At 62.7% G+C, this 83,824-nt stretch carries 61 protein-coding genes, 1 tRNA gene and 1 pseudogene; 36 read left to right on the top strand and 27 right to left on the bottom strand.

Annotation, left to right across the window (positions count from 1 at the left end; all coding sequences use genetic code 11):
• Positions 1-98: 98 nt before the first annotated feature.
• Both AC04PT_RS18550 and AC04PT_RS18545 read right to left on the bottom strand, forming a co-directional pair.
• Positions 99-175 (bottom strand) — tRNA-Arg (locus tag AC04PT_RS18550).
• 56 nt (positions 176-231) lie between these two features.
• Entirely contained in the window at positions 232-1,890 is a 1,659-nt protein-coding gene (locus AC04PT_RS18545; RefSeq protein ID WP_482875272.1) for a tryptophan halogenase family protein, read from the bottom strand.
• Between the two features lie 161 nt (positions 1,891-2,051).
• Here AC04PT_RS18545 and AC04PT_RS18540 point away from each other — a divergent pair, with 161 nt between their 5' ends.
• The 3 genes from AC04PT_RS18540 to AC04PT_RS18530 all read left to right on the top strand — a co-directional run bounded on the left by AC04PT_RS18540 (position 2,052) and on the right by AC04PT_RS18530 (position 5,078).
• The gene (locus tag AC04PT_RS18540; protein ID WP_482875271.1) at positions 2,052-3,077 is read left to right on the top strand and encodes a LacI family DNA-binding transcriptional regulator; all 1,026 of its coding nucleotides are present in this window, start codon (positions 2,052-2,054) and stop codon (positions 3,075-3,077) included.
• Between the two features lie 69 nt (positions 3,078-3,146).
• The gene (locus AC04PT_RS18535; RefSeq protein WP_482875270.1) at positions 3,147-4,358 is read left to right on the top strand and encodes a winged helix-turn-helix domain-containing protein; all 1,212 of its coding nucleotides are present in this window, start codon (positions 3,147-3,149) and stop codon (positions 4,356-4,358) included.
• Positions 4,359-4,871: 513 nt separating this feature from the next.
• Entirely contained in the window at positions 4,872-5,078 is a 207-nt protein-coding gene (locus tag AC04PT_RS18530) for a DUF1127 domain-containing protein (RefSeq protein ID WP_482875269.1), read from the top strand.
• Positions 5,079-5,098: 20 nt separating this feature from the next.
• On the opposite strand, the gene AC04PT_RS18525 is transcribed toward AC04PT_RS18530, so the two are convergent.
• Entirely contained in the window at positions 5,099-5,698 is a 600-nt protein-coding gene (locus AC04PT_RS18525) for a glutathione S-transferase family protein (protein WP_482875268.1), read from the bottom strand.
• Between the two features lie 122 nt (positions 5,699-5,820).
• Positions 5,821-6,696: a phosphoserine phosphatase SerB gene (gene serB, locus AC04PT_RS18520; protein WP_482875267.1), complete on the bottom strand. Its 876-nt coding sequence runs from the start codon at positions 6,694-6,696 to the stop codon at positions 5,821-5,823.
• 384 nt (positions 6,697-7,080) lie between these two features.
• Here serB and AC04PT_RS18515 point away from each other — a divergent pair, with 384 nt between their 5' ends.
• The 4 genes from AC04PT_RS18515 (at position 7,081) to AC04PT_RS18500 (ending at position 11,298) form a co-directional block, all read left to right on the top strand.
• The gene (locus tag AC04PT_RS18515; RefSeq protein ID WP_482875266.1) at positions 7,081-8,235 is read left to right on the top strand and encodes a phosphoserine transaminase; all 1,155 of its coding nucleotides are present in this window, start codon (positions 7,081-7,083) and stop codon (positions 8,233-8,235) included.
• A gap of 3 nt (positions 8,236-8,238) precedes the next feature.
• Entirely contained in the window at positions 8,239-8,721 is a 483-nt protein-coding gene (locus tag AC04PT_RS18510) for a hypothetical protein (protein WP_482875265.1), read from the top strand.
• A 91-nt stretch (positions 8,722-8,812) separates the two neighbouring features.
• Entirely contained in the window at positions 8,813-10,414 is a 1,602-nt protein-coding gene (gene serA, locus AC04PT_RS18505; protein WP_482875264.1) for a phosphoglycerate dehydrogenase, read from the top strand.
• A gap of 161 nt (positions 10,415-10,575) precedes the next feature.
• Positions 10,576-11,298 (top strand): metallophosphoesterase, encoded by a 723-nt coding sequence (locus tag AC04PT_RS18500; RefSeq protein ID WP_482875263.1) that lies wholly within the window; start codon positions 10,576-10,578, stop codon positions 11,296-11,298.
• A 52-nt stretch (positions 11,299-11,350) separates the two neighbouring features.
• Here the strand turns inward: AC04PT_RS18500 and AC04PT_RS18495 are convergent, their stop codons facing one another.
• Positions 11,351-12,406, bottom strand: a complete 1,056-nt coding sequence (locus tag AC04PT_RS18495) for a saccharopine dehydrogenase (protein WP_482875262.1) — start codon at positions 12,404-12,406, stop codon at positions 11,351-11,353.
• Between the two features lie 10 nt (positions 12,407-12,416).
• A complete protein-coding gene (locus AC04PT_RS18490; RefSeq protein WP_482875261.1) occupies positions 12,417-13,067 on the bottom strand; it encodes a histidine phosphatase family protein in 651 nt (216 codons plus the stop codon).
• Positions 13,068-13,222: 155 nt separating this feature from the next.
• On the opposite strand from AC04PT_RS18490, the gene AC04PT_RS18485 reads away from it, so the two are divergent.
• Positions 13,223-13,993 (top strand): BglII/BstYI family type II restriction endonuclease, encoded by a 771-nt coding sequence (locus AC04PT_RS18485; RefSeq protein ID WP_482875260.1) that lies wholly within the window; start codon positions 13,223-13,225, stop codon positions 13,991-13,993.
• Positions 13,994-14,033: 40 nt separating this feature from the next.
• Here the strand turns inward: AC04PT_RS18485 and AC04PT_RS18480 are convergent, their stop codons facing one another.
• The gene (locus tag AC04PT_RS18480; RefSeq protein WP_482875259.1) at positions 14,034-14,666 is read right to left on the bottom strand and encodes an MT-A70 family methyltransferase; all 633 of its coding nucleotides are present in this window, start codon (positions 14,664-14,666) and stop codon (positions 14,034-14,036) included.
• Between the two features lie 170 nt (positions 14,667-14,836).
• Between AC04PT_RS18480 and AC04PT_RS18475 the strand changes: the two genes are divergently transcribed.
• A complete protein-coding gene (locus AC04PT_RS18475) occupies positions 14,837-16,033 on the top strand; it encodes a Zn-dependent hydrolase (protein ID WP_482875258.1) in 1,197 nt (398 codons plus the stop codon).
• A 28-nt stretch (positions 16,034-16,061) separates the two neighbouring features.
• On the opposite strand, the gene AC04PT_RS18470 is transcribed toward AC04PT_RS18475, so the two are convergent.
• On the bottom strand, positions 16,062-16,460 hold the full coding sequence (locus AC04PT_RS18470) for an MAPEG family protein (RefSeq protein WP_482875257.1): 399 nt from the start codon (positions 16,458-16,460) through the stop codon (positions 16,062-16,064).
• 99 nt (positions 16,461-16,559) lie between these two features.
• Between AC04PT_RS18470 and AC04PT_RS18465 the strand changes: the two genes are divergently transcribed.
• Positions 16,560-16,721: a hypothetical protein gene (locus AC04PT_RS18465; RefSeq protein WP_482875256.1), complete on the top strand. Its 162-nt coding sequence runs from the start codon at positions 16,560-16,562 to the stop codon at positions 16,719-16,721.
• 45 nt (positions 16,722-16,766) lie between these two features.
• Here the strand turns inward: AC04PT_RS18465 and AC04PT_RS18460 are convergent, their stop codons facing one another.
• Complete coding sequence (locus tag AC04PT_RS18460) at positions 16,767-17,981, bottom strand: HWE histidine kinase domain-containing protein (protein ID WP_482875255.1); 1,215 nt, start codon at positions 17,979-17,981, stop codon at positions 16,767-16,769.
• Positions 17,982-18,280: 299 nt separating this feature from the next.
• Here AC04PT_RS18460 and AC04PT_RS18455 point away from each other — a divergent pair, with 299 nt between their 5' ends.
• From AC04PT_RS18455 to holA, 12 genes are all read left to right on the top strand, one after another.
• On the top strand, positions 18,281-20,245 hold the full coding sequence (locus tag AC04PT_RS18455; RefSeq protein ID WP_482875275.1) for an AMP-binding protein: 1,965 nt from the start codon (positions 18,281-18,283) through the stop codon (positions 20,243-20,245).
• On the top strand, positions 20,242-20,868 hold the full coding sequence (locus AC04PT_RS18450) for a hypothetical protein (RefSeq protein ID WP_482875254.1): 627 nt from the start codon (positions 20,242-20,244) through the stop codon (positions 20,866-20,868). Before AC04PT_RS18455 ends, AC04PT_RS18450 begins: the two co-directional genes overlap by 4 nt.
• A complete protein-coding gene (locus AC04PT_RS18445) occupies positions 20,865-21,677 on the top strand; it encodes an ABC transporter ATP-binding protein (RefSeq protein WP_482875253.1) in 813 nt (270 codons plus the stop codon). The genes AC04PT_RS18450 and AC04PT_RS18445 overlap by 4 nt, the downstream gene beginning before the upstream one ends.
• Before the next feature lie 100 nt (positions 21,678-21,777).
• Positions 21,778-22,731: a branched-chain amino acid ABC transporter permease gene (locus tag AC04PT_RS18440; RefSeq protein ID WP_482875252.1), complete on the top strand. Its 954-nt coding sequence runs from the start codon at positions 21,778-21,780 to the stop codon at positions 22,729-22,731.
• Between the two features lie 104 nt (positions 22,732-22,835).
• Positions 22,836-23,912, top strand: a complete 1,077-nt coding sequence (locus tag AC04PT_RS18435; protein WP_482875251.1) for a branched-chain amino acid ABC transporter permease — start codon at positions 22,836-22,838, stop codon at positions 23,910-23,912.
• Between the two features lie 56 nt (positions 23,913-23,968).
• Positions 23,969-25,261, top strand: a complete 1,293-nt coding sequence (locus AC04PT_RS18430; RefSeq protein WP_482875250.1) for an ABC transporter substrate-binding protein — start codon at positions 23,969-23,971, stop codon at positions 25,259-25,261.
• A 66-nt stretch (positions 25,262-25,327) separates the two neighbouring features.
• The gene (locus AC04PT_RS18425; RefSeq protein ID WP_482875249.1) at positions 25,328-26,164 is read left to right on the top strand and encodes an ABC transporter ATP-binding protein; all 837 of its coding nucleotides are present in this window, start codon (positions 25,328-25,330) and stop codon (positions 26,162-26,164) included.
• 27 nt (positions 26,165-26,191) lie between these two features.
• The gene (locus tag AC04PT_RS18420; protein ID WP_482875248.1) at positions 26,192-27,364 is read left to right on the top strand and encodes a phenylacetate--CoA ligase family protein; all 1,173 of its coding nucleotides are present in this window, start codon (positions 26,192-26,194) and stop codon (positions 27,362-27,364) included.
• A 19-nt stretch (positions 27,365-27,383) separates the two neighbouring features.
• On the top strand, positions 27,384-29,021 hold the full coding sequence (locus tag AC04PT_RS18415; RefSeq protein ID WP_482875247.1) for a peptidoglycan-binding domain-containing protein: 1,638 nt from the start codon (positions 27,384-27,386) through the stop codon (positions 29,019-29,021).
• 169 nt (positions 29,022-29,190) lie between these two features.
• Positions 29,191-31,761, top strand: coding sequence for a leucine--tRNA ligase (gene leuS, locus AC04PT_RS18410; protein WP_482875246.1), 2,571 nt, complete (start codon positions 29,191-29,193; stop codon positions 31,759-31,761).
• Positions 31,748-32,227 carry an LPS assembly lipoprotein LptE gene (gene lptE / locus AC04PT_RS18405; protein ID WP_482875245.1) on the top strand — a complete coding sequence of 160 codons (480 nt, stop codon included), beginning with the start codon at positions 31,748-31,750 and terminating at the stop codon, positions 32,225-32,227. Before leuS ends, lptE begins: the two co-directional genes overlap by 14 nt.
• 4 nt (positions 32,228-32,231) lie before the next feature.
• Positions 32,232-33,251 (top strand): DNA polymerase III subunit delta, encoded by a 1,020-nt coding sequence (holA, locus tag AC04PT_RS18400; protein WP_482875244.1) that lies wholly within the window; start codon positions 32,232-32,234, stop codon positions 33,249-33,251.
• Positions 33,252-33,372: 121 nt separating this feature from the next.
• Here the strand turns inward: holA and AC04PT_RS18395 are convergent, their stop codons facing one another.
• From AC04PT_RS18395 to AC04PT_RS18385, 3 genes are read right to left on the bottom strand one after another with little or no spacing between them, the layout of a single operon-like run.
• Positions 33,373-34,440 carry an NAD(P)/FAD-dependent oxidoreductase gene (locus tag AC04PT_RS18395; protein ID WP_482875243.1) on the bottom strand — a complete coding sequence of 356 codons (1,068 nt, stop codon included), beginning with the start codon at positions 34,438-34,440 and terminating at the stop codon, positions 33,373-33,375.
• 1 nt (position 34,441) lies between these two features.
• Complete coding sequence (locus AC04PT_RS18390) at positions 34,442-35,032, bottom strand: VOC family protein (RefSeq protein ID WP_482875242.1); 591 nt, start codon at positions 35,030-35,032, stop codon at positions 34,442-34,444.
• Between the two features lie 57 nt (positions 35,033-35,089).
• Complete coding sequence (locus AC04PT_RS18385) at positions 35,090-35,893, bottom strand: glutathione S-transferase family protein (RefSeq protein ID WP_482875241.1); 804 nt, start codon at positions 35,891-35,893, stop codon at positions 35,090-35,092.
• Positions 35,894-36,107: 214 nt separating this feature from the next.
• Here AC04PT_RS18385 and AC04PT_RS18380 point away from each other — a divergent pair, with 214 nt between their 5' ends.
• On the top strand, positions 36,108-36,425 hold the full coding sequence (locus AC04PT_RS18380; RefSeq protein WP_482875240.1) for an SHOCT domain-containing protein: 318 nt from the start codon (positions 36,108-36,110) through the stop codon (positions 36,423-36,425).
• A gap of 73 nt (positions 36,426-36,498) precedes the next feature.
• Here AC04PT_RS18380 and AC04PT_RS18375 read toward each other — a convergent pair whose 3' ends face one another.
• The 8 genes from AC04PT_RS18375 to AC04PT_RS18340 form a co-directional block, all read right to left on the bottom strand.
• The gene (locus AC04PT_RS18375; RefSeq protein WP_482875239.1) at positions 36,499-37,572 is read right to left on the bottom strand and encodes a BMP family ABC transporter substrate-binding protein; all 1,074 of its coding nucleotides are present in this window, start codon (positions 37,570-37,572) and stop codon (positions 36,499-36,501) included.
• A 35-nt stretch (positions 37,573-37,607) separates the two neighbouring features.
• Positions 37,608-38,531 (bottom strand): ABC transporter permease, encoded by a 924-nt coding sequence (locus AC04PT_RS18370; RefSeq protein ID WP_482875238.1) that lies wholly within the window; start codon positions 38,529-38,531, stop codon positions 37,608-37,610.
• On the bottom strand, positions 38,531-39,616 hold the full coding sequence (locus tag AC04PT_RS18365) for an ABC transporter permease (RefSeq protein ID WP_482875237.1): 1,086 nt from the start codon (positions 39,614-39,616) through the stop codon (positions 38,531-38,533). The genes AC04PT_RS18370 and AC04PT_RS18365 overlap by 1 nt, the downstream gene beginning before the upstream one ends.
• Positions 39,617-39,697: 81 nt before the next feature.
• A complete protein-coding gene (locus AC04PT_RS18360; protein WP_482875236.1) occupies positions 39,698-41,221 on the bottom strand; it encodes an ABC transporter ATP-binding protein in 1,524 nt (507 codons plus the stop codon).
• A complete protein-coding gene (gene xdhC, locus AC04PT_RS18355) occupies positions 41,218-42,153 on the bottom strand; it encodes a xanthine dehydrogenase accessory protein XdhC (protein WP_482875235.1) in 936 nt (311 codons plus the stop codon). The genes AC04PT_RS18360 and xdhC overlap by 4 nt, the downstream gene beginning before the upstream one ends.
• Positions 42,146-44,587 carry a xanthine dehydrogenase molybdopterin binding subunit gene (gene xdhB / locus AC04PT_RS18350; protein WP_482875234.1) on the bottom strand — a complete coding sequence of 814 codons (2,442 nt, stop codon included), beginning with the start codon at positions 44,585-44,587 and terminating at the stop codon, positions 42,146-42,148. The genes xdhC and xdhB overlap by 8 nt, the downstream gene beginning before the upstream one ends.
• On the bottom strand, positions 44,584-45,972 hold the full coding sequence (xdhA, locus tag AC04PT_RS18345) for a xanthine dehydrogenase small subunit (protein WP_482875233.1): 1,389 nt from the start codon (positions 45,970-45,972) through the stop codon (positions 44,584-44,586). The genes xdhB and xdhA overlap by 4 nt, the downstream gene beginning before the upstream one ends.
• A 173-nt stretch (positions 45,973-46,145) precedes the next feature.
• Positions 46,146-47,069 (bottom strand): glutaminase, encoded by a 924-nt coding sequence (locus AC04PT_RS18340; protein WP_482875232.1) that lies wholly within the window; start codon positions 47,067-47,069, stop codon positions 46,146-46,148.
• A 48-nt stretch (positions 47,070-47,117) separates the two neighbouring features.
• On the opposite strand from AC04PT_RS18340, the gene dnaE reads away from it, so the two are divergent.
• Positions 47,118-50,618: a DNA polymerase III subunit alpha gene (gene dnaE, locus AC04PT_RS18335; protein ID WP_482875231.1), complete on the top strand. Its 3,501-nt coding sequence runs from the start codon at positions 47,118-47,120 to the stop codon at positions 50,616-50,618.
• Positions 50,619-50,649: 31 nt separating this feature from the next.
• Here dnaE and AC04PT_RS18330 read toward each other — a convergent pair whose 3' ends face one another.
• On the bottom strand, positions 50,650-51,417 hold the full coding sequence (locus AC04PT_RS18330) for a sulfite exporter TauE/SafE family protein (RefSeq protein WP_482875230.1): 768 nt from the start codon (positions 51,415-51,417) through the stop codon (positions 50,650-50,652).
• Positions 51,418-51,565: 148 nt separating this feature from the next.
• Between AC04PT_RS18330 and AC04PT_RS18325 the strand changes: the two genes are divergently transcribed.
• Positions 51,566-53,254: an acyl-CoA dehydrogenase family protein gene (locus AC04PT_RS18325; RefSeq protein WP_482875274.1), complete on the top strand. Its 1,689-nt coding sequence runs from the start codon at positions 51,566-51,568 to the stop codon at positions 53,252-53,254.
• Positions 53,255-53,395: 141 nt separating this feature from the next.
• On the opposite strand, the gene AC04PT_RS18320 is transcribed toward AC04PT_RS18325, so the two are convergent.
• Positions 53,396-54,460 (bottom strand): Hint domain-containing protein, encoded by a 1,065-nt coding sequence (locus AC04PT_RS18320; protein WP_482875229.1) that lies wholly within the window; start codon positions 54,458-54,460, stop codon positions 53,396-53,398.
• 95 nt (positions 54,461-54,555) lie between these two features.
• Positions 54,556-54,750, bottom strand: coding sequence for a SlyX family protein (locus AC04PT_RS18315; protein WP_482875273.1), 195 nt, complete (start codon positions 54,748-54,750; stop codon positions 54,556-54,558).
• Positions 54,751-54,891: 141 nt separating this feature from the next.
• On the opposite strand from AC04PT_RS18315, the gene hisS reads away from it, so the two are divergent.
• The 3 genes from hisS to hisG are packed head-to-tail and all read left to right on the top strand — an operon-like array spanning position 54,892 to position 58,147.
• A complete protein-coding gene (gene hisS / locus AC04PT_RS18310; RefSeq protein ID WP_482875228.1) occupies positions 54,892-56,364 on the top strand; it encodes a histidine--tRNA ligase in 1,473 nt (490 codons plus the stop codon).
• The gene (locus tag AC04PT_RS18305) at positions 56,361-57,449 is read left to right on the top strand and encodes an ATP phosphoribosyltransferase regulatory subunit (RefSeq protein ID WP_482875227.1); all 1,089 of its coding nucleotides are present in this window, start codon (positions 56,361-56,363) and stop codon (positions 57,447-57,449) included. Before hisS ends, AC04PT_RS18305 begins: the two co-directional genes overlap by 4 nt.
• Positions 57,449-58,147 (top strand): ATP phosphoribosyltransferase, encoded by a 699-nt coding sequence (gene hisG / locus AC04PT_RS18300; protein WP_482875226.1) that lies wholly within the window; start codon positions 57,449-57,451, stop codon positions 58,145-58,147. The genes AC04PT_RS18305 and hisG overlap by 1 nt, the downstream gene beginning before the upstream one ends.
• Before the next feature lie 118 nt (positions 58,148-58,265).
• On the opposite strand, the gene AC04PT_RS18295 is transcribed toward hisG, so the two are convergent.
• A complete protein-coding gene (locus AC04PT_RS18295; RefSeq protein WP_482875225.1) occupies positions 58,266-58,697 on the bottom strand; it encodes a DUF1489 family protein in 432 nt (143 codons plus the stop codon).
• 114 nt (positions 58,698-58,811) lie between these two features.
• Here AC04PT_RS18295 and AC04PT_RS18290 point away from each other — a divergent pair, with 114 nt between their 5' ends.
• The 4 genes from AC04PT_RS18290 to AC04PT_RS18275 all read left to right on the top strand — a co-directional run bounded on the left by AC04PT_RS18290 (position 58,812) and on the right by AC04PT_RS18275 (position 66,530).
• Positions 58,812-61,334 carry an adenosylcobalamin-dependent ribonucleoside-diphosphate reductase gene (locus tag AC04PT_RS18290; protein WP_482875224.1) on the top strand — a complete coding sequence of 841 codons (2,523 nt, stop codon included), beginning with the start codon at positions 58,812-58,814 and terminating at the stop codon, positions 61,332-61,334.
• A gap of 327 nt (positions 61,335-61,661) precedes the next feature.
• Positions 61,662-62,747, top strand: a complete 1,086-nt coding sequence (locus AC04PT_RS18285; RefSeq protein ID WP_482875223.1) for an AAA family ATPase — start codon at positions 61,662-61,664, stop codon at positions 62,745-62,747.
• A 627-nt stretch (positions 62,748-63,374) separates the two neighbouring features.
• The gene (locus AC04PT_RS18280) at positions 63,375-64,658 is read left to right on the top strand and encodes an HD domain-containing protein (RefSeq protein ID WP_482875222.1); all 1,284 of its coding nucleotides are present in this window, start codon (positions 63,375-63,377) and stop codon (positions 64,656-64,658) included.
• On the top strand, positions 64,659-66,530 hold the full coding sequence (locus AC04PT_RS18275) for a 5'-methylthioadenosine/S-adenosylhomocysteine nucleosidase family protein (RefSeq protein WP_482875221.1): 1,872 nt from the start codon (positions 64,659-64,661) through the stop codon (positions 66,528-66,530). It begins immediately after the preceding gene.
• Here AC04PT_RS18275 and AC04PT_RS18270 read toward each other — a convergent pair.
• Positions 66,517-67,425 (bottom strand): winged helix-turn-helix domain-containing protein, encoded by a 909-nt coding sequence (locus AC04PT_RS18270; RefSeq protein WP_482875220.1) that lies wholly within the window; start codon positions 67,423-67,425, stop codon positions 66,517-66,519. The genes AC04PT_RS18275 and AC04PT_RS18270 overlap by 14 nt on opposite strands.
• Before the next feature lie 1,020 nt (positions 67,426-68,445).
• A complete protein-coding gene (locus tag AC04PT_RS18265) occupies positions 68,446-69,033 on the bottom strand; it encodes a hypothetical protein (protein WP_482875219.1) in 588 nt (195 codons plus the stop codon).
• Positions 69,034-69,204: 171 nt separating this feature from the next.
• Between AC04PT_RS18265 and AC04PT_RS18260 the strand changes: the two genes are divergently transcribed.
• From AC04PT_RS18260 to AC04PT_RS18245, 4 genes and pseudogenes are all read left to right on the top strand, one after another.
• Positions 69,205-76,614 carry a hypothetical protein gene (locus AC04PT_RS18260; RefSeq protein ID WP_482875218.1) on the top strand — a complete coding sequence of 2,470 codons (7,410 nt, stop codon included), beginning with the start codon at positions 69,205-69,207 and terminating at the stop codon, positions 76,612-76,614.
• Positions 76,614-81,845 carry a hypothetical protein gene (locus tag AC04PT_RS18255; RefSeq protein ID WP_482875217.1) on the top strand — a complete coding sequence of 1,744 codons (5,232 nt, stop codon included), beginning with the start codon at positions 76,614-76,616 and terminating at the stop codon, positions 81,843-81,845. Before AC04PT_RS18260 ends, AC04PT_RS18255 begins: the two co-directional genes overlap by 1 nt.
• 46 nt (positions 81,846-81,891) lie before the next feature.
• Positions 81,892-82,158, top strand: a complete 267-nt coding sequence (locus tag AC04PT_RS18250) for a hypothetical protein (RefSeq protein WP_482875216.1) — start codon at positions 81,892-81,894, stop codon at positions 82,156-82,158.
• Positions 82,159-82,788: 630 nt separating this feature from the next.
• A pseudogene (locus AC04PT_RS18245) lies at positions 82,789-83,545 on the top strand (IS5 family transposase).
• Between the two features lie 72 nt (positions 83,546-83,617).
• Here the strand turns inward: AC04PT_RS18245 and AC04PT_RS18240 are convergent.
• The coding region (locus AC04PT_RS18240; protein WP_482875215.1) for a hypothetical protein at positions 83,618-83,824 on the bottom strand (207 nt) is incomplete at its 5' end.

The raw sequence follows: 83,824 nt of genomic DNA, 5'->3' as shown, positions 1-83,824 counted from the left end.
CAAACCCGCAGACTCTCGTTATGAATGAGGGAGCCTTGGGGGGCAGGTCATCGGCAATGACAGTCCCGCGCATCGTATCGGCGTTACGGGACCGATGCTGGCGACCCCGGCAGGATTCGAACCTGCAACCTGCCCCTTAGGAGGGGGCTGCTCTATCCAGTTGAGCCACGGGGCCGTCCGAGGTGGAATAACGCGGCCGGGGCCGCGTGTCAGCCCTTGAATCGAGGGGGCTCAGAAAAGTCCAGGCGCGGTGTTGTCGGTCGGCACCGTAGCAGCCTTGGCCTGAAGTGCCGCGGCCGGGCTGCCCTTGATCGGGGTTCCAAGGCCGGGCAGCGGGCTTCCGCGACCCATGGCGGGGGCGCCCTCGCCGCGGATCGCCATCAGGCCTAGCCGATGATCGGCACAGGCCGCAATGGTGGCCTTGCGCTTGCGGTCGTGTTCCTTGAGGTATCTCAGCCAGCTGTCGCGATTCATCGCGGTCCGCCGGTGGAAGCTGCCGTCGCCGTAGCCGGTGTCGTAGACCCGCTTGCCCATCAGCACCGCCTGGTAGGTCGGTGCCCCGAACAGGTGCCCCGTCTCGAGGTCGAGCGGATGGGTCGGCTGGGTCTTCCACAGCGCGAGGTTATGAGCCAGCCGGTCCGGGACCTCCAGCGCCTCGCGGGCATCGATCCAGTACTGGCTGTCGGTGCGGTTGCCCAGCGCGTAGTGCAGGCAGATGAAATCGAGAACCTCGTTGTAGAGCGCATCCATGGTCTGATTGTAGCGCTTGCGCTTGGCCTCGTCGTAGTCGCTGTCGGGGAAATAGAGCAGCAGGCGCTGGATCGCCATGTCGATCATGTGGATGGCGGTAGATTCGAGCGGTTCGATGAATCCCGAGGAGAGGCCGATGGCGATACAGTTCTTTTCCCAGAAGGTCTGGCTGCGGCCAATGCGCATCGGGATGACGCGGGGCTCTGCGCCCTTGGGCGCGTCGCTACCGAGGTGCGCCATGAATTCGTCGCGCGCAGCGTCATCGGTGCGGTGCGCCGAGGAAAACACGTAGCCGGTGCCGATGCGGTGAAACAGCGGCACGCGCCAGCTCCAGCCGGCGCCGAGCGCGGTGGCCGCGGTGAATGACGCGATTTTCGTCGGGTCGGGGTGGGGGATCTGCAGGGCGAGGGCACGGTCGTTGCCGAGGTATTTCGAATAGTCGATGAACGGCACCTTGAGCGCCTTGTTGATGATCAGCCCGCGGAAGCCGGTGCAGTCCACCACCAGTTCGACCGGATGGCGGCCCCGCTCTTTCAACTGCACCGCGGCAACATGGCCGCGCGCGTCCAGCTCCACGTCCTCGACATCGTCGAGAATGTGCTCGATGCCGCGGCTTTCGCCGAGTTCGGACATCATCGTGGCGAAGGCGCCGGCGTCGAGGTGGTAGGCGAAGCCGACACCGGGTTGCAGCTTGCCGGTCTTGAGGTTCATCGGCCCCTTGCTGGCCCAGGCCAGATCGAGCGCCGCGGTGAAGGTCTGTTCGAAACTGCGGCCGCCTGAGCCGAAGGTTTGATGGTAGTAGGCGGCGTCGACGCCATCAACGGTGGCGGGTTTGCCGAAGGGATTCATGTAGTCAATCAGCTTGCCGGAGGGATCGGTGTTCCACTGGCGAAACATCACGCCAAGCTTGAAGGTGGCGTTGCAACGGCGAAAGAACTCGCGCGTCGGGATCTTCAGCATGTCGAGGGTAATGGGCATCTGCGGCACCGTGGCCTCGCCCACGCCGACCGTGGCAATGTTGGGGGATTCAATCAGCTGCACCCGCAGCGATTTCTCGGACATGGTGCGCAGCATCAGCGCGGTCAGCCAGCCGGCGGTGCCTCCGCCCACGATGGTCACTGTTTGCAGCGGTTTGCCCAAGATCCTGTCCCCCGGCCCGGATGTTTTCCGAGACTAAAGCACGGATTGCCGTCGCGGCATAGCGGGTTGCAGGTTTCGTCGCCTGTGGCGGGCGCCCATTGCCTTGATAAGTGCCACTGGCATGCTCTAGTCTCGCGCCATACCAATCGGGAATATTCCAAGTGACATCAGACCATAACCGCCCGTTGACCCTGCGCGACGTCTCCGAGGCTTCGGGCGTATCGGAAATGACGGTGAGCCGGGTGCTGCGCAACCGTGGCGACGTCAGCGCGGCGACCCGTGAGAAGGTGCTGGTTGCCGCCAAGCAGCTTGGCTACGTGCCCAACAAGATCGCCGGGGCGCTGGCCAGCCAGCGCGTCAACCTGGTGGCGGTGATCATTCCGTCGCTGTCGAACATGGTGTTCCCGGAAGTGCTGAGCGCGATCAGCAGCGTGCTTGAGACGACCGAACTGCAGCCGGTGGTAGGGGTCACGGACTACCTGCCCGAGAAGGAAGAGCGCGTGCTGTTCGAGATGCTGTCGTGGCGGCCCTCGGGGGTAATCATCGCCGGGCTCGAACGGTCGGATGCCTCGACGGCGATGCTCAAGGCGTCGGGCATTCCGGTGATCGAGATCATGGACACCGACGGAACCCCGATCGACGCCGCGGTGGGCATTTCGCACCGACGGGCCGGGCGGCAGATGGCCAAGGCGATCCTCAAGCAGGGGTACGAGAACATCGGTTTCATGGGCACCAAGATGCCGCTGGACCACCGCGCGCGGAAACGCTTCGAGGGCTTCACCGAAGAACTCGCCCGCAACGGCGTCGAGATCATGGACCAGGAGTTCTATTCCGGCGGTTCGGCGCTGGCCAAGGGGCGCGAGATGACCAAGGCCATGATGGAGCGGTCGCCGGACCTCGACTTCCTTTATTATTCCAACGACATGATCGGTGCCGGCGGGTTGCTTTGGTTGATGGAGCAGGGCGTGGACATTCCCGGCGAAATCGGGTTGGCCGGGTTCAATGGCGTCGAACTTCTGCAAGGCCTGCCGAAAAAGCTGGCGACCATGGACGCCTGCCGCCGCGACATCGGCGCCAAGGCGGCGGAGATCCTTGTCCAGCGCATGGCGGATGGCGAGGACGACGGCCAGCGGGTGTTCGAAATGACGCCCACGATCAGCTTTGGCGACACGCTGAAACGGTACTGAGGCAAGACGGGTGACCCCGAAGCCGCAGGTTTCGGAACCACCTATCCTACAGGCGGTCGGGAGCGGCGGGTGACGGAGCGTATTCTGGACAATGCCTCGGCCCGGCGGCTGTTTCTGGACCGCCACGCGCTGGGTGAGCGTCCCTCGGGACCGGCGCAGGGGCCCGTGCTTGCGGACCTGATCCATCGGCTGGGCTTCGTGCAGCTCGATTCGATCAACACCGTCGCGCGCGCCCACGACCTGATCTTGTTCTCGCGCCGGGCGCGTTATCGACCGGAGAACCTTCAGCGCCTGCTCGCGCGTGACAGGGCGCTGTTCGAGCATTGGACGCATGACGCCGCCGTAATTCCGATGGCCTTCTATCCGGCCTGGGCCATGAAGCGTCGCCGCGATGCCGAACGGCTGGTTCAGCGCTACAAGGACTGGCAACGACATGATTTCGAGGCCGAGATCCCGCGCGTCTTGGCGATGATCCGCGAACGGGGGCCGGTCTGCAGCAGCGACCTTGGGCCCGATACGCCACGCAAGGCCGGCGGTTGGTGGAATTGGCATCCGGGAAAGACTGCGCTGGAATACCTGTGGCGGTCCGGAACTCTGGAAATCTGTCACCGGGAGTCCTTCCGCAAATACTACGATCTGGCCGAGCGGGTGGTTCCGGATGGTCTGCGTCAGGCCGAGTGGCAAACGGCTCAGACGATCGACTGGTTGATGCGAGGCGCGCTTAACCGGCTCGGATTTGCCACCAGCGGTGAACTCGCGGCCTTCTGGGATATTGTCACGGTGCAGGAGGCCAAAGCCTGGAGCGAGGCAGCGCTGCGGCAGGGCGAGGTGGTGCCAGTGGATGTCCGCTCTGCCGACGGCAGCCTGCGCAGGCACATTGCCTGGGCCGGGATGGAGACGGCCGCACGGGATACGCCGCCCCCTCCTACGCGACTGCGTGTCCTCAGCCCGTTCGATCCGGCCCTGCGCGAACGCAGCCGCGCCGAGCGGTTGTTCGGGTTTCGCTACCGGATCGAGGTTTTCGTGCCGGAGGCGCAGCGGCAGTATGGGTATTACGTCTTCCCGCTGCTCGAAGGGGATCGCTTGGTAGGCCGTATCGACATGAAGGCCGACCGCCGGGCGGGAGTGCTGAATGTCACGTCGCTCTGGCCCGAGAAGGGCGTGCGTTTCGGCGCAGGGCGCTGCGATCGGTTGGAAACCGAACTGGACAGGGTGGCGCGGCTGGCCGGGGTGGAGCACGTGCGTTTCGCCGCGGGTTGGCTGCGGGACGCTGCCGGCTGAACTTTCATGACGGTGCGATCGGATAGGCGTGGCCGGGTCCGAAAGCTGCGACCGACAAGCGAAAACATGTGGTTCATGTGCAAGCAGCCCCAGAAAAGGGGCTGCCTGGTCCGGTCCGATCGCGTCAGGGACGGGTCACACCGGTCCCTTGGGAGGAGACAGGACGCAGTGCAAGAAGCGCAACGGCGCGACGGGGACGGACGATTGAAGCAGGATGCAGGCCTGCGACGCGTCTGTCAAGGTTTTCGCGGCGATGATCTATTTTTCACCATGTGAATCAAGGGCCTAACCTCTCGACCTCAGCGCAGTGGGAAGCTGGCCGAAGTCCATCGCCAGACTTCTAGCGGCGCGGCAGCCCCGGGATCAGGGAAGTCCGGGTTCGCGCGGGTCCGTCCGTGCCATGCAGCCAGTGCAGAGCGGGGTTTCGATCCGATCACTGGAAGCCAATGCTGCAGGTGCATAGTTACGCATCAGCCGGGCCGAGTTGACCCTGCCACGGAAAGGATACCTGTCATGGTACAAGCAACCACGAATATTCACGTCGAGGGTCCCGGGCTCTTCGATCGTATCGCCAACTTCCTCGCCGATATTGCCGGCAACAACCATCGTGTCCGCATGGTCGAGTTCCTGAACTCGCTGTCGGACGAGGAACTGGCCGCGCGCGGCATCCGCCGCGACCGCATCGTGCAGCATGTCTTCGCCGACGTGATGCACATCTGACGACCTCGCGCCGTGGACCCTCAGGTCTGCGGTTTGCCCATAGCGCGCGCCCGGAGGAATGCCGGACGCGCGCGCATTTGCGACAGGTAGCGGGCCATCCGGTCGTCCGGTTCAGGAAATTTCGCCGAGACCGCCCAGTTGCAGCAGTGGGTCAGCACGATGTCCGGGACGGTCATCGCATCGCCCATCACGAACGGCCCTGCGATCCGCTCGCCCAGGCCTGCCAGATTGCTCGCGAATTCGGTGCGCAGGCTGTCTTTGATTTCGGGCACGCGCTGATCTTCGGGCAGCACGAAGCTGTGCCTTGCCGCGGTCCAAAGCACCGCATCCAATTCATCCAGCACCGCGAAGGTAAAGGCGTCCTGACGGGCACGGTCAAGGCTGCCGGCCGGATACGTCAGCGCCTCGTGCCGGTCGGCGAGATAGGTGAGAATGGCCGTGCTGTCGGTAATGGCCACGCCATCGGTCAGAAGCACCGGAACCTTGCCGCGCGGGTGATGGGCGGTGACAGTGTCAGAGCGGGGCGCGGCGGGCCGGTGTTCGTAGCTCACGCCCAACTCTTCCAGAAGCCACAGGACACGAAAGGTGCGGCTCTGGACGTTGCCGATGACGGTGAACATGAAGCGGCCCCTTGCGTTGCAATAGGGCGAGGGTAAGCCGCGCGCAGTGGCGGCTGCAATGGCAGAATTGTGGGCGGCAGAAGGTCTCTGCCCCGTGGCCCGCGGCCAAAGCTGAATGGCGGTCAGCCCGTTTTGGCAAACTCGGTCCGGGCATAACCCTGTAGATAGAGCAGGGCCGTCAGGTCGCCGTGGTTTACGCGAATGTCGCACTGCGCGGCAACGGCGGGCTTGGCATGCAGCGCGACGCCGGAACCGGCGCGCGACAGCATGCCCAGATCGTTGGCGCCATCGCCCACCGCGATCACGTCGGCCTCTGAAATTCCAAGCCGCGCCGTGATTTCCTCCAGCGCCTTGACCTTGGCCTCGCGTCCGAGGATCGGCAGGCCGACGGCGCCGGTGAGTGCGCCGCCCTCGATCAGCAGCGTGTTGGCCCGGTTCTCGTCGAAGCCGAGCCGCTCTGCCACCCGGGCGGTGAAGGCCGTGAAGCCCCCGGAGACCAGCGCGCAATAACCGCCCTGCGCTTTCATCGTCGCCACCAGTTCCGGTCCGCCGGGCATGAGGGTGATGCGGGTGTCGAGAACTTGCGCGATGATGCCTTCGGGAAGGCCTTTCAGAAGGCCAACCCGCTCAGTCAGGGCACCGTCGAAGTCCAACTCGCCGTTCATGGCGCGGGCGGTGATGTCCTTGACGCGCTCACCGACGCCGGCCTCGTCCGCAAGCTCGTCGATGCATTCCTGCTGGATCATGGTGCTGTCCATGTCGGCCAACAGCATCTTCTTGCGCCGGCCCTCGGCCTTCTGCACCACGAGGTCGATGCCCAGCGCCTGCATCTCTTCCCAGACCTGCCAACGATTGTCGGGCAGTTGCGCGACTGGGAACTCCGCCGCCTCGTCCGCGGCCAGCCATTGTAGCGCTCCGCCGCCCCACGCATTGCGCAGGGAATCGGCAGCGGCGGGATCAAGCGTGCCGGGTTTGGCGATCAGGGTGGTGACATACATCGCTGGCGCTCCTTCGTTTGCGCCTGCCTTTAACGCAGAGATGCCGCAAGGGCCATGGGGTCTGGCCGCGATGGTGTTACGAACGGGTTTGGAAGATGAACGCTCGGGTTTTTGCAGCCAAGAGGCACGGGTGCCGAAGAACCTGTTTCAAAGAACTACGGCGAGAGCGGATGCAAAAGACGCTGCGGCGCGGCGACGGATTGGCGGCGCAGTTCGAGATCGGGCAGGGCGGGTTTCCTATCGGAACCTCAGCCTTAGGACGAAGGACGAAAAACGGCGCTTCATGGTCATTTTCCGGCTTGCCTGCTGCACGCGCTGGCCGTATGTCCGGCGGTGGGACACCCCTCCCCAACGAGGGGCGCTTATCTGGAAGGGTAGCACATCATGGCTATGCAAGAACCGGCAACGCGGCCGGCAAATCCGCGTTTTTCCTCTGGCCCCTGTGCCAAAATCCCCACATTCGACCTGACGAAACTCTCGGACGCGCCGCTTGGCCGCTCGCACCGTGCTGCCGTTGGCAAGGCGAAGCTGAAAGCCGCGATCGAAGAGACGCGCGCGATCCTCGGTATCCCGGCGGATTACAAGGTGGGCATCGTGCCTGCTTCGGACACCGGTGCGGTGGAAATGGCGATGTGGTCGCTGTTGGGTGAACGCAAGGCAACGATGTGCGCTTGGGAAAGCTTCGGTGCGGGCTGGGTGACCGATGTGGTCAAGCAGCTCAAGCTCGACGCCGAAGTGAAGACCGCCGACTATGGCGAGATCGTCGACATGAACGCGGTGGATTACGACACCGACGTGGTGTTCACCTGGAACGGCACCACCTCGGGGGTGCGGATGCCCTCGGGCGACGTGATCCCGGCGGATCGCGGCGGGCTGACCATCTGCGACGCGACCTCGGCGGCCTTCGCGATGGACTTGCCCTGGGACAAGCTGGATGTGACGACCTTCTCCTGGCAGAAGGTCCTGGGCGGCGAGGCAGCGCACGGCATGCTGATCCTCAGCCCTCGCGCAGTGGCGCGGCTGGAAAGCTACACGCCGGCGTGGCCGCTGCCGAAAATCTTCCGCCTGACCAAGGGCGGCAAGCTGATCGAGGGCATTTTCGAAGGGGCGACGATCAACACGCCCTCGATGCTGGCGGTCGAGGATTACCTGGTCGCGCTGGATTGGGCGCGCTCGGTCGGCGGTCTGCGCGGGCTGATGGCGCGCGCCGATGCCAATGCGCGGGCGATCTGGGATTTCTGCGACGCGAACGACTGGATCGCCAATTTGGCGGCCGACCCCGCGACACGGTCGAACACCAGTGTCTGCCTGAAGTTCACCGACGACCGCATCACCGATGGCGCGGCATTCGCCAAGGCGGTGGCCAAGCGGCTGGAATCGGAAGGCGTGGCGCTGGACGTCGGCGCCTATCGCGACGCGCCTGCGGGCCTGCGTATCTGGTGCGGTGGCACGGTGGAGACCGCGGACATCAATGCGTTGCTGCCGTGGCTTGCCTGGGCATATGAGGCGACGCTGGCCGAACAGACCGAGGCGGCCTGACCAGTGGCCGGCGATCCCGTGACGGCCCGGCTCCTCGAGTTCGTGCGCGGTATCGGGATCGACGTCCGCTGCGGCCCTCTGGAGCACGAGACCTTCATCTCCGGTCTCGACATCCAGAGCGGCGCCCTGCTGGTCGACCTCGACCGTCTGGACCAAACCGGAGACATCCTCCACGAGGCCGGACATATCGCGGTGGCCGATGAGGAGCGTCGTATGCAGCCGGTCCTGAAGCCCACCAAGGCGGAGGAAATGGCTGCCGCCGCATGGTCCTACGCTGCGGCGCGCCATCTGGACCTGCCGCCGGAGGTCGTTTCTCACGAGATGGCCTATCGGGACGGGGCGACTTCGCTGATCGATGCGTTCACGCAGGGACAGGGCCCCGGTCTGCCGTTTCTGGTCTGGATCGGCCTGACCGCAGATCCGCAGGGTCAGCAGCCGGGATCGGCCAAACAGCCCTATCCGCGCATGGATTGCTGGCTGCGCTGAGACTTCACGGGCCCGCCCCGACGGGCGGCCTGCTTCACATCTGACAAGACACAATCCCGGCGTTGCCGGCCATCCATGAGGAATCCTACCCATGACCGCACCCAAAGTTCTTATCTCCGACAAACTCTCTGACGCCGCCGTGCAGATATTCCGCGACCGCGGCATCGAGGTCGATTTCCAGCCCGACCTCGGCAAGGACAAGGACAAGCTGGCCCAGGTGATCGGACAGTACGACGGTCTTGCGATCCGCTCGGCCACCAAGGTGACAGAGAAGATCCTCGATGCCGCCACCAACCTGAAGGTGATCGGCCGCGCCGGGATCGGCACCGACAATATCGACAAGTCCACCGCCTCCAAGAAAGGCGTGATCGTGATGAACACGCCCTTCGGCAACATGATCACCACCGCCGAACATGCCATCGCCATGATGTTTGCGGTGGCGCGGCAGATCCCCGAGGCCAGCGCATCGACCCACGCTGGCAAGTGGGAAAAGTCCAAGTTCATGGGGGTCGAACTGACCGCCAAGACGCTGGGCGTGATCGGCGCCGGCAACATCGGCGGCATCGTCTGCGATCGGGCGCGCGGGCTGCACATGAAGGTGGTGGCCTACGACCCCTATCTGAGCCAGGAGAAGGCCGACAAGATGGGCGTCGAGAAGGTCGAGTTGGACGAGCTTCTGGCGCGGGCCGACTTCGTCACCCTGCACGTGCCGCTGACCGACCAGACTCGCAACATCCTGTCGAAGGACAACCTTGCGAAAACCAAGAAAGGCGTTCGGATCATCAACTGCGCCCGTGGTGGGCTGGTTGACGAGGAAGCCCTCGCAGAGGCGCTGAAGTCCGGCCATGTCGCCGGCGCGGCTTTCGATGTCTTTTCGGAGGAGCCGGCGAAGGAGAACCCGCTGTTCGGGCTGCCCAACGTGGTTGTCACGCCGCATCTGGGCGCCGCCACCACCGAAGCGCAGGAGAACGTCGCGCTTCAGGTCGCCGAGCAGATGTCCAACTACCTGCTGACCGGTGCGGTCGAGAACGCGCTGAACATGCCGTCTGTCACCGCCAAGGAAGCCAAGGTCATGGGCCCCTGGGTCAAGCTGGCCGGGCACCTGGGCGCATTCATCGGCCAGATGACCGACGAGCCGATCAAGGCGATCAACATCCTCTACGACGGGTCAGTGGCCGAAATGAACCTCGAGGCGCTGAACTGCGCGGTGATCGCCGGCATCATGAAACGCGCCAACCCCGAAGTGAACATGGTCTCGGCTCCGGTGATAGCGGAAGAGCGCGGCGTGAAGATCTCGACCACCAACCAGCACAAATCCGGTGCCTTCGAGGGCTATATCAAGGTGACGGTGGTGACCGACAAGCGCGAGCGCTCGATCGCCGGCACCGTGTTCTCGGACGGCAAGCCGCGGTTCATCCAGATTAAGGGTATCAACATCGATGCCGAGATCGGGGCGCACATGCTCTATACCTCGAACGAGGACATGCCGGGGATTATCGGCACGCTGGGCCAGACCATGGGCGAAAATGGTGTCAACATCGCCAACTTCACCCTTGGACGCCATGACAAGGGCGGCGAGGCGATCGCGCTGCTTTATGTCGATGACCGCGTGCCCTCGCCGGTGCTCGACAAGCTGACGGCCACCGGCATGTTCCGGCAGGTCAAACCGCTCGAGTTCGACGTCGCCTCCTGACCTGACGGTTAGTTCGCCGTGACGCCGCTCTCTGCCGAGGGCGGCGTTTTGGTTTGCGGGGCAGGACGGGGCTCTGCCCGGCTTGCGGGCCCCGACGTATTTTGGAAGGCTGTATCGCCGATTTCGGCGTGGTATGCCGGCGGCGAAGAAAGTGAGATGACATGGCACCGATCTATGCGATTGGCGATGTGCACGGGCAGCTTGGCATGCTGCGTCGGGCGATGGACTGGATCGAGGACGACGGCGGTCCGCGCGCGCGTGTCGTACTGCTGGGCGATCTGGTGGATCGCGGGCCGGACAGCCGTGGTGTGATCGAATTGCTTCAGCGCGGTGTCGCCGAGGGGCGCGACTGGCAAGTCCTGCTGGGCAATCATGACCGCATGTTCCGGAGATTTCTGGACAGCGGATCTGTGCACGACGGGCGGATTGCCTCGGGCGCGGGCTGGCTGCATCCGGCGCTGGGCGGGCCGGCGACATTGGCCTCCTACGGGGTCGAACTGCACGAGGTCATGTCGGTGGACGAGGTGCTGAAGGCGGCCCGGACGGCGGTGCCGGAGAGCCATCGCAGGTTCCTGGCTGGCCTCAAGGTGATGCACCGCGAGCCCGGGCTGATCTTCGTTCATGCCGGTCTGCGGCCGGGGATCGCTCTGGAGGATCAGGCGGAGGACGATTTGGTCTGGATCCGCGACGAATTCCACGAGGTCAGGACATCCTGGGAGGCGCTGGTGGTGCACGGCCACACGCCGGTGGAGGTGCCGATGCATTACGGCAACCGGGTGAACCTCGACACCGGGGCGGGGTATGGCCGGCCATTGTCGGTGGGCGTGTTCGAAGACGGCGATGTCTTTTCGCTGAACGAACTGGGCCGGACCGTGCTGAGCTGACTACGTCCCGGGCCTGACTCGGGGCCTTACACTCGACGGCGCGGTTCCGCCGTCAGACCTTTGCGACGTGATGGTGGAAGGTCGCGCCAGCGCGGCCCCAGACGCCCGAGGACAGATCGCCGAGCGCAAGCAGCGAGGGCAGAAGCTGCGCCGCGTAGTCCTCGGAGCTTTCCACCGGCAGCATCGACGGCAGGTTGTCGATGGCGGTGACGTCGAGCGGCGGGCTGTCATGGACGCGGAGTGCCGGCTCGTCCCATGTGGTCGTGCGGTCATAGACCTTGATGGGTGAGAAGTCGGAGGTCGGATCGCAGGCGATATCACCGATCACGCGCAGGGTGCGGGGGCCGGTCAAGGCGTTGGCCGGGACAAAGACCGGTGTGCCGGGGCGGGCGAGGATGCAGTTGAGGAAAATGGCGTGGTCCAGCACTTCGGGGAAGGGGCCTCCGTGGGCGGTTTCGGCCAGGTCCCAGCGCGTCGTGTCCACGCCCATCGCATCACACAGGTCGGCCGCACCTGTGCCGACCCGGCCCAGCGCGCCGATGATAAGCGCGTCGGGGCGGGGCTTGCCGGTGGAAGAGAGCAGCTCTTCGAGGTCCTCCTTCAGGTGCGTCGCGGACGGGTGCGTGGCGACCGGGGGGCAGAGCCTGCCCTGTTGCTGCGCGGCCCAGCACCGCAGCGTGACGGCGGCGCCGGCGAAACCGGCCCAGTAGCCGAAGGCGGCGACGCGGCGGCCGGTGTCGTCGACGAGGTATTCGAGGTCGTAGAGCGTTCCGCCCCCGGCCTTGAAGCGTTTCAGCAGCACCTGTCCGTCAGGCTGGCCTTTGTAGGCATGGCCGAACATGATGTGACGGTGGGTGAGCGGCGTGCCGTCCTCGGGCAGTTCCTTGAGGCCGAAGATGACGGCGTCGGCGGGGGCCTCGGGCCAGCTGTTTTCGGGCGCAATGGCGCAGCCGGCGGAGCGATAGCCATCGACCGAAATTGCGCGCACAGAACTTTCCTCGACGGTGACATCGATGTCCCGGGACAGCAATTGCGCCGCGCCCTCGGGGCTAAGGCCAACCCGTTCCTCGTTGGCGCGTTGTTCGGCGCGGACCCAGAGATGTGTCATGGTCTTTCCTTCAAATGAACGTGCGGGCGTGGGCACGCTCGGGCGGGGCGAGGTGCGGGACGGCGTTGTAGACCGAGAGCATGAGATGACCGTGGACATATTCGATCTCGGTCACCGAGGAGTTGCGCAGGAGGAACATCAGCCGTGTCATCTCGGGGATGTCGAGACGTAACACCTGCCGGAGAACCATGGATATCAGGCCGCCGGAGGTAATCACCAGCGCGCGGCCGCCCTGATTCAGGATGTCGTCGACGGCGCCCTGCGCACGGTCCTCGAAATCCTGAAACCGTTCGGGTGCGTCGGGAAAAGCGTCGTCGCGCCAGAACTCCATGAGTTGCGGGATATTGCGGGCAAAATCCTCCGAACTTTGCGGAGCGGGCAGACCCTGTTCCAGCTCGGCGAGGCGGGCGATCGTGAAATAGTCGAACTCATTGAGCCGCGGGTCGATACGGGGCGCGTCGTGTCCCATGCCGCTGGCGGTCGCGCGATGGCGTGACATATCGCCCGCCCAGACATGATCGAAACTGGCCTGCGTATCGCGGAGGTACTGGCCAAGCCACTTGGCCTGCTGCGCGCCAAGCTCGGACAGCTGGTCGTAGGCCTCGGCAGTGGTGGCGTGGGTGTTGGCCTGGCCGTGGCGAATGAGGGTGATGTGGGTCATGCGGCGTCTCCTGATGCGCTTGTTCCTACCTAAGCGGCAGGGCAGGGGGAAGAGGCGGCGGACCTGCCGACCGGAGGCCGGGTCTCGCAACGACCCATCGGGCGGTGGGCGCAGGGCAGATTGCCTTGCTGTGCTTTGGCTTCTAGGGTCGGCGCATGTTTGAAGCCCTGTGCGACACCGGATACCAGATCGCGTCGACGAACCACGCCGAGGCGATCGTGGCGCATGACTTTCCCGACGAGATCGGCGAGCTTTGCGCCGCGCTCGGCGCGTTCCGGATATCGGCGGAAGATCTGATCTCTTCAGGCGGCGGCGAGGCCGGATCGACCCAGCGTCTGCGCCGCGACCTTGCGGCCAAGGGCTGGCACAAGCACAATTTTATCCAGCGCTCGACCATCGACGGCATGGAACGTGAGGCAATCAGCCACGAGATCGATCATGTCCGACGCGGTGCCAAGGGGACGATCGCGCTGGAGATCGAGTGGAACAACAAGGACCCGTTCTTCGACCGCGACCTCGAGAACTTCCAGCGGCTGCACGCCTTGTCGGCGATCAGCTTCGGGATCGTGGTGACCCGCGGCGCCTCGCTTCAGGCTCAGATGGTCAACCTTGTGTCGGCCTGCCTTGCGACGCACGGGGTCGAGGGCGAAGACGGCCTCGCGGTGTTCGACATGAAGGAGCGCACCGCCCGCCAGCGGGAAATCGTTGCGCGGCAGATGCGGGCCGGCGTGAGCTTTCGGGATGCCTTTGCCCGCGCCTTCGTGGCCGACAAGTTCGGAACGGCCACTACCCATTGGGAGAAGCTGCTGGACAGGGTGCGGCGCGGCGTCGGCAATCCGTGTCCGCTAATCCTGATCGGCATCGGGGTGGAGCGGGTGACGATGGACCGGCTACCCGGCGTTGAGGAGGCCGCACGGCTGTTGTGATGTGGGCCTGGAGATCCCGGATCAGGTCCGGGACGCGGGATCACTCGGCCGCGACCGAAGAGTTGTAGGAATAGGTCTTCCAGTCGGGCTTGTAATCATCGGACGCCTGGTTGCCCCAGACCGTCCAGCCATCACGCACGCCCCGACCGAAGAGCTCAAGGTAGGGACCCCAGCTGCATTCTTCGATCAGCTTGTACTGCTCGTCGGGCTTGCGCGAATGTTCGCGCTTGCGGGTCTGGATCATGTTCACCTGGCGACGGCCCGGCGGCAGGGTGCGGGCGTTCTTGCCGCGCACGCCGAACAGCACGATCTCGGTCACGTTGCGGAAATAGAACCCCACACCACGCCCGTCAGACCCGCCGTCCTTGCGGATCTTGTGCCAGATCAGGTTCGACTTGTATTCGAATCCCCAGGCCTGCAGCACGCGCAGCCCGTCAGGCAGCAGGGCGTTTGGCACCCAGAGATAGCAATGCGCCGCATCTTCAAGGTGCGCGGCCACCGGCAAGTCACAGATCGCGTCCAGATCCAGCGTGGGATAGCGCGCCAGCCGGCGATGCTCGGGCGCGACCTTGCCAGTGCGATTGGTGAACCGCCACGGCGGATCCGCCAGCACGGTACCGAACCGGCGACCGTCCAGAAACTTTTCCAGATCTTGGGAGGCATCACTTTGCATGTCGTACATGTTGCGTTTCTCGGGCCGTGGAAGCAAGTGAACATTATGCGAACATTTGCTAAAGATCAATGAAGCAAGACGGTGACGCTGCAAGAGTTGTGATGCGGCAACGTTGGCCGGGTTTGACGGCACCTGCGTTTCGGGTTTCAGTGCGCCGACAGGAGGACATCATGCAGGTCAATCCCACCCGCTTTCTCTCATCCTTGCACACATTGCGCACCTTCGGGGCGTCGGGTGTCGGCAAGGGTGTCGTGCGCCCTGCCTTCTCCGGGCCCGACATCGCAGCCCGCGACTGGCTGGCCGATCAGATTCGCGAGGCCGGGCTCACGCCGCAGGTTGATCCGGTGGGCAACCTCTTCGGTCTCGTCGAGGGGCCGTCGCTGCTGCTGGGCTCGCATAGCGACAGCCAGCCCGAGGGTGGCTGGCTCGACGGGGCGCTCGGGGTGATGGCGGCGCTCGAAATTGCCCGCGCGGCGCAGGAGGCCGATGGACCGCCGGTCTCGGTCGTCTCCTTCGAGGATGAAGAGGGACGGTTCGGGGTTACCACGGGCAGCGCGATCTGGTCAGGAACGCTGCCCCTGAAAAAGGCCGACACACTGTGCGACCGCGACGGTGTGAGTTTTGCCGAGGCGCGGGCCGCGCTGGGCGACAGGACCGGCGCCTTTGTCGATCCGGCACGGTTCAGCGGCTTCATCGAGATGCACATCGAGCAGGGGCCGACGCTTGACAGCAGCGGCGAAAAGATCGGCGTGGTCGATGGCATCGTCGGCATTCGCGACATGAAGATCACGCTGGAGGGCCAGCAGAATCACGCCGGCACGACGCCAATGGACCTGCGCCGCGATGCCTTTCAGGCGCTGGCCCGGTTCAATACCCTGATTACGGAACGGTTCCGCAATGTGGTCACGCCGGCGACGGTCTGGACCATCGGCCACGTCAGCCTGCATCCGAACGCCTCGTCGATTGTTCCAGGCAAGGTGTCCTTCTCGATGCAATGGCGCGACGGCGATGCCGCGCGGCTGAAGCGGATGGAGGACATCATCCGCGCCACGGCGGCCGAGGTGGCGAAACAGGGGTTCCGCCTGAGCTTCGGACCGATGCTGGGGCTGGAGCCGGTGGCGATGGACCCCCGTCTGCGAGGCGCGCTGGAAGAGGCCGCCGAGGCGCAGGTGCCTGGTCTCTGGCGCCGGCTGCCGTCAGGGGCCCTGCACGATGCCACCAACGTGGCGCGGCTGATGCCGGTGGCGATGCTCTTCGTTCCCTCGATCGGGGGCATCAGCCACGACTTTACAGAGGATACCGCCGAGGCCGACCTGGTGACCGGTCTCGAGGTCATGGCGGCAGCGGTCGCGCGGTTGACGGTGTAGGATGGGTGCTTCGCATCCACCGCTTCGTTCAGATCACGCCCAGCACCCGCAAGCCCAGCGCCACGGTGGACAGCGCGGCCAGCGCGAAGGCCAGCGTCCTTAGCACCGGGATGCCGAGGCAATAGATGATGTAATGCGCGAAGATGCCAATGAAGTAGGTCATCGCCAGGATGCCGGGATAGGTGTCCTCGGGCTGCCGGATCATTGCCAGGACAGCCAACGGTCCGAAGGCGACGAAACTTTCCACCGCGACCGTGTGCGCCCGCATTGCCCGCTGCGCCCAGGCCGATTGCTCGACCGCCAGCGGATCATAATTCGCAAGGGCGCCCATCAATCCGCGCACCATGAGCCGGTCAAGGATATAGGGCAGCCAGGCCACAGCGATCCAGGTTGCGCTGAGCGCCGTATAGAATTCCAGGGTGGTCATCATCCGCCCTCCTGCAGTTTCGACAGGTGGACGATAACACAGTGTGCCGAAGCTGCGCAAATTGCTGATTATGCGTGACAATCGTGCTAGGCTCGGCGCATGGACATAATCACCGTGTCATATTACGCCGTTGTCTGCGGCATCCTCGGGCTTGCAAGCCCTCGTTTGGGCATGCCGGTTCTGCGCCTGATCATCGGCGGTATCGTGGGGGTGCTGGCGGCCACGCTTCTGCCGGCCCTGAAGTTGATTGTCAGCCTGTAAATTGGTGACCGGATCCTCAGCCGCGTAACGCAGAAGGCGATCGGGTTACGCCCGCCGGCGGGTGGGGGCGTCCAGCGGCGCGGCAAGACCACTATCAGGCGGCGCATCCGCCTCGGTGGGGCGCGCCGTGTCCGAGGCGGAGCCGCCCGGCGCATCGTCCCAGCCCGGTCTGGCCTCCAGCGCACGGGCGGGCAAGTCCAGCGCATAGCTCAGGCCGTCGGTGGCGAAATCCACTTCGGCGCGCCCGCCCAGCCGCTGTGGCACGGTGATGTTCAGCACGCGTGAGCCAAAGCCCACGGGGCCGCCGAGTGAATCGCCCACTGTCTCCATGGCGCTGACACGCGCCCGCGCGAGCCTTTCGTTCCAGAGGACCTGAAACCGGTCGTCGGCATCGGGCCAGCCGCGGTAATGAACCCAGCTGAGTTCGACAGAGCCCTCGACGTCGCGTAGGGCGCCGTGCTTGATGGCATTGGTGGCCAGTTCGTTCAGCGCCAGCCCGATCTGGCGCGCCGCCAAGGTCGACAGCGGCTGATCCTCACCCACGAGGCGGATGCGGCCGGGGTAAGCCGCGATATAGGGGGCAAGCTGCAATTCCGCCAAATCACGCATCGTCGATGGCAGCTGCGACGTGCTTTGGATCAGCGCGTCCGAGGCTTCGACCATGGCTGCGATCCGGCCCTGAAAGGTCTCGACGAATTCCGCGAGCGTCTTCGATTGCTCGGCGGTCTGCCGGGTCAGCGCTTCGGTCAGCCGTTTCAGGTTGGCGCCACGATTGCCGGCCTCCCACAACACGATGTGCAACTCCTCGTTCGCGCGCTCAAGTTCCAGCGTCCGGCCGGCGACCTTGTCTTCCAGCCGGTCGCGCGCCTTGCGCAGCTGGATCAGCGTGGCTTCATGCGCCGCAACCTCGTCCCGAAGCTCGGAGTTGACCTGTCGCAATTCCACCGGAGAGGGCAGGGCGATGATTCTGGGAATGAGCGGAAACAGCACCACGACCGTGGCCAGAGACACGACGGCGGTGATCAGTTTGATGTAGCCCTGCACGGCATAGATTGGCACCCAGATGGTGAAAACAGCCATCAGGTGGGTCAGGCCGGACATCAGGATAAAGGCCACGAACAGATAGGCCAGCCCGCGGTGTTCGATGTCAGGACGTTTCCGGAGAACACGAAGCAAGGCAATCGGGATCAGCGCATAGGCCGCGAAGATCACCAGGTCCGACCCGGCGGTCATCGCGATCAGCCAGGGCTGCCACGACATGCATATCCCTTGCGCCAAATACCCTAAATCCTGAGAAAAGGTGGTGATCACTGCCTGCACCGTTGGCTCCTGCGGACCGACTGATACGGTGAGTATTCGCAGCTCGTGGCTAACGTTTTACTAACATCGCACATAAAAAAGCTCCGGTTTGATCGGTTCCGGGGCTAGACCAAAGTAGGTGGACGCTAAGGAAAGCGTTGACCCTGTGGCCGAGTGCTGACCAAATAGGCGCAGCAAAACGCGCAAAGCGCGATCAACTCCGAAAAACGGGGTGAATGGGAGGAATACGATTGCCTGAGATGTCTCGGGGTGCGGAAGATGTGCGCTCGATTCCCGCGCTGTTGAAGCGTAACGCCGCGCAATACGGCGACAGTCCAGCCTATCGTGAGAAAGAATACGGCATCTGGCAGACCTGGACGTGGTCGCAGGCCGCGCAGGAGATCGAGGCGCTGGCGCTGGGGCTTCTGAATCTCGGCGTGAACGAGGGCGATTTCATCGCCATCATCGGCCGCAATCGCCCCTACCTCTACTGGTCGATGGTCGCCGCGCAGTCCGTGGGCGCGGTGCCGGTGCCGCTCTATCAGGACGCGGTCGCCGAGGAGATGGCCTATGTCCTGGGCCACTGCGGGGCACGCTTCGTGATCTGCGCCGATCAGGAGCAAGTCGACAAGGTGATCGAGGTGCAGGACGAATTGCACCAGTTCGAACACATGATCTATCTCGATGCCCGCGGACTTCGGAAATACGACCACTCGCATCTGCACCAGTTCGATCATGTGCAGGATCAGGGCCGCGCCGCGCGTGATGAATACCTGCCTGAGCTGGACCGCCGCCGCGACAAGCTGACCTACGACGATACCTGCGTGATGCTCTATACCTCGGGCACCACCGGCAAGCCCAAGGGCGTGGTGCTGTCCAATCGCAACATCATCGAAACTGCCAAGAACTCGTCCGAATTCGACCACCTGCGCGAAGGCGACGAGGTGCTGGCCTATCTGCCGATGGCTTGGGTCGGCGATTTCATCTTCTCGATCGGGCAGGCCTATTGGACCGGTTTCTGCGTGAATTGCCCGGAATCCGCTGAAACCATGATGACCGACCTGCGCGAGATCGCGCCATCCTACTACTTCGCGCCGCCGCGGGTTTTCGAGACGCAGCTGACGCAGATCATGATCCGGATGGAGGATGCGGGCCCCCTGAAGCAGAGGATATTCCGCCACTTCATGGCGCACGCCCAGAAAGTCGGGCCAAAGATCCTCGATGGCGGCAAGGTCGGGGCCTTCGATCGGGTGAAATACCGCCTTGGCGAATTCATGGTCTACGGGCCGCTTAAGGACACGCTTGGCTTTTCCAACGTGCGCGTCGGCTATACCGCCGGCGAGGCGATCGGGCCGGAGATTTTCGATTTCTATCGCTCGCTGGGGATTAACCTGAAGCAGCTTTACGGCCAGACCGAGGCCAGCGTCTTCATCACCCAACAGCCTGACGGCGAGGTGCGGTCGGACACCGTGGGCGTGCCGTCGCCCGGCGTGGAGATCAAGATCGCCGAGAATGGCGAGGTCTTTTACCGCTCGCCCGGCACCTTCGTAGAATATTACAAGAACGCCGAGAGTACCGCCGACACAAAAGACCCAGAGGGCTGGGTGGCCACCGGCGACGCGGGTTTCTTTGAAGAAGGCACCGGGCACTTGCGGATCATCGACCGGGCCAAGGATGTCGGTCAGATGTCCGACGGCGGGATGTTCGCGCCGAAGTATGTCGAGAACAAACTGAAGTTCTATCCCAACATCCTCGAAGCCGTGGTCTTCGGCGCGGGGCGTGACCGTTGCTGTGCCTTCATCAACATAGATCTGTCGGCCGTCGGCAACTGGGCGGAGCGCAACAACATCGCCTATGCCTCTTACCAGGAGTTGGCCGGACATCCGCGCGTGCTGGAAATGATCCAGAACCACGTGGAAGAAACCAACGCGAGCGTGGCGCAGGACGAGATGCTCTCGGGTTGCCAGATCCACCGCTTTCTGGTGCTGCACAAGGAGCTCGATGCCGACGACGGCGAGTTGACGCGTACCCGTAAGGTCCGTCGCAAGATCATCGGCGAGAAGTTCGAAGACCTCGTGACCGCGCTCTATGACGGCTCGGACAGCGTTTATACCGAGACCGAGGTGACCTATGAGGACGGCCGCAAAGGCAAGATCCGCGCCACGCTGGAGATCCGGGATGCGAAGGTGGTGCCGGTGACCCCCAAGGCGGTGGCTGCGGAATGAGCACACGGCCCCGATTTCCGGCGCGGTTTCGATGGTCCTTTCTGACCGCGGCACTGGCCGTATGGCTTGCCGTGCCGGGCGTTGCCCGCGCGGATATCGAAGACATCTGGAGCGACGCTTTCGAGCGCTGCCGCATCCATATGGAGACCGGTGAGCCGATGATCCCCGATGGCTTGGAACCTGCTCCCGAAGCCGAACGTCTGGCGCTTGGACGGGCGCCGAGGATCGTAGAGCAGGCTGGCCGGACGGTCACTCTGCCCGGCCAACCTGCGCCTGACGTACTATTGTACCTACGGGGGGATACACTTGCGATGGCGCTCACGCCGACCAACTGCAAGGTTTTGCAGAAACCCGGTCGCAGGATTACGCACTCGGACAGGCAGCTACTGATCAAGAGGTACAAGGCGGATCGGGATGTGCTTATCGCGGCAGGCACCCATGCAATCGTCATCGAACAATCGCCTCGCCCCGTTCAGCAATTCGCGCACCGGCCTTTGCAACGCAACGTGTTTGGCGAATGCACCCTGTCTCGGGTGATCTGGAACATGACCTTCATCACGGGGGAAACGGAAGCTTTGCCCGACACGGATTGCAACTTGCCGCCTCGAGGAGCAGAGGGATGAAAGACACCGAAGGCTACACCACCGCCGACGGCCGCCAGATCGGCGGCGTCCTGATGGAGATGAAAAACATCACCCTTCGGTTCGGCGGCGTGGTGGCGATCCAGGATATCTCGTTCGATGTGCGCGAAGGCGAGATCCGGGCCATCATCGGGCCTAACGGGGCCGGTAAGTCCTCGATGCTGAACGTGATCTCGGGCTTTTACCACCCGCAGGAGGGCGAGGTCTGGTACAAGGGCGAACGCCGCCCAGCGATGAAACCCTATGAGGTGGCGCGGCTGGGCGTGGCACGAACGTTCCAGAACATCGCGCTGTTCGAGGGCATGAGCGTGCTCGACAACGTGATGACCGGGCGGCTGACGCATATGCATGCGAGCATGGGGGCGCAGGCGCTGTGGTGGGGCAAGGCCCGCGACGAAGAGATCGCCAACCGCCGCAAGGTGGAAGAGGTGATCGACTTCCTCGAGATCCAGCACATCCGCAAGACACCGGTGGGCACGCTGCCTTACGGGCTGAAAAAGCGGGTCGAGCTGGCGCGGGCATTGGCCGCCGAGCCCTCGATCCTGCTTCTCGACGAGCCGATGGCCGGGATGAACGTCGAGGAGAAGGAGGATATGTCCCGCTTCATCCTCGACGTGAACGACGAGTTCGGCACTACCATCGCCCTGATCGAGCACGACATGGGCGTGGTGATGGATATCTCGGACCGGGTGGTGGTGATGGACTACGGCAAGAAGATCGGTGACGGGACGCCGGAAGAGGTCCGCACCAACCAGGACGTGATCGACGCCTACCTGGGGGTGGCACATTGAGTACTTCACCGACGCGTCCCGGACTTGATCCGGGACCTCATCGCCAGTTTCGCGACGGCCCGACGAAAGTGCGGGACGCAGTTTGCAGGAAGGCGCAGACATGCTGAAAGACATCTTCATCACACCCTTCGTCGACATGGTTGAAGCACCGGACTTCCTGCTGCAAGTGCTTTGGGAAGGGCTGGTCTCGGGCATTCTCTATGCGCTGATCGCGTTGGGCTTCGTGCTGATCTTCCGCTCCAGCCGCATCTTCAACTTCGCGCAGGGGATCATGGTGGTCTTTGCCGCGCTGACGCTGGTGGGGCTCTACGCCATGGGGGTGCCAGCATGGATCAGCGTAGGCCTCACTTTGGTGGTCATGTTCGTGCTGGCCGTCGCCATTGAGCGCATCGTGTTGCGCCCGCTCGTCGGCCAGCCGGACATCATCCTCTTCATGGCAACCATCGGCATCACGCTGTTCCTGATCGGGCTGGGCGAGATCATATTCGGCGGCGAGAACAAGGTGATGATCACCGAGGAACTGGGCATTCCTACTGGCGACACGGTGCTTGAGCCCTGGGGCGGGTTGCTGATCCTGCAGCACCTCGACATCACGGTGGTCGTGGTGGCGACGCTGCTGGTGGCGGCATTGCTGGCCTTTCTCAATTACACCCAGATGGGCCGGGCGATCCGGGCGCTGGGCGACGATCACCAGGCGGCGCTGTCCGTTGGGATCTCGCTTCAGACGGTATGGGTGCTGGTGTGGTTCATCGCCGGCATCATCGCGCTGGTGACGGGCATCGCCTGGGGCGCACGCGCCGGGGTCAGCTTCGCGCTGGAAGTGATCGCCTACAAAGCGCTGCCGGTTCTCATGCTGGGCGGGCTGGAAAGCATCACCGGGGCGATCATCGGCGGGCTGATGATCGGCATCCTCGAGAAGCTGTTCGAGATCTACTGGGGACAGCCGCTGCTAGGCGGCAATACCGAGACATGGTTCGCCTTCGTGCTGGCTCTGGTGGTGCTGCTGTTCCGGCCGCAGGGGCTGTTCGGGGAGCGGATTATCGAAAGGGTCTGATGCAGCGCGGGGCGCGCAACATCGGGTAGGATGGGTGCTCTGCACCCATCTTGGACTGGTAGATGGGTGCAGAGCACCCATCCTACGCGAAGAACGGAGCGACAATGCTTTATCGGACGGCAGGACAATTCAAGACCAGCTACAAGACGGACCAGGCGTTGTTCCCGGTGCGGCAGGATGCCATCCTGCTGATGATCATCCTCGCCTTCGCCTGGGTGATCTTTCCGCTGACCGCGTCGGAGTTCACATTTCAGACGCTGCTGATCCCGATCCTAATCTATTCGCTGGCCGCAATGGGGCTGAACATCCTGACCGGCTATGCCGGACAGTTGTCGCTCGGCACCGCGGCCTTCATGGGGGTGGGTGCCTATGCCTGCTACAAGCTGGTCACCATCTTCCCGTGGATGAACCCGATCCTCGCGATCCTGCTGTCGGGCGTCTTCAGTGCCGGCATCGGCGTGGCCTTCGGCATCCCCTCGCTTCGCATCAAGGGCTTCTACCTCGCCATCGCCACTCTTGCGGCGCAGTTCTTCCTGGTGTGGCTGTTCGAAAAGTGGGCCTGGCTATATAATTACAACGCCAGCGGAGCCATCCAGGTGCCCAATCTCGAGATCTTCGGGGTTTACGTGGCCGGGCCGCAGGCGTCGTCGGTGACGCAGTACTTCGTGGTGCTCGCGATCGTCACGCTGATGACGGTGCTCTGCATCAACCTGACCCGCGGCAACCTGGGCCGGACGTGGAAGGCCACCCGCGACATGGACATCGCCGCCGAGCTGATCGGTATCAACCTGATGAAGTCCAAGCTGACCGCCTTTGCCGTGTCGTCCTACATCGTCGGCGTCTCGGGGGCGCTCTTCGTCTTCATGTGGCGCGGCGCGGCCGAGCCCAACCTCTTCGACATTCCGCTGTCGTTCCGCATCCTGTTCATCGCCATCATCGGCGGGCTGGGGTCGATCCTCGGCAACTATCTGGGGGCGATCCTGATCGTGGGGCTGCCGGTGGTGCTGAATATCGTGCCGGGCGCGTTGGGCATCCCGGTGTCTTCGGCCATGGTCGAACACCTGAACATCATGATCGTGGGCAGCCTGATCATCTTCTTCCTGATCATCGAGCCGCATGGCCTCGCCCGGCTGTGGGCACTAATCCGCGAAAAGCTCATTCTCTGGCCGTTCCCGCATTAGGGGCGGCCCAATAACTCGACCTATGGGACAGACAACAATCCAAACGGGAGGAATACATGAAAAATTTCAGTAAACTGGCCATCGCCGCGGTGGTGGCGGGCATGACCGCCGGCGCCGCCATGGCGCAGGATCTCTATACGCCAAACCTCAGCTACCGCACCGGTCCCTTCGCGGCGACGGGCATTCCGTTGATGAACGGTCAGGCCGACTACATGAACATGCTGAACGCGCGCGACGGCGGCGTCGGCGGGGTCAAGATCGACTTCGAGGAATGCGAAACCGGCTATTCCACCGAAAAGGGTGTGGAATGCTATGAGAAGACCAAGGACCGCGCCATCGTGACCCAGCCCTGGTCAACCGGCATCACGCTGCAGGTCCTGCCCAAGACCAACGTCGACCAGATCCCGATCCTCGCTCCCGGCTACGGCTTTTCGCCGATGATGGACGGCAAGACCTTCCAGTGGGCCTTCAACACGCCCGCCGGCTATTGGGATGCCGCCGACATGATCGTGCAGTACCTCGAAGGGCAGGGTGACCTCGACGGCAAGAAGATCGCCTTCCTGCACCTCGACCACCCCTACGGCAAGGAGCCGATCCCGGTCTTCGAACAGATGGCCGCCGCCAAGGGTTTCGAGTTCCTGCCGATCCCGGTGGGCCTGAAAGAGATGCAGAACCAGTCGGCACAATGGCTGCAAATCCGCCGCGAACGTCCCGATTACGTGGTGATGTGGGGCTGGGGCGCGATGAACGCCGGCGCCATCACCGAAGCGGTGAAGACCAAGTTCCCGATGGAGAATTTCATCGGCGTCTGGTGGGCCGGGCACGATGCCGACCTGCGGATCGTGGGCGACGATGGCAAGGGCTACAAGTCGATCTCGTGGTCGTTCCCGAACCTCGACGCGCCGGTCGTGGCCGACATCAAGAAACACGTCGTCGATGCCGGCAATTCGCAGTCGAACGAGGAAGAGATGTCGGGCGTGTTCTACAACCGCGGCATCATCATCTCGGCGATCCTCGCCGAGGGCATCCGCATGGCGCAGGAACATACCGGCAATGCCGAGATCACGGCCGCCGACCTACGCTGGGGCCTCGAGAACATCGACATGACCGAAGCGCGGATCTCCGAGCTTGGCCTCGACGGCATGGTGCCGCCGTTCAAGACCTCCTGCTCCGACCACACCGGCAAATCGGGTGGCTGGATGCTGGAATGGGACGGCGAAAAGTTCGTCAAGGTGTCCGACCACCTGACACCTAACACCGACAGCTATGCCGAACTGGTGGCCGAGAAGTCCGGTGAATACGCCGAGGCCAACGCACCCTGGCCGGTGAACGAAGACTGCGAGGGTTAAACCCTTCCTCCGGCGGCGGCGCATGAGGCCGCCGCCGGATTTTGCGTATTTGTGAAAGAGAAGAAGATGCTGGACGCCGCCCCGACCGCAAACGACACCGATGAGGCGCTTCTTGAGGTCAACAATATCGAGGTGATCTACAACCACGTGATCCTTGTGCTGAAAGGCGTGTCGCTGAAGGTGCCCAAGGGTGGGATCACCGCGCTTCTGGGTGGCAATGGCGCTGGCAAGACCACCACGCTCAAGGCGATTTCGAACCTGCTGCATTCCGAGCGCGGCGAAGTCACCAAGGGTTCGATCGTCTACAAGGGCGAGCGGGTGCAGGATCTGGACCCGGCGGCACTGGTCAAGCGCGGCGTGATCCAGGTGATGGAAGGCCGGCACTGTTTCGAGCACTTGACGGTCGAAGAAAACCTGATGACCGGCGCCTATACCCGCAAGGACGGCAAGGGCGCGATAGAGGCGGACCTCGACATGGTCTATACCTATTTCCCCCGCCTCAGGGAGCGGCGGAAAAGTCAGGCCGGCTATACCTCGGGCGGCGAACAGCAGATGACGGCAGTGGGCCGGGCGCTGATGTCGCGCCCCGAAACGATCCTGCTGGACGAGCCTTCGATGGGACTGGCGCCGCAGCTTGTGGAACAGATCTTCGAGATCGTGAAATCGATCAACGAAAACGAAGGCGTGTCTTTCCTGCTGGCCGAACAGAACACCAACGTGGCGCTGCGATTTGCACATTACGGCTATATCCTGGAATCGGGCCGGGTTGTGATGGACGGCAAGGCCGCCGACCTGCGCGAGAATGCCGACGTCAAGGAATTCTATCTCGGGATGTCGGACCAGGGACGGAAATCGTTCCGCGACGTGCGCTCCTATCGTCGCCGGAAAAGATGGCTGGCGTGACCCGCCGGATGTGAAAAAGGACAGACGATGAGCGAATTCTACGATGCCTTCGAGACCCGCTCGCAGGATGAACGCGCGGCGGCCCAGCTCAAGGCCCTGAACGCGCAACTGGCGCAACACGGGAAGGAGCCCCTTGCGGACCTTTCGGAGCTTGCCGGTCTGCCGGTGCTGCGCAAGGCGGACCTCGTCGAGAAGCAGAAGGCACAGCCGCCGTTCGGCGGCCTGCCGGTGAGCAACCTGACCCACGTGTTCCAGTCTCCGGGTCCGATCTACGAACCCGCCAGCTCCGGGCATGACTGGTTCCGTATGGGCCGCTTCCTGCATGCAGTGGGGATCGGCCCGAGCGATATCGTGCAGAATTGTTTCGGCTATCATCTGACCCCCGCCGGCATGATGTTCGAGAGCGGCGCCAAGGCCGTGGGCGCGGTGGTCCTGCCCGCCGGGACCGGCCAGACCGAGCTGCAGGCGCGGGCCGCGCATGATGTCGGCGTCACCGCCTATGCTGGGACGCCGGACTTCCTGAAGGTGATTCTCGACAAGGCCGAGGCGCTGGGCCTGCCGCTGAAGATCTCCCGCGCGGCGGTGGGCGGCGGCGCGCTCTTCCCCTCGCTCCGGCAGGAATACGCCGATCGCGGTATTTCCTGTCTGCAATGTTATGCCACCGCCGATCTCGGAAACATCGCCTATGAAAGCGCCGCGAAGGAGGGCATGATCGTCGATGAGGGCGTACTTGTCGAGATCGTCACCCCCGGCACCGGCGACCCCGTTCCCGAGGGCGAGGTGGGCGAAGTCGTGGTCACCACGCTCAACCCGGATTACCCGCTGATCCGCTTCGCCACCGGCGACATGAGCGCCGTGATGTCCGGCGAAAGCCCTTGTGGACGCACGAATTTGCGCATCAAGGGCTGGATGGGCCGCGCCGACCAGACCACCAAAATCAAGGGCATGTTCGTCCGGCCCGAGCAGGTTGCCGAACTTGTCGCCCGTCATGACGAAGTCACGCGCGCCCGTGTGATTGCCGGGCGGGAAGGCGAGGCCGACACCATGACCGTGCGGATCGAGACTACCGCCGGCGACCCCGACCGCTACGAGGAAACGGTGCGAGAGGTGCTCAAGCTGCGTGGCGCTGTCGAACTCGTGACTCCGGGCGACCTTCCCAAGGACGGTGTGGTGATCGAAGATACGCGCAGCTACGACTGAACGATCCGGGAGGACCGAAATGTCCCTATCCTTTCCGCACGCGCTGATGCGCGCCTTCGCCGCGCTTGCTTTCCTGGCTGCCAGCCAGGCCAGCGCCGCTGACCTCGCCCTTGTGCTGGGCGTCTCCGACTATGACCGTCTCAGCGACGTGCGCGAGGCTAGGCAATTGCGCGCTCTCGTGCGGCGGCTGGACCGCGCCGGCTTTGACGTGATCGAGCTGATCGACGGCAAGACCGACGACATGCTCGACGTTGCCGACACGTTCCGCCGCAAGGCCGAAGATGCCGACCGTATCCTGATCCTGCTGGAAGGGCATTTCGTCAGTTCCGACACCGACGCCTGGTTGCTGGGCCGCGAAGCCCGCTCGGTCGACCTGCTGAAAGCCTCGGCCCAGGGCCTGTCGCTGTCGGGCCTCGCCGAGATCTCGGCGCAGGCTGCCGCCGGCCGTGCCGTGGTTCTTGTCGGGCGCTCGAGCGAACTTAGGCCCGATGACGGCCTGCGGTCCGGGACCCAAGGCATGGTGCTGCCGCAGGGCGTCACACTGGCCCGCGGCACGCCCGACCTGTTGAACGATGCCATCTTCGACGGGTTGCTGAAAGAGGGCGTCAGCCTGAACGAAGCGCTGTCGCAACTGGCCGCGCGCGGGTTCCTCTCGGACAGTGTCGGCTTTACCGAAGGCGGCGTCGTCACCCTGCCGGCGCCCGAAATCGACACCGATGCGATCACCAACCGTGCCCTGGAACGCGGGTTTTGGGATGCCGCACGGGCGCTCGATACCAAGCAGGCGCTGGAACTCTACATTCAACGCTATCCGAACGGACGCTTCACCAAGGAGGCCAAGGACCGGATAACCGCGAAGGAGGTGGACGAAAAGGACCGCTGGGAGCGTGCCGAGGAAGATCTGAGCATCAGCCGCAACGGCCGCCGCAAGATCCAGCGTGACCTGACGCTGCTGGGGTACGATACGCGCGGCGTCGACGGCATCTTCGGGCAGGGCACGCGCAGCGCCATCGGTCGCTATCAGCGCGACAAGGGGCGGCAGGTCACCGGCTATATCGACCGTTCGCTGTGGCAGCAGATCACCCGTGACGCCAGGGCCAGACGCGACCAGCAGGCGGAAGAGGCGCGGCGCGCAGACGATGCCTATTGGAAGGAAACCGGGGCCGGCGCCAATGAACGCGGCGTGCGAAACTACCTCGATCGCTATCCGAAGGGCCAACACGCGGAAGAAGCCCGCCGCCGGCTCGAGGACTTCAGACTGGCGCGAGAAGAAGAAGAGCGACGCGTGGCCGAGCGCGCGTGGCGTCGTGCGCAAGAGATCGACACGCTCGCCGGATATCGCGATTTCCTCGACGCATATCCTGAGACGCGGTACACCGATGCCGCCCGCAAGCGCATCCGCGAGCTGACCCCCGATAAGGAGGACGAGCGCGTCGCCGCTGCCCGCTCGCAAGAGAAGCAGATCGTCAACAACCCGGTTGTCCGGGTGCTGGTCGAGCGCAGGTTGACGCAGATGGGCTATGATCCCGGCGCCGGTGACGGCAATTTCACCAAGACGACCCGCGACGCCCTCAAGCGCTTCCAACGTGACCGCGGGCTGTTCCCCAGCGGTTACGTCAGCAACGAGACCGCGGCTTTCCTGCTGAGCGGCCGCTGAAGCCTCCCCGGCCTCGTCATGCGCGGGGTCGGGGATTGCCATTGGATCGGGTGCTGGGACAGTCCGCGCACACCGATCGCCGTCTAATCGCGCCATCGCACTGGACGCCCGCGCCCGCAGGCAATATCACCGCCCGGATACCGCTGAACGCACGCACGGGAAGATACGCATGTCGCGCTACGATGCCGCCTCGATCGAGGCGAAATGGCAAGAGGCCTGGGACAAGGCCGGAACCTTTACCGCCACGATGGAGGGCGGCAAGCCGAAGTACTACGTGCTCGAGATGTTCCCCTATCCGTCGGGCAAGCTGCACATGGGCCACGTGCGCAACTACACCATGGGCGACGTGATCGCGCGCTACAAGCTGTCGACCGGGCACAACGTGCTGCATCCGATGGGGTTCGACGCCTTTGGCATGCCCGCCGAGAACGCCGCCATGGCAAGCGGAGGCCATCCGAAGGACTGGACCTATTCCAACATCGACGACATGGTCGAACAGATGAAGCCGCTGGGCCTCTCGCTCGATTGGTCACGGATGTTCGCCACCTGCGACCCGGAATACTATGGCCAGCAGCAGGCATTGTTCCTCGATTTCCTTGAAGCGGGGCTGGTCTATCGCAAGAACGCGGTGGTCAACTGGGACCCGGTGGACATGACCGTGCTGGCAAACGAACAGGTCGAGGACGGCAAGGGCTGGCGCTCCGGAGCCGAGGTTGAGCGGCGCGAGTTGACGCAGTGGTTTTTCCGCATTTCCGACATGGCAGAGGAACTGCTTGATGCCATTGACGGGCTCGATGATTGGCCTGCCAAGGTCAAACTGATGCAGCAGAACTGGATCGGCAAGTCGCGTGGTCTGCAGTTTGCCTTCGGTCTGGTCGACGGGCCCGAGGGACATGACCGGGTGGAGGTCTATACAACCCGTCCCGACACGCTCCTCGGCGCGTCCTTCCTTGGTATCTCTCCGGACCACCCGCTGGCCAAATCGATGGAAAAGGACAATCCCGAACTTGCCGCCTTCAACGCCGAGTGCCGTAAGGGCGCAACCACCGAGGAGGCGCTGGAAAAGGCCGAGAAGAAGGGCTTCGATACTGGCCTCCGCGTCCGTCACCCCTTCGATACCGCATGGGAACTGCCGGTCTATGTCGCCAACTTCATCCTCATGGATTACGGCACCGGCGCGATCTTCGGCTGCCCGGCCCATGACGCCCGCGATCTCGAATTCGCGCGCAAGTATGACCTGCCCGTCACCTCGACCTATGCCCCGGCCGAGGACGAAGGCCGCGACCTGCCCGAGGACGGTGGCGAAGCCTATGTCCCGCCGAAGTCCGAAAAGGTGATCTACATCCGCGGCTTCGCCGGCGAGACCGAGCAGACCGGCGACGCCGCGATCGACGCCGCCATCGCCTTTTGCGAGGCCAATGGCGTGGGGCAGGGGGTGACCAAGTTCCGCCTGCGCGACTGGGGCCTTTCCCGTCAGCGCTATTGGGGCTGCCCGATCCCGGTGGTGCATTGCGACAGTTGCGGAGTGGTGCCCGAGAAGAAGGAAAACCTGCCCGTCGAACTGCCCTACGACGTCAACTTCGACACCCCCGGCAACCCGCTGGACCGGCACCCGACGTGGCGCGACTGCACCTGCCCCGCCTGCGGCGGCAAGGCCCGGCGCGAGACCGACACGATGGACACCTTCGTCGACAGCTCATGGTACTTCGCCCGCTTCACCGCACCGCGTGCCGAAACGCCCACCGACATGGAGGCGGCGCAATACTGGATGAACGTCGATCAATACATCGGCGGCGTCGAGCACGCGATCCTGCACCTGCTGTATTCCCGCTTCTTCGCGCGGGCCATGAACGTCACTGGCCATTTGCCCGACAGCGCCCGCGAGCCCTTCAACGCGCTCTTCACGCAAGGGATGGTGACCCATGCGATCTATCAGACGCGGAATGCCGACGGTCGCCCGGTCTATCACTACCCGGCAGATGTCGAGGAGCGGGCCGGCGGGGTCTTCGTCAGGGCCACCGGCGAGCAGGTTGACGTGGTGCCCTCGGCCAAGATGTCGAAATCCAAGAACAACGTCGTCGACCCGGCCGAGATCGTCGCCAATTTCGGCGCCGACACCGCGCGCTGGTTCGTGCTGTCCGACAGCCCGCCGGAACGCGACGTCGAGTGGACCGCTTCGGGCGCCGAGGCCGCGGCCCGCCACCTTGCCCGCGTGCACCGCATCGCCAGCGACGCGGCGCAGTCCAGCGAGGGCGCGAACGGCAACGACACCGCCCTGCTGAAAGAGATGCACAAGGCGATCCGCGACGTCACGCTCGGCATCGAAAGCTTCGGCTTCAACGCCGCCATTGCCCGGCTTTATGCCTTCACCAACACGCTGGCCAAGGCCAAGGCGGGGGCCGAGGCGACGCGGCAGGCCACCCGCACGCTGGCACAGCTTATGGCGCCGATGACCCCGCACCTGGCCGAGGACATCTGGTCAATGCTCGGCGGCGAGGGGCTGGTTATCGACGCGCCCTGGCCGCAGCCCAACGAGGCGATGCTGGTCGAGGACAGCGTCACCCTGCCGATCCAGATCAACGGTAAACGCCGGGCGGAAATCAGCGTCGCGGCGGACCTGGGCAAGGAAGAGGTTGAAAAGCTGGCGCTCAGCCATCACGCTGTGGTCAAGGCGCTGGAGGGCGGCGCGCCGAAGAAGGTCATCGTGGTGCCGGGACGGATCGTAAATGTGGTTGTCTGACCGACGTCTCTTCCTTGTGGGTGTGCTGGCGCTGGCGGGCTGCGGCTTCGCGCCCGCCTATGGCACTGATGGCACCGCCAGCAAGTTGCAGAACGCGATCCATGTCGAAGAACCTGACGACCGCAATACCTATCTCGTGACCCGCCGGATCGAGGAACGTTTCGGCGCGGGCGGGCCCTCGTCGCCCTACAAGATGGACCTTGCGATCAGCGTCGATCAGGACAGCCTCGGCAGCACCGCCGACGGTAACCTCAACCGCTATCATGTCACCGGCACGGCGACATTCGCCGTGCGCTCCGCCGGAACGGTCATCGAGGCCGGCACGGTGCGCAACTTCACCGGCTATTCCGCCTCCGGTTCCACCGTCGCCACGCTGGCGGCGCGGCGCGATGCCGAGGAGCGGCTGATGCAGATTCTCGCCGACCAGATCATTGACCGGCTGGTGCTGGCCGCGCCCGTCCTGTGACGCCATGAAGCTGTCGCCCCGCGAAGCCACGGGCTATTTCGCAAAGCCCGACGCGGGCCGCACCGGCCTGCTGATCTACGGCCCCGACGGCATGCGCGTGGCGCTGAAACGGCAGCAGGTGATCTCCAATCTGGTTGGCCCGGAGGGCGAGGCCGAGATGCGCCTGACCCGCATCCCCGGCAGCGAATTGCGCAAGCAACCCACGTTGCTGATCGACGCGGTCAAGGCCATCGGTTTCTTCCCCGGGCCGCGTGTCGCCTTTGTCGAGGAGGCCACCGAACACGCGGTGCCCGCGATCATCACGGCACTCGAGGACTGGGCCGACGGCGACGCGCAGATCGTGGTCACGGCAGGTCAGCTCAAGGCCACATCCAAGTTGCGCAAGGCGTTCGAGAGCCACCCCAATGCCTTTGCCGCCGCGATCTACGACGACCCGCCGTCGCGCGCCGAGATAGAGGCCGAGCTGAACCGTGCGGGTGTCACCATCGGCGGCGAGGCGATGGAAGACATCACTGCGCTCAGTCGCGCGCTGGACCCCGGCGATTTCCGCCAGACGCTGGAGAAGCTGGCGCTCTACAAGCATGGCGATGCCGGTCCTGTCACACCCGAGGATGTGGCGGCCGTCGCCCCGGTCTCGACCGAGGCGGAGCTTGCCGACGTGCTTGCCATCGTGGCCGAGGCCCGCACCGGCGAGATTGGCCCGATGCTGTCGCGCCTCGCCGCGCAGGGGGTGCAGCCGGTGGGTCTGGTGATCGCCGCGATGCGCCACTTCCGTGCCCTGCATGCCGCTGCCTCCCACCCCGACGGCGCCGCCCGCGGCATCGCCGCAATGCGCCCGCCGATCTTCGGCCCGCGCCGCGACCGGATGACCCGGCAGGCGCAACAATGGGGCGCGGCGAAGCTGGATCAGGCGATCACGCTCTTGACGGACACAGATCTGCAACTGCGCTCGGCCAGCCAGAACGCACCGGCAATGGCGCTGGTGGAGCGGATGTTGATCCGGCTGGCGATGCTGGGCCGTTAGGGCCGGGCAGGGCAGGGCCCAGAAATATTCCCCCGCCCGTCCCGGACCTGATCCGGGACCTCACGGCCAGCGCCGACGCAGAGACCTCAAAGTGGGGCGCGGCCCTTGCGCGCCCGGCTATTTACGCGAACCGGGCAGGATCCAACGCGGCGACTATGTCGGAGGGCAGTTCCGGCCGCCGCGACAGCACAAGATCGGCCACCAGTTGCGAAACGGCCGCGGCGGTCTGAAAGCCATAGCCACCCTGACCGGCCAGCCAGAAGAACCCCTCCGCCTCGGGCGCGGCGCCGATCACCAGCGTCTGGTCAGGAGCGAAGGTGCGCAACCCCGCCCAGTTGGCCACGAGCCGTGTCACCGGTTCGGTCACCATCGCCTCATAACGGGCCAGCCCCTCGGCCAGCACCATGTCGTCGGCCCATGCGTCCTGTGGCTCCACCGGGTCCTCGTCGCCGGGCGATACGATCAGGCTGCCCGCGTCCGGCTTGGCGTACCAACGCTCGTCCACCCCGTCGAGCATCGGCCAGCCCGAGACGTCATGCCCGCTCGGCGCCGGTATCCGCGCCATTGACCGGCGCATTGGCTGCAACCCGATCGGCGTGAGCCCCGCCATTGCCGCCACCGCGTCGGCCCAGGCCCCGGCGGCGTTGACGACCACGTCGCCGCCGTATCCACCGTGCGGCGTCTCGGCCCGCCAACGACCAAAGGCGCGTTGCAACGAGCGCACGAGTGCTCCGGTAACGATATGCGCACCATGCGCCAGCGCTGTACGCCGGAAGGTCTGGATGTAGAGGTCTGTGTCAATGTCATAGGCGTCGCCGGTCGCGACGAAGGCACAAGTCTCGGGGTTCAGGATCGGCACCTGCGCCTGTGCCTCGGCAAAGGTGATTTCCTGCAGACCGGTGTCGGCGACATGCGCCCGAAACGCCGCTTCCTCTTCCGGCCGCCCGATATAGAGAAACCCGCGCGCGCTGGTCACCCCGTTTTCGTGCAGATGCGCCGCCCCGGCACGGTTCAGCGCCCGCACCACGTCATTGCCGTAGAAGTCGAGGAAGGCCGCCGCCGATCGTCCCGATGCGTGATAGGCAAGGTGCGGCTCCGCCTCCAGCAGGGTGACCTGCCCGTGCGGAGCAAGCCGTGCGGCAGCCGAAATCCCGGCGATGCCACCGCCGATGATCAGGATATCGGACATGTCAGCCCTTGCCGTAGGGGTCTTTCGGCGACCGGTCGTCGCTCAGCGACTGCTGGCTGCGCGTCACCAGCTTTTCGATCGCGTCGGCCAGATGCACCTCGGCGATATGGTGGTCGCCGGCCTCGACACGCATCCGGTGCGCCTCGATCATCACGTCGGCATGGGTGCAGCCCACCGGCGGCTCGAACCGATAGCAGGCCAGCTCGATCAGCAGGCCCAGCGGGTCCTTGAAGTAGATCGAATCCATGAAGCCCCGGTCCTTGACCCCGGAATGCCCGATCCCGCGCGTGTTCAGACGCTCCACCGCCTGACTGAAGGTGGCCTTCGAGACGTTGAACGCCAGATGATGGACGCAGCCCGGATCGGTCGGGGTGCGGCGATGCTCTGGTTTGCGGCCTTCATTGGTGAAGATGGTAATCAGCCGGCCGTCGCCCGGATCAAAGTAGAGGTGTCCCTCGTCAGGATCGTCGAGGTTTGGCTGATCGAATATGAAGGGCATCCCCAGCACGCCTTCCCAGAAGTCGATGCTGGTCTGCCGGTCGGCGCCAGTCAGCGTAATGTGGTGGACACCCTGGGTCTGAAGCTTGCGCATGTCTGAAATCCTCCCTGACCCGCAGGATAGCGGGCCTGTGGCAAAAGGCGAGGGGCTTCACCCCGCAACCAGCCCCAGCTCCTCATCGCTGACCTGCTTGTACTTGTCACGCGGGGGCCAGGGGCGCTCGGGCCAGTCCGGCTCGAACTCGAACGAGGACCGTTCACGCCCTTCCGGAAGGGCGCCATTGCCCGCGCCGAGGGCATAATCGTAGTAAAGCTTCACGATCTCTTCGCGGCTGACCTGTTGGGTTGCCGCGTGGTTCAGGCAGGCCTTGCGCCATTTGCGGACACGCGCGTAATCGGCGGTCTGCGGCAGGTCGAAATCCTCGTAGTATTCAAGAAACCAGAAGCGCATGAACATCGGTGTGAAGACCGCCTCGGCCAGTCCGAAGTCGTCGAACAGCCAAGGCCCGTCGCCCCGGCTTTCGTGGACGAGGAAAGCGTCGATCTCACGGTAGAGGCGGAGCATTTTCACTTCGAAGTCATCACGCTTGTCGGGATCGCGATTCATGACGAAGGTGTAGCCCGTCATCGTGAAGTCGCCCTCCTTGGCCACCAACATGGACTCCACCGCGTGCTCAAGCGGATCGGCGCGACGCAGGCGCGTGTCGCCGACGGTTTCATCCAGGTAGCGCAGGATCACCAGGCTTTCCTTGACGATCTGCCCGTCGGGGGTCTCCAGAATCGGAAGGGCCGTTGTGCCGCGGGTCTTTTGCAGAAGCTCCGGGTCGCGCGGTCGAGTGATGTCGACAACGCGGAAATCCACCGCATCGCGCGCCCCTTTCAACTCGAGCATGATTTCCAGCCTCTGCGAGAACGGGCAGACGGGAATGTGATAAACGATCGGCTTTTCGGGCATGACGCGGCTCCTGTCCGTTGACTTCAAATATTGGCCGACGCCGGGATTTGTCAAAGCCGGGTCGGTCGTTGCGGGCGGTGTTCAGCCGGCATGACCGGCGAGGGCAATGGGGTTTTGACGCAGATCAACGCGAGCAATGCGCTCTTCTTCTAAGGTGCAAGTCGCACGACGGTGGCCACTGTCCGGCCGCCTCGATTTGCAAGGAGACCTGCGAATGAAACGGTTACACAGACTGTGGTTCCTTACCCTTGTACCATTCTCCGGCCCCGCTTCGGCGGACCCGTCGGACGGCTTGGGCCACCCTCATATGTACGGCGATTTCGGTGTCGGAATGTTTCTGGGGCCGATCTTCATGTTGCTGCTGCTGGCCGCACTTGTGGTGGCGATCGTGGCGCTGGTCCGCTGGATGGCGTCTGATGCAATGAATGGCAAGAGCTCTGGCCGTGCGGCACTCGACGTGCTTGATCTGCGCTTTGCCAAGGGCGAGATCGACAGCGAGGAATATGCCAGCCGCAAGAAGTTTTTGACCTGATCGCTGGCTAGCGGACACAAGAAAAAGCCTCCGCCGTGATGGCGGAGGCCCAGGATCTGCCCTGTGGGCCGGATCAGTTCGGGATGTCGCCGGTCAGACCTTCGACATAGAAGTCCATGCCGGCCAGCGTGCCATCGTCGGCCACTTCACCCTCCGCCAGCCATGCCGAGCCGTCCTGCTTGTTGATCGGCCCGGTGAAGGGGTGATAGTCGCCCGAGGCAATCGCCTCTTTCATCGCCAGTGCCTCGGCCTTGACGTCCTCAGGCACCGCGTCCGAGATCTCGCCGATCTCGACCATGCCCGGCCCGATGCCGTCCCAGGTGTCCATGCTTTCCCAGGTGCCGTCCATGACCGCCTGCACGCGCTCGATGTAATAGGGCGCCCAGTTGTCGATGATCGAACTGACGCGCGGCTTCGGCGCGTAGTCCGCCATGTCCGACGCCTGCCCGAAGGTGATCACGTTGCCCGCCTTCTCGGCCGCCGCCTGCGGCGCGGTGGAGTCGGTGTGTTGCAGGATCACGTCGGCGCCCTGTTCGATCAGCGCGTTCGCCGCATCGGCTTCCTTGGCAGGATCGAACCAAGTGTAGGCCCAGACGATCGAGAACTCGACATCGGGATTGACCTTCTTGGCGTGGATGTAGGCCGAGTTGATGCCGCGAATGACCTCGGGGATCGGGAACGACGCGATGTAACCGATCTTGTTGGTCTCGGTCATGTGGCCCGCGATGGTGCCCTGAATGGCGCGGCCTTCGTAGAAGCGGGCGGAGTAGGTCGATACGTTGTCGGCGCGCTTGTAGCCGGTGGCGTGTTCGAACTTCACGTCCGGGAACTTCTTGGCGACGTTGATGGTGGGGTCCATGTAGCCGAAGGAGGTGGTGAAGATGATGTCGGCGCCCGACAGCGCCATCTGCGTCATCGCCCGTTCGCTGTCCGCCCCTTCCGGCACGCTTTCCTGGAACACGGTCTCGACCTTGTCGCCAAAGTGCTCCTCGACCGCGAGGCGGCCCTGTTCGTGCTCATAGGTCCAGCCGCCGTCGCCCACCGGACCGACGTAGATGAAGCCGACCTTGGTCTTGTCCTGCGCCATGGCAGTGCCCGCCAGGCCCAGTGCCAGCGCCGCGCCGGCGAGTAGGGTTCTTCTGTTCATGTTGATACTCCCTGGGTGTTTTTTTGGGATTGGCCTCAGTGCGAGGCATGGAACGACCGGCCGAGCGAGGCCGGAGCGCCGTGGTAACCGCGTGCCGAAATGATCACGAGCACGAGGATTGTTATCAGATAAGGCGACATCGACAAGTATTCGACCGGCAGCCTGGTCCCCGCCGCCTGAAGGTTCAGCTGCAGCACGGTGACGCCGCCGAAAAGATAGGCACCGATCAGCACCCGCCACGGCTTCCAGCTTGCGAAGACCACGATGGCCAGCGCGATCCACCCGGCTCCGGCGGTCATGCCTTCGGTCCATTGCGGCACCCTGACGAGGCTGAGGTAGGCGCCGCCGAGACCGGCACAGGCACCGCCGAAAGCTATCGCCATCAGGCGGATGCGCACCACCTTGTAGCCCAGCGCATGCGCCGCGTCGTGGCTTTCGCCCACAGCGCGCAGGATCAGCCCGAAGCGAGTGAATTTCAGCACCGCCCAGACCGCAGCCACCAGCGCGATGGACAGGTAGACCATGATGTCGTGCTGGAACAACATCGGCCCGATGACCGGGATGTCGGCCAGCAGCGGCAGATGCAGGTCGGGCAGGGTGGGCGACTTCATGCCCTCGTAGGGCTTGCCGATCAGCGACGACAGGCCCAGCCCCACCAGCGTCAGCCCCAGCCCCGTCGCCACCTGGTTCGACAGCAGGAACTGCGTCAACACCCCGAAGCTCAGCGACAGCACCGCCGAGGCCAGTGCCGCCCCGCCGAACCCCAGCAAGGGCGAGCCGGTATTGATGGCAATGGCGAAGCCCACCACCGCGCCGGTGATCATCATGCCCTCGACGCCGAGGTTCAGCACGCCGGATTTCTCCACCACCAGTTCACCGATGGCCGCCAGCAGGATCGGCGTCGCCGAGACCATCAGCGAGGCCACCAAGAGTACCGGGTTAATCGTTCCAAAATCCATCAGGCCACCTCCGCCTTGCCGAAGCCCACCCGGTAATTGGTGAACACATCCGTCGCCAGCAGGAAGAACAGCAGCATCCCCTGGAACAGCTGGATCGAAGCGCCGGGGACCCCCAGCATCAACTGCGCCAGCTCGCCCCCGATGTAGGTCAGCGCCATCAGCAGCCCCGCCATCAGGATGCCTACCGGGTGTAACCGGCCCAGAAAGGCCACGATGATCGCGGTGAAACCGTAGCCCGAGTTGAAATCGATGGTGATCTGCCCCGCCGGCCCCGAGACCTCGAACAGCCCCGCCATTCCGGCCAGCGCACCCGACAGGCCGAGGCAGAACAGCACCACCCGCGCCGGTTTGACCCCGGCGAAGCGGGCCGCCCTGGGCGCCTCGCCGGTCAGCCGGATCTGGAAGCCGCGGATGTGGCGTGTCAGCAGCACATAAGCGAAGATCACCGCAATCAGCGCCGCGATCACCCCCCAGTGCATGCCGGTGCCGGCGATGATCTCGGTGTTGGCGGCGCTGTCCCATTGCTGAAGGTTGCGCGAGCCCGGAAAGCCCCGCCCTTCAGGGTTCTTCAACAGCCCCGAAGAGACCGACGCCAGCCAGGCCTCGGCCACGTAGACCAGCATCAGCGACACCAAGATCTCGTTGGTGCCGAACTTGACCTTGAGCACGGCCGGGATCATGCCCCAGGCCCAGCCGCCCAAGGCACCGGCGATCACCATCAGCGGGAAGATGAGGACGCTTTCCATTGGATAGAAGGCCAGCCCGACCCCGGCGCCGGTGATCGCGCCGATGACGTACTGACCCTCGGCCCCGATGTTCCAGATGCCGGCCCGGAAACCGATGGAAAGGCCGATGGCGATCAGGATCAGCGGCGCGGCCTTGACCAGAAGCTGCGGCCGCGAATAGGCCGCGAACTGCGGATGGAACAGCGGATCCCAGAAGATCGTCCGGATCGCTTCGAGCGGTGGTTTGCCCAAGGCCGCGAACATGATGCCGCCGACGATCATGGTCAGCAGGACCGCCAGCAGAGGCGTCACCGCGGTCCAGACCCGTGACGGCTGCGGTCGTTTCACCAGGTGGATCATGCGTCCAAGCCTCTCGAGGCCGCGAAATCTTTGTAAGATTTCGGCCCGATTTCCTTCAAGGAAATCGTCCAGCCGCCCGCGTCATGCGTCCACATGCGCCACCTCCATGTCATGCGCGCCGCCCATCATCAGCCCGATCTGCTCGACCGTAAGGCCCTGCACCGGCCTGATCTCGGACAATCGTCCCTCGTTCAGCGCCCCGAAGCGGTCCGCCACTTCCATCAGTTCGTCCAGATCCTGGCTGATCACCACCACCGCGGCCCCCTCCGCCGCGAGGTTCAGAAGCGACTGCCGGATCGCCGCTGCCGCCGCCGCGTCCACACCCCAGGTCGGCTGGTTCACCACCAGCACCTGCGGACGCTGCATCACCTCGCGTCCGATGACGAACTTCTGCAGGTTGCCGCCCGACAAGGCCCGCGCCGCCGTTCCCGCGCCGGGCGTGCGCACGTCGAAAGCCTCGATCACCTTCTCGGCAAATTCCGTCGCCTTGGGCCAGTTCAGAAACCCGTTTTTCATCAGCGCTTCGCGGCCTGCCGCCGTAAGTACCGCGTTCTCGGTCAGGCTCATGTCGGGCGCGGCCGCGTGGCCCAGCCGCTCCTCCGGCGCCGAAAGCAGCCCCGCCGCGCGCCGCGCTTCTGGCCCCTGCGCGCCCACCGGGGTGCCGTCGAACTCCACCATCCCCGGCGCTGTCACGATCTCGCCTGAAAGCGCTGCCAGCAGTTCGTCCTGCCCGTTGCCCGCCACACCGCCGATGCCCAGCACTTCGCCCGCGCGGACCTCGAACGATACCTCCTTCAACGAGGTGCCGAACTCGCCCGGCGACCGCGCCGAAAGCCCCGAGACCTGCAACCGCACCGCGCCCAGGTCCTTGGCCTCACGGTGCACCGCGTCGAAGCTTGATCCCACCATCATCTCGGCCAGTTCCCGGGCCGAGGCCTCGCGCGGATCGCAGGTCGCCACCAACTTGCCCAGCCGCAGGATCGTCGCGGTCTCGCAAAGGCTGCGGATCTCTTCCAGCTTGTGCGAGATGTAGAGGATCGCGGTGCCCTCGGCCGACAGCTTCCTGAGCGTCTGAAACAGGATTTCCACCTCCTGCGGCGTCAGTACCGACGTTGGCTCATCCATGATCAGCAGGCGCGGGTTCTGCAACAGGCAGCGAATGATCTCGACCCTCTGGCGTTCGCCCGCCGACAGCCCGCCCACCGTCCGCCCCGGATCGAGCGGCAGCCCGTAGGTTTCGCTTACCTCGCGGATCTGCCGCGCCAGATCGCGCGGTTTCGGCGGGTTCTCCATGCCGAGCGCGACGTTCTCGGCCACCGTCAAAGCCTCGAACAGCGAAAAATGCTGGAACACCATCGCCACACCGGCCGCCCGCGCCGCGTGGGGGTCGGCGGGTGCGAAGGGCTTGTCGTCCAGCACCATCGATCCGCTGTCGGGCGTGACCAGCCCATAGATCATCTTGACCAGCGTCGACTTGCCGGCGCCGTTCTCGCCCAGAAGCGCGTGGACCTCGCCCTTGCCGATGTCAAAGGACACGTCGGAATTGGCCACCACGCCGGGATAGGCCTTGGTCAAGCCCTTGATCTGCAAAAGGCGGTCTTTCACGCGCTTATCTCCCTCGTCGCAGTCTGGCGCTGCATGTCTTTCAGGTACCGCGCCGCGACGCCCACGGCAATTGCCTGCGGATGCTTTCCAAGCGCCGGGTCCCCGATCGGGCAGACAATGCGCGCGATTTGCGCATCAGTGTGGCCGAGCGCGGACAACCGCTTGCGGAACCGCGCCCACTTGGTGGCCGAGCCGATCAGTCCGGCGCTCGCGAATCCATGGGTCAGCGCGGCATGGCACAGTTCCAGGTCGAGCGCGTGGCTGTAGGTCAGGATCAGGTGGTGCGCCCGTGCTGGCGCATGTGGCATGAGCGCGGCGGGCTGGGCCGCCGGGATGCAGGTGACACCGTCCGGGGGATCGGCCGGAAATCGTCCCGGTGCGGTGTCGACCCACGTGATGGCCATGTCCGGCAGCGGGGACAGGACCGCCACCAATGCACGTCCGACGTGCCCCGCGCCCCAGATCCACAGATCGAATGCAGGTTGCGCGATGGGTTCGATGAACCACGACCCATGCAACTCGGTGACCAGCGTTCCTGCATTTCGCGCAGTGGCTTCCGCACGCTTGACCGCCATCGGCTTGGCGCCCGTGCCGCGTGCATAGCCCCCCGTTTCCGGCACGGCCTCCAACCGCTCAGCGTCGTAGACCTCGGTCAACAGGACCACGGCGCCGCCGCAGCATTGCCCCAGCTCCGGACCCAGCGGGTGCCGGCTGAGCGTGAAGGCCGTTCCCTCCCGCAATGCCTCGCGTGCCACGCGGGCGGCCTCGAACTCCAGTGCACCGCCACCGACGGTGCCACTTTGCCCGTCCTTCCAGACCAGCATCGCGGCTCCGGCCTCGCGCGGCGAAGAGCCCGCGACATCGGCGATCACCACGCGGGCGACGCGGCCTCGCTCAGCGATGGCTTCGGCAAGGGCGGCGTGGTCAAGCATCGCGCAGCCTCTGGATCGCGGTCAGGATCCGCTCCGGCGTGGCGGGAGCGTCAAGCATCGGATAGCCCGCGCCGCAGGCCGCCACGGCGTCGGAGATCGCGAAGAAGGCCGACATCCCCAGCATGAACGGCGGCTCGCCCACCGCCTTTGAGCGATAGATCGTGTCGGACCGGTTCTGATCGTCCCAGAGCGCGACGTTGAACACCTCGGGCCTGTCCGAGCAGGCGGGGATCTTGTAGGTCGAGGGCGCATGGGTCCTGAGCGCGCCACGGTCGTCCCAGACCAGTTCCTCCATCGTCAGCCATCCCGCGCCCTGCACGAAACCGCCCTCGATCTGGCCAACGTCGATGGCCGGGTTCAGCGAGGCCCCGGCATCGTGCAGGATGTCGGTGCGCAGAATGCGGTTCTCGCCGGTCAGCGTGTCGATGACGCATTCGGTGATCGCCGCGCCATAGGCGAAATAAAAGAACGGACGTCCCTGACCCTTGATCCGGTCCCAGGCCACGTCCGGCGTCTTGTAGAAGCCGGTGGCGCTTAGGCTGATGCGGTTCTCATAGGCCGATTTCGCGGCCTCGGCAAAGCTCAGGGTATCGCCCCCGACATGCACCTCGCTGTCCTCGAAACACACATTCTCCACCGGCTGCTGATGCAATTCGGCGAGGTGCCCGGCGATCCGGTCGCGGATCTTGTCGCAGGCGTCCTTGACGGCCATGCCGTTCAGGTCCGATCCCGATGACGCCGCCGTTGCCGAGGTGTTGGGCACCTTGGCGGTGTCGGTGGCGGTGATCTTTATGGCGTCGATGGGCAGTCCGAAACGGCTGGCGGCGACTTGCGCCACCTTCTGGAACAGCCCCTGTCCCATCTCGGTGCCACCGTGGTTCAGGTGGACCGAGCCGTCCTGGTAGACATGCACCAGCGCCCCGGCCTGGTTGAGATGGGTCAGCGTGAAGGAAATGCCGAACTTCACCGGCGTCAGCGCCAGCCCGCGCTTGAGGATCGGGTTCGCGGCGTTCCAGTCCGCCACCTTCGCGCGGCGGGCGGTGTAGTCGGCCTTTTCCGCCAGCGCGTCGGTCATCTCGTGCAGGATGAAGTCGGTGACTTCCATCCCATAGGGCGTGGTCTGCGCGCCCGGCGCCGGCTCTGGCACGTCCGGCGGTGCCACGTTGGACGCCGCCCCGCGCGAGGCAAGGTCTTCGGCAGGCACGGCGGCGGGGCCGGGGGCCGCGTAGCGTGCGCCCTTTCCCGTGTGCTCACCGGTGTAGCGCCGGCCGGTGCCGGGGCCGGTCTTCGCGGGGGCGTGGTAATAATTGGCCCGTCGCACATCCAGCGGGTCGAGACCCAGATGGTGCGCGATATGGTCCACCACCCGCTCGATCCCCAGCATCCCCTGCGGGCCGCCGAAGCCGCGATAGGCGGTGGCGCTTTGCGTGTTGGTCTTCAGCCGATGGCTTTCAATCCGCGCATGTTCCAGCAGGTAGGCGTTGTCTGCGTGCAGCATGGCGCGGTCGGCCACCGGCAGCGACAGGTCCTGCGCCCAGCCGCAGCGGGCGTATTGCACGAAGTCGACACCGGCGATGCGGCCTCGATCGTCGAACCCTACCTCATAATCGATGCGAAAGTCGTGCCGCTTGCCGGTGATGATCATGTCGTCATCGCGGTCATAGCGCATCTTGCAGGGCTTGCCGGTCAGCCGTGCCGCAACCGCGCAGGCCACGGCCAGCGCATTGCCCTGGCTTTCCTTGCCTCCGAAACCGCCGCCCATGCGCCGGGTTTCCACGCGGACGCCGTGCATCGGCACGCCGATCGCCTCGGCCACCTTGTGCTGGATCTCGGTCGGGTGCTGGGTGGAGGAATGCACCAGCATGTCGCCATTGTCCTGCGGCAGCGCCAGCGCCGCCTGGCCTTCAAGGTAGAAGTGCTCTTGCCCGCCCATGGTGAGCGAGCCCTTCAGCCGCTGCTTAGCCTCCGCGATGGCCTTGGCGGCATCGCCCTTGGCATAGATCCGCGGACCGTCCTCGAACCGACTGTCAGCTTCGAGCGCCTGTTCGATGGTCAGAAGGGCGGTCTCCTCCTCGGTCTCGATCAGGCCCAGACGCGCCGCCTTGCGGGCGTTCAGGTGGCTGTCGGCGACCACGAGGAACAGCGGCTGGCCAAGGTAGTGGATGCTGCCGTCGCTGAGCAGCGGCTCGTCGTGGATCGACGGCGAGACGTCGTTGGCGAAAGGCAGGTCTTCGGCGGTCAGGACGGCGACGACGCCTTCAGCCTCTCGCACCTCCGACAGGTCCATCGCGGTGATCCGTCCCTTGGCGATCTGGCTCAGGCCGAAGGCAAGGCTGAGGGTGCCACGCGGCGTCGGGATATCGTCGACATAGCGCGCCGCGCCGGTCACATGCAGAGCGCCGGCGTCATGCGGAAGGGGCTTGGCGACGCTCATGGCTGCACCTCTAGCACCGACACCGGGGTGCCGTTCATTTCGTGGAAATAGCGCAGCAGCATGTTCCGTGCCGCCGCCATGCGATACGCGGCAGAGGCGCGCATGTCGGTCATCGGCGTGAAATCCTTCTCCAGTGCCGCGGCAGCGGTTTGCACGCTGTCCTCGGACCACTCCTGACCGGTAAGCGCCTGCTCAAGCGCCGTGGCGCGTTTCGGCGTGCCGGCCATGCCGCCAAACGCGGCGCGGGCCCGGGTGACCTTGCCCCCTTCGACGGTGATGTCGAAAGCCCCCAGAACGGCGGAAATATCCTGATCGAAGCGTTTCGACAGCTTGTAACAGCGCAGGCCGGTCCGGTGTTTCGGCACCGTGACCGCCTCGACGAACTCACCTTGTTGGCGGTCCTGCTTGCCGTAGTCGATGAAGAAATCCTCCAGCGCGATGTCGCGGCGGGTGTTGCCACGGCGCAGATGCAGGCGGGCACCCAGCGCGATCAGCACCGGCGGGCTGTCCCCGATGGGCGAGCCGTTGGCGATGTTGCCGCCCAGTGTGGCGGCTTCGCGCACCTGCACGCTGCCATAGCGGCGCAGGACTTCGCCGAAGCTCGGGTAGAGGTCGGCCATCAGCGGCCAGAGCCGGGCGATGGTGACGTTGGCGCCGATCTTCAGCGTATCGCCCCAGTCCTCGATCTCGGCTAGGTCGCGGACATTGTGGAGGAAGATCGGGCGGTCGAGGTGGCGCAACTGCTTGGTGACCCAGAGGCCGACGTCGGTGGCGCCGGCGATCAGCGTGGCGTCGGGATCGGCGGCGTAAAGCTCGGCCAGTTCGTCCGAGGATCGGGGGAGGAGGGGGGCGCTGCCCCCCGCTTCGCTCCCCCCGGGATATTTTTCGCCAGAAGAAGCATCAGAGGCCACCCACTGCGGGACCGGCACGCCTTCGCTGGCCTTCGCGGCGCGGATGATCGGAGCGTAGCCGGTGCAGCGGCAAAGATTGCCGGCCAGTCGGTCGTCGTGATCGGTCTGGCCGTTGGCATGCGCCACCGCCATCGAGGCGATGAAGCCGGGCGTGCAGAAGCCGCATTGCGAGCCGTGATGCTCCACCATGGCGCGCTGGACCGGGTGCATGCCGCCGTCGTCGCCCCTGATGCCTTCGACCGTGCGGACCGCCTTGCCTTCGAGTTGCGGCAGGAACAGGATGCAGGCGTTGAGCGCGCGAATGCCGCTTTCGTCCTGCACCATCACCGTGCAGGCACCGCAATCGCCTTCGTTGCAGCCCTCCTTGGTGGCGGTGAGGCCGCGATCCTCGCGCAGCCAGTCGAGCAGGGTCCGGGTGGGATTTTCAAGGCGGATCCGGACCGGTTCTCCGTTGAGAAGAAAGCCTATGTCCATGAGATGTGAACCTGCCGCTCTACCATGCGCACGCGATTGCAGGCCCTCGATGCGGCGTAGAAAACCTGCGTGCTTGTCGGGGACAGATTAGGAAGCGCCGTCCGGGGCTTGCAAGCTTTTCCTTGGCCGCAGTGCAGAAAAATCGGACCCGCCCGCCCGACGGAGTGGCGGGTTCAGCCGAAAACCGACCAGCCGGTGAAGCGGGCCAGCCGTTCGGCCGCCTCGGTCCCGACTTGGCTGTTGCCCCAGGCGTTCAGACCGGGCGACCAGATCGCCACCGAGGCACGGCCGGGCACCGCCAGCAGGATGCCGCCGCCGACGCCCGACTTGCCGGGCAGCCCGGTGCGAAAGGCGAAATCGCCGGAACCGTCGTAATGTCCGCAGGTCAGCATCAGCGCGGCGATGCGCCGGCGCTTGACCAGCGACAGTTGCAGCGGCGCATCTGGCAGGCCGGCGATGCCGCGGCCCGCGAGGGCAAGCTGGTCAGTGGTCATCTCGACGGCGCACTGGTGGAAATAGGTGCCCAACACCAGCTCGGGCTCTTCCTTGAGGTTGTCGAAGCTTCTCAGGTAATGCGCGAGCGCCCGGTTGCGGTGGCCGGTCTCGTTTTCCGAGGCGGCGGTCTCCGGGTCGATGTGGATGTCATCGTCGCCGGCGCTGGCGCGCATGAAGCCGATGATCTCGGACAGAGCCTCTTTCGGGGCGCGGCCGGCGAGCAATTCGTCGGTGGTGACCAGCGCGCCGGCGTTGATGAACGGATTGCGCGGACGGCCTTCCTCCTGCTCGAGCAGCAGGATGGAATCGAAACGGTCGCCTGAAGGTTCGCGGCCGACGCGGTGCCAGATGCTTTCACCGAAGCGCGACAGCACGCAGGCCAGCGAAAACACCTTGGAGATCGACTGGATCGAAAACCGCTGATCGTACTGTCCGGCGTGCATCAGCCGTCCGTCGGCCAGTGCCACCGAGATGGCGAATTGCGCCGGGTCGACCTCGGCCAGTTGCGGGATGTAGCCGGCCACCTTGCCCCAGTCGCCCTCGGCGCGCAGTTCGGCATCGAGGGTGTTCAGGAAATCGGGCAGGCGGTCCAGTTCGGTCATGCATCGAAGCTACTTCAATTGCCGTCCGTGTCCACATACTGTGGTGCCATGAGCAGCACCCCCCGATTCATCCACCTCCGCACCCATACCGAATATTCCCTGCTGGAAGGCGCCATGCGGCTGAAGAAGCTGCCGGGGCTGTGCGCCGACATGGGCATGCCGGCCGTGGCGGTGACCGACAGCAACAACCTGTTCTGTGCGCTGGAGTTTTCGGTCGGTGCGCAGGGCGCGGGCATCCAGCCGATCATGGGCTGCCAGGTCGATGTCGCCTATGTCGATCTCCAGCCCGGCGACAAGCCGGTGGCGCCCGCTGCCGTGGTGCTGCTGGCGCAGAACGAACGCGGCTACGAGCATCTTATGAAGCTCAACACCTGCCTGTACGTCGACAAGGGCGGTCAGCTGCCACAAGTGACGCTGGACGAGTTGGAGCGCTATTCCGACGGCCTGATCTGCCTTTCGGGCGGACCGGACGGGCCGGTGGGACGGCTGTTGCAGCGCGGTCAGCGCCCGGCGGCGCAGGCGCTGATGGATCGGCTGAAGGCGATCTACGGCGATCGGCTCTATGTCGAGTTGCAACGCCACCCCGGCGAGGGTGGCCTGCCCGAGTCCGAGGCGCGCTCGGAACGGGGCTTCGTCGAGATGGCCTATGCCATGGACTTGCCGCTTGTGGCCACCAACGACGTCTATTTCCCGAAACCGGAAATGTACGAGGCCCACGATGCGCTGATCTGCATCGCCGAGGGCGCTTACGTCGACCAGCAGGACCCGCGCCGGATGCTCACGCGCGAGCATTACTTCAAGTCGCCGCAGGAAATGGCGACGCTCTTTGCCGACCTGCCCGAAGCGCTGGAAAACACCGTCGAGATCGCGCAGCGCTGCGCCTTCGGCTGCTATCGCCGCGACCCGATCCTGCCGAAATTCGCCGACGACGAGGTGGCGGAACTGCGGCGCATCGCCAACGAAGGCCTGCAAAAGCGGCTGGCGGTGATCCCGCATGCGGTGCCGGTCGAGGACTATCAGGCGCGGCTGGATTTCGAGCTGGGCATCATCGAGGGCATGGGCTTTCCCGGCTACTTCCTGATCGTCGCCGACTTCATCCAGTGGGCCAAGGACAATGACATTCCGGTGGGGCCGGGGCGGGGGTCGGGCGCGGGCAGCCTCGTCGCCTATGCGCTGACCATCACCGACCTCGATCCGCTGCGCTACAGCCTGCTGTTCGAACGGTTCCTCAATCCCGAACGGGTGTCGATGCCCGACTTCGATATCGACTTCTGCATGGACCGCCGGGAAGAGGTGATCCGATACGTGCAAGAGAAGTACGGCCGTGACAAGGTGGGCCAGATCATCACCTTCGGCGCGCTGCTGTCCAAAGCAGCGGTGCGCGACATCGGGCGCGTACTTCAGATGCCCTACATGCAGGTCGACCGACTGTCAAAGATGATCCCGGTGGAGGGGGTGAAGCCGGTCAGCATCGAGAAGGCGCTGCGGGACGAGCCCCGCCTCAAGGAAGAGGCGAAGAACGAAGAGGTCGTGGACCGGCTGCTTACCTACGGCCAGCAGGTCGAGGGGCTGCTCCGGAATGCCTCGACCCACGCCGCTGGGGTGGTCATCGGCGACCGGCCCTTGGATGCGCTGGTGCCACTCTACCAGGATCCGCGCTCGGACATGCCGGCCACCCAATTCAACATGAAATGGGTCGAACAGGCCGGGCTGGTGAAGTTCGACTTTCTTGGACTTAAGACCCTGACCGTGATCCAGAACGCGATGGATCTGATCTTCAAGTCGGGTCGTCCGCTGCATGTCTCCGCCTCGGGCACCGAGCTCTATGAACCCGCCGAGGGTGCCGAAAACCAGATCAACGCCATCCCGCTGGATGACGAGGCGACCTACAAGCTCTACGCCGCCGCAAAGACCGTCGCCGTCTTCCAGGTGGAAAGCTCGGGCATGATGGACGCGCTGAAGCGCATGAAGCCCACCTGCATCGAGGACATAGTGGCGCTGGTGGCGCTCTACCGCCCCGGCCCGATGGAGAACATCCCAGTCTATTGCGAGGTCAAGAACGGCCTGCGCGAGATCACCAGCGTGCATCCCCTGATCGACCACTTCCTCGAAGAGACGCAAGGCATCATCGTCTATCAGGAACAGGTGATGCAGATCGCGCAGGTCATGGCGGGTTATTCGCTTGGCGGCGCCGACCTGCTGCGCCGCGCCATGGGCAAGAAGATCAAGGAGGCGATGGACGCCGAGCGCCCCAAGTTCGAAAGGGGCGCGGCCGAGAATGGCGTCGAGAAGAAGAAGGCCACCGAGGTCTTCGACCTGCTGGAGAAATTCGCCAACTACGGTTTCAACAAGTCGCACGCGGCGGCCTATGCGGTGGTCAGCTACCAGACCGCATGGCTGAAGGCGAACCACCCGGTCGAGTTCATGGCCGGGGTGATGAACTGCGATATCCACCTGACCGACAAGCTGGCGGTGTATTTCGAAGAGGTGAAGAAGGGCCTGAACCTGCCATGGGTGCCGCCCTGCGTGAACCGCTCTCAGGCGTCCTTCAACGTGGTTGACGGTGCGCTGGTTTACGCGTTGGGTGCGCTCAAGAACGTGGGTCTGGAAGCCATGAAGTTGGTGGTCGATGGTCGCGGTGACAAGCCTTTCGCCACGCTCTACGACCTTGCCCGCCGGGTCGACTTGAAGCGTGTCGGCAAGCGGCCGCTGGAGATGCTGGCCCGCTCCGGCGCCTTCGATCAACTCGACAGCAACCGCCGTCGGGTGTTCGAATCGCTCGACGCGCTGGTGAACTATTCGGCAGCGGTGCACGATCAGAAGAATTCGAACCAGGTGTCGCTGTTCGGCGAGGCGGGCGAAGATCTGCCCGAACCGCGCCTCGCGCCGGTCAACGACTGGCTGCCCGCCGAAAGGCTGGCGGAAGAGTTCAAGGCGGTGGGCTTCTACCTCTCGGGCCATCCGCTCGACGATTACATGGCGCCGCTCAAGCGCAAGGACGTGCTCACGCTGGACGAGGTCATGGCCAAGGCCGAACGCTCGCCCTGCGTCGCCAAGCTGGCCGGTGTCGTCGCCGGGCGGCAGGAGCGCAAGTCGGCGCGCGGCAACCGTTTCGCCTTCTGCCAGCTTTCCGACACCACCGGCGCTTACGAGGTCACGCTGTTTTCCGAGACGCTCGAGAAGAGTCGCGAACACCTCGAGACCGGCGCAAAGGTCGTGGTCACCGTCGAGGCCACGATGGAGAGCGATCAGCTCAAGCTGCTGGGCCGCTCGGTGGCGCCGATCGACGTGGCGGTGGCGGACGCGGGATCGACGGGACTGAAGGTCTTCGTCGAGATGCCCGATGCGATCCCCTCGGTGGCGACAATCCTCGCGGAGGCGGCGGAGAAGGTGCAGCGGGCCGGCCGCGGGCCGATCCTGCTCTACCTCATGGACCCCGCGCTGCCCGGCGAGGTCGAGATCGATACCGGCGCCGAATACCCGGTAACGCCGGAAATCAAGGGCGCGCTGAAATCGCTGCCGGGCGTGATGGCGGTTGAGGAAGTCTAGACGGCGTTGGGTGGTCTCCACCCATCTTGCCTTACGCCAGGAGGGCTCGCCGCATCAGGTTCAACCCCGCCAGCAGCAGCACCACGAGCGTGGCGCGCCGAAAGGTTTCCTGGTCGATCCGGTCCTGCACGAGCCCACCCAGCCACATCCCCGCCAGCGCCGGAACGCACAATAACGCCGAGAACCACAGCGTCTCACTCCGCACCACGCCGCTGCCGCCGTGTGCCAGAAGCAGCAGGACCGAGCCCAGCGCGAAGGCCACGCCCTGGGTGCGCATCTGCATCCGCTTCTCGGTATGAAGCGCCGTCAGGTAGGCCACCAGCGGCGGGCCCCAGACGCCCGACAGCCCCCCGATGAAACCCGATACCCCGCCCAAGGCGACTTCGACCGGTGTGCTCTGCCGTGCAAGCTGGAAACGCAGTCCCAGCAGTTGCATCAGGCTGAACGCCGTCACCGGCAGGCCGATGGACAGAAACAGTACCCACACTGGCAGAAACACGTATAGCTGCGCCGAGGCCACCAGCATCACTCCGGCCGCGATCAGGTAGACGCGGAACTGGATCACCGCCTGCCACGCGGCCCCTGCGCCTTGGCGCAACGCCTGAACCCCGTTTGTCACAAGGGTCGGCAGGATCAGACCCGCCAGTGCTACGTTCGGCGGCAGGAACATGCCCAATAGGGATATCATGATCATGGGCATGGCGAAGCCCACCATGCCTTTCACGATACCTGCAAACAGTCCGACCGCAGCGCTGGCAAGCAGAATGGACAGGGTGAATTCGGTGCCGAGGCTCTCCATGGGCTGCGCCTAGCACACTGAAACCGGGGGTGCATTTCAAATCGCACGCGTAATTTTCGGTACGGTTTCCGGCGCTGAGCGCATTTTTGTTGCGCTGCAACTGCGAAGGCTTTATGCAGGTGCAGGATCGATGATGGAGGGCGTAGAAATGGCGCATGACGGACAGGATCAATTCATGGAGGCGCCCGTGCTGCTGCCCGATCTTCTTGCACTGACCAATGCGGCGATTGCCCCGGTCGAGTCGATCTTTGATCACGCCCGAAGCCATCTGCGCGACCTCGTCGTCCGCGACGGAAGGGTTTCGGCTGCCGAGGTCGAGGTCAACCAGGACGCCGCCCATGGCTTGGCCTGGCTGGCCACCTATCTGGAATCGCTTAGACAAATGCAGGGCTGGGCCGAGCGTCAGCAGGCCGAGGGTCGGTTCGGTGAGCTTGAGCAATTGATCCACCAGATCGCCTTTGGTGAATACCTTGCGCAGATCCGCGGCGGCATCCCCATGAACCAGGGCGAAATCGTTCGGCCCCGCGACTTCGGCGTCGCATCGCAGGAACTCAAGGTCCTCGATACGCCCGAGATTGAGACGCTGCTGACCCGAGGCAACTCCACCGCCGCGCGGGTCAGGCTGGTCGAACTGATGCAGGCGCAGCATGGCGCGACGATGTTCGGCGCGTCCGGTCTCGACGAAGAGCTCGAAATGATCCGCGAGCAATTCCGCCGCTATGCCGTCGAAAAGGTCATCCCGCATGCCCACGAATGGCATCTGAAGGATGAACTGATCCCGATGGAGGTGATCGAGGAATTGGCCGAAATGGGGGTCTTCGGGCTGACGATCCCCGAGGAATACGGCGGCTTCGGGCTCAGCAAAGCCTCAATGTGCGTGGTCTCGGAGGAATTGTCGCGCGGCTATATCGGCGTCGGTTCGCTTGGCACCCGGTCCGAGATTGCCGCCGAACTGATCCTCGCCGGCGGCACCGATGAGCAGAAGCAGAAGTGGCTGCCCGCGCTGGCCTCGGCCGAGAAACTGCCGACTGCGGTCTTTACCGAGCCCAACACTGGCTCCGACCTTGGAAGCCTGCGCACCCGCGCGGTCAAGGATGCGAACGGCGACTACAAGGTGACCGGCAACAAGACCTGGATCACCCATGCGGCACGGACCCACGTGATGACCCTGCTGGCGCGGACCGACCCCGAGACCAGTGACTACAAGGGCCTCAGCATGTTCCTGGCCGAGAAGACGCCGGGCACAGACGAGGCGCCGTTTCCCACCGAGGGCATGACCGGCGGCGAGATCGAGGTGCTGGGCTATCGCGGCATGAAGGAATACGAACTCGGCTTCGACGATTTCCACGTCGAGGGCGAGAACCTTCTCGGCGGCGAAGAGGGCAAGGGCTTCAAGCAGCTGATGGAGACCTTCGAGAGCGCCCGCATTCAGACCGCCGCCCGCGCCATCGGCGTGGCGCAATCGGCGCTCGACGTGTCGCTGCAATACGCGATGGACCGCAAGCAGTTCGGCAAGTCGATCATCCATTTCCCTCGCGTCGCCGGCAAACTGGCGATGATGGCGGTCGAAATCATGGTTGCGCGGCAACTGACCTATTTCTCGGCGCGCGAGAAGGACGAGGGCCGGCGCTGCGACCTCGAGGCAGGGATGGCCAAGCTGCTGGGTGCGCGTGTCGCCTGGGCGGCAGCGGACAACGGGTTGCAGATTCACGGCGGCAACGGCTTCGCGCTGGAATACACCATTTCGCGGATCCTCTGCGATGCGCGGATCCTGAACATCTTCGAAGGCGCGGCCGAGATTCAGGCGCAGGTCATCGCACGGCGCCTGTTGGCCTGAGCGCCGGTCATCGCGCAGGTGATCGCGCCCCGGACCTGATCCGGGGCCTCTCGCCGCAAGCCTGCTGAAACGTGCCCCACGGCAACCTTGGCCGGCCCAGCACCATCTGGTATCGGGTCAGCCGAGGGACGGCAACGCCCATCAAGCGGCGCGGTGGTGCAGCAAGGCGCTTTCGCTCGTGGTCAGATTGCGCCGGGCATACGGGCCGTAGGCCATCGGGTTGCCCGTCACATCCGGCAGGCCCGAGGTCAACCGTTCGCGGTCGCCAGCGTCCAGTGTCGACAGTGCGGCGCTGGCCGGATGAAAGCTTTCGGTATCAAGCCCGTTGGCGGTGATGATTTCGTGCCGCCGCAGCAGCAGGTGCACATAGGTCACCTCGCGGACGGTCAGATCGGTCTGGGCGCAGCGCGTATCCGTGAGGTCCTTGGCGCGGACCAGCACCTCCGGCGTATTGAACAGCGCGTTTATCTCGGCCCCTTGCAGCAGCAGCCGGTGGTGCGGGGACACAAGGAACGAGGTCTCGGGCCGGTCCGGACCGAAGGTATGGGCGAAGATGCGCACCGGGCGCAGTTCGGGCATGGCGTGAAGCCGGGCGCCCGACATGCGCCGCGCGCCGGTCCAGAGCACCTCTTGCGGGCCGTTGTCGCGGGTCAGGACCCTGTCGCCTTCCCGCAGGTCCTCGACCGGCCGCTCACCGTCCGGGGTGTCGATCATCGTGCCGGGAGTGAAGCAGATCACGCCGGGGTCGTCGTCGCTGCCCGAGGCCGGGGCTTCGAAGGTCAGGTCGATCAGCCACATGTCGGTTTCGCGCGGGGGCAGGTTGCCGGTGAACATCAGCAGGGGCCGCGTTCCCGGGTGCGCCGCAATCAGCGTGACGGTGTAGCTGCGGATGCCATCGGAGACCACGAAGCAGTTGTCGTCCATGGCGACCTTGGGCTCTACAGGTGCGGTCGGCAGCGCCGCGCCCACCATGCGTGACACCTTGCGCGCCGCCCGGCGCCGCATGTCCTCGTCTCCGTCTGCTCCGCTCAATCGCAGGACGTCCGTGGGCCCGTCGACGCAAAGCGCCTCGCCCCGCCAGCGCCATGTCGCGCCGACCCTCAGGGCCGACAGCTCTGCGGCGTCGAACCCGTCGATCTCTACCTGCGACCATGCGATGACAAACGTGCCGCGATAGCCCGCTTCCATTGCCTGATCCTGCCTCATCTTCTTTTTATTGCGAAAGACTTAGCAGGAAAAATCGCGGAATGAAATCTCTGCTGCCGCTGGGTCGCGCGTCGCCGTTGCAAATCTGCCAGCACTCAGTAATGCGGCGGCCGCTCGTCACCCAGCACGATGCCGCCGGTCTGCTCCGCCTGCCGCTCGGCCTCGCGCTCCATCAGCCGTTGGACACGATGTTTCAGGCGGCCGATGTCGGCGTCCTGGCGGGCGATGACGTCGGACAGGTCCTCGACCATGCGGGTGAGATGGGCGAGGCGTTCCTCAAGGGCTTGCATCGGGTCTGTCATGGGGCCGTGTTTCGTACAAAAGGGGCGCTTGTACAACGGTTTTGTACAAAAGCCCCGGGGCGACCCGGCTTGCCCCTGCGCGGCCTTCCGGCTACACGTCCGCGCGACACGCACCAGCCGGAGCCGGACATGGCCAAGCAGAAGAAACAGCCCCGCCCCAAGGCCGTCACGCCGAAGGGCTTCCGCGACTATTTCGGGCATGAGGTCACCGAGCGGGCCGAGATGCTGCAGGTGATCGCCGGGGTCTATCACCGCTATGGCTTCGACGCTCTGGAATCCTCCGCCGTCGAGACGGTCGAGGCGCTGGGCAAGTTCCTGCCTGATGTGGACCGCCCGAACGAAGGCGTTTTTGCCTGGCAGGAGGAAGACAAGGACTGGCTGGCGCTGCGCTACGACCTGACGGCGCCGCTGGCGCGGGTCTACGCCCAGCACCGCAACGATCTGCCGACGCCCTATCGCCGCTATGCCATGGGGCCGGTCTGGCGCAATGAGAAGCCGGGGCCGGGGCGGTTCCGGCAATTTTACCAGTGCGATGCGGATACCGTGGGCGCGCCCTCGGTGGCGGCGGATGCCGAGATCTGCGCGATGCTCTCGGACACGCTCGAGGCGGTGGGGATCGCGCTCGGTGACTATGTGGTGCGGGTGAACAATCGCAAGGTGCTGAACGGCGTGCTGGAAGCGATGGGTGTGGCGGACGCGGGCCAGCAGGCCGCCGTTCTGCGCACCATCGACAAGTTCGACAAGGTCGGCGAGGCAGGGGTGCGTGAGTTGCTGGGCAAGGGGCGGCTGGATGCCTCGGGTGCCTATATCGACGGGGTCGGGCTGAGCGAGACGCAGGCCGAACCGGTGTTGGCGTTCCTGACGTCGAAGGGTGCGGATGCCGAGGCGACCCTCGCCAACCTGCGCGAGGCGGTGGGCGAGAGCGCCATCGGCGCCGAGGGCGTGGCCGAACTGGAAGAAATCGCGGCGCTGCTGGCGGCGCAGGGCTATGGATCGGACCGGATCGAGATCGACCCCTCCGTCGTGCGCGGCCTCGGTTACTACACCGGGCCGGTGTTCGAGGCGGAGCTGACCTTCGAGATCACCGACGAGAAGGGGCGGCCGCGGCAGTTCGGCTCGGTCGCGGGCGGCGGTCGCTACGACGATCTCGTCAAGCGCTTCACCGGGCAGGCGGTGCCGGCGACCGGCGTAAGCATCGGCGTCGACCGGCTGTTGGCGGCGCTGCGCGAAAAAGGGCGGGTTGCATCGCAGGCGCAAGGCCCCGTGGTGGTGACGGTGATGGACCGCGACCGAATGGCTGATTACCAGTCGATGGTGGCGGACCTGCGCGGTGCGGGCGTCCGGGCCGAGGTCTACCTCGGCAACCCGAAGAACTTCGGCAACCAGTTGAAGTACGCCGACAAACGCGGCAGCCCGGTGGCGGTGATCGCCGGCACCGAAGAATTTGAACGCGGCGTGGTGCAGATCAAGGACCTCGTGCTGGGCGCGCAGATCGCCGAGAATGCGACACTGGAAGAGTGGAAGGAACGGCCCTCGCAGTTCGAGGTGCCACGTGACGAACTGGTTGCCAAGGTGTCGGACATTCTGAAGGCCAAGGCATGAGGCCGGATCGTTCGGAGGTCATTGCCGAGGCGCTGCGGCTGCGGGGGGTGTTTGCGGGCTCGGGCGCGCAGGTGGTCCAGACCCCGGTGCTGCAACCGGCGGAAACGCTGCTTGACCTCTATGGCGAGGATATTCGCGGCCGGGCCTATGTTACGCAGGACCCGCTGCGCGGGGAACTGATGATGCGGCCGGACTTCACGGTGCCGGTGGTGCAGATGCACATGGCGCATGGCGCGGAGCCTGCGCGCTACACCTACGCGGGCGAGGTGTTCCGGCGTCAGGAAGAGGATCCGGAGCGCGACAGCGAGTATCACCAGACCGGCTACGAGGTCTTTGACCGGGCCGAGCCCGCCAAGACCGAGGCGGATGTCTTCGTGCGCATTTCGGGCGCGCTGGGCGATCTGAAGCTGCGCGCCGCGACCGGGGATATCGGTCTGCTGAAGGCGGCGGTGCAGGGGCTGGAGACCTCCGACAAGCGCAAGGCGGCGCTCTTGCGACATATCTGGCGGCCCAAGAAGTTTCGGGCGCTGCTGGAGCGTTTTGCGGGCCGCGTGCCGGTGCCGGCCAGCCGCAAGCGGCTGCTGAAGGCCGAGGACCCGATGGCTCAGGCCGGGCCCCAGATCGGGCTGCGCTCGTCCCGCGAAGTTCAGGCGCGGATCGACAACCTGCGCGAAGAGGCGGCGATGGCGCCGGTGTCCGCGGCACAGGTGGACCTGATCGAGGCGATGCTGGCGGTGCGCGAGACCTTGCCGTTCGCGCTGGAGCATCTGCGTGACATCGCCGTCGATCTGCCTTGGGTGCAGCACGCGGTGGACCGGTTGGCGGCGCGATGCGACGCGCTGGCGGCACGGGGGATCGACGTGGACGGGCTGGAATTCGAAGGCAGCTACGGGCGGACTTCGATGGAGTACTACGACGGCTTCGTCTTCGGTCTTTATGCCGAGGGCCGGCCCGACCTGCCTCCGGTGGCCCTGGGCGGGCGCTATGACGCGCTGACAGCGGCGTTGGGTGGCGGGCGCAGCATCCCGGCTGTGGGCGGGGTGATCCGCCCCGGCCTGGTCTTGCAGTTGCGGGAGGGCCGGTGATGGCGATCAAGCTGGGCGTGCCGTCAAAGGGACGGCTGATGGAGAAGACCTTCGACTGGTTCGGCGCGCGCGGCATTACGCTGGAGCGCACCGGATCGGACCGGGAATATGCCGGTGCTGTCTCCGGGGTCGAGGGTGTCGAACTGGTGCTGCTGTCGGCGGGAGAGATCCCGCGCGAGCTGGCTGCGGGGCGCATTCATCTGGGCGTGACCGGGACCGATCTGGTGCACGAAAAGCTGCCGATCTGGGACCGGCAGGTGGAGCCTTTGGCCGAGCTGGGCTTTGGCCATGCCGACCTGATCATCGCGGTGCCGGCTTGCTGGGTCGATGTCGACACGCTGGACGATCTCGACGCCTGCGCCGCCGCCTTCCGGCTGGCGCATGGCTTCCGCCTGCGGATCGCGACCAAGTATCACCGGCTGGTGCGCGAGTTCCTGCGCGAGGCCGGAGTGGCGGATTACCAGCTTGTCGACAGCCAGGGCGCGACCGAGGGTACGGTCAAGAACCTGACGGCAGAGGCGATCGCCGACATCACCTCGACCGGGGAAACGCTGCGGGCGAACCACCTCAAGATCCTCGGCGATGGGTTGGTGCTGAAGTCGCAGGCGACGCTGTTCCGAACGCGACGCAACGCGATGGCACCGGAAGAGCGGCGAACTCTGGAGGCCCTGCTGGGCACGCTCGGTCTGGACGGCTAGGTCTTCTGGCGGTGCGGCTGCGCCGCGCAGGCAGGTCTGCGTTCACGCCACGCAGGCGCTGGGGGCGCTGCCCCCCGGACCCCCGGGATAATTTCGAACCAGAGAAGAGGCCAGTCTCTCAGAGCACACCGATTTCCGCCAGCGCCGCGTTGAGGCCGGCGGGCAGGGGTTCTTCACGCTGGGCGCGGGCCGAAAGGTCGGCGGGGGCGTCCTCGGGTTTGAGGTAGCGCCAGCCCTGGAACGGGCGGCGGGGCATGGGGGTGGTGCGGATGATCTGCGGGTCGAGCACGATGCCGCAGCGGGGGATGCCATCCTGACCAATGACCTCGTCAAGCCGCAGGATGCGCTGGCGGGCGAGGCAATTGCCTTTGAACACCCAGTAAAGCGAGCCGCCCGAGAGGATCTCCTCGGCCCGTTTCGGCCACATGCGGGTGACGTGCCGCGGCAGGTTGTCCGGCAGTTGCTTGCGCCGCTGGGTTTGCCAGCGGGCCAGATCATCCGGGGTTTCAGTGCCAACGCAGAGCTTGATCAGGTTGATGTGATTGGTCATGCCGACATGCGCTCCCCAGTAGACTATATTGTAGGCCGGACGGGCCGAGCTTCAAGTTGTTGTGGGTCCGTCCATCGGGTATAGTGGGCGTCCTCAATTCAAGGGAATCGCGCCATGACCCGTTTTGCAGCCCCCATCGCCGAGCAGATATGGGACATGAAATACCGTTTCAAGCAGGCGGACGGAACCCCCGTCGACCTGTCCGTGGAAGACACCTGGCGGCGCATCGCCCGTGACATGGCGCGGGTCGAGGCGAATCCCGAGGTCTGGGAAGAGCGGTTCTACGCGGCGCTGGAAGATTTCAGGTTCCTGCCTGCCGGGCGGATCACCGCCGGGGCCGGGACGGCGCGGGCGGTGACGCTGTTCAACTGTTTCGTCATGGGCACGGTGCCCGACAGCATGGGCGGCATCTTCGACCAGCTGCGCGAGGCGGCACTGACCATGCAGCAGGGGGGCGGGATCGGCTACGACTTCTCGACCATCCGGCCCAAGGGCGCGGCGGTGTCGGGCGTGGCGGCGGACGCCTCCGGGCCGCTGAGCTTCATGGATGTCTGGGACGCGATGTGCCGGACGATCATGTCGGCGGGCTCGCGCCGCGGCGCGATGATGGCCACCATGCGCTGCGACCATCCGGACATCGAGGCCTTCATCGGCGCCAAGCAGGATGCCGCACGGCTGCGCATGTTCAACATGTCGGTGCTGGTGACCGATGACTTCATGGCCGCGGTCAAGGCCGACGGGCCGTGGGACCTGCAGTTCGACGGCAAGGTCTATCACACCGTGCAGGCACGTGACCTTTGGAACCGGATCATGAAGGCGACCTACGAATACGCCGAGCCGGGGGTAATCTTCATCGACCGGATCAATGCCGCCAACAATCTGAACTATGTCGAAACAATTGCCGCCACCAACCCCTGTGGCGAGCAGCCCCTGCCGCCGTACGGAGCCTGCCTGCTGGGGTCGATCAACCTGGCGCGGCTGGTCAGCGATCCGTTCTCGGACGCCGCGCATATCGATGAGGACGCGCTGGACGGGCTGGTCGCCACCGCCGTGCGGATGATGGACAACGTGGTCGATGCCTCGAACTTCCCGCTCGAGGCGCAGGCGGCGGAGGCCCGGGCCAAGCGGCGGATCGGGCTGGGTGTCACCGGGCTGGCCGATGCGCTGCTGATGAAGGGGCTGCGGTACGGTTCGGACGAGGCTGCCGCGCAGACCGAACGCTGGCTGAAGCGGATCGCGCGGGCGGCCTATCTGGCCTCGGTCGAACTGGCCAAGGAAAAGGGCGCGTTTCCGCTGTTCGATGCCGAGAAGTTCCTCGCCAGCGGCAACATGCGGCAGATGGACGACGATGTGCGTGGGGCGATTGCGGAGCATGGCATTCGCAACGCGCTGCTGACCTCGATCGCGCCCACCGGGACGATCTCGCTCTATGCCGGCAACGTGTCGTCGGGGATCGAGCCGGTGTTCGCCTATCGCTACACCCGCAAGGTATTGCAGAAGGACGGCACGCGGACCGAGGAGGAGGTCGTCGACTACGCGGTGCAGATGTGGCGCGACATGAAGGGCGACGCGGAGTTGCCGGAGTATTTTGTCAATGCGCAGGTGCTGCAGCCGTCCGAGCATGTGAAGATGCAGGCCGCGGCGCAGAAATGGGTGGATTCGTCGATCTCGAAGACGATCAACTGCCCGGAGGATATTTCCTTCGAGGCGTTCAAGGACGTCTACATGCAGGCCTATGAGACGGGGTGCAAGGGCTGCACCACCTATCGGCCGAACGAGGTGACGGGGTCGGTGTTGAGCGTGGCGGAGGAAAAGGAAACTGCGCTTCCGAAACTGGACCGGGCCGCCGACCGGCTGCGCTGGGCCATGGAGAACCAAGGCTATGCAAAGCCTTCAGAACTCGCGGATGCGATGGGGATCGAGCGCACTTACGTGAGCCGCTTCCTCAACGGGCACCGTGACCTGACGAAGGCTCACGCCGAGAGTTTCGCGAGAAAGCTGAAGGTCCCCGCAGGATGGCTCATGTTCGGTGTATCAGACACCGCCCCCGAAGTCACCGCCACCCCCGACGCCGAACCGCTCCAGCCGCATGGCGACGTGGTCTACATGTCCGAGCCGCTCGACCGGCCCGAACACCTCGACGGCAATACCTACAAGCTGAAGTGGCCGGACAGCGAACATGCCATCTATCTGACGATCAATGACATCGTCGTCGGCGGACGGCGGCGGCCTTTCGAGGTCTTCATCAACTCCAAGAACATGGAGCATTTCGCCTGGACGGTTGCCCTGACACGGATGATCTCGGCCGTGTTCCGGCGGGGCGGCGACGTGTCCTTTGTCGTGGAGGAGCTCAAGGCGGTGTTCGATCCGCGCGGCGGCGCGTGGGTGCAGGGCAAGTACATCCCGTCGATCCTCGCGGCCATCGGCGGCGTGATCGAGCGCCACATGATCGCGACCGGCTTCCTCGAGGGCGAAGGCATGGGCCTGAAGGCGGACCCAACGGCCCAGGTCGTGGGGCTGGAGGCCGCAGGCGGAGGAACGCGTGGCAAGGCGTGCACGTCCTGCGGCCAGTTCGGAATGCGAATGGTGGAAGGCTGCATGACCTGCGGGTCGTGCGGATACAGCAAGTGCGGGTAGCGCCCGGGTGGCACGGCAGTAGTTGTCGGACACATGAAATAGTGTCCATTCGCACTGTTTTTTGACCTCTCGACGCAGATCAAATGTCCAGCAGACGCGCTGTTTGTGGAGATTCCCTTTTTAATCAACGGCTTGCGTTCCGTCTTCAGCTTGGTTGATTGGGTGCGGCCTGGAGATGGTTCGCACCCATGGACTGCTTGATCTTGATCGATGTTTGTTCACTATATGTTCCAATGGTTCCGGAACCTTTCAACTCACGTCTTTCAGGCCTGACCAGGCCGAAAGCACTGCCGCAGCACCAGCGCTGCGTCTTGAAAGGACTCCACCATGACCGGTGCCACAACCAAGATCCCCTTCTGCGCAGCGCGGCCGCTCGACGACATCCCGCTTCTGTCTGAACTCCAGAACCGGTTTACACAGAAGCTGCGCGAAATCCGTATGGAGCTGAATCACCGCAAATCAGAAGGGCTGAAAGCCGAGAACTTTCGTGCCTTGATCACTGCCGCCGATACCGCAAAGATCAAGCGTCGCGCCGTGCGGTATCGCGAGCGTTTGCGCAGTCAGAGCGGAGCGGGGCATCTGCCGCAACGTAATGAGGTGATGCTTACCCCGCTGCGAGACGGGTTGCCCGTCGCACGGATCATGACCGAACATGAAGCGGACGAAATTGCGGCGGCACTCCACGAAGAGATGCCATGGATGGCTCCGGCGACGGAAGTCGTCTGGAACGGTCTGAAGGCGTCTGCCCGCGATGGATTGCCGGGCCTGAGGTTTCATCCGCTTGTGCTGGTCGGGTCGCCCGGTATTGGCAAGAGCTTCTGGGCACGACGTCTCGCGCATCATCTCGACGTACCTACCACGTCCATCGATGCCACCGGAGAGCCTGCGGCGTTCTCCCTGGTCGGGTCGCAACGTGGCTGGAGCACCGCGAACCCGGGAAAGCTGATGCAGACTGCGCTACGGGAACGGCACGCCGGGCCAATCGTGATCATTGATGAACTGGAGAAGGCCGGAAATGTTCAGTCGGCTCAGGGATCGCGCCATACTCTGACCGATGCGTTGCTGCCGCTCCTGGAGCGAATGACGGCCGCAACCTGGGAGTGTCCCTACTTTCAAGTCCGGTTCGACATGTCTTGGGTCAACTGGGTCATGACGGCCAACAGGCGCCGGGGATTGCCTGCGCCATTGCTCAGTCGCTGCGTCGCGCTCGATCTGCCAGAGCTGACAAGATCGCAGTTGCGGGGCTTTGTCGAAACACAGGGCGGGAAACGGGGGCTGTCGCGAGTGGCAATCGATGCTGTTTCAGATGCTATCCAACTGACGGTTTCGGGCGGTCGCCAGCCGAGCCTACGGACTGTCAGCCGCATGTTAGAGAACGCTGAACTACTGGCGCAGAGGCCGGTGCTGCATTGATGCCCGCGGTGCCCGAAGAGCGCCAAGGCGCTGGCGGGAAAATGCCTTTGCACTTGACGCTGCACGGTCCAAACTCAGCTCTCCGCAAGATTTCGAAGGCCCTACAGGTCCGAATAAATCCGTCATTGGATCTCCGTGGACCCTATGTTGCCATCCACGGTATAACACCCTCGGACGTCTTATTCATTGCGCAGGTTCTAGAGGATTGGGGAGCCACTACTCCGAGATAGAGCGGGCCTAACAACGGCTTAGTGTATCGATAAAACGTAGGTGACACTCCGGGAGCCAGATCGCCGCGATTCCCCGCGCCTCCGACCGACACTGAAGACCGGGCGGATTCCGGACATTCGCTGCGGGTGCAAGGTTACTAACCTGACGGGCGTGTTGCGGACTTTCGTTGTAAGTGACACAAACAGAATCGAAATACTCAAAAGCGAACACTCGACAAACAGTATCAACAGCTATTACTGAGCCGTTTAACGGAACTAAACCAGTTGCCTTAAGAGATGATTTCATCTCATAGGATGATCAAACGCTCACTTTAGCGCCGTGTATTTTGGTTGACAGTGCTAGCGAAAGATTCGACCGTTGGTTGGCTTGTTTGACATTTGATTGGGGTGGTGCAATTTGACAGAAAAGCTTGAAGCACTCCTAAGAAGTTTGACCTTTGAAAATTCCAGATCTTTCGCCCCCTTTGAAGTAAGACAAGACGTCGACCAAATCTACAGGCTGTTCGACCTAGAACGCACCATACGGTTCTTTGGGCAACGGTATTGGGAAAGTGAAAGCCGTTTCGAGAGTGCAAGACCTGGTCAATTACAATTAGAAAACGTAGCGGCTCATTCTTTTCAGGTTGCCAATACCGTTATGCTATTGGGTAATCGGTTTCCTGAACTCGATATTGGTAGGGCAATCGAGTTGGCCATCGTGCATGATCAGCTTGAGATGATTACTGGGGATAAAGATCCGGTAGGAAAACACGGCGACGGCTCTGACACTCACGCTTTCAATATTTCTGAAAGGAGTGCTAAATCTGCCGAGGAAGCCGCGGCGCTTGAAGAGTTTACTAGCAATTTAGCTCCAAAGACTGCTGTTCGGTATCATGATCTGATCTCTGAGGCTGCTGCTGAAAAAACTTTGGAGGCGAGATTTGTCAAAGCAGTCGACAAGCTACAAGCGTTGGCTTTCGTCAGGGTCAAGAAGGTAGGCGACGTTGGCCCCTCTCATCTTTCCTTCACTATCAGGTACTCACGAGAAGGCGTTAAGAAATTTCCTGATTTACAAGGGCACTATAGCTTGATTTTAAGAGACCTTTTGGCGGACATTGAACAAGCCTTTCCTGCAGACTTTCACTCCTATTGCGAAGTCACTTGCGAGATTCTAAGTGGTGATTTTATCCCACCGCGAGACCACTTGATGCGGGTTGCCTTAATTGGCAAATCTGGCGTGGGGAAATCGACTGTGGCCAAGCTACTGAACTACCATTCAGGAGCGGAAAGGGTTTCGTCGGGCACCATTTGCCGCCAGATCGCAAAATTGCTTTTTGGCAACGATGACAAGTCAACTACCCAGACACTCGATGATGCACTGACAAAAATCGATCCATCAATATTTTTGAATGCCGCACTGCTCGCCGCGCCAGCTGGGCGTTCGATATGCTTAGATTCTTTGCGCTTTAAGTCTGATTACGAGATCGCAAAGAGACGTGGTTTCACAATAGTAAGAGTGACCGCACCTGATGACGTTAGGGTAGAGAGATTGTACGAACGTGGGCAGAGATTTGATCTAGTGAAAGATGGCTCACATCGGTCTGAAATTGAACTGGACGAAGTGAACGTTGACTACACTGTTGAAAATAGCGGAGACATAGATGCGCTTGAATACTCCGTCCAGGCCCTGATCGGTTCGTAAATGCGCAAGAACATTTTTCTCCACTTCTTGAACCGTGATACTCGCGAAATTTTTCGAGTTTATGATGTCTTCCAGCGGCCTGCTCACGCGGCAATCTTGCGCCAACCTTTGAACGCTGCTGCCATTCTTTGCGAAGATGCGTGCTACGCACCACCTGGCTTTGTACTCGAGGATGACATCGCGTTCGAATTGTTTGAGGGTCAGTCGGCCTATCTTCGCACCGGCTTAGTGAAGTTGCCTATTCGTGAGCGGAGCTTGGCAGACTATGCCGAAAAGAAGCGAGGCGAATATGCTCCCGCAAGGAATAGATACTCTGGCTTGTTTGACGACAGCAGGCTTATGTCTTTGTCTTCTTACAGCGATGCACTGGTTGGCCGAAGGGCGCAAATTGGACCTGCCATAATCGCAGGTTTTGAGCAAGGTGTTGATACCAATGCAAAAGTTTGGAAACGCATCAAAGACAATGCTTCGGCGGAGGCAATTGCAAATCTCAGAGAAACACCTGCAATTCTTGCTGACCAAGGAAAAGCCCTGACTTGGTCGATCATATCACCTCATCTGATCGATGAAGCAACCCCTATGCATAAGGAGATGAGGGACGCACTACAAAATGTGTATTTCAAAGAATATTGCAGCGAATTTAGGCTGATTTTGCTGTCCGATGTCCCTCACATGCCAGAACTGTTTTTTTTGCCTTCCGAACGTACGATTTACAGCTTCCGAAGGCTGAAAGTGTTCCTTGACACCTTCGGAGGGTCGGCGCTCTTTCTCAGCGCGTCCGCTGATTTCATAGTAAGGATGAGACGGGCTTCAGGTTTTACTGAGTTATTCGATGCGTATGTACAACTCGCGAATTTGTTCCCAACGGACGGCGACTTGGCCTACCAAGTTCGACGTTCCGTTGAAAAAGCCAGCTTCAAATGGGACGATCTTGCGGCCAGAAGAAGTGATGCTTTGAGTGATCCCACTGAAATTGAATCCATCGAAATTGCAGATGCTTGTGCCGAATTAGCGGCTTCGCTATCGGCGGAGCACGGGTTAACTGGACGAAGGGATGGTTCCAATAAGCCCCATGCAACCAGATCGACCAGACACACTGGAGTTAGAAAGTTGAAAATAGCAATATTTGTTGCCTTGGAAGAAGAACTTGATGTTTTGCTGAGGCAGCTCGATTTCAAGCGCAACTCGAATGGCGGCGCTAGTGGTTCGATTCGCGAGGTAGAAGTTGATGTGCTTTGCCCTCGCGAAATGGGCCGAGTTGCTGCGGCGGTCGAAATGACTCAGTACCTTAGCCAATCTAAGCCAAAACCGGAGATGGTTTTCTGCATCGGCCTCGCTGGGGGGTTTGTCGAAGCCAAAATTGATCCGGGAACGGTTATTTGCTGCGATACAGTAGTCGATCTAGCGAACCGCAAAGTCTCGGACGATGAAGGTGGTAACGCGAACTCTAAATTCAGGAGGCGGGACTTCGATTGTAGCAAGACTGTATACTCTATAGCGAAATCAGTGGATTTCGACATCGACGATTGGGAAAAATACTGCCGTAATAACTTTGAATGGCCAGACGGTCGTGTTCCATCCCTAAAAGAGGGGAAAATCGCAAGCGTCGATGAGGTTGTGGCTAGTGACGATCACAGGGCCAAGATGGTTGAAAATGTTGACAAGCTTCTTGGTGTGGAAATGGAAGCTGGAGGAGTTTGCGCTGCCGCTCATAAATTCAGCGTACCTGTGTCCGTGCTGCGAGTAGTATCAGATATGGCAGACCCGTCGAAAGCCGATGATCGATGGCGGTCCACCGGTATGAAAACGCTAGCAGAACTGGTGAAGCGACTTCCCTTAGGTCAGGTAATTGATCTTGCTAAGAACTCATAGATGCAAGAGCCACTTCGCTTGCGAATATCTTCTGGGATAATGGCTCTAAAGAATCTAAATCGTTGATTTCACTCGGTAATCGGACCCATCTAGGGCTTCTGTGATCTGGTATATGTGATGCAAATTTTTCAGGCTGATCACACTCGAATGAGGTCAACACCACAACTGAGTTTTGCGCTTCCGAACTGTCTAGTAGACGCAGGCAATCGATTGCATCAAGTTCAACTGTTTTGATTATCTCTTCTACGAGCTGGCGCGGCAAGCCAGTTTGCTCTTGGAGTGTGCGGAATGACGCTTCTTTCAAGCCCAAGTGATCTCTGGAGAAGAGGTCGATATCAACGCCTTTGAGATATCCGAGGAAGCCGAAGGATCTTCCTTGCCCATAGCTAGGATCACGTTGCGAATTCACAGTTAAGACTCGGCCAAGGCTCTTGATTGACACCAAGAGCCGAAGGTGGACTAACTGCAAGGATTTTTCTGCTTCGACCAATGGAACCTGCTTCGAGAACGCTGCCAAAACTGACGTCAGCGGAACAAAACTCTCGCGGTCCTTCCAGATGCTTTCTAGGTCTTCTCTATCTGCACAAATAACGTCGAATTTCTTGAGTTGATACGCCCTCAATGGTGCAATGAACTCTTCAGATGACTGGTCTTCAACACCCAGACGCGACCTTAGAACAAACCTACCAGGTGCCACTCTGGCAAATGCTGTGCGTTCTCGGTTTCGCAGCAAATCTTCCGACAGGCGAGCTTGCAGCGTTTTATGCTGTGTCTTTCCAAATAGGTGTTCTGGAACCAGCTGCAGACGGTAGGCGGCCTCCAATATCTCAGGAGCTGAGAGTGGTTGGTTTGTTTTTCTAAGGACCGCTTCGGCAAGCTGAAGATAAGAGTTCATGACAATAACGACTTTGCTGACGAACCTTTGTTGAGCAAACGAGTTTCCATTGTCTCTTCACACTGGAGTACATCAAGATGTTTGCGCAAGTGTACGATGAAGAGACTGAGTTGGCCACCCTGTCTGACGTCAGCACTTGTGGAACAGGTTTGAGGTTTTCGAAACGGAGGTTTTCTGGTTCATCGTAACCTTGATGGAGTGAAGATGAACAAGAAAAACGTCTGCGGACTGTGAGTTCGCCGTTGGCATGATTGCGCGGCCGCAGCGAACGGCTAGTTCGACGGGCCGCACCGCAACATCCAACTTGCCATTTGGTCGACAGGTCTGGGCCGGGCTTCACTGCCGAAGCAACCGCTACCGCCCGACTTTGCAAACTCAGCTTCCTGCGCGTTGCTGTCGTTCGTGGTCCGCGCAGCGAAGGTCCGGAATCCGCCCGACCTCCAGTGTTGTTCGCAGACGCGGCGAAAATCGAGCACGCGCGGTGAACGGCAGGAACGTCCGCACTGCCGACCTTCGTCTTCAAGGCCGTGCTGCACGATGCCATGGGTGACCGGTTCGGGGAAACTGCATCGCAGCGATAGCCGAGCCGGCGAAAGTCCGGATTGGGCCGTTCATGCCGCCGCGGAGCGTGTGCGATCTGAGAGATGCCGCGCTGCATCCGAGGTCGGCTCAGAGCCCACAGGAGACCGATCGAATTCTCGCTGCGAGCGCTCGCGGCGCGAAAATCGCCGCGCCTGCTCGGTTGATAACACTGCGCGGCGGCGGAGATTCCTGCCATTCGTCGACGCCACAGCAATTTTCAGACAAAAAAGTTACGGGGAGCGGGACCAAGTTGCCGTTGGTCTAACTTCGGTTCTTCGATCTTGGCGCGCTACAAGGTATACGATTAAAGTCCATTTATTGGCTCAACCGCATAGTACCAGCTGTTTCTTTCAGGGTAAGACTTTACAGAAGCGCGGAAAAGGGTGGCTTCACCAATCAGGGAAGTTGCCACTGAACTTCACGCGCCCATTCTGGCACTTACCACTTATAGGCGTACTGACTCCAGGTTTTGTACCAACCGGTGCCGTAATAGCGGTTGGTGTCCGTGTTGATGATTACTACATGCCCGCCCCAATAGCCGCCGGGTTGGTGCTGAAACACCGCCCAGATTCCCTCTCCTGTCGGGATTGTCGTGCGGTGCTCCGTGTGCATTTTCTTGAACCAGCACCACATGTTGCGGGCTCGAAGCGGGCGTTTCGAAGACGTGCCGCAACGTCCGTCACCATCGATGCAATCGTTCGGCGGCAAAAGCTCAACATAACCAGCGCGGATGAAGGCATCCGACAACTTGTGGGCACAGTTATTCTCATAGTTTGCGGTATCACCACCGGTGCAATTATCGTTATAGGCCACCGCAGCCGCTGCGATGGATTTCGCTTCAGCCAAGCTATTGCGTAGGCTCTCGACATCGTGTTCATCGGCTGGAAGCGGATCACCGGGCTCATGGGGCGGCATGGGTGGCGGTGCATGATTTTCCATGTCCGCAGCGCTCATCGCCGCGTTTTTGATTTTAGGCGTTTCGGGCATGATTTCCTCCAACGGTTGACAAAAAATATTGCGAAACAACTGTGCTCCGTGCAACACTGAGCAATCAAGAGGGATTGCGGCAGACAAATGTCAGTCGGATTTAGAAAAACGGATTTCACATTCCGCGGCGAATAAAGTGCCGGGCATAGAGGCAGAATTCAGGACGACTCTCGAGTGCGGGTAACGCGTGTTATGGGGACGTTTTGAATAATGGCTGACCGTTGGGATGAACTGCGTAATTTTCAGGACGACGCGCATTGGTCCACGATCTTTGATCGCGTAGTTGCACAGACAATACCTATGGGTCGGCGCGCCTTTCTGATCGCCGGACTGGCTTCGATCGCGGCCACTTCGTTCAGACTGGAAGCCTTGTCACTGTCCCTGCGCAAAGGCGCGCTGATCGTTCGGTTGGGCGAGCGCAATTACCGAATTCCGCTATCCCAATATGGCCATGCCGCGCGCTATTCCGTCGCGCGGAAGGGCCCGGTCTGGCAATTCCACGCGCGGCGGCTTCGGACTGCTCCAACCGGTGAAGGCACTATCCTTGATCTGTGCTTTGCTCAGCGCGGCGGAGGTTGGTATGTGTCAGCTACCGGCGGAACGATCGGTGTCACTCGGCCGGTTGCCTTGAAGGACTGGCTTGCAGGAATGGCGCCCCTGCAATTTAATCGCCCCTTTGCGTTGGCCCCTCTCGGCTCGGCCAGATTCACAGGCATTGCCAAGCATCTGGCGCTCTTTGCTGACGGCTCATGGCAGACGGTTGGGCGGCACAAGATCGAAATCAAAGCTGCGGACCTGCGGTTTACATGCGGTGGCGTCAGCTGGGTACCGCGCGAGGCGGAAACCGGAGGCTGGCTGATTCGCGCCGACACGGCATCGTTGAACGGTGCCGGGCTCTCTGCCCGGCTCGATAGCCGACGCAAGTTGACCCTCCAGGCCAAGAACGAAAGCCGCATAGCCATTGAGGTCACGCGAGCGGGCCGCTCTCTGCTTTATCTCGACGGCGGCGTTCAGATGAATATTTCGACCGCTGGGAACGGGGCATCATTCGACATCCCGTCGATACGCTTGGTCCAGTTGCTGTCTCGCCGCGCTCGTCCAACGCACATTCTCGCCGACCTGACCGATCTGAGCGGGCATCTCGATCTGGTAGGTGCGGTGTTCGCACTTCGCGGAACGCAAGATCGATACTGCGAGGTCGCCATCAAACACGGGCGTGCCGAACCCTTTGCGATGGACCTCGCCCTGACAGGCGCGAGCCTGCCGGTTTCGGACAGCGACATGACCAACTGGGAGTTTCCGGGAACGCCGCTCCGCCTTAATGTCGGAACCCCGCGCCCAGCTGCCACTCCGCCGGACCGTTTGCACCTGGCAAAGGGTGGATCTGCCGGCGATCCTGATCCCGGCGACCCAGTGCCGGGCTATCCGCCGACGCCGGATTACCCTGACTCGTCCATCACACTGGATGCTTCGGGCGAGGTTTTCGCAATCGACGCTGAAAAATCGTTGCTGAGAGTATTGCGCGCTCGAGACCTACTGGATTTGAAATTCGGGTTCTCGGGTCTGTGGCTTGATGGCACAGGCTCGCGCGGACGCCTGCCGACGCTGCGGGTCGCTAAGCCCGGTGAGATTCCCGCCTCGCTGGTGGTCCATTTCGGACCACAACACATTTACGAACGAGCGGAACCAGCTCAGATCGACGATCAGGGCAACGTCACCTGGACCTCGCAGAATGGCGACGGCCCTGAAGAGGTGGTCGAGGCGCGCGCGTCGGGGCCGAGCCGTCTGGTCTTCGGTCTCGCTCGGCGAACTGAAATCCCCTTGAGTGTTGCCGACTTGACCGCTTGGTCGGATCTGTCGCTGAGGGTCACCGGGCGGGCGTTCAAGCCGGACAGCGATGTTCAGGAACAGCTCGACTATGTCGGCATTCGCCCGGGTGTCGGGCGCGCCAAAGCGATGGAGCTTATCCGAGCATCAGTTGAAAAGGACCGCGATCTCGAAAACCCTGATCCCTCCGGCGACCAGTATCTGGAAACCGCGCTCGAGCTGCGGTACCGCACGATCATATCGCCGCCCGCCGAGGGATCGCATCCGGAAGCGGTCGCGTCCCATCCCGATGAAGTGGAGTTGCGTGGCGCGCAATTGTTCAGCGCCCGCCTCAGAGCGACCGGCGCCACACCCGCACCATCCGCCCTTGACCTCGAGGAAGCCCAAGCGCCAGATGGCGAGGCTGCCGATGCACCGAGCGATCCGGGCCTGGATGATTACATCCCAAGGATCGACGTCGCTGCGAACGAGCCGCGCGATTTGCGCGTGGTCTGGGCGCGCGGCGTTGATCTTGGTTTCCTGTCTGGCATTGAAAAGGACGAAACGAACGCGGCCCCGTGGGACGGCGGCCCCGATCCGCGCCCATTCCCCGCGCCACACAATGCGCAGGATATGCGCGAACTGATGGCGCAGACCTCGATCCCGGCGCTCAACGCGCTTCTGGGCCTGCGCAAGGTCGAAAATCAGGACAAGGAACCCATCAGCGAACCGACCTATCAGGCGGTCCCGGGTCAGGTCGTGCCGCAGCCTGACAACTACACGTTTGCCGATAACGGCACGGGCAAGATGGATGCCGGCATCGCGGTGGCAACGACCATGGGACCGTCGCGGATGGTCTTGACGTCCCAGGGGGCCAGCTTTGCCTCGACCAGCAGTTTTGCGCCTTTCGCGCCCTACTATCTGGACAAGACCATAGACAAGACCCCCGAAGAACCGACGATCCTTCATGACTGGCATCCGGCCATGACGCTGGAGAAATTCGATGCTCATTCGGTGCTGGGGCGCGACATCGTGGTCACTGTGGCCAGCAAGGGCTTTCTCTTTCCCTTCGGCCACCGGGCGAGCCTGATCAAACTGAGTGACCGGATGTTCCTGCCGCACGCCTCGCGCAAGGAAACAGCAAAAGAACAGGACCCGACCTCCTATCTCGTTCAGCGGCATTTCATCGTCGTCGGCAAACCGGAAAAAACCTTTCCAGCGGTCGGACAGCCCTTTGCCGGCCGTGCCGGTCTGGCGCTGAGCGCGATCCGTTTGTTGACGACACGTTCGCCCGATTTGATTGATCCACGCACGCCCTACCCAGACGAGCCGGATGAGGACCCCACCAAATTTGTGGACCGCAATGGTCGCATTCTGCGCGATGCCCCTAATGGCTATGAGTTTACGGGCCTTGTCTTCTGGCCGCGCGTGGAAAGAAAAGGCAAAAACGAACCCGGAACAGATGTTCTCTTTGAATATCAGCGCGACAAAGAAGAGGCCGCACTCATCGCCCCGCTGATCTTTGCCGACAACGCGGCGGTGCATCACGGCAAGACCATAGAGGCGCTGGCCGGCTACTACCGCGACAAGGACAAACAAGCCGCGCGCACGATCATCGCGCCCGGCAAGCAGCACAAATTCGCGCCCAGTCAGCGGCGCGACGACACCGCGTTTGAAACCGATGCCATTATCATGTCCGTCTCGGGCCGTGGCATCGGGGCCGAAACGCCGGAAGAGGCTGTTTTTCAGAATGGTACGCCAACTCAGGCATCCGCCAGAAAAACTGGTTTTGTGATTGAACAGGGCGACAAACCCGGCCAGCCCAAGACCGAGAATTTCTCGATGGACGGCGTCATGGAGGGCGCCGATCAGCCACCCTTCTATCCGATCATGGAGACGGCAACGGCGCGTGTACAGCCGGTTAACCGGCTCCTGGGCCGGCCCACCGGTACTGTCGAACTGGGCATGAACCGGCTCTACGTTGCGCGCGGCTTTGATGTGGTGCGCAACCCGTCGGAGCTGTTTCTCGACGTCAAGACACCGAACCTCTACCTTGATCTGGCCTCGGACGGCACTGCCTCGGGCGGCATTGCCAAGCCCAATATGCGCATCGCACAGCTGTCGCGCAGTGTCGGCCCCGTGGGCGGACCCGCGCAGCCATTGCCCGGATCATCGCGTGCGATAGCGGCCGAAAAGGCGGCCGAGCCCGCCAAGGCCGCGGCTACCAAGACGGTTGGTGCAGCATTAGAAACGGAAAATGCGGCCAATAGGCAGACAAGCACGGCGCTGGTCACCAATGCCGCCGAGGCGGGGCGCTTTGATCCGGTCGAAATGCTGGGCGGGGCGCTCAACGATGCCAAACTGCTGGGCCTCATATCGCTCAAGGACGTGCTCAAGGTCGTGAGCTTTGCCACTGGCGCGCCCAAACTGATCGAATCCACGGCCAATGAGTTTGCCGATTTCGTTGGCCTGCCGGACCTCGGTGACAATGACAATGACAATGGCGACGCCGAGAGACTTGAAAAACTCATCTCCGCCGCAATCAGCACGATAGAAGGCGCGATCAACGGCTTCCTTGACACGGTCAATGAACAACTGAAATTACTCGAATATGGCGATGTCACCCTCGCCGACCTCTACCCGCAACTGGACAAGGCGCTGCGCGCGGTCGAACTTGCGGCAGTCGCGCTCAAAACCCAGTTCGACGCCTCGGTGGAGGCAGTCACGAAAGACCCCAAGAAACTGGCCGCCGAATACGCCAAGATCACCACCGCGGCAGGCACGCTGGTTTCGCGCGTTGAGGATGTGGCGGATGCGGTCGAGACGATCATCGACAACCCGACCCCGGCTATCATCGGCAAGATCGTTAAGGACTTCACGACCCAGTGGAACCGGATACAGGCGGCGGTCAAGGGTGAGCTGATACCGCTGATCGAGGCCGAGTTGAAGGCCTATGTCTTCCGCGGCCTTTTGGATGAGTTGCGCGCGACCTTCCCCATTCCGGGTCAAGACGACAACTGGCAGGAATTCTATGCCGTCTTCTTCGGATTCCCGCATCTTTCGGAACGTGTCATCACTGCAGCGGCGCAGAATGCGGTAGCTAAGAAACCCGGCAAACTGCCACCTAAGGACCAGCTGCTGAAAGACGTCGGTGACGCCGTTGGCGATTTCGCTGCGGACAAGCTCGACGATAAGGCGGCGCTGCTGCTCAAGCATCAGGCCGAGAGCCTGCTGAGTGCCCATTTCGGCCTGCCCCTAACCCGCGCCTACGAGGCGCTGGCCGAGTTCCGGGCGGCGCTTAAAAAAGACGGTACCGAGGCGCGCGAGGCGCTGATCGAGAAACTGGTCGATCTGATCCTCAGGGCCACCGAGGCGATCCTGGATCTGGGGTATCTGCAGGAGGTATCGAGCCTCCTCAAGGATATTGAGGCGTTCTGCGAGGAGGCCACGAATTTCCTGTCTGGCAAGAGCGCCGGTCTTGCCGCGCATTTCGACAAGGCCGAAGAACAAATTCTGAAGCTCAAGCAGACGATGACCAAGGCACGCATCCCGCCCGAACTGCCCGATCTGGATGCGGCACGGGCGCGGGTGCTGATTGCGGCGGGCGAGTTGCAGGCGCTCTTGGCCGAGGGGCGTGAAGTCAAGGGCGATCTGGATGAGGCGCTGAAGGACGTGAAATGCGCCAAGCTCAGCCATCTCGACCCTATCACCCACCTCTTCCGCCTGCAGGCCCGCGCGCTAGACCGGGTGCGCGATCTGGGCACGGCCATATCCGACGTCCAGCGCGAGGTCACCGGCGCACTGGCAGCTCCCGCCGCCGCCTACTCCGTGCAGCGCAAAAGCGAACTAGACGAAATGAACGCGGCCCTCAGGGCGGCCATCGGTGCTATTAAGGGCGCACTCGGCTCACTCGCGGGTCTGGACATCGGGTCTCTGGATACAACCAACCTCGGCAAAGCGATTGACCAGCTAAAAGCTGAAAAATCTGAACTGGAGGGTTACCAGACTGATGCCAAGGAAGCCCTTGGCAAGTTCAAGACGGTTTGGGGGGAGCTACAGCAACGCATCGCGAACATCCCCGCAGAGCCCGAGGCTGCGGTGAAAGAGATCAACGCGCTCGGACAGGATCTTGTGGATTTCATCTCGTCGCAGAGCAAGACATTGGCCAGTTTGCTGACCATGGGCGGGGATTTCTTTGGTGAGAATGTCAAACCCCTGGCCAATTGGGCCAAAAAGCAGGCCATCGGCGATCCGGACAATAAAAAAGACAATGGCGTGTTCGGCATTGCAAAGGACGTCAACCAACACGCTATCGACGTCACAAGCAATATTCTCGACCTCATTGATGTCAACCCGGCGGTCAAGACGCTGATCCGCCAGGAGCTTGTCGAGAGCCTGGGCAGGGCGAAAGAAGCGCTTGAAACCGAGCAGGGCGAAATCAAGAAGCTCCTTTCACCCGGGGGCTTTGACATCTTCAAAGCCCGCACATTCGTCAAGACATACTGGATCAACAAACCGCCCGCGATTCTGGGCGCGGTCGAACTGGTGCGGCGGCTGGCCGAGGCGCTGCTCAACGGACAGCTCAGCGCCTTTGTCGATCTGCGCGATCTGGAACGCAAGCTGAAGGATGCGGTGCGCGAGATCGTACCCACACGCGTCAATCTGAGCTATGACTGGGGCACAGAGATTGGCAATTACCCAAGTTCCAGCCCGATTTTCGAAATCACGGAAGGCGCTCGTGAAAACCCCGCATTCTGGGAAATCGACGGACCTGTCCGGGGCGACGCCCTGAAGGAAAAATTCTATTCCGAAAACTCCAAGGACGAGCATCATCTAGTCATCGAGGCTGGGGCCAGTATCGACCTTCTGACCGGCGACCGTGAGGCCTTTGCCGAATGCTACCTGCACCCGTTCACGGTCAATATCCTGCCCGATTTCGACATCGTGACACTGCGGTTCACGGCCGCCAGCTTCGGTGCCGGTACCGGGCGCAGCTCAAAATTCCGAGCCACCCCGGCAGAGGTCGAGATCGGTGACAAGCTGAGCTATGTCCAGATGCTCGCCAGTTTCCTGTCGGGCGGCGGCGAACAGGGACCCTATTACGAAATCACCCTGCTGCCCCCGTCCATCGAGGTCGGCTACCGACTGTCGCTGGATCAGGTGCCGCTGGGCGCGCTGATGTTTTACAATATCTCGCTCAACCTGTCGGCCACCCTGCCGCTGGATGACCGCGATGCGCGCTTCCGCTTCACCTTTGCGCGGCGCGATCTGCCCTTCATCATTTCCGTGCCCCCCTATGGCGGCGGTGGCTATGTCGGCTTTACCGCCAATGCCAAGAAGATCACTGGGTTTGAGGCGTCAATAGAATTCGGGGCCATGGTCGGGCTCAGCTTTGGCCTGATCCAGGGCTATGGCCAGATCACCGCCGGCATCTACATCGCCAAGACGGAACGCGATACGACGATTATCGGCGGCTTTGTGCGCGCGATAGGCGAAGGTTCAATCGCGATCTTTTCACTGGCGGTCTATATCGAAATTTCGCTGCAGGACGAGGACGGTCACATGACCGGCTCGACGATCATGTCCTTTACCTTCAAGATCAAGATCGTCGAGTTCAACTTCACCTTCACCGCCACCTACAACGTCAGCGGCAGCGAGAAGAGAAACACCGCCTTTACAAAATCGTCCCGCCTTGAACTCGCCGAAAATGAGATGGGAGGCACCGTCGAGGTCGAGCAACCCTCGGATGTCGAAAACTGGCGCGGCTACAAAAGCCTCTATGGCAACGGCATTCTGGACAAGGGGTGGTCGTGATGACGGATGGCATTCACATGACGGTCGTCGCAGACGGGACCAGTGAGGATGGTGACGTCCTGCACCTCGCGGTCTGCTTCAAGCCTGTAGGCGGGATTTCAGATGATACACTGCAAAAGTGGCCCGAGGTCATTGCGGGCCAACTCGATGCGCTAAGCCTAAATGTCCAGAGACAGGCTGAGTTCGGCTCGAAGAAAGCTGCTCAGAAAAACGAAAATTTCAACCCAGCCTGGAAACTGGATGATCTGGCAATGACGCGCTGGGAAGCTCTTTTCAAAGGCAAGTTCGGGCCCATTCTAGAGGTGCTGAAATCCGACCTTGAGACAGCGAGTAGCGAAGAAGCCGAGCCTCCCCAACGATTTCAGGTCAGACCGGAAGGGCGCGCGGCGCTGACCGAAGGCCTCGCCGCCATCAAGGGGTTTGAGCTTTTCCAGAATATCTCGGTGCGCCACCGGCTGAACGCGGCCTATACCGCGCCTCTCGAAATGCAGAAACTGCGACAGACGCTGGGCAACGGGTTGATCGAAAACCCACTGTCACTGTCCTTTGGCGCCGATCTGCTGGCGCGAACGGTCCAGAACGACCTTCTTGGCCCGCTTGTGACGGATAAACCTGTGGGCGATCAGGTCATAAGCGACGACGAGCTGCAAGTCATCGTCAACCAAGCGATTGAAGACAAACAGGCATTCGAAAAGATCAAAGCAGAAGACATTGTCGCGACCGTGAAACAAACGGTCCGTCAACTGGAACACGAGCATCCAGGAGACGAGGTGAAGCGGCGCCGAATCGGCTGGGTTCCCGCAGATGTCGTCCGCGCCATCGCCCTAGCGGAAGTGGACGTCGCACTCTATGACCAGTCGGAAAATCAGTACAACACAGCTGTTTGGAGAGAGCTGCTCAACAAGGGATCGCTGACGGGCAGCGTCCTGTCAGACCGCGTCAACAATCCCGCGCTAGTCCCGTCCGACGTTGCCGCCAATGTAATCCAGACATTGCACGCGGCCTCGCCACATCTCGGAGTTTCTCCTGACTTTGACCTCGACCCTAAGGTTGCCTCCGCGGCTGCCGCAAAATCTGAGAATGAGGCAAAGATGACCGGCCTTCATCGCGCCATGGCGATGGACCTTCTGGCGCGTTCTGTAGAGTTGGAGACCTGGACGGACCGCGCTAAGAATTTCCGCAAAAAAACCCAGTTGGACCTGCACCAGACGCCCGAGTACCGGCGGCTGATGGAGATCATCAACCATCCGGTTCTGGCGCGCTATTTCGGCTTTGTCGTGGATTTCACCTGGCGTCCCGGTGACGGTGTGGAACCCGGGCTGATGGCCCTCAGGGTGACACCGGAAGACGTAGAGCCCACCTCCTGGACCATCGCCAAACTGGACCGCGATGCAGCGCCCAGCCTGGCCTTCCGTCCGGCCTCGATAAATGAGGTCGTTTCGTCCCTCCCCTCCCCTGAGGCCCTGAAGGATGGGATTGTCGATCTGAGCGCGAACACAGACCGCGTCACACGCTTTCAACTGACGGCGGTTGATGGTCAGCAGAGCCTGCATGCCTTCAAAACCGCCGCCCTGGGGGCCAGCCAGGAGGCCGCATCGGGTGAGCTGACCAGTAATATCAACGGCCATCTTCCCCCGCTGCGCACCGTCGGACTGTCACTGCTAGATCAGGGCCGGGCCGCAGCCGCCATCACCGATCAGGCTGCCGCCGAAGCAGCGGAGAAACTGGGGAAGGCAGGCTATCTGACCGCCGAGAACCTGATGATCGGCTTGCGCGTCGATTTCGGTGTCCACACAGATGACAGCACCGACTGGTTCTGCCCCTACGAGCGCGAGATCGAGTATCGTTTTACGGAAAAGAAGGGCGCGCCCGACCTGACAACGAAGCGGGACGACGCCCGCGTGATCGAGCGCAGCTATGGCATGATCGCTCCGCTCAACCGGCACAGGGACGACGAAAGCGTTGTGGCGCAGGAAACCCTGGTCACCTGGGGCGGCGGCAATCTGGCGCTGCCAAGCCGCCGGAACCATACCCCCGAAGACGTCTATGATCCGACCAATGGGCGCGCCGTGCTGCCGCTGGCCATGCATATCACCTATCGGGCTCCCAAGACGCAGGTCGATAAACCGACAACCGGGCGCGCCCGTGGCTACGCCCCACTGCGCGACCGGTTCGGATATTTCACCGCCGCACGCCCCGTCTTTATCCATCGCGGCGGACCCACGCTTGCCGATGCCCTGACGCTCTATGATGGTGGCATGCGGATAGGCAAGACGCCGCAAGAGGCTTTGCGCTTTGGCGTGAACGAGCCGATTGAACCGCCCGAGATCCTGCTGCGGTCGGAAAAATGGGAGCCCCTTTTCCAGGCCGAGAACCTGGCCTCGATGCCCGGCACGCAGGATGACGCGATGATCCTGCGCGATGGGGTTTCGAACCTGGACAACGATCACGAGTTTCCGACGGGCGGGTCGCAATGGAAGGCCAACCGCCGTGTCGAGCGTTACCTCATCCCGCCCCGTGTCTCGTTCCAGGCTGCCAAGATCGGCGGCGTGTTTGACCACAGCGACGAAAAAAAGCCGCGGGGAATTTTCAGCAAGCTGCCGTTTCGCCGTGTGCGCTGGAGCGGCGGATTCCCCGAGGCGACGGGCGGGGGCCGGCCTGGGCTGCGCGACCCCGAACAGCCCGAACTCAAGGGCGAGGCCGATCCCTTTCACCCCGGTGAGCCCACGGAAGAGACCGAAAGCGCCCTGACCGACCGAGCCAAAAAAGTCTCTCGCGGGCATGTGCTGGATCACGGCAATAATAAGGTTGATACGCCCTATTATTCCGATCCTCTGGCACAGCTCTGCTGCATCCTGCCGCTGCGTATGGGACAGCCGATCACCGACAAGCTGACCGTTGTGCCCTATGCGCCGGGCGCAGCCGGTAAAGGCCCCGACCGCCGCGACGCGATCTTGCCGATCATTCTGCGCATGGAGGTGGGCGAGGAATTCGGGGTCACGGAAGGCAAAACGAACGTCTATTCCGGCGTGAAGGCGTTTCGGACCGTCGTTTTTACCGTCCCAAAGGGCGAAGAGATCGCGATTTGCTGCTGGTCCGCGCCCGAAAGCTGGTCCGATCTGGCCCGGCACGGGCTGTGGCATGTCACCGCCGGGGCGTTCGAAGCGCTTGGACAATTGAATTTTTCGGCAGAGCAGGAGGAAGGTCTCAGGATAATCTCCATGAACACCGATGACGGCCGCGCCGCGATGCACAATCTCGTGACGGCCTGGCCGCTGCCGGGGCTGACCGGGCATCGCGTCATCCGCGCTGTCACGGCGCTGCAAAAACCCCTGCGCGCGCCCACATTCGATGACCGCTGGCCCGCCGGGGATGGTGCCAAGCTGCCCTTCGTGATGCAGGATTTTTCCACAGAGGTTGCCGACAAGATCGCCGCCGGGGATCAGCGCGACCCGGTCGTGATCGCCTGCGAGGTCTGGTCGAAATTTGTCCAGGCACCCTCGGGATACGCCTGCCCAGACCCTGCGCCGGGCGAACCCGCAACCGGAAAAAAGGACTGGCGCGACTGCCATGAAAAGGGCGCGCATATCGCCTGGTTTGGTGGCGGCATCAACCTGCACCGCTCGTCCACGGGTAAAGTGGTCCTGCAGGCCAGATGGAAAGAATATGATGACGATCCTGCCCGACCGATGCCGCGAGACAAAGCCAATCCACTATGGCCCTTTAAGCCGTGCGACGGGAAATGGAGACCCATCGAAACTACGCAACAATTGCCGCTCAACACCGCCGCGCTCGAAAACGTCCCGCTTGATCTGCTGACCGGAGATGACGGTGCGCCCGCCTGCGCCTACCTCGATTTCGGAGACAATCGGGCGCGTGATGTCGAACTGCGCCCGGTTGGCACATCGCGTTTCGACGGCCTCTATCAGGATCCCGCAGGGATCAGTCCACCCGAAGGGAAAAAGCATGACCCCGAGCCGCATCATTTCGAACGGCCCGACGCTTCGGACCCCAATGATATTGGCGATACGCGCCTCTTGCAAATCCCCGCGACCGCGCGGCCGCCGGGCCTGAATTTCGAGCAGGATCCGCTACCGCTGTATCACGAAGAGCGCGTTGATTTCCTCTTCCCGGACATCGCAAACGGCACCAATTGGACGGGGCGGCATATCATACGCAAGGCCTTTATTCGCGTTTTTTTGAAACGCCCGTGGTATCAAAGCGGTGTCGGCCAGAAACTGGCGCTTCTATTCTATCAGGACGCGGATTTTCAACCCTTCGACAACAAATCGCCAAAGGGCAATGCCAATGCTATCACGCTTGATGTGCTCAAGGGCAAAGGCGCGCTGCGGTCGATGATTTCCATGCGCGGGCGCGACCCCGTTTTTTCCTCTGGCAGTTTGCCGAATTTCCTGACCGGAAAGGACATCTTTAGCCAAAACAAGCACGGCCCTGACAAACTGGAGCTCCAAAAAGCTCTGAAACTGCCGCTCGGCGTGGGTGAACCGGAGCACGAGGTGGCGGCGGCGCTATTTGAGGTCCATGCCGACCGCAAGAATGACTATTGGATCGCCGATATCGGGATCGATCCCAGCGGAACCTACATGCCCTTCGTTCGGCTCGGGCTTGCCGCGTGCCAGATGCAATGCCTTCCGGGGCTGCAGCTGTCTGCGCCCAGTACAGTTTCGGCGCAGGTCCCACCCAAGCGCAGCATTTCGGTTCTGCACAGCGTGTCCGCGCCTGGCCGGTTGCGGCTCATCGTGGACGGCGAAACCTTCAACGAGCGCAACCCCGGTCAGGAGTTGGATGAGCACAAACATCTAGTGTCCCGACCTTGGCTCAGCTTGCGCCATCTACAGCGTCAGCGCGACCCCGAGGCTGATCCGCGCCGCGGCTGGAAAACCGACCTCACTCAAGAGGCGGTGCTGGTCCAAGCCGAAGACCGCGAGGCGGGGTCTACATATCTCTGGGACTTTGAGTTTGCCCTTCTCGATCAGATCGACGGGCTGGAACATGCCATTGCCATCGAGGAGTTTGAAAAGGTTCCGGCAGACAGCCAGCCGATCCCCGGTAAAGGCTCTGCAAATTCCAAGGCCGTCCAGGTTACCGAGGGATTTGGCCGCAGCCGGGATGGCCTGTCGTCAATCGTACGCGGCAGCACGCGGACAGCCGCAATCTTTACCCTCGACGAAGTCTTGTCTGCCAGGCCCGGATCTAGTTCGGACGGCTAGACTTGACCCGCTTTTAGAAGACCAATGCCAACCAAGGAGAATTGCCATGGCACAAGGAAACATAAGAGTTACAAACACCGAAGGCGCGGACCTGTTCGTGACGATCAAAGACCTCAACACGAACAACAACAAGGTCCTTTGGAATGGAAAACGTCTCAACGAGGACGATAGCGAGCAGTTGGTATGCGAAATCGACGGAAGTGGCGAGGCTAACCTCGACTGGTACGCTGAGCGGACATCAGACCCGGACACCAATCACACCCAGACGGACGTCGTCGATGAGAACGATGAACTTGAGGTTTTTGCATCCTGACACTATTCTTAAGTGCCGCTTGATGGTGTTCATGCCGGAATGGTATCGGAACGCCGCCAAAAAGTGGTTATTTGGAACGAACATGATTGGAACTAATATGTTTGCTGGAAATTCTATGCGGTGGTCCATGGCCTCGCTGAGTGCCTCGACGCAGGAATCGGCATGCATTGTTTCGACTGGGAGGCAGTCTGTGCAGCTCATCGGATATTTTGCTGCGGTGACTTAACGTAACCTGCTTCAGTCGCTCGCAATGGGTTTAAGCAAACCACAATTGAAAGGGTCTCACGATGTCAAATCTATTCTGCAAATTTGAAGATGACAAAGTTTATGCTGAAATCGAGAATACTAAACCATTTAAGCAGAATTTCGACTTCGAATGTGTCTACGAAATGGAGACTGGTAATCCAAAATTTCTAAAGGGAAAAAATATCGGCGTCGAGGGAAATACTAAACAATATGCCGCCGGGGACTCAACGAATAGAAAACCCACTGGCGTAAAATCGAAGAAATTGGATGTGGTGTAAAAACTATGACATTGGGTGCGGATGCGGCCACTAGGCTCAGGACCCATTAATCGGCTTGCGACCACCTTTCCGGCGTGATTCACGCTCCCGAACTGATGGGGGCATGATGAGCAATCTTTTCTGGCTGAGCGACGCGCAGATGGCACGGCTGCGGCCGTTCTTTCCGAAGAGCCATGGCAAACCGAGGGTCGATGATCGACGGGTCTTGAGCGGATAATCTTCATCAATCGCAATGGCTTGCGTTGGTCCGATGCGCCGCCGGAGTATGGTCCTGCGAAGACGCTCTACAACCGATGGAAACGCTGGAGCAACATGGGCGTTTTCGCCCGGATGATGGAGGGGCTTGCTTCCGAGGCCGCAGACCGAAAGACGGTGATGATCGACGCCACCTATCTCAAGGCGCACCGCACGGCTTCAAGCCTGCGGTTGAAAAAGGGGTGCGTGGCAGGCTGATAGGGCGGACGAAGGGTGGCATGAATACCAAGTTGCATGCCGTCACGGACGCGAACGGGCACCCGATCAAGTTCTTCATGAGTGCCGGCCAGGTGAGCGACTACACCGGTGCGGCGGCCCTGCTGAGCAGCCTGCCTGAGGCCGAATGGCTGTTGGCCGATCGGGGCTATGACGCCGACTGGTATCGTGGCGCCTTGCAGGACAAGGGCATAAAGCCTTGCATCCCGGCCCGGAAGTCCCGAGGCAAGCCCGTCAAATACGACAAGCGCCGCTACAGGCGGCGCAATCGTATCGAGATCATGTTCGGCAAGCTCAAGGACTGGCGCCGCGTCGCGACCCGCTATGACAGATGCCCGAAGGTCTTTCTGTCCGCCGTAGCCCTCGCCGCAACTGTCATCTTCTGGCTTTGAAAATTAACGAGTCTGGAGCCTAGGTCTAATCCTGCCGCCGCGCAGGCCTTTTGGTTGCGGGGTGATGCACTTTCAAGTGATAGCAAGAAAAAAAATCAGGCTGGAATGAGGAGATAGCGGGCACCGAAACAGTGACACTCCGATCTCCCTATCAGCGATGGGTAGATAATCTGGCATCTTGTACTGCTCCCCAACCTTGGACCGCCGGAAGCTGGAATTTTCCGGCTGTTGTACTGCTCCCCAACCTTGGACCGCCGGAAGCTGGAATTTTCCGGCTGC

It is taken from the genome of Litorisediminivivens sp. KMU-197, assembly GCF_056858395.1.
Note: the sequence above shows the minus strand (reverse complement) of the source record. Positions and strands in the feature narration are given on the sequence as shown.

Bases quoted from the DNA above. Each gene is read 5' to 3' on its own strand.
- AC04PT_RS18530 (WP_482875269.1), top strand. From the start codon at position 4,872: ATGGTACAAGCAACCACGAATATTCACGTCGAGGGTCCCGGGCTCTTC.
- AC04PT_RS18525 (WP_482875268.1), bottom strand. From the start codon at position 5,698: ATGTTCACCGTCATCGGCAACGTCCAGAGCCGCACCTTTCGTGTCCTG.
- serB (WP_482875267.1), bottom strand. From the start codon at position 6,696: ATGTATGTCACCACCCTGATCGCCAAACCCGGCACGCTTGATCCCGCC.
- AC04PT_RS18515 (WP_482875266.1), top strand. From the start codon at position 7,081: ATGGCTATGCAAGAACCGGCAACGCGGCCGGCAAATCCGCGTTTTTCC.
- serA (WP_482875264.1), top strand. From the start codon at position 8,813: ATGACCGCACCCAAAGTTCTTATCTCCGACAAACTCTCTGACGCCGCC.
- AC04PT_RS18500 (WP_482875263.1), top strand. From the start codon at position 10,576: ATGGCACCGATCTATGCGATTGGCGATGTGCACGGGCAGCTTGGCATG.
- AC04PT_RS18495 (WP_482875262.1), bottom strand. From the start codon at position 12,406: ATGACACATCTCTGGGTCCGCGCCGAACAACGCGCCAACGAGGAACGG.
- AC04PT_RS18490 (WP_482875261.1), bottom strand. From the start codon at position 13,067: ATGACCCACATCACCCTCATTCGCCACGGCCAGGCCAACACCCACGCC.
- AC04PT_RS18485 (WP_482875260.1), top strand. From the start codon at position 13,223: ATGTTTGAAGCCCTGTGCGACACCGGATACCAGATCGCGTCGACGAAC.
- AC04PT_RS18480 (WP_482875259.1), bottom strand. From the start codon at position 14,666: ATGCAAAGTGATGCCTCCCAAGATCTGGAAAAGTTTCTGGACGGTCGC.
- AC04PT_RS18475 (WP_482875258.1), top strand. From the start codon at position 14,837: ATGCAGGTCAATCCCACCCGCTTTCTCTCATCCTTGCACACATTGCGC.
- AC04PT_RS18470 (WP_482875257.1), bottom strand. From the start codon at position 16,460: ATGACCACCCTGGAATTCTATACGGCGCTCAGCGCAACCTGGATCGCT.
- AC04PT_RS18465 (WP_482875256.1), top strand. From the start codon at position 16,560: ATGGACATAATCACCGTGTCATATTACGCCGTTGTCTGCGGCATCCTC.
- AC04PT_RS18460 (WP_482875255.1), bottom strand. From the start codon at position 17,981: ATGTCGTGGCAGCCCTGGCTGATCGCGATGACCGCCGGGTCGGACCTG.
- AC04PT_RS18455 (WP_482875275.1), top strand. From the start codon at position 18,281: ATGTCTCGGGGTGCGGAAGATGTGCGCTCGATTCCCGCGCTGTTGAAG.
- AC04PT_RS18450 (WP_482875254.1), top strand. From the start codon at position 20,242: ATGAGCACACGGCCCCGATTTCCGGCGCGGTTTCGATGGTCCTTTCTG.
- AC04PT_RS18445 (WP_482875253.1), top strand. From the start codon at position 20,865: ATGAAAGACACCGAAGGCTACACCACCGCCGACGGCCGCCAGATCGGC.
- AC04PT_RS18440 (WP_482875252.1), top strand. From the start codon at position 21,778: ATGCTGAAAGACATCTTCATCACACCCTTCGTCGACATGGTTGAAGCA.
- AC04PT_RS18435 (WP_482875251.1), top strand. From the start codon at position 22,836: ATGCTTTATCGGACGGCAGGACAATTCAAGACCAGCTACAAGACGGAC.
- AC04PT_RS18430 (WP_482875250.1), top strand. From the start codon at position 23,969: ATGAAAAATTTCAGTAAACTGGCCATCGCCGCGGTGGTGGCGGGCATG.
- AC04PT_RS18425 (WP_482875249.1), top strand. From the start codon at position 25,328: ATGCTGGACGCCGCCCCGACCGCAAACGACACCGATGAGGCGCTTCTT.
- AC04PT_RS18420 (WP_482875248.1), top strand. From the start codon at position 26,192: ATGAGCGAATTCTACGATGCCTTCGAGACCCGCTCGCAGGATGAACGC.
- AC04PT_RS18415 (WP_482875247.1), top strand. From the start codon at position 27,384: ATGTCCCTATCCTTTCCGCACGCGCTGATGCGCGCCTTCGCCGCGCTT.
- leuS (WP_482875246.1), top strand. From the start codon at position 29,191: ATGTCGCGCTACGATGCCGCCTCGATCGAGGCGAAATGGCAAGAGGCC.
- lptE (WP_482875245.1), top strand. From the start codon at position 31,748: ATGTGGTTGTCTGACCGACGTCTCTTCCTTGTGGGTGTGCTGGCGCTG.
- holA (WP_482875244.1), top strand. From the start codon at position 32,232: ATGAAGCTGTCGCCCCGCGAAGCCACGGGCTATTTCGCAAAGCCCGAC.
- AC04PT_RS18395 (WP_482875243.1), bottom strand. From the start codon at position 34,440: ATGTCCGATATCCTGATCATCGGCGGTGGCATCGCCGGGATTTCGGCT.
- AC04PT_RS18390 (WP_482875242.1), bottom strand. From the start codon at position 35,032: ATGCGCAAGCTTCAGACCCAGGGTGTCCACCACATTACGCTGACTGGC.
- AC04PT_RS18385 (WP_482875241.1), bottom strand. From the start codon at position 35,893: ATGCCCGAAAAGCCGATCGTTTATCACATTCCCGTCTGCCCGTTCTCG.
- AC04PT_RS18380 (WP_482875240.1), top strand. From the start codon at position 36,108: ATGAAACGGTTACACAGACTGTGGTTCCTTACCCTTGTACCATTCTCC.
- AC04PT_RS18375 (WP_482875239.1), bottom strand. From the start codon at position 37,572: ATGAACAGAAGAACCCTACTCGCCGGCGCGGCGCTGGCACTGGGCCTG.
- AC04PT_RS18370 (WP_482875238.1), bottom strand. From the start codon at position 38,531: ATGGATTTTGGAACGATTAACCCGGTACTCTTGGTGGCCTCGCTGATG.
- AC04PT_RS18365 (WP_482875237.1), bottom strand. From the start codon at position 39,616: ATGATCCACCTGGTGAAACGACCGCAGCCGTCACGGGTCTGGACCGCG.
- xdhC (WP_482875235.1), bottom strand. From the start codon at position 42,153: ATGCTTGACCACGCCGCCCTTGCCGAAGCCATCGCTGAGCGAGGCCGC.
- xdhB (WP_482875234.1), bottom strand. From the start codon at position 44,587: ATGAGCGTCGCCAAGCCCCTTCCGCATGACGCCGGCGCTCTGCATGTG.
- xdhA (WP_482875233.1), bottom strand. From the start codon at position 45,972: ATGGACATAGGCTTTCTTCTCAACGGAGAACCGGTCCGGATCCGCCTT.
- AC04PT_RS18340 (WP_482875232.1), bottom strand. From the start codon at position 47,069: ATGACCGAACTGGACCGCCTGCCCGATTTCCTGAACACCCTCGATGCC.
- dnaE (WP_482875231.1), top strand. From the start codon at position 47,118: ATGAGCAGCACCCCCCGATTCATCCACCTCCGCACCCATACCGAATAT.
- AC04PT_RS18330 (WP_482875230.1), bottom strand. From the start codon at position 51,417: ATGGAGAGCCTCGGCACCGAATTCACCCTGTCCATTCTGCTTGCCAGC.
- AC04PT_RS18325 (WP_482875274.1), top strand. From the start codon at position 51,566: ATGGCGCATGACGGACAGGATCAATTCATGGAGGCGCCCGTGCTGCTG.
- AC04PT_RS18320 (WP_482875229.1), bottom strand. From the start codon at position 54,460: ATGAGGCAGGATCAGGCAATGGAAGCGGGCTATCGCGGCACGTTTGTC.
- AC04PT_RS18315 (WP_482875273.1), bottom strand. From the start codon at position 54,750: ATGCAAGCCCTTGAGGAACGCCTCGCCCATCTCACCCGCATGGTCGAG.
- hisS (WP_482875228.1), top strand. From the start codon at position 54,892: ATGGCCAAGCAGAAGAAACAGCCCCGCCCCAAGGCCGTCACGCCGAAG.
- AC04PT_RS18305 (WP_482875227.1), top strand. From the start codon at position 56,361: ATGAGGCCGGATCGTTCGGAGGTCATTGCCGAGGCGCTGCGGCTGCGG.
- hisG (WP_482875226.1), top strand. From the start codon at position 57,449: ATGGCGATCAAGCTGGGCGTGCCGTCAAAGGGACGGCTGATGGAGAAG.
- AC04PT_RS18295 (WP_482875225.1), bottom strand. From the start codon at position 58,697: ATGACCAATCACATCAACCTGATCAAGCTCTGCGTTGGCACTGAAACC.
- AC04PT_RS18290 (WP_482875224.1), top strand. From the start codon at position 58,812: ATGACCCGTTTTGCAGCCCCCATCGCCGAGCAGATATGGGACATGAAA.
- AC04PT_RS18285 (WP_482875223.1), top strand. From the start codon at position 61,662: ATGACCGGTGCCACAACCAAGATCCCCTTCTGCGCAGCGCGGCCGCTC.
- AC04PT_RS18275 (WP_482875221.1), top strand. From the start codon at position 64,659: ATGCGCAAGAACATTTTTCTCCACTTCTTGAACCGTGATACTCGCGAA.
- AC04PT_RS18270 (WP_482875220.1), bottom strand. From the start codon at position 67,425: ATGAACTCTTATCTTCAGCTTGCCGAAGCGGTCCTTAGAAAAACAAAC.
- AC04PT_RS18260 (WP_482875218.1), top strand. From the start codon at position 69,205: ATGGCTGACCGTTGGGATGAACTGCGTAATTTTCAGGACGACGCGCAT.
- AC04PT_RS18255 (WP_482875217.1), top strand. From the start codon at position 76,614: ATGACGGATGGCATTCACATGACGGTCGTCGCAGACGGGACCAGTGAG.
- AC04PT_RS18250 (WP_482875216.1), top strand. From the start codon at position 81,892: ATGGCACAAGGAAACATAAGAGTTACAAACACCGAAGGCGCGGACCTG.